The following is a 115,343-nucleotide window of genomic DNA, read 5'->3' as shown; positions in this document are numbered from 1 at the left end:
TCAAACTGTAAACCCCTATCTCTTGCCCAAGCTTCGAGCGATTCAAAAGCAGGTACAATCAAAGCCGTTACATAATTACGTTGGTCGGCAATCACTGCGATTTGTTCAATGAACGGACAACACCCAACTTTTCCTTCCACACGTTGAGGCGCAATGTATTTACCATTCGACGTTTTCATTAGCTCTTTAATACGATCGGTAATATATAAATTACCGTTAGCATCAAACTCACCGGCATCACCAGTTTTTAGCCAACCATCTTGAAACGCATTTTCTGTGTCTATTGGCCGGTTATAATAGCCTCGCATCACCGTATCGCCTCGTACTAATACTTCATTACCTTCTCCGATTTTAACGTCGGTTTCACTCAACATTTGACCATTTGACCCTGATACACGATTTACAATTGTATTGCATGTCACCGTAGCGGTTGTTTCCGTCATACCATAACCGCATAACACTGGTACGTTTATCGCATGAAAAAAGCTTGCAACTTCTTTATCTAATGCAGCTCCACCACAAGGCATAAACTTGAGACGACCACCAAGCACTTGCTGAAGCTTCGAAAAAACCAATTTAGTGGCGAGTGTTTGCTGAATACTTAACCACACATTCCCTTTTTCTCTATTCTGTAGAATTTCAAAATGCTTAGTACCAACCGATAACGCCCAAGCAAATATTTTTTGCTGCGTAGATGAGCCTTTAGACACTTTTGCCTGTACGGCGCTGTATACTTTTTCTAAAAATCGGGGCACCACACACATGGTATTTGGGCGAACTTGTGCAATCGCCTCTTTCACTTTATTCGTATCGGCGAGGTATACATTTTTACCTCCTCGGCATAACACATAGAAACTCCAAGCTCGCTCAAATACATGACTAAGCGGTAAAAATGCCAATGACACATCACCAGCAGAAAAGGCAAGTTTTTCATCATGCTGGCGCATCGTCGAAGCAATATTTTTATGATCGAGCATAACGCCTTTAGGATCGCCTGTGGTGCCAGAGGTATAAATCAAGGTTAATAAATCATCAAGGTGGGCATCGGCTAAACGTTGCTGCAATTGAGTTTCACATTCTTTCGTAACGAATGTTTCATCGCTAATTAAAGCATCAAAATGATGATGATATTCGGTATTCAGTAATGCTGCCTTTGGATCAAAAACCACAATATGAGAAATACTATTACTATGCACTTGTAGGTTACAGGCAACTTTATATTGCTCAGCAGTATCGACAAAAATAACCCCCACTTGGGCATCGTTAATAATATAACGAGCTTGTTCTGAAGTGCTGGTTGGATAGATAGGGACAACGACAGCACGCGCTTTCAAGCAAGCAATATCAGCACAAGTCCATTGAGGTTTGTTGTCCGATAAGATCGCACACTTATCTTGAATTCCCACCCCAAAATGAATTAAAACTTGCGCCATTTTAGTTGATATCGCATCGAATCGGCTCCACGAAACTTGATCCCAAGGCGCTGCTAATTCGAAGCCTTCAAGTGCAATTTTAGCTGGCTGCACTTGAACTTGTTTATAAAGCGAACGAACTGGGTGATATAGTTCTAATGACATGCTGTATTTACCTATTAACCAATCTTAATTGTGATGGTTTAGTTTATTTGAGCTTACAGGTGTTATTTTTTATTGGCATTTTACTCACCAACCTAACAAACGCTATAGATTTCTGCTTACACTTGTAAGTTTTTATGTCGCAACAACAAATACATTACCGATACCAATGAGTACACTGCTCTTCATCATGTTTTTAGTATTACTAATACCTCAATTTTTCATCGCTTTTACAGACAGTGTTAATTTGAAAATAGCCATTGGATCATCGCCATTTAGACTTGGGCAAAGTGCGGTTATCGTCACCACTTGATTTACTCTCAAGCCTGTATTCATCGTTTCAGCTAGCATTTGATCTATCAGTTTTCCGTCATTACATACAAACACGACATCCGCTTCAGGCCTTACTAAAAATTCCGCTTTCACGGCTTTAAACGCTAACGATATTTTTTGTCCCATCTGTTCTGATTTACTAATTGCTAAAAAACCACCCGCCGTATCTGCACCAACCGCTAATGCACCAAAATACATACTATTCAGGTGATTTTTAGTCGATTTCATTAATGGCATTTTAATCTCAACCGACTCTTGAGTGAGCTTAATGATCTCCGGTTTGCAGTACCCTATCATTGGAACCAATTGTTCACCGAAATACACCAAATGTTGATTTGCAGAAGTTAAAATATCCATGTTCATCCTCATATTACTAAACTGGTGGAATAATCATCACATCAGACCAGTTAACTTACTATTAACATTTAAGTCAATTAGCAATGTTCAAACTTGTTATAGAGATAAAAAAACCGACCATATAAATGGTCGGTTTGTGGTGAAAGGCAAATAAATTTAATATAAAAAAGCGGATTTAAATTAACCGCCAGCAAGTACCTGTAAACCGTCTTGATCGAGTAAAACCTCTTGAATTCTAGAATACTCTGCCAATTTTTGACAATACACTATACAGGGCTTATTCACTTGTTGAGCGGTTCTTACTGCTTGATTAATCAGTAAAACCACCGCTTCATTTTCAGGATTAAATAGCGAACCTAAGGTGGCATTATCTTGATCCGCACCGATAGTTAATTGAGTCAAGTTATTGGTATTCACCACCATGCCATCGAAATATTGCAGTAAACGATCCGCTAATAATACGGAAGCGGGCGCATCACAACAAAACCAGACTTTTAATCCATTCAAACCACGCGGCAGCCCCTGAACGGCAAGACGATCAATGATCGTAGCGGCATCACTTAATGCGCGAACAAATGGCACCACAATTTCAATATCTAACCCTTTCGCACGTAATTGTTTTACTACTTGGCATTCCAACTCAAACGAATGGGTATGCTCAAGAGAAGCAAAGCGAGCAACACCCCTAAGCCCAATCGCAGGGTTCACTTCTTGAGCCTCAATATGACCACCTAACAATGCAGCATATTGATGGCTATCCGCATCAGATAAACAAACTCTGATTTGTTGATGAGAAGGTTTTACCGCTGACTCAATCAAGCTCATTAAAGTTTGAATAAAATGCTCATCCACGTCGCTAGATGTCAGCTCTCGGCGATTTAATATTGATGACAATTCAATTTTTTCTTGTTCGGTTAACGCATCCAGATGCAAACCAATTTGAGGATGATAAGCAATATTTTCTAAAACCAAATCACTAAAAGAAACATATAAATGCTGCGCCTCTTCAATACAATGGCTTGATTTCGACGAAAGAACATCACCCAATAACAGGTGTTCTGGGATCTTTCCATGATTTGTGTGAGACATAACTACTCCGTTTAAATACATCTGATATACAAAGAAAATACTGACGAAACATCAACAAAACAAGCGAAAAAATCATTACACCCTGTTTAATCGAAAATATTTCAATAAATTCCGCCATTCTTATGGATAAAAATCAATCTGGCGTTTATTAGCTTGCCCATTTCCGTTATCTTTAGCGGGTGTACCTTTTAATCAATAAGACAGTCGAATGACACACGTAAAAACAGATGAATTAAGAACGCAAGCACTTGGCCCGATGCCTACTCCTCTAGAACTCACCCAAGCTCACCCACTTTCCGATAGCATTGCCGAACATATCGAATCTTCTCGCCGTCAAATTGAAGCGATTCTTTCGGGTAACGATCATCGTTTATTAGTAGTGGTTGGTCCATGTTCCGTCCATGATACCGATGCAGCATTAGATTACGCTCAACGTTTAAATGCTCTTCAAGAGCAATATAAAGATCAGCTTTTTATTGTAATGCGTACTTACTTTGAAAAACCTCGCACCATTATTGGCTGGAAAGGCTTAGTGTCAGATCCTAATCTTGATGGCAGCTATGCCTTAGAAGCGGGCTTACACAAAGCGCGCAAACTTCTGCTTGATATCAACACGCTTGGCCTGGCAACCGCCACTGAGTTTTTAGATATGATCACCGGTCAATATATTGCCGATTTAATTTCGTGGGGCGCTATTGGTGCTCGTACAACCGAATCTCAAATACACCGAGAAATGGCGTCTGCTCTTTCTTGCCCAGTTGGTTTCAAAAATGGCACCAATGGCAATGTTAAAATTGCTACTGACGCCATCCGCGCAGCGCAAGCCTCTCATTATTTTTGCTCTCCAGATAAAAATGGCCGCATGACGGTATACCGCACTGCCGGTAATCCATATGGACATACGATTTTACGTGGTGGCGATTCTGGTCCAAATTTTGATGTGGACTCTGTAACACAAGCTTGCCAACAATTAGCTGAGGTTGAATTAATACCTCGTCTTGTAGTAGATTTTAGTCATGCCAACTGCCAAAAAGAACACCGTAAACAACTCGATGTAGCAAAAAACATCTGCCAACAAATTGAAAGTGGCTCGACCTATATCGCTGGAATAATGGCGGAAAGCTTTATTGAAGAAGGCAATCAACCAATGAGCGATCTGGATAACTTGGTTTATGGTAAGTCTATTACTGACCCATGTTTAAGCTGGAACGATACGGTGACCATGCTAGATATGTTAGCGGCATCAATTCAGGCAGTAGCCACTAAAAATATAACCAATAAATAAAATAGAAAGGACTAACCTCATGCCTTCATTTGATATTATTTCTGAAGTAGACAGCGTTGAAGTACGTAATGCGGCTGAAAATGCTAACCGTGAACTTGATACTCGTTTTGACTTTCGTAATGTCGAAGCCAAATTCGAATTTAAAAACGACATAGTAAAACTTTCAGCTGAAAATGATTATCAACTCGGTCAAATGATGACCATGCTACGCGGCCAATTAGCCAAACGCGGTGTTGATGCTAACTCTGTTGATTTAAAGAAACCCGATCAAACAGGTAAAACATGGACACAAGAAGCGAGCTTTAAGCAAGGCATTGAGCAAGATATCGCGAAGAAAGTCGTTAAGTTAATTAAAGAAGCTAAATTAAAAGTTCAAGCCGCTATCCAAGGCGATAAAGTGCGAGTCACTGGCAAAAAACGTGATGATTTACAAGAAGCGATGGCTGCTATTCGTAATTCTGAGTTGGAACAACCTTTCCAGTTTAATAATTTTAAAGATTAACCGTCTTTAAGTGATAAACACAAAGCCAGCCTTAGTATTATTAAGGTTGGCTTTATTGTATTTAAATCATACCTTTATCATCAGGTGGCATATTTGCTACTCATACATTTATTCATTAAATTCTGAAAATCACAGTTGATTAATATTAACGACTTTTGTCCCTAAAACTTTACCACTGCTATCTCTCAAAATATCAATCTGTGTAGTACTTCCATTGGCTATTTGTAAACTGGAATGCCATTGCGGTTGTTTAAAATCGACACCAAGTATTCCTGCCAAAATCATCCGAATCACACCACCATGGCAAATTAGCAAACCATCGCCGCTTTGAGCATCAAGTAGCTGCTGCCAAGCTTGAGTTATGCGATCATAAAAAGCCGACAAAAGCTCACTATTCGGTAAAGGATACTCGGCTGGATCTGCCCAAAAACGCTCTAATTGTGTCCACTCTTGACTCAATTCATCAAAAAGGATCCCGTCAAAATCACCAAAATTCATCTCTTTAAATTGAGCATTAACTTGTATTGAAATTGGATAATGCCGAGCAATTTCGGTTGCCAAACTATGACAGCGATAAAGTGACGATGTCACAATGCAATCAGGCGTAAAATCTAACCCACTCAACCTTAATGCAATATTCTGATTATCTTCACCATTAACTTTAGCATCCGTATGACCATATAAAGCAGGATCGCCAATCACTTTTGCATGACGGATTAAATACAGTGTCTGGGTATGATATTTTTCTTCCACTACTTACCCTTTTAATTTTAACGGTAAACCCGCCGCCACGAACGTCACACTATCCACCGATTTCGCGATGGATTGATTCATCCACCCGGAATGATCGACAAATAAACGAGAGACTTCACCCAATGGCACAATGCCCATCCCTACTTCATTGGAAACCAAAATGATATGAGCTTGAGACTGCTCAATAGCTTTGACTAATTTATCAACGCATTGCGTGAGCGTTTTACCATTCGCATTCTCACCTAACTGAAAGATTTGGTTATTCAGCCACAAGGTTAAGCAGTCGATCAACACGACATCTGTTGGCGTAAATTGGGGTAGTTTTTCACAAAGTTGATAAGGTGATTCATGTAGAATCCATTCAGATCCTCGCCTTGCTTGATGGTGCTCAATCCGTTCCGTCATTTCATCATCCAACGATAAGGCGGTAGCAATATAATGCAAAGTGAAGCCGTTTTTTTGAACTAAAGATTGAGCTTGTTGTTCAGCAAAACTGGATTTACCTGAGCGCGCACCACCTAAAATCAACTGTTTCATATCATCCACCCTTTTAAGACATCAAGCAGTAAATAAAGAGTACGTTCTTGATGCTGAAAGACAGGACTCGCCCCAACAATAATGAGGTAAAAAATCAATTCCGATAACTGCTGTGCCGCACCGAGACAATCTCCAGTAAAACCATCCAAACGATCTAATAACCAATGCTTAAAACTAAAACGTAATAACATAAAGCTAATCAATAAAATCACGACCACACTTGGACTTAACCACAATAAAGGTAAGATTCCAGTGAGCAGAATAACACTAAGTTCAGCGGTGCTTTGTTGATTTGCTAATGGCTTACTTTTACTGCCATCACTTTGTGTCACATAAGGCATATCATAAATAAAACTGGCTGCCATACTGCGGCTGAAACCATAAGCAATAATCACGATCATGACTAATGAGTCGAGTTTTTCAACCTCGTTCAACAACACAAATTTTCCGAGTAACGCCATCATCAATGCTGATGCACCGTAAGTTCCGATTCGGCTATCTTTCATTATTGATAACCGGCGTTCAACGGTCATCCCTCCACCAATACCGTCAGCCATATCTGCCAAGCCATCCTCATGGAAAGCGCCAGTTAGCATTAAACTAAACACCATCATTAAAAATAAGCTCGTAGACACGGGCAGAACAAAATGAGCAAGGGTATAAACGAGTGCGCACATGCCTCCAAGTAATAAACCCACGAGTGGAAAATAACGTCCACTATGATTCATGCGAATATCACTATAAGGAGTGCTGACAGGAATAGGAAGGCGTGAGAAAAATCCAATTGCTAGCAACAATAATTGCCATTGATAGGTTAACCATTGAAACATCTAACACCCTTAATTAGCTGAGCCTGTGAAATGACACGAAACATTCACGTCGATTAAATAAGGCGCTAGTGTACCTAAATCTTGATTTAATGTTCATAAGAAAACCCTCCAATGAACAATCAAAGAAGGGTTAACAATGCCGTTAATAGACATCACTTAATCTGAAGGCTGAGTATAGAAAAATCAGTGCCCTACCCACATATCCATAAATTCATTCACAGGCATAGCTTCTAGCACTTGCTGATCTTTACATGCAGCTAAAATACGTTTCACTTGGTGTGGTACAAATCGAGTCTTGAGGTTACGTTCAAACTTAATTTCAAGAACTGGGATCCCTTCTTCGCGACGGCGGCGATGACCAATGGGATATTGCACTTCAATCTTATCAGTGGAACTTCCATCCTTAAAAAACACTTGTAGCGCATTAGCTATGGAGCGTTTTTCAGGATCAAGATAGTCCTTGGTGTATTGCGTATTCTCTTGAATCACCATTTTATTACGTAAAGCATCAATTCGAACATCGGCTTGATGAAAACTATCTTCATAATGTTCCGCGATTAAATCACCGTAAATCAATGGCACTGCGATCATATATTGTAGGCAATGATCTCGATCCGCTGGATTGGCTAAATCCCCTGTTTTGGAAATAATACGCACCGCTGACTCATGAGTCGTCACCTCAATTCGTTCAACTTCATCCAAGCGATTTTTTATTTTTTGATGTAAAGACACGGCGCACTCAACCGCAGTCTGAGCATGAAATTCTGCAGGAAAAGACAGCTTAAATAAAATGTTATCCATAACGTAGCTGTCAAAACCTTGGCTTATTTTAAAAGCTTCGCCTTTGAACAACACATCATTAAAACCCCATGTTGGCGCAGATAATACTGATGGTAATCCCATTTCGCCTTTCATGGTGATCATCGCTAAGCGCACTGCACGCGAAGTAGCATCTCCTGCAGCCCATGATTTACGAGAACCCGCATTTGGCGCGTGACGATAAGTACGCAACGCGCAGCCGTCCACCCAAGCTTGTGATACCGCATCCACAATTTGATCGCGATTGCCACCGAGCATTTTAGTTACCACCGCCGTTGAAGCAACACGCACTAATAACACATGATCAAGCCCCACTCGGTTATAACTATTTTCCAACGCCAATACACCTTGGATTTCATGGGCTTTAATCATCGCCACCAGCACATCTTTCATGCTTAATGCAGTTTTATCTTGAGAGATTGCCACTCGGCTTAAATAATCGGCGGTGGATAAAATGCCGCCTAAATTATCAGAAGGATGCCCCCATTCAGCCGCAAGCCAAGTATCATTAAAATCCAACCATCGGATCATACAGCCAATATTAAAAGCGCCCGCAACCGGATCAAGCTCATAAGCGGTACCAGGCACTTTTACGCCATGTCTCACTGTCGTACCTGGAACAATTGGCCCTAAATGTTTGGTGCATTCGGGAAACTTTAATGCCAATAAACCGCAACCTAAAGTATCCATCAAACAGTTACGGGCGGTATTTAAAGTTTCCTTTGAAATTTCCTTATTATCAGTCACGTAGTCAGCAATTTGGACGAGCAACGCATCCGGTTGTGGACGATGATTCGCTTCTGCTTGGTTAGTTTTTGTATGATTAATGATGCTTAACGACGACATGTAGGATTCCTTTCAACTTCGATGTGAATTAAAACTGAGAGTGTTGTAAATCGACTATTTTCTTTGCTCAATCGGCAGCCAATCTTGGCGCTCTGGGCCAACATAATCTGCACTTGGTCGAATAATGCGATTATTCGCACGTTGTTCAAATACATGCGCAGCCCAACCAGTCAAGCGACTCATCACAAAAATGGGCGTGAATAATTTGGTGGGAATATTCAAAAAGTGATAGGCCGATGCATGAAAGAAATCGGCATTACAAAACAGATTTTTCTCACGTTTCATCACCGCTTCTACTCGTTCCGAGATCGCATATAAATGCTTATCACCAACCGATTCAGATAGCACTTTAGACCAATGCTTGATTAGGGCATTACGCGGGTCGCAGTCACGATAAATCGCATGACCAAACCCCATGATCTTGTCTTTGTTTGCAAGCTTTACCATCAATTCGGTCTCGGCTTGTTGTGGCGATGTCCACGATCCAATCATATCCATTGCTGCTTCATTTGCCCCACCATGCAGCTTCCCTCGCAATGTACCAATGGCGCCGGTAATACAAGAATGGATATCTGACAGCGTTGAAGCACACACACGCGCGGTGAAGGTCGAGGCATTAAATTCATGCTCAGCATATAAAATTAAAGAGCAGTGCATAGCTTGACGCTGTAGATCTGTACTTGGTTTATCGGTAAGCATTTTTAAGAAATCACCACCAATACTGCCTTCAGTTTGATCAAAAGTGTCGATGCGAATTCCGTCATGGCTGAATCGATACCAGTAACAGATGATGGCTGGAAATAATGCCAACATACGCTCAGTCGATTTTAGCTGCTGCGAGAAATCATCTTCTGTTTCCAGATTACCTAATATTGAACAACCAGTACGCATCACATCCATTGGATGAGCATCCGCAGGAATTAACTCTAAAGCGGCGATTAACTCATCAGGCAACCCTCGTAATGCTTTCAGTTGTTGGGTATAACTTTCTAGTTCTAAAAGATTAGGAAGGTGACCTCGTAACAATAAATGTGCTACTTCTTCAAATTGAGCATGATGAGCCAGATCCGTAATATCATATCCGCGATAGGTTAAACCGGTGCCCGATTTGCCAACAGTGCATAACGCCGTTTGTCCCGCGCTTTGCCCACGCAATCCTGCGCCAGATAAGGTTTTATTTGAGGTAAATGTTGCACTTTTAATGGGATCAACAGCCGCAAAGGACTCATGTAGGTTTGCAGGTTTATTAATAGACATAACATTCCCTTTTACATTATTGATGTTGGATTAAATGCTGTAGCAGCAACATAACGAATGAGGATCAATGCCTTCTATTTGTTGTTATCTTGCTTGTCGTTATCTTCCTTGTCTTTATCTAGAGCCGGTTTATCTATGGCTTATCTTTATTTGTGGCCTGTGTGGATTGTTTGCTTCGCTTTATTTTTTGTTAATTAGTCATCACCTATTTTACTTAACTTCTTAGCATTAAGACTTAAATAGTTGATCAAGCTTATCTTCGTAATGGTGATAATTAAGATAATCATAAAGCTCATTACGCGTTTGCATCTGCTCAAGCACCGCTTTTTGATCGCCGTTTGCCAATATCGAAGCATATATACTTTCGGCGGCTTTATTCATGGCTCGAAAGGCACTGAGTGGATACAACACCATATTCACACCATGTTGATATAGCTCTTTTTGGTTAAACAAAGGGGTTTGCCCAAATTCCGTAATATTTGCCAAAATAGGTACTTTCACTGCGATTGAAAATTGTTGGTATTGTTCAAGTGTTAGTATCGCCTCTGGGAAAATCATGTCCGCGCCTGCTTCTACACATGCCACTGCACGTTCAATTGCAGCCTCCATACCTTCTACCGCGAGTGCATCGGTTCGTGCCATCACCACAAATTGAGGATCCACTCGCGCATCAACGGCTGATTTTATTCGATCCACCATCTCTTGTTGCGACACAATCGCTTTATTAGGACGGTGGCCACAACGCTTTTGCACGACTTGATCTTCAATATGTACGGCGGCGACTCCTGCTTTTTCCATCGATTTAATGGTTCTCGCAATGGAAAACGTTCCTCCAAACCCAGTATCGATATCCACTAACAAGGGTAAATCACAAGCATTGGTAATACGGTCAGCATCAATTAACACATCATTTAACGTCGTCACGCCTAAATCGGGTAAGCCATAAGAAGCATTGGCGACTCCCGCACCGGAAAGATAAAGGGCTTGGTGTCCTGCTTGTTCAGCCATCATCGCGCTATAAGCATTAATCGCCCCAACAATTGGCAATGGTTTAGCTTGTTGAACGGTAGCTCTAAATTTTGCTCCTTGGCTCATGACATATCCTTATCGTTCTATGACTACGTTTAGTCTTTCATAAATATCAGTTAATTGAGTTGAGATTCAATGATTTTACGGCTGGCGGCAATATGTCGGCGCATCAATATTTCGGCCAATTCTTCATCTTGATTTTTTAGTGCTTGTAGAATGAAATAGTGCTCATCTAATGCTCGTTTTGGGCGTGCATTGTAATTGGCCGATTGCAAACGATACATGCGAATCAGGTGGTACAATTCACCGCATAACATATGAATGAGTTGCTGATTTCCACTGGCAATAATGATTTGATAATGAAAGTCGAAGTCACCGTTTTGATGAAAATAGGTCGCGCCATCAACCTGTTCAATATGCTCGGCATGCGTGTCTAACACTTGTTTTAGCATTTGCCACTTTTCATCTGTCATATACCGAGCTGCCAAGCGAGCCGCCATGCCTTCTAATGCTTCACGAACTTCATATAATTCAATCAGTTTTTCTGGCGTGAGCTGCACTACCTTTGATCCAATATGAGCAATCCGTTCAATCAATCCCAATGCTTCAACTCGCATAATAGCTTCACGCAATGGCCCTCGACTCACTTGTAATCGACGTGCCAGTTCTGGTTCTGAAATTTTACTGCCTTGTGCCATTGTGCCATCGACAATATGTTCAATCAGGTATTCAGTTAAGCTGATAGATTTCGTGCCTTCTTTTTCAATCAACTCACTTTTAATTGGTAAGTTACTCACGACCACATTCATCAATTCTTCTCTGCTTAGATTTTTTAAACCGTTCGATTCCATTAGCTATCAAGAATTAACTGTCTACAATTTACTTGATACATACCTTTATAGGCGATAAAAACACCACCAACAAGTATGAATTGTCGACAGATAGAAGTTGATCACGAATTTTATGCATAAAAAAACACCAGTCAAAAGACTAGTGTTTTTTATGATGAAAAGGAATTATAGAAAGATAACTAAGATTTAGCGCTCTCTTTTGGATCTGGTTTAATGCCCAGCTTTTTAATTAACGCTTGTACTTCATTCAGCTCTTTCTGCTTGTTACTCAAACTATTATTAAGCTTTTTAGTTTGGTCTATTGCTAGCTTTTCATTATCACAAGAGTCCGATTTAGGATCCCAACTCGTCCCTTCTTTAAATAGTTTGCATTGCTCAGTAAAATTTTTAGTTTGGACAACCAATTTATCGCGAGTGGCCGACATTTTAGCTATATCTTTTTGTAAAGCTTCTTGCTTTGAAAACAATTCATGGGATTGCTGATATAAACCGGATTGTAATTCCGTCGTTTTAGCGAGTTCTTTATTTTCTGTTTTTAACGTTACTGACTTCTTCTTTTGCACGGCCAGTGTATTTTCGACACTTTTCTGAGTTTGCTTTAACTTTTCAATTTCAGCCGTTAGATCTTGTATTTTTTGCTTATCACTTTTACTCGCTAACTTAAAAGCTTCAAACGCTTGAATTTCTTTGGATAGCGATGTTTGTAATTCTTCTGTTTTATCTTGTTGTTGCGAATTTTTTTGTTGTAACTCTTCATGAGTTGGAGCGACGGTATTATAAGTCACACCGCCACCGACTACTGCTCCCAACAAAACAGCCAAACTGATATGTTTTATATTGATCATTGGCACTCTTTCGCATCCTATTTTATTTTGAATTTACCTAAATAGTTCACTGACCACCATAACCGAAATATACACACCAAAGCACGCTAACAGACTATAAATAATCCAGTGTTGAACTTTCGCGTTGGCTCGATAACGGATCAGTAAATACGCAAGAGCAGCAAAAACAGCGATAAAAATCAATCTAATCATGCTCTCTCCTCTTACTCAATTAATACCACGTACTTATATAACATCTTGAAAGTACAATTACTTTAGAACAACGCAAGTTTTACATACTCTTTTCAATTAATCGTTTTCAATTAAACTTCAAACGCTCATTAAAATGACATCATTCACAATCTTCAGCAAACGTTATTTAATCACTATCTAAAGCTAACTTTAGACCAAGAGACACTAAAACGACACCAGTGATACCTTCCATCCATTTCATAGCAGAGGAATTTTGCACCCAATTTTTAGCCGAATGCACCATGGTCGCCATGCCGCATTGCCATACCATTGCAATGACAAAATGTATCGAAGCCATTAATAAAGATTGTAGTAATGGAGAATACGCTGGGTTAATAAATTGCGGTAAGAATGCCAGATAGAAAACTGCCGTCTTAGGATTCAACACATTCGAAAGTAGTCCTTCACGAAACGAACGCTTGATACTCGCGGTCTGCTTAACCGATACATTGCCAATATCTAGGTGACCTTCACCTTTCCAGACAGCAATTAAACTGGTCACGCCTAAATAAACCAAGTACGCCGCGCCAATCCATTTCATCACATGAAACAGTTCCGCCGATTGTAGTAAAATAGCTGAAATACCAATTGCCGATAACGTTGCATGCACAAATAATCCGCAACAAATACCTAAACTAGTAATACACCCATGCATGCTGCCATTGCGCGTAGTATTACGAATTACTAAAGCAGTATCCAGTCCCGGAGTTAACGTTAATATGATAATAGCGACTAAAAAAGCACCGGCATTCAAGATGTATAAATCCATGTAATTTAAGCGTCCTATCGATTATCTAGTGGTGTTTAAAAAATACGTTTGATGAATTTATTTATATCAGTCGGCTCACTAGAATGAAATCTTTTTTAATCAATCTGCGATAACATTTTCATTTAACGGATTTTAACATTTTTATAAAAAAACTGACCCTTCTCACACCTCCATATTTCCTTACTTAAGATAACGCTATAAGATAAATGAATCAGTTTTACCCAACAGAAATAGGGATGTCATGAGCTATTATCAAAAACTAGTCAGCCACACACACAAGATTGCCAACTTTAATCACCTTGCTGCGATTTCTGGTTGGGATCAGGCGGCTGTTATGCCAAGTGGGGGTAATGAAGCCCGCTCCAATGCAATGGCAGAATTATCAGTCTTATTACACCAACTCAATACCGAACCTCAGCTTTCCGATTGGTTTAATAATGCTGAACAAGAAACATTAAACGCTACCGAACAAGCCAGTTTGCGAGAAATGAAGCAACGTTGGCAGCAAGCTAATGTCCTACCGCAAGATTTGGTTCAAGCAAAATCGCTTGCCGGATCTAAATGTGAACATGCATGGCGTACTCAGCGTAAAAATAATGATTGGCAAAGTTATGCCAAAAATTGGCAGGAAGTCGTTAATCTTTCTCAACAAGAAGCTCAGATCCGCGCAGAAGCCCTCAATATCGCAGGCACAAGTTGTACGCCTTACGATGCCATGCTTTCTTTATATGAACCCGGCACCACAACGCAATCATTAGATGTCGTGTTTAATAACGTAAAAACATGGCTACCTAATTTGATTGATACGGTTATCGATCAACAAAAACAACAAAGCTTTATTCAACCACAAGGTTCTTTTTCAACCGCGCAACAAAAAGAGCTCGGTTTGAAAACCATGCAGCTTTTACAATTCGATTTTAATCACGGCCGATTAGATGAAAGTGTGCATCCGTTTTGTGGTGGTGTGCCAACCGATGTTCGCATCACTACCCGATACGATGAAGCTGATCTGATGCAAGCATTAATGGGTGTTGTACATGAAACAGGTCATGCTCGTTATGAACAAGGTTTACCGAAGACACTTGCAGGGTTACCTGTTGGTGAAGCGAGATCAATGGGGATCCATGAATCTCAGTCATTGTTTTTTGAAATGCAATTAGGCCGTAGTCCTGAATTTATTCAGCATCTATCAACCATGGCTTCTCAAACCTTTAAAGCTCAAAATGATGCAGCATTTAGCCCTGCTAATTTCCAAAAACTTTATACGAGAGTAGAAAAAGGCTTCATTCGTGTCGATGCTGATGAGCTCACCTATCCTGCACATGTGATCTTACGTTATGAAATTGAAAGAGATTTAATCAACCGAAAAATTCAATATCAAGATATTCCTGAATTATGGGATCAAAAAATGCAGAACTATCTTGGTATCAGTACCAAAGATAATTATCAAAATGGATGTATGCAGGATATCCATTGGACAGATGGCGCATTTGGGTATTTCCCAAGTTACACACTGGGCGCAATGTACGCAGCGCAATTTATGGCAAGCATGAAGAAAACCGTTGATGTAAGTGGTGCAACCCAATCAAATAATCTAACACCGATTTTTAATTGGCTTGAAGCAAATATCTGGAGTAAAGGCAGCTTGTACGCTACCGATGATTTAGTCACTCAAGCGACTGGTGAAGTGCTCAATGCCGAGTATTTTAAACAACACTTAGAGAGCCGTTACTTACGTTAAGCCATTAATACCTATCTGAGCAGTTAGCAGTTAGCAGTTAGCAGTTAGCAGTTAAATAATATGCTGGTGATGCATATAAAGTGCATCACCAGAACATACTAATTGTTATGCAATCTTACCGAACTGCCTTTCCGCCGCGTATTCAAAGCAGGTTGATAGCAAAGCGTGGTCAGTGGTTGGGAACCGTTTTACGATCTCTTTCCCTAATACATCAACTGTCACTGTCAATGGGAATTTGTCTTCATAAGTCACATAAGGCTCGTAACGCTTTAAGACTTTACTCATACCCTTTTGGATAATATTAATAAAGTTATCTTGATGACGCGTTAATGCTAAAAGCTCTTGTTTTGAGTCTACAAAACCGACCCCACGAATCCCCAACATTTCTAATCCATGTTTCATTACATCCGAAACTAGAGGAGGTTCAGGATTAACCACATGAAAAGTTTTGCCAGAACAACCCGCATTCACAAGATCAATCAGTGTATCGACTAACCAGTCAGCAGGGACCAAGTTTAAGGTAGACGTAGATGAGCATATAAGATGCACAGGCAAATCAATTTGGTCTGCAACGTTGTATTTTTTACGGAATACGTTCGCGATTTCATGTAAACCAGAAAGGAAACCATAATAACCGTCAAAGCCATTAGTTATGCCTGACTTGGACTCACCAATCACAATACCAATGCGATAGATAGAATGCGGTAATCCAGATTCAATCACTAATTTTTCAGCTGCAAACTTAGACTCTTCATAAGGGTTACGATGATTTTGAGTCGCGTAAGCAGTCGATACATAATGAAATTCATCGGCTTCAATCTGTTTTCCCAAAGAAAGGATATGGTCAGTACCTTGGTAGTTGGCTTCCCAGATTCGTTGTTTTAGTTCATGGTCAAACTTAACCAAACCCGCGAGATGCAAAACTTTCGTGATATTAGCCGCTTTTAAATGAGTAATTTGTTCTGAAGTTAAACCACAATTTGGTAGCGTAATATCACCGTCGAATAGACATTCATTGGGAATATCAATATCCGTTCGTGTATGAGCATTACGCACAATACAGAATACTTTTTGGTGTGCTTTTACTAATGCTTGGTAAAGTGGATGTCCGACTGCTCCGGTAACACCCGTCAATAATATCGCCATTTTATTCTCTTTAATTTTATGTCTATTTACCAACAAGTCAGGCTCTAAATAATCTCGACGTTGTTATCGAAGTTTTATACTTATAGTGACACTTTATATTTACCGTGAAACGAGCCCACTCGGTATTCGCAAACAGTACACTCAAAAAACGTAGAATCTAAATTAAAAATGACTAATATTTTAAGCAAATGTTAATACTATTTTTAAACATACTGCACATCTCTATTTTTTAGCTGATGAACTAATCAGATAATTAATAGCATAATTAGTGACTAATCCATTAATTTTCGTTCATTTAGGCATTCATAAGAACCCATTTCAAACTCACGACAAATCCACGGTCTATTCTCATAAATCGTACACATGAAATTATCTCGGTCCATGGCTGAGCACCAACCATCTTCTAGGCGAAGCATAGTTTCACCGCCCCACTTATCAAACGCAATATGCTCTTCGGGAACACCCGTATCAGTAATGATCATAACTTCCAACCGACAGCAACAAGCTTGGCAATTCGAACAAGCGACTTCTTCAACTGGCACATTTTTAATTTCTATCGTCATTTATTACTTCAATTTAGAATGTGAATGGTTGCCATAGTACGCTAAAAAAACAGCCCGTATTCATTTTTAGAATACGGACTGCTAATGCTCATGAATCTATATATTAAAATATTAACTAAATGAACGCTTTAAGATTTAACCTTATTGACATTACTTTGCGCTGGAGGACTTTCAACTTCAGTTTCATCAATTTTTCCTTGCGCTTTCATTTCTTCATACCATAAATCATGGTGCTCTTTCGCCCACGTTTCATCAACTTCACCATGAACCATGCCTTCAAGTGCCCCTTCCATACCGAATAAACCGATATAAATGTGGAAAATAAAGCCACAGATCAAGATCAGAGCTGAAATCATATGCGCTAGGTTAGAGATATCCATATCACGACGACCTTGGCCGAAGATAGGAAAATCCAACACAAAGCCACTGATCGCCGCAATAAAGCCACAAAGAATCAGCATCCAGAAGATCATTTTTTCACCAGCATTTGAAAACTCAGCGGAAGGATGGCTGCCTTTATGCGGACCAACCATTCCACCTAATTTCAAACACCACTGAAGATCAACCTTCTTAAAGGTACTTTTCCGCCACCACTTAATCAGCACCGCAGCTAATAGAATGAAGAAAATAGGACCAATATAATTGTGGAACTGTTTGACCGCGTAAATAATCGCGCCCCAAGCATCGGTTGAAATAATTGGCTTAAGGAAATGTTTCCCCCAAACCAAGGTCATTCCGGTAAATGCAAGGCTTAAAAACGTTGTTGCCATTGACCAATGCAACGCGCGATCAAGTCGAGTCCAACGTTTTATCTTACGACCAGTTCGCGGTGCACTTAGATTTAAGGGACCAATAACAAAGTACGCAAGCGTTACCATTGCCAAGCTACCTAAAACCGCAATTGCCCCTAACGGTGACATCCATTTTTCTTTCAAAATATACCAAGTTTCACTCGGGTGACTTATTAAAACATCATGCTCCATCGACTGAGAGGTGGTGTATCCTTTTTGTCCATCTTGGACCTTTTTATAAAACTCATCCCCCGCTAAACGGGTCATTTCTTTTTCAGCTGTAGTTGAAGGCATAACGCCTGTTTGCTTATTGCTATCATCGTTTGCCATGCTCGAAAAGCTCAAGCAAAGCATCATTACTGTAAAAGTAGAGATAACCAGCGTTTTGAATGATTTCACTAACATTGTGCTTCTCCTTTTTTTTACAGATGAGATGATTGAGATTGCGTCGCATCATGGGCTAATGACGAATTGTACGTCACACCTGTCACATTGCTACGATCATCAACGTCACCACGATCATGAGCACGCTTCGCCATAATCTCAGCGATTTGTTCCGCAGGTCCGGCCATAAGTGCTTTGGTTGAACATAGTGAAGCACACATTGGTAGCTTGCCTTCAGCAATACGATTCGCACCATATTTTTTACGCTCTTCTTCAGAACCCGCTTCCGTTTCAGGCCCACCAGCACAGAAGGTGCATTTATCCATTTTCCCACGCTCAGCAAACGCGCTCTGTTGAATAAATTGTGGCGCGCCAAATGGGCAGGCAAACAAGCAATAACCGCAACCTATACATAAGTCTTTATTGTGCAATACAATATTGTCTTCTGTACGGTGGAAGCAATCTGCCGGACACACTGCCATACAAGGCGCATCGTCACAGTGCATACACGCAACAGAAATCGATGCCTCACCGACTTCCCCATCATTAATGGTGACCACACGACGGCGTTGAATACCCCATTCAAGGGCATCATCATTTTCATTTTTACACGCAGTGACACAACCGTTACATTCGATACAACGTTTGGAGTCACATAAAAATTTCATTTTCGATTTTTTATTTGTGCTAGACATAGTCACACTCCTCACGCTTTCGCTGTATTAGATGCTTTGCTGATCTTACACAGCGTTACTTTCGTTTCTTGCATTTGAGTCACAGGATCATAGCCATACGTGGTGGCCGTGTTCGCTGATTCTCCAAGTACAAATGGCGCGGCTCCTTCAGGGTATTTATCGTGTAGATCTTTACCTTCGAACTTGCCACCAAAGTGGAAAGGAATAAAGGCTAACCCTGGTTGAACACGGTTAGTGACCATCGCTTTTACAAGAATACGACCTTGTTCCGCACCTTCGACCCAAACATCATCTCCATCTTTGATGGCATTTTTATCGGCTTCTTGTGGGTTAATTTCAACAAACATTTCTTGTTGTAGCTCTGCCAGCCAAGGGTTAGAACGAGACTCTTCACCACCACCTTCATATTCCACCAATCGTCCAGAGGTTAAGATAATTGGGTACTCTTTCGAGAAGTCTTGATCTTGAATCGTTTTATACAAAGTTGGTAGACGATAAATCGCTTCGCTGTCATTCCAAGTAGGATAATCCGCAACTAAATCACGACGTGGCGTGTAAAGGGGTTCACGATGCAAAGGCACACGGTCGGGGAACTGCCATACAATCGCTCGCGCTTTCCCATTACCAAATGGAATACAACCGTGATTAATCGCAACCCGTTGAATGCCACCAGATAGGTCAGTTTTCCAATTTTTACCTTCTGCCAATTTTTTCTCATCCGCAGTCAGGTCATCCCACCAACCAAGTTGTTTTAGCAGCTTATCGCTAAACTCTGGGAAACCATCTTCAATCTCACAGTCTTTAGAATAACTGCCATCAGCAAGAAGACTTTCACCTTCAAACTCAACACCAAAACGAGTTCGGAAGTTTCCGCCACCTTGTGCAACAGGTTTCGAGGTATCGTATAAAATATGCGTCCCCGGGTGTTTCATTTCTGGGGTACCCCAACATGGCCAAGGCAGGCCATAGGTTTCCCCTTCAATACCACCAGATTCTGCTTCTAAGTTTTCATGGCTGAATAAATGCCAGTTTTGTTGGTGGAATTTCAGACGCTCAGGACTTTGACCTGTGTAGCCAATCGTCCACATACCTTTATTATATTCACGAGTAATGTCTTCAATCACGGGTTGGTTATTTTTAATTTCGACATTTTTAAATAACTCATCAGCAAAGCCTAATTTTTTTGAAAGCAAATACATGATTTCATGATCAGGTTTTGATTCAAACAAAGGTTCGATAACTTGCTCACGCCATTGAACGGAACGGTTTGAAGCCGTGACTGAACCATACGTTTCAAACTGTGTTGTTGCCGGCAACAAATACACGCCATCGGTACGGTCACTCATAACCGCCGCCACGGTTGGGTATGGATCGACAATAACCATCATGTCTAATTGCTGCATCGCTCGTGGCATTTCTTTCCCACGAGTTTGGGAGTTAACCGCATGCCCCCAATAAAACATGGCGCGAATATTATCGTTTTGCTCTATTTTGCTTTTATCTTCCAAAACACCATCAACCCAACGAGAAACAGGGATCCCCATGTTATTCATAGGCAGTTTTCCGTTGTATTTTGTTTGATCAAAGCGCCCTTTTAGCCACTCGTAATCAATGCCCCATACACGAGACCAATGTTGCCACGCACCTTCAGCAAGACCGTAATATCCTGGTAGATCATGAGATAACACGCCAAAGTCCGTCGCGCCTTGTACATTATCGTGTCCCCGGAAAATGTTTGCACCACCACCCGATTTACCCAAGTTGCCAAGCGCAAGTTCAAAGACACAATAAGCACGAGTATTATTATTGCCTGTCGTGTGTTGTGTTCCACCCATACACCAAACAACGCAACCCGGTTTATGCTGAGAGAGTGTATACGCAGCATCGTAAACATCTTTTTCAGGAATACCCGTTACGCGCTCAACTTCAACTGGGGTCCATTGGGCGACTTCTTCACGAATTTCATCCATGCCAAATACACGTTGATGAATAAATTCTTTGTCTTCCCAGCCATTATTAAACACATGCCACAATAACCCCCACATAAGAGCCACGTCGGTGCCTGGACGTAGTGGAAGATATTGCTCGGCTTTTGCAACAGTACGACTACGACGAGGATCCGCAACGATAATTTTACACCCTCGCTCTTTCGCAATCAGAATATGCTGCATAGCAACAGGATGCGCTTCTGCAGGGTTAGAACCAATGAACAAAATTGACTTACAATTATGCATGTCATTAAAGGAGTTTGTCATCGCACCGTAACCCCAAGTGTTCGCAACACCAGCTACGGTTGTGGAGTGGCAAATACGCGCCTGATGGTCAACGTTATTGGTTCCCCACATGGATGCCATTTTACGGAAAGTGTAGGCTTGTTCATTACTGTGTTTAGCCGAACCGAGGAAATAAACTGAGTCGGGGCCAGATTCTTTACGGATTTGCAGTGCTTTATCGCCAATCTCATTGATCGCTTGATCCCATGAGAGTCGCTTCCATTTACCGCCTTCCAACTTCATTGGGTATTTTAATCGGCGTTCACCATGGCCATGCTCACGCAGAGCTGCACCTTTGGCGCAATGTCCACCCGCATTAAATGGATGATCAAACGCAGGCTCTTGGCCTGTCCATACCCCGTTTTGCACTTCAGCATAAACGCCACAGCCAACCGAGCAGTGTGAGCAAATAGTACGTTTAATTTCCGTCGGAGCTGAACGATCAACGTCTTGTGCTTGCGCTTTTTTCATAATGCCAGGGGCAAACATTGAAGCCCCAACCGCGGCACCACCAGCAGCGATACTAGTATTTTTCATGAAGGCACGGCGGCTCAAACCAAGTTGATTTTCGCTTTTTAATACGCTATCGGAGCGCTTAGTTAGTTTCATAATCGCTACTCCTATAGAGAATCGAAATAATCACGAATATGTTGCGTTTCGTGATAGCCTTTTTTCAATTTTGGTTGCTCATTATTCTGTGGCTTAGGATCTTCGGCAGCCATTGTGCTAGAAATACCAGCCGCAACAACGCCTCCCACAACAACCGCGGTTGTCATGCCTTTAAGCAACCCACGTCGACTTTCGTTAACGCTCTCTTTCGTTATAGGTTGTGATTTTTTCATTTATTGCTCCTTCTCAGCCATATTAATTTGGCCTTTCGGGAAATCATCACCTTGGCGGCTAGATTTCTTATTGCTCTTTTTTCTTATTGATTTTTTTTGCTTTTTCTTTGTTGCTGCTTTCTCTTCACATCTATATTTCTGCTTCTTCTTCCAAAACAAAAACATCAATGCAAAGAAACTTAAATGAGTACTTTTTAATTCTTAGTAAGAATATTTAATCTATTTGAATCTTTGGTATAACGCGTTTGTTCAATCAAACAAAACTGGCGTAAAACACGCGAGACACAATGGTAATACTGAGCAGACTTGGCTTGTTCAATCGAATTACAAAATGAAATAAACCATGGTTTAATATGGGCATTAAAAAAGGATTGTTGGTGCTCAAATACTTCACTTTGTAACATGCACATCACTTCTAACAAGGCAGCAATATTATCTTCCGGCTCACGAATATCTTCTTGCCTCTCAAATCCTAAACGCTTCAAATCTTGCCTGATCCTAACCAGCGGTTTCTCCATTAATGTTCCGGCAATGTGCCATGAGCTAAATGGCACAACTTCTCCGCAACCAATCCCAATGAATAAATCTTGATATTCCTCTTCAACATCTTCGATTTTAGCAATTTGAGAGGCCTGCTTTAAACCAACCCAGGCGTTAGACATTGCATGAATGTCACTTTCTTCAACCTCGAGTTCACTCAGCCAATTTAAAATGTCTTGATTAGGTGAGTTGCGTAATAAACACGCGAGCAAACCGTATATTTCAGCGGTCGTATTATCCTCTTGCTCTAGCATTTCCAGTGAAGTCGAACCGGTTTCAACTTGTCCATCATCATTATTTGAGTGATTGAGATTCTCTGATTGCATCATTAGATATCCAGTTGTTTTTCAGGGTTAATCGACAAGTCGGTAAATATGTCACGTACTCGGCAATCCTCGCACATGGCAATACGGCGTAATTTGTCTTCCGTTGCGAACTGAGAGTGACCCCGTAACTTATCTTGCAACATTTTAATCATCGATTGTGGTGCAAATGGTTTATTACAACTTAAGCAATGCGCCGCAGGTTCGTGATGCAAGGTCACATCCGCTTTACGAACTTGAGCATCCCAATTAAAACGAGGCTCAAGAGTCAGCACTTTCTCTGGGCAAGCCGCTTCACACAAACCACATTGCACACAATCTTCTTCGGTAAAGAGTAGCGCTGGGCTATCTCCTTTGGCATGTAATGCGCGAGTTGGACAAACTGAAACGCAACTCATGCACAAAGTACAATCCTTGGTATCACAATTAACGATACCGAAAGGTGCGCCTGTCGGAATGCTGGAAAGGCCGTCATGAACAAGCTCATTATCAAACTCGTGATGCTGTACTAATACATCCAAGGCAGCAAATAATCGGTCGCGTTTTTTACCGGACTGATGCGTGGATACCTTGATATTCAAAGGCGTTGAAATAAGAGTGGGAAGTTGCTGGCGAAGATCTTCGATATACAACACATGGATGCGTTCTTGTTCTAAACCAAGCTGGGCTAACAAAGCTTGTGCGATACCAACTTCTTGGTTTAATACCCTAATAATGGTTTCAGGCATATGATTACTGGCAGCAAACATTACCTGACAAGCACCATGTGTTAATGCCGTAAACCAAGTATCAATCCCCACACTTGGCAGCTCATCAAGCGTAATAGGAATAATGTTATCGGGCAGCATACCCAACATCATTACCGTGTATTTTTCATGGCGAGAGCTGCAAAACAAGATGATTGGAGTTTCGCCACCTTGGGCAAAGTATTTAGCGAGTACGCGCTCAATAAAAGTCTGTGTTTCAACCGGGTTCGGCAAAGCATAGCTGATAGCTTCCGTTGGGCAGGATGTGGCACACGTTCCCACGCCTTGGCATAGATAAGGGTTAATCTCAATTTTATGACCCGTCTGCGGTGTCCCTTGGCTACTTAATGCCCCCGCAGGACAAGCATCTACACATAATTGGCATCCTTTTACACCGCGAGAACTGTGTGCACAAATATCGGTATCAAGCCTGAAAAATTTAGGTTTATCAAACGTACCGATTAAATCGGGTATTACGTCTAAGGATTCTTCTAACGTCGGATAACCTCTCCCCGCTGGATAGTATCCTGGAACTGGGAGCTGTTCCGCCATGTTGCCGGTTTCGGTTAAATCTAAAATGACATCAAAGGCTTTTTCACCGGTTGAAACACTGGCAAGATTGGTGCTCGTACCATGTTTAATCGCGACAACATTAAAATTACCAAGATAGCCATGGATCTCGACTTTCTCAGCAAAGTAGATATGTGATGACGGAATACTCATATCTTTCGGTTGATCCACCGACAACGACAATACAGTGACACTGTTCATTGCTGAAAAATTAGAAAAAACTGAATCCACAACCGAAAGATCACCAATGATGAGTAAATTGCCACGCGACTCATAGCTCACCGTAGGAGGAATAAGATTATTCAACTCAACTGTCGTGGAAATCGCAGCATAGCGTGCTTGACCATTGATACTGTCTACTGATTTTAAAAATGACGTTAACATTGCTTTCTTCTTATAAATAAACTGACATAAAACATGAGTTCAAAGCGACCTCTATTATGACCTTAATCTTCCCATGGATATTAATTTTTTTTCTATAAAAATATCAATACAGTGAGAATGAAAGTGCCATTTATATAGAGATGATTATTATTCTTATTTGCAACCCACATAAGGGTTCACGGGCTGCTGTTATTTTATGAGTTTAGTCGCTAATCGGTAATTTGGTGGGTTTATTGTTAGAGTTATCTATTACGCTCTCATCAGTAACGGTAACGTCATCGTGACTATTTTTTTCTTGCTCATATTTTTCATCAGTTAAAGACGGCACATTAGCTTGATCTTCCATTTTTCCTGCACTTTCCATCCACTTTTCGGCATCCTGTTCAACACATAGATCGCCCTTTGCTTCATCACTCTCTAATAATTCATTTGTTGCTTGATCATTCAAAGGTTCATTCGAAAAATCATCCATTTCCAAAACATCATCAATACGTTGATGCCAGCGCCTTAATGTCGATGCGACATCTTGAGACAACGATTTAACCGCGCTGTAGTCCATGTTGTAGCTGTCTAAGGGATCAATATCAGAGAAATCACCACCAAGGAATAAATCACGCAACTGCTTTTTTTTATCGCCTTTGGCAAAGCCTTTTTCAAAAACATGCGCTAGCGTAGCGATTGATGAATCTACATTAGATGATTGGACGAGTACTTCTTCATTCAATTCTTGGTCAACAGGGAGTGCTTCTGTGAAAATAGTTTCAATATCACCCGGCTCATTCGTATCATCGACACATTCTTCATCGATACTAGCTTCTGAATTAGCTTCTGTGATCAATGCTAATTCGAGTTCAGATTCTATAGTCTCTGCTTTGCCCTGGTGTTGCTGATTCTTTTTGGTGAGCCAACGCTGAAAACGGTTACTTTCCATTTGAACGACCTGCGCCATAACGCTTTTTCTTTTTAACTTCGATTAATTCACCATGGCGACCAATAAAGGCTTCCATCCAAGCTTGAATAGGCAAAGGCATATCAATAGAAAGCACCAAATAATCGGTATCCATATAACAAGCAATGGTGGCTTGAGATGCCGTAAGATGTGAGATTTTAGGCGCCGAGTTGGTATCTAAAAATTCTAACGCTAAGAAAAGCTTTGGATTTCTTGAGCTAAGGTTAAAACGATAATCGCTTCGTTCATCTTTATGCAATTCAAGTAACTGAAAATAAGATGAAGGTTCGGCCTGAATCGCTTCTGATATTAAAGCGGTTGGTGTTGAAATTTTTGATGCTAAAGCTTCTGGGGTCGACATCTTTGGTGTTAAAGGCTCTGGCGCCAAATTAACACCATTCCATTGCCACGATTCTGTCTCCCAGCGTCCTACTTGTTTGATCTGTTTCTCTAGCTCACACAATAAAGGCCAGCAGTCTGGTGACTTGTCCATCATAAACTCCATCCTATTGTTTTGATGCGGAAGTATTTCTATATAGCGATATTGTTCTACGCTTACTAAGGTTAAATTGATCTAAGTCAAAAAACTCACTTATAGTATGGAAATCTACTATTTAGTGTTAGTAATATGCTGAACTAACTAGCTTATTATTGATTGTAGGCTTAATTTTTATCTTACCCACTTTGTTTTTCCTTTTCTCTTAGGAGTTTATGTGCCCAACTTTCCAAGTATTATTAAAACTGGCATCGCCCCAGTCCAAACAGAAGAAGTGGAAGTCTTTGATGAGTATGGTGAAAAACTAATTAAGGAAGTTGCCTGTGAACGACCATTAACCGTGCTATTAAATTGGAAAGAAATTGTCACCTTAATGACACTCGGTTCTCGGCCTGAATCGCTGGTATTGGGCTACCTGAAAAACCAAGGTTTCTTACACGATCCTAAAGCGGTTGAATCTGTCATCATCGATTGGGAAACACAAAGCGCAGCAGTCGTCACCAGCGAAAACATCGATCATTTAGATAAAGCCCTATCCAAAAAAACCGTCACATCAGGTTGTGGGCAAGGCACGATGTACGGTAATGTCATGGCTGAACTTGAACATTATCAAGTCCCTCAAATTCAATTAAAACAATCCGATATTTACGCCACTCTAGAAGCATTAACTCACTTCAACGATACCTATAAAAAAGCAGGTGCTGTACATGGCTGCGCGATTTGCCGTGGAGATGAAATCTTATCCTTTGTCGAAGATGTTGGTCGCCATAATGCGGTTGATACATTGGCAGGTGAAATGTGGTTAAAGCAAGAATCAGGTGAAGACAAATTATTTTACACCACAGGCCGGTTAACTTCTGAAATGGTGATTAAAATTGCTCAAATGGGCATTCCGACTTTATTGTCTCGTTCTGGGGTCACACAAATGGGATTAGATCTTGCTAAACAATTTGGTATTACCACCATAGCCCGCGCAAAAGGTTTACGATTTCAAGTATTTTCGGGCGCAGAAAAGATGGACTTTGACGTAAAAGGTCAAAATAAGCCTGAGACAAAATAAAATTTGAATGGATGTTTATCGGCATCGATTCATTCATAACCGGCACATTTTATTGAGTCGGTATTATTGACACCACTAAGATGGAATTTTTATGAAAATGCGCTTTTGGGCCACGGCCTTACTTTGTCTTGCGGCTTTTACTTCGACAGCTCAAGCACAAGATGCAAAAACTATTCGTTTAGCGACCACAACCAGCACTGAAAACTCTGGCCTATTGAACTACTTATTACCCAAGTTTAAATCTGAAACTGATTATACTGTTGATGTTATTGCAGTGGGGACCGGCAAAGCATTAAAAATGGGTGAAAATGGTGATGTAGATTTAGTGATGACGCATGCACCTGGTGCAGAAGCAGAATTCCTTAATAAAGGATTTGGCATCGAACCACATCATTTAATGTATAACGACTTTGTGATTGTTGGCCCTAAATCCGACCCCGCCAAAATCAAAGGTAAAACATCAGCGCAAGATGCCTTAAAAACCATTGCGGCAAAAAATGCAAAATTCATTTCTCGTGGCGATGACTCTGGCACAGATAAAAAAGAAAAAGGGATTTGGAAACAGCTAAACATCGATCCAGCCTCTTTTTCTGAATTTAAATCTGTCGGTCAAGGTATGGGCCCAACGCTAAACATGGCTTCTGAATTGCAAGCTTACACCTTATCCGATCGTGGTACTTGGATTGCTTACCAAGCAAAACTTGACTTAGAAATTGTGGTTGAAGGTGACAAGGTATTATTCAATCCATATCAAGTAATTTTAATCAATCCAGATCGCTACAGTGACTTAAATACCAAAGGTGCTCGTGACTTTAGCCAATGGCTAATATCCAAACATGGTCAAGAGCTAATTAATAGTTACAAGCTTCAGGGTAAGCAATTATTTACCGCAAGTTACGACGGTAAATAAAGGGTCGAATTTGACCACTATTGATATACGTTATTGATTTAAATAATGAGATAAAATAATGCAAATCTGGCAAACCACGATAGATGCAGTTCACCTACTATTGAACTTCGATCCTAATTTATGGAAGATCGTAAGTGTCTCTTTTATGGTGTCTTTTTCTGCCATTTTCATGGTTATCATCCCAGCTTTAATGTGCGCCTTTGTTCTGGCTTACACTGAATTTTCTGGGCGCTGGATGTTGCTTTCTCTTATTCATACGCTTCAAGCCGTTCCCACCGTTGTCATTGGTTTACTGCTGTATATGATGCTGTCTCGTGCAGGACCTTTGGGGGATTGGCAAATGCTCTTTACCCAAAAAGCCATGATTTTAGGGCAAATGTTGATCTGCTTTCCTATCTTGGTTTCCATGATGTATGGCGCATTTCAAAATAGTGACCGCCGCTCAATTGAAACCTCTTATACACTTGGCGTGAACCGTTTTCGCATCTTGCTAACACTATTGTGGGAAACTCGTTTTCCACTTTTTGCCGCTGTTATTGCGGGCTTTTCTCGCATTGTTACCGAAGTGGGCTGTTCAATGATGGTAGGTGGTAATATTCTTAACTCAACCAGAAACATTCCTACTGCGATTGCACTTGAAAGCCAAAAAGGCGCGTTTGCTCAAGGTGTTGCATTAGGAATGGTTCTATTATTACTAGCCTTGATGTTAAATTTCTTTTTAACATCAGCAAAGGGTCAAGGTCATTTACGCACTTAAGTTAGCTTTAAATGAACTCAACTCCGAATACACTGAGATCCAAATAGATTTTTGATACCAATAGACGTTTTAAATACCAATACGTTGTTAGATACCAATAAGCTTTTAGATACTAATAGGCTTTTAGCTCCAAACAGACTTAGCTCAAGAACAGACATGATATTTTAAACAATATTCATTGATGGAAACGGTGATTATGCCCCCACTACAAGCTCATAATTTAACCATGAAGTTTAAGGATAAGATGCTTTTTCATATCCCTAAATTACAACTAATGCCAAACGAAGCCGTTTACTTACGTGGCGATAATGGTGTAGGGAAAACAACGTTATTAAAAATATTATCCGGCTTATTACAGCCAACATCAGGCCAATTGAATTGCCAACAATCACGTTTATCACGTTGGTTATCTCCAAATAAACATAGGATCGTCTATTTGCACCAATCTCCTTACCTATTCGATAATACCGTGTTCAACAATGTGTTATATGCCATTCGCTTCTCCTCTTATTCTCATAAAGAAAAACGAGCGCAAGTTATTTCTGCGCTACGTAAAGTTGGGCTAGAAACATTAGCCAAAGAACATGTTTCCGTATTATCTGGTGGTGAAAAACAACGTATTGCGATGGCGAGAGCTTGGGTGACGAAACCCAATATTTTGCTTATGGATGAACCGAGCTCTAGCCTAGATATAGAATCCATTTCGCGCTTACACATACTAGCGAAAGAATTGCTGGAAAATGGTGCAAGTGTCGTGATCACAAGCCATCAACAAAATGAGTTAACCCAATTGTGTACAAAACAATGGTGGATAAAAAATCATACTTTAGTAGAGTCTCCAGTATTACAGGTAATTCAAGCATCACAGCCACAACAACCCTTCATTCAAACCGAATTTGTATAGAGATGAATATGCTAACACCAGAGAAAATCGATTGGGTCATTTTAGCCGGGGGGCAAGGCTCTCGAATGGGCGGTGTTGATAAAGGCTTGGTCACCTTAAATGAAAAACCATTGGTTGAATACGTGATTGCAGCGCTTCAACCTCAAACCGACTCCATCACCATTAATGCTAACCGTAGCCATGAAAGCTACCAAGGTTACGCCCCTGTTATTGCAGATACTTTTGAGCAATATCCTGGCCCATTAGGTGGTATTCATGCTGGATTAATTCATTCAGGCAAACATGATTGGGTCGGCTTTGTACCCTGTGATAGCCCCAACATTCCACCGAATTTAGCCGCGATTTTTTGCCAAGCATGGCAACCGGATGCCGATATTTTAGTCGCGCATGATGGCGATTTTTATCAACCGGTATTTACTTTATTTCATCGCCGCGTAGCCGATAAGCTCCACGATTTTCTTGCTCGCGGTGATAGAAAGATAATCTTGTTCTACGGTGAGTGTAAAACTTACACGGTCGATTTTTCTCAGTTAAAAGAGACCTTTATCAATCTCAATACGCCCGAACAACTTGCTGATTTTTCAAAGCAGATTCTCTTCAAAAAGCATTCTGTTTAAAACGACAAAGGCCAAAGGTTAATTATGAACTCATTTCCTATCCCTATTCTTGGTTTCGCCGCCTACAGCGGAACAGGCAAAACGACACTCCTTGAAGCTTTGCTGCCAAAGCTCACGGAAAAAGGTTTGCGTATTGGCGTATTTAAGCACGCTCACCATGATTTTGATGTTGATAAACCAGGCAAAGATAGTCACCGTTTACGTAAAGCTGGTGCAGGCCAGATGCTAATTTCATCACGTAATCGCCATGTGTTAATGACGGAAACGCCAGAAAAAGAAGCACATTTTTTTGATTTACTATCACATTTTGATACCAGTAAACTCGATTTCATTTTAGTCGAAGGTTGTAAAAATTTATCTTTTCCAAAAATTGAATTACACCGTGAAGAAGTCGGAAAACCGTGGTTACACCCACATGATGACAATATCATCGCCATTGCTTCAGACAGCGAAAAACTCAACACTCAATTGCCACATGTCAATATTAATGATCTTGATGCCATTGGCTCAATGATCGTCAATTTCACTCAAGGCCTCCCGCTGATTTCGAGCCAAGCTATTCTTTCGAATCAAGCTATTGTTCCTGGTCAAGCGACAATTCCAGTTCAAGCTGGTACTTCTGACAATGCTGCTAGCAATATTGAAGCAGCAAGTTGTGATAAATTATCGCCTGCCTTTTTGTCGGTCGATCAAGGGTTAGAACAAATTCTAGATACCTTAAAAACACCCAAGACAATAGAGTCTGCATCACTATTAGATGCTCGCTTACGTATTTTAGGTGACGATATACATTCACCCATTAATGTTCCTGCTTATCAAAATTCTGCCATGGATGGTTACGCAGTTCGTAGCCAAGATATTATCGCTCCACAAAAAACCACAACGACAATTGACCGTTTTGACGTGGTGGCGAAAATCATGGCTGGGAGCAGTTTTGATGATGAGATCCAAGTTGGTCAAGTTACAAAAATAATGACCGGTGCACCAATGCCAAAAGGCGCAGATACGGTGATCATGCGAGAGCAAAGCCAAATGCATGATGACGATGGACGAGTCAGTTTTACGCTTTCACTGGATGACTTTAAAGCAGGTCAAAATGTCAGAAAAGCAGGTGAAGATCTAGCAAAAGACAGCATCGTGTTTAGTAAGGGTACACGAATCGAATCCCCTGAGCTTGGTATGCTAGCGTCATTAGGTTTGAGTCAGTATCCGCTTTTTTCTCAGTTGAGAGTCGCTGTATTCTCAACCGGCGATGAAGTTCAAGCACCCGGTAGTGAGCTCAAAAACAACTGTATTTACGATTCAAACCGCTACACGATCATGGCGCAATTACAACGTTTAGGCTGCCAAGTGATCGATCTTGGCATTATTGAAGATTGTGAAGCCGCTTTGGAATCCACTTTATTAGAAGCCAGCACCAAAGCCGATGCGATTATCTCATCTGGTGGTGTTTCGGTTGGAGATGCCGACTTTATCAAAACGGTATTAGATCGTATTGGAGAAATTAATTTTTGGCGAATCAATATGCGTCCAGGTCGCCCACTGGCATTTGGCCATATAAATGAAACACCTTTCTTTGGTTTACCGGGAAATCCTGTTGCGGTAATGATTTCATTTTTAATGTTTGTCGAACCAGCGCTTCGCTTTATGCAAGGTGAAAGCCATTGGCAGCAAACCAAGATCCCAGCAGAAGCAACTGAAGCCGTCCACTCTCGACTTGGGCGAACCGAATTTATTCGTGGTATCTACACATTAAATAAATTCGGTCAGTTACAAGTTCGCACAACAGGTAAGCAAGGCTCTGGTATTCTACGTTCGATGAGCGAAGCTAACTGTATTATTGAAGTTCCACCACATGTCGAAATGGTGAAAACAGGCGAGATGGTGAAGATTATCCCTCTTGAAGGTCGCCTATAACCTCAGAAATTCATCTATATACTGTGATAAAAAACAATAGCCTTATTGAGCTTTAGTTACCGTGACTTCAGCTCTCTTTTGTCTCTCACTTCTAATGAAAAGATGAAGCTCTGGAAAAGCTTTATCTTTCTAGCCCAAATAAACGCATTAAAGATAAATAAATGAATGAAAAATCATCAGTTAGATGATAAACGCGTCAAACTCTCTCATTCATGATAATTTCTGCTTGCATCGTTTATTTAGCATGGTTAATATCAGCTTCGTTCTGGAAAGGTCACTTTTAAGAACATGAAAATACTTTACAAAATGCCCGCTTAGCTCAGTTGGTTAGAGTACTTGCATGACATGCAAGGTGTCACTGGTTCGAGTCCAGTAGCGGGCACCATTTTGAAAGTATTTTTTCTTTATTGAAAATCAACAATAATACAATTTGCCCGCTTAGCTCAGTTGGTTAGAGTACTTGCATGACATGCAAGGTGTCACTGGTTCGAGTCCAGTAGCGGGCACCACTTTTCTTTTAATATTAACGTGTTAGTTAGTCTTAAAATGAAGCTTAAAACAAAAAATCCTGCTAGTTATTTAGCAGGATTTTTTTGTTTATACCTTTTCAGTTGTTTAAATTATTACGGCATACCTAAAGCATTCGGTAACCACAATGACACCGCTGGAATATAGGTAATTATCATTAAGAAACCTAACAACAGCATTAACCACGGTAGCGCTGCTCTAATCGTTTCACCTAACGACATTCCCGTCACCGCAGAAGTGACAAATAGATTTAATCCCACCGGTGGCGTTATCATCCCTATCTCCATATTTACCACCATGATGATGCCCAAATGAATTGGATCAATACCAAGCTCAACACCAATAGGAAAAAGAATCGGGGCTAAAATTAATATAATCGCTGACGGCTCCATAAAATTGCCTGCCAACAACAGTACTATATTCATAATCAGCAAGAAGACCCAAGGGGTTAACCCCAGCCCTATCATCCATGCCGCTATGGCTTGTGGTATTTGCTCTGTGGTTAAAACAAAGGCAAACAGCATCGCATTGGCAATAATAAACATCAGCATGATACTGAGCTTGCCCGCATCAAGCAGCACTTTGGGGCAATCCCGAACTCGTATGTCTTTATAAACAAACAGTGCCACAAACCCCGCATAAACTGCTGCCACCGCTGCAGCTTCAGTTGGGGTAAACATACCACTGTAAATTCCCCCCAAGATGATCACCATTAAAAGCAATCCCCAAATAGCTTTGCGCCCACTGGCACACCATTCTTTAAGGGTCGCTCTTGGCATCGCTGGCAAGTTTTTCTTACGCGCGATAATGTAAATGGCTACCATTAACGCCACCCCTAGCAATGCCCCAGGGATCACCCCAGCCATAAACAACTTACCAACCGAAGTTTCGGTGGCGGCTGCATACACGACCATCACAATAGAGGGAGGAATAAGAATACCTAATGTACCTGCATTACAAACAATCCCTGCACCGAATTCTTTGGGATAGCCCGAACGAACCATTCCGGCAATCGCAATTGAACCAACAGCGGCCACCGTTGCAGGCGATGATCCTGATAATGCTGCAAACAACATACACGCCATTACAGCGGCAATAGCAAGACCACCACGAATATGCCCAACGCTGGAGTTTGCAAAATCAATCAATCGTTTAGCAACACCACCACTGGTCATAAACGCACCAGAAAGTAAGAAGAATGGAATAGCGAGTAAAGTATAGTGCTCAGAAGTTTCAAACAGTTTAATGACTAAGGAGCGAATTGAGTCTTGGCTAAAGAATAAAATACTTAAAGCACCAGAAAGCCCTAATGAAATGGCGATCGGCACACCAATAAACATCAATAAAAACAGCATAAAGAAGAGAAATAAAATGGTCATTTTTGTTTCCCCTCAGATGATTTATGAACGTGCCCAAGGTTAGGGCTATCAGTCGTCGCCATCTCCCCTTGCAGCGCTTCTTGCATAGCATGCCTCATCGCATCTTTGGCTTCATCCGCATTACCAAGATCGGTTTGTAAGCCACGTAAAATCCGAACTAAGACTTCAAGGAACCGTAAACCGACTAAGGCAAAACCAAAAGGCATGATGATTCCGATATACCAGAGTTTAACGCCTAACTTCTCAAGATCTTCTGCATATAAATTGGCATTAAACATCGTTTCAACCCAATCATAGCTCGCATAGGTCATCATGCAGGCATATAGCAAGCAGGCAAAGCACGCAATAATAGCAATGAATTTCTGAATCGGTTTAGAGCACAATTTAACCACCATATCGACGCCAATATGACCTCCGACTCTGACACCGTAGGACATACCAATAAATAACAACCAAGCAAACAACGCTTTCGTTAATGCGGTACTCCATGTCATGTCTTGAGCAAGGCCAATAAAAAAATCACCGACATTAAGAAAGAAATCACTGGCAGCCAAATATTGTTGATCAGCAAACCAATCAGACAAATCATAGAAAGGTGTATAGAGGTTGTTTAGAACCACATAAACAAAAGTGACAAGGGTCATAGCGCCTAAGAGGAAGGCAACTAAGCCTTCCTCTAACTTTGACCATAAATGATATACAGCGCTCATTTAACGGGCCTTTTTAATATTGAAAATAGAAACTTATTTCGCATCATTAGCAGCAAGTGCCGCTTTAATAACATCAGATCCAATTTGATCTTCAAATTTAGACCAAACAGGTTTCATTGCTTTTACCCATTCCGCTCTCTCTTCTGGTTTAAGCTCAATAATTTCTGACGTGCCCGAATCAATAACCGATTGCTTAGCTTTTTGATTCAAATCACCGGCCTCTGTATTAACAGTATCCGTTACTTGCGCTAAAATATCCGTTAACTGAGATCGAACATCATCTGGTAAGCCATTCCAAAATTTAGTATTAGTGATCACCATGTAATCTAAGACGCCATGATTAGACTCTGTAATATACTTTTGTACTTCATTAAACTTTTGAGAATAAATGTTAGACCATGGGTTTTCCGCACCATTAACAACACCGGTTTGTAACCCTTGATACACTTCGGCAAAACTCATTTTACGTGGGTTAGCTCGTAGCGCTTTAAATTGCTCATCTAACACATCGGAAGATTGAACGCGGAATTTCAAACCACGAGCATCACGTGGTACATGTAAGGCTTTATTGGCAGAAAGTTGTTTCATACCGTTGTGCCAATAACCTAAACCTGTAATGTTATTGTTTTCCATGGATTTAAGTAGTTGCTTACCTGTGTCGCTATGCTGAAAGCGATCGACGGCATGAATATCATTGAATAAAAATGGTAGATCAAACACTTGTAGTTTTTTCGTATATTGACCAAATTTGGCTAATGATGGTGCAATCATTTGAACATCACCTAATAACAAGGCTTCCATCTCTTTTCCATCACCATAAAGTGATGAATTTGAATACACTTGAACTTCTACTTTCCCTTTTAGCTTTTCTTCCACCAGTTTTTTAAATAGTAACGCGCCTTGTCCTTTTGGCGTACTGTCGGCTACCACATGAGAAAACTTAATCACAATTGGATCAGCAGCATGAGCAATACTAGAAAATGCCATGACTGCGGCACATGCCAGCACGCTCATATTAAATTTTGTCTTTACTTTTAACTTTGTTTTATCCGTCATTTTAAACATGATTTAATCCTTTAATTATTCTCTCTGCAGTAAACGCATTCATGAATGCAACAAAAGAAGCTTAGCTCTAAATCAATTAAGCGATATTCGACTTTTGGATAAATGTGCTCTAGAGCAGTAAAAATTATGTTTATCATTAAGATCGCTATTCACTCCTTGCAACATTGGCTATGAAATAAGCAGTAATGCCAACATTATTAAATACTAGTTAGGTTTGAACCTGCAACAATAGCTACTGCATAATGGTTAATAACCAACATAAAATGACAGTTTTATAGTTTAACTATGATAATTGACTGCTAGCACAATTAATAAATAGTTACAAATCGCCCCATTAATGTGATGAAGATCACAATGAATACACTAATTTCCTGTCGAAAAAGCGTCTTTTTACATTGTTCTGATAATCTGCTCGCCACTTTGATAGTTGTACAAAGTAATTTAATGGAGATCAGTTCATGACGAACGACAACAAGAAAAATAAACGCTCACTCACGAGCCGTATTATTATTGGCATGGTTGCTGGTATTTTATGTGGTTTTTTAATCCAATCTTTTTTTAGTAATAATACTTTTATTAACGAATATTTAGTCGAAGGCTTATTTGATGTCGGTGGTAAAATATTTATCGCCAGCTTAAAAATGTTAGTTATCCCCCTTGTCTTTGTATCCCTTGTTTGCGGGACCAGTTCTTTAAAAGATTTATCTACTTTGGGGCGTTTAGGTGGTAAAACCTTAGCTTTCTATATTGGCACCACGGCATTAGCGATCACCTTGGCATTAGTCATGGGGATTTTCTTACACCCAGGTTCTGGTGCAGATTTAACGTCTGCTGCTTCATTTAGCTCTACTGAAGCACCTTCTTTAAGCCAAGTGATTGTGGGCATGTTCCCGAGCAACCCGATGGCAGCAATGTCTCAAGGCAATACCCTTCAAGTTATCGTTTTTGCGGTGTTATTTGGCGTAGCGATCAGCCTTGCAGGTAAGCCAGGTCAACGTGTTGCTGATTTCTTCGGCGACATTAACGAAGTCATCATGAAATTAGTGACGCTTTTAATGGAAGTCGCGCCTTATGGTATTTTCTTCCTAATGGCCAAACTATTTACTGGTCTTGGATTAGATGCGATCGCAAATTTAGCCGCGTACTTCTTAGTATTGGTTGCCGCGCTATTAATTCATGCTTTTATCACTTACAGCATATTGCTAAAAGTATTATCAGGCTTAAACCCAATCGTATTCTGGAAGAAAATGAAAGACGCTATTATGTTCGCGTTCTCTACCGCTTCTTCCAATGCAACCTTGCCTGTTACGATGGAAACCGCAACACATCGTTTAGGCGTGAGTAATAAAATCGCTTCGTTCACTATTCCTCTTGGCGCTACCATCAATATGGATGGTACGGCGATCATGCAAGGTGTGGCGACGGCGTTTATCGCACAAGCATTTAATGTTGATTTAAGTCTTGGTGATTACATGACCGTGATCCTAACCGCAACACTAGCTTCTGTCGGTACTGCTGGTGTTCCTGGTGTCGGTCTCATCATGCTAGCCATGGTATTAAACCAAGTCGGCCTACCACTCGAAGGTATTGCCCTTATTATGGGTGTCGACCGTTTACTGGATATGATCCGTACTGCGGTTAATATTACCGGTGACAGTGTGGTGACTTGTATTGTCGCGAAATCTGAAAATGAGCTCGATATTGATGCTTTCAACGATCCTAAAGCAGGTGACATTGAATTAGCATTGAAACGAAATGCTTAAATTCAGTTGAGTAAACAAAGGCCTGAGCATGTATTGCTAAGGCCTTTTTTTAGCTCAATGACAACAGTAAAATGAATGATAAAAACAAACTGAATGATAAAAACAAGTTAAGCAACTGACGTAAATCAAGTGGCTAGAGTCAATCAAGCTACTGAAATATATTTAGTGACATGATATTCTGCGAGCTACCTTGTCTTTTACAGTGATCACGATGAATCAGGAAACTAAAGCCACCATAATTCTGGTACTTACCACTGTATTTGCAGGACTCGGCTGGATATTCTCAAAACAAGCCATTGCAGGACTTCCCCCTTTTGCATTTATTAGCATTCGTTTTTTAGCCGCATCCATCTTCTTGCTGCCTTTTTGCTATAAACAATTATTCACACTCTCTCGCACTCAAATACGCAATGCCGCTTCTGTTGGCATCATCATGTCATGTGCGTTATTAACTTGGGTGAAAGCTATTTCGGTCACCGATACTCTAGCCGAAGGAGCCTTTATCTCGAGTTTAGCAATGTTGTTTGCACCATTAGTTGGTTGGGTACTGTTTAAACAGAAACCGATTCGCATGTTTTGGATCTCATTACCTTTTGCTGTGGCAGGTTTGGCTTTCTTATCTTTATCCAATGGTTATCATCATTCGCCTAGTCAAATTTGGTTTTTAATTTCAGCGATATTTTTAGCGTTTCATTTCAATTTCAATGCTAAATACGCGCAAAGTATCCCTAGCCTCACACTCGCTTGCATTCAGTTATCGGTTGTTGGTGTCGTTGCAGGCGTGACTTCTGTTTCTTTTGAGACATGGCCTGAACAAATAGGAAATATAACGTGGTTTTGGCTAGCGTGTAGCACCATTATTGCCACCAGCTTACGTTATGTAATGCAAACGATCGGCCAAAAACTGACCTCTTCTGGTAATGCTGCCATCATTATGATTTTAGAGCCAGTATGGGCAAGTGCGCTTAGCGTTTTGTTCTATGGTGATGATATGCCAGTAGGAAAAGTGATTGGTTGTGGATTGATATTATGGTCATTATTTGTGTATCGAGGCGGGGCAAAGCTGTTAGAACGCAAGCGGTTGAATCAATAAGCACCTTCAACTCAGTATCTTCAACATAGCATCTTCAATACAGCTACTTTCAATATAGCTACTTTCAATCGGAATATACCTAGTAAAAGGACGATGGCAAGTACGCATTCATGCTGCTATCTCCTTACTTACCATTCTGTGGGATCTGATTTTATCTATGCCACATGATTCTGTGTTTGATACTGCTTACATTGTAAATTATTGATGAGCGCTAATTCATCAAGTTGATGCAGCTTATCAAGTAAATGCATTTGTAAACTGCCCGGCCCTTGGCTTTGCTGCGCGGCAAGCTCTCCAGCCACACCTAATATTGCCGTTGAACATAACCCTGCACTATCAAAATCAATCGCAGCAAACGCGCCAGTCAATGCAGTATGAGTACATCCCATTCCGGTTACTAACGGCATTAATTCGTGCCCATTATCTAATTGATAAGTGTGTTGCGCATTCACCACATAATCAGTCTCACCTGAAATCACAACCTGTTTGACCCCGAATGTGTTGATAATATGATGCGCAGCAAGTAATGCGACCTCACTTGGATCGTGCGAATCAACGCCCTTTCCTAGGCTTTCCATACCAGCAAGCGCCATTACTTCAGAAGCATTAGCGCGCACAATTAACTTATCGGCCAATTGACAAAATTCACGCGCTGTCTTCGTTCTCAGTGTACTTGCCCCACATCCGACCGGATCAATCACCACAGGTTTTTGGTGATAATTCGCCTGTTCAATCGCATAACGCATTCGCTCAATCCACACAGAGTCTAACGTGCCAATATTAATCACTAAAGATCCTGTAAAGCTCATCAACTCTGCCATTTCATCGCGACTATGCGCCATGACCGGTGAAGCCCCAATCGCAAGCAATGCATTAGCCGTATTATTCATCACCACATAGTTAGTAATGCTTACCACCAGCGGCTTATTCTCACGCAACACCATTAATTGCGTAGAAATATATTCTTTAGGATTAAACGATTTCATATACCACTCTCAATATTTATAATGCCAATATCACTAATTAACTGGTCAGAAATTAATACGATTAATATAAGTAAGGTGTCGGATCAACGGCCGTTTTTATTATATTATTTTGGTACATAAAATCGGCAAAAGCTTTGTAGCCTTGTACATCACTTGCGGTTGGACGTAATGCAAAGCGGGTTAATGTATCGCTCCATGCACGTTGATTTAATTCAGTATCTAACGTTTTTGGGTTATACGATTTAAAACTATTCCAAGCTGATTCAGGGTGGTTAACAATAAATTGAGTGGCCAACGTTAAAGCATGATTAAACTTGGCAATAGCTGCACCTTTTTTGGTGTTTTGGTTAACCACAAAGATGAGCTCTTCATAACTCGGAACGCCATGTTCCTCTGGATAAAACGCTTTCACCTTCACGTTTTCCAATGCCAATTGATTTGGTTCAAAATTACGCAAGCCTCCCCACACGGCATCGACTTTCCCAGACGCTAGTGATGCGGACAAATTCCACCCCACGTTCACCATTTTAATGTCACTTAATTTCAGACCAGAATGGCGCAGCATAGTCCCAACCATCGCACCTTCAGTACCGGCAACGGCGATTCCAACGGTTTTGCCCTTTAAGTTTTTCACTGAATTAATCTTGCCATTATCAAGCGTTAAAATGGTATTCAACGGTGTCGCAATCAAAGTGGCTGAACGCTTTAGTGGTAAACCTTCGGCAAGATCCATAATGAAGTTAGGCTCATAAGTAACGGCCATATCCACTTTCCCTGCGGCCACCATTTTAGGAGGCAGCGTAGGATCGGCAGGCTCTTGAATAGTGACATCCAAACCTTCGTTCTTAAATAATCCTTGCTGCTGGGCCACAATGATTGGGCCATGATTCGGATTAACAAACCAATCGAGCATGACGGTTAATTTCTCAGAAGCAGACGCTTGAGAAGTCACCGTAAATAACAGGCCAAGTAAGCCAATTTTTTTAAGCCTTAAAAGTGTCGAGCAATGCATATAACAACTCCTTTTGTGTAAGTAATTAGCCCTGATTCGGCCAATGAATAAAATGATTAAGTAAACGGTCTGTAATAAAATACAAACCAATGGTCAGTAACGATAAAATAAATAATCCAGCAAACATCTCTGCAATTTGCATGCGTGCATTACTTTGCAGCATGTAATAACCGAGCCCCGCACTTGCTCCTACCCATTCTCCAATGACAGCTCCAATTGGCGCGATTACCACCGCGACTCGTAAGCCAGAAGCTAGAGCAGGTAATGCAGAGGGAAATTTGACCCGAATTAAGGTTTGCCATTTAGTCAGTTGGAAAGTATGAGCGAGTTCTAAGTAGCCTTTTGGAGTGTTTTTTAAACCGTCATAGCAGCAAGTCGTGATAGGAAAAAAGATAATCACGGCTGCCATTACCACTTTAGATGCCATTCCGTAGCCAAGCCATAGCATCAATATGGGGGCCAGCGCAAAAACAGGGATCGCTTGGCTCATAATCAAAATCGGTAACAACCAACGATTAACGGTGTTATTGAGTAATAAAATCAACGCAAAAATAATGCCGAACGATAATCCAAACGCCAGCCCCATAACGATCTCTTGCAATGTCACCCAAGTATTCATCGCGAGTACATCTGCATTATCAACCAAAGCATATCCAACCGATAATGGCGCGGGCACAATAAAATTTGGCAACGAAAACAGGGTAATAATGCCTTGCCACAAACACAGTAAAATGCCGATGGTGATCCCAGTTTGAATCAGCAGACTACATCGCCACACTTTGATCTGGCTAGATTCTACCTTTCGCTGCACCGATAAACTCTTCATTCAACAACCTCCAATCGAGTCTCGGTTAATTGCTGAATCAATTGTTGTTGTGCTCCGAGAAGATCGGCGTTCATATCTCTCGGAACGCCTTGATCGGACTCAAATTCAACCTCATACAATTTGGCGGGCAGCCCTTTCATAAGCACAATACGGTCAGCAATACGCAATGCTTCTTGGGGATCATGAGTAATAAATAGCACCGTTTTGTTCTTCAATAATCGGCATACTAGATTTTGTAATTCGTAACGTGTTACTGCGTCAAGCGCGGCAAAAGGTTCATCCATAAGCACAATCGGTTTGTCTTGCATCAAGGTTCTCGCAATGGCAACACGCTGCCTCATACCACCCGATAACTGATAAGGATATTTCTCAAGACAATTAGGCAAATCTAATTGATTTAATAATTGAGCCGCTTGTTTAGACTGAGACTCAGTAATACTTCCGTGACGTAAATAAGCTTCTAAACACACGTTATGCAATACGTCTAACCATGGAAACAACAAATCTTGTTGGCCCATATACGCAATAGGCAAGTGCTCTCTTGAATATTGAGTGTTATTCGGCCCTAAATAAATGTTGCCTGCTTGAATACCACCCATAGCATCAAAACCTGCAATACGTTTTAATAAGGTCGTTTTGCCACAGCCACTTTTCCCAAGCAAGCATGTCCAACTATTGCGTTCAAATTGGACGGTGAGCTTGTCAAAAATAGGAGGGCTCGTAAGTGAAAACTGGAAAGTGAATTGCTCAATACTAATCATCGCGCTTTCAGCCTTTCACGCTAATATCATCACAAGCAAAGCCATGTGAAGGAAGCTCATTAGGCGGTATTTCATCTGAAGCCATATCATCAAAAACAGGCGATGCATAAAAATGGTGAACGGGGCCAGAACCTCTCCCGACATTAAGCTTGTCAGCGGCCATAATGGCATGTGATATATAGACTTTCGCTTTCGATATTGCGGTTTCTAATTCAAAGCCTTGCCCTAAGTAAGACGCTAAAGCAGATGATAAAGTGCAACCGGTTCCGTGTGTATTTGAGGTCTTAATTCTAGGCAGTGAAAACACCGTTATTTGCTCACCATCAATCAACCAATCGCAGCTTTGCTCACCATCAAAGTGTCCACCTTTTAGTAAAATCTTCATTGATTTTAAGTTTGAATGAGCTTCCAATTGTTGAATGAAACTTTCAATTTCTGATTCATGGGTTGGCATCTGAGTACCAATAAGAAGTGCGGCTTCTGGAAGGTTTGGCGTTATGACTGTCACTAATGGAAATAACGTATTAACTAAAGTTTGAATGGCTGAGTTTTCAATAAGCGCATCACCACTGGTCGCCACCATTACTGGATCAAGCACCACGTATTTTGGTTGATATTGTTTTAATTTTTGAGCGATAACCCTAATAACACTGGCGTCATTTAGCATTCCAATCTTAACGGCTGCAATATCAATGTCTGAAAAAACCGCATCTAATTGCTGGCCAACAAACTCAGCGTCAATAGGTAAAATACCAGTGACGCCTTGCGTATTTTGCGCTGTTAATGCCGTAATAACCGAACAAGCAAAACTGCCCGTGGCTGAAATGGCTTTGATATCGGCTTGAATACCTGCGCCACCGCCAGAATCAGATCCGGCAATCGTGAGAATATTCGCAATACTGGATTGTGTTGAGGTTGAACCTTCGATTAAAGATGATGAAGACATATTACAAGCGTTAGGCATATCGAATACTTCCTACTTATGCGTAGGAGAACATTCGAATCTAACTGGTCAAAACCGTGTGACTAGCTTAAGCGGCAAGCTATGACAACGAAAAGCAGAAAGGTGGTTCGAAATTAGTTCCCTACGCCAATGTTAGTTGGATCAGGTTCAACGGGTCTCACTTTTGTGATCTCAGCCTTTCGGCTCCCCGACTAAATACGTTTGCTAATGTAGAGACTTACTTGGAAGATGTAAAGACATAGCTTTATGAACAGTGACTAGCGGCTGATTTTGTACAACAATGTCGGCTATCACTAAAGCGAACACTTTCCTCCTCTTTCGATGTATTCTCTATTATGTTGTTTTACACCAAACATAAGAATTAAAGTGGTTAAACAAGCTCACCACGATGGTTAAGCATAGCAAACTCACTATCAATCTGATTGATAAGTAACCTGAACTCTGGATAATTTAAGCTAAACAACTTGTTCTTTTAGCGCCTAACTTCGTTAAAATTAACGCAATAGACCAGCTATTGACTCATAATTTTGCCTAGTTATGCATCTAAAATCCCTGCGCTGTTCGGTAAATAATTAAAAAAGACTATAAATTAATAGGTTATAATCTTCCTTATCCAGAGTTCAGGTTAAGTAATAAACGGTTCTGTAATTGAAAGGTATATATGACTGAATTTATGTTAGCGAACCAAATGTTGATCAGGCCTTCTGTGTTTTTGGTTGTGATTCTTTTTATGGGAATTTGGGAAGTCCGTCATCCAAGAAAAATGCTAACTCAGCCCAAAGGGTTTCGTTGGATAAACAATCTTCTCTTTACCATCTTTAATGGTCTATTGATCCCCTTTACGCTACCAATTCTAGCCGTATCGAGTGCTTATTTCGCACAACAACATCAGTGGGGACTATTCAATCTCCTCAATATTCCAGAGCCTATTGAGTGGCTATTATCCATGCTATTACTGGATTGCCTCATTTACTGGCAGCACCGTATTTTTCATCTCGTCCCATGGCTGTGGCGTTTACACCGAGTACATCACGCCGATCAAGATATTGACATAACCACAGGTTCACGTTTTCACTTTATTGAAATATGGTTATCGATGTGGATTAAAATCGCCGCCATTATGATGATAGGTATTTCTCCCATTGCAGTTTTGTTGTTCGAAATCATATTAAACGCTAGCGCCATGTTTAATCACAGCAACGTCTATTTACACTTGAAAGTGGATGCCCTGTTACGTAAATGGATTGTGACGCCAGACATGCATCGTGTTCATCATTCCGTCTATCCGCAAGAAACCAACAGCAATTATGGCTTTTGTTTATCAATTTGGGATCGCTGGTTTAATAGTTACAAGGAACAACCTAAGGATGGTCATCACGATATGCAGATAGGGTTATCTCTGTTTCGACAATCTAAAGAGCAAAGTATATGGAAAATGTTGACTCAACCCTTTCGTGAAAAGTGATTAAAAAAAATAGGCAGGAATAATTGATTTTTATCGTAATTGATCTTTATAACTATTAGTATTTATAGCTATTAATCTTTTAGAAAATTGCTCGCTATAACAATTCGTCTTTATAACAAAAAAAACAACGGACCTTTATAATAATCGAGTTTTATAAAGATCCGTTTACCTGTTTATTTTATGTAGATAGGAATCTATTGATGACCCTCATAAAACTTATCTAATGCCACCGATAAACCACTTTCAGTGACAATGCGCACATGCTTATGCGTTAACCCACGCACGTTTGATACACCACATGAATGCGCCAACATGCCTAAACCATAATTAATGTACTTATTATAGCTGGCAACACGCTCGGTTTTATTTGTGACATCCAAACCTTCTTGTCGTTTTATATCTTGGGTCGCAATACCCGTTGGACAAGTGTCTTTATTGCATTTAAGTGATTGAATACAGCCTAACGCAAACATATAACCTCGAGCAGACGTCACGAAATCTGCACCAAGTGCCACCGCCCAAGCGACTTTTGATGGTGTGATTAGCTTTCCAGAGGCGACCACTTTAATACGCTCACGTAAGCCATGTCGCTCAAGTGCTCCAATCACTAAAGGCAAACTCTCTTTAAGTGTCATGCCAACATAATCCATCAGCGGTTGAGGCGCAGCACCCGTGCCACCATCAGCGCTGTCTATGGTAATAAAATCAGGTGCGCTCGATTCACCCCGACACAATATTTCTTCTAACAATTCATCGATCCATGTATAAGACCCAATCACCGCTTTAAAGCCAACGGGTTTACCGGTCGTTTCTCGTACAAACTCAATCATATCAATCAATTCAGACACATTTTTGATATCAACATGACCATTAGGGCTAATGGAATCTTGCCCTTCCGGAATCCCGCGAATGGCGGCAATTTCCGCTGTCACTTTTCGCCCAGGCAACATGCCGCCTTTTCCTGGTTTAGCGCCTTGGCTCATTTTGATTTCAAACATTTTGACTTGTTCGTGCGCTGCCGCTTGCTGTAATTTCTCAGTACTTAAATGACCTTTCTCATCTCGAACGCCATATTTAGCAGTCCCAATTTGAACCACAATATCGGCGCCGCTTTCTAAGTGATATTGTGTTAACCCGCCCTCTCCTGTATTCATCCAACAACCGGCTTTTTTAGCACCTTGTGAAAGTGCGCGGACGGCAGGCTTTGAAATCGCGCCAAAACTCATGCCTGATATATTAAAAATGGATGCCGTTATGTAAGGATGTTTTGCGAAAGGCCCAATGGTGACTTCTTTTGGCTGTGTCGCATCTTCATCCAATGTGGGAAATGCACAGTTCATGAATAAAATAGTGCCGGTAGGATCGAGGTTACGCGTTGAACCAAAGGCAACCGTATGATCGCCATTTCTTGCCGCACGCTCAACCCAATTACGCTCCGAACGATTAAACGGCATTTCTTCTCTATCCATAGCAAAGAAATACTGACGAAAAAACTCGCCTTGCTTCTCAAAGAAAGTCCGCAAACGACCGACGACTGGGTAATTATGGCGAATCGCATTTTTATGTTGTCGTTTATCTACGACATACAAACAGGCGACAACTAAAGCAAAAACCGCTAATAAGATAAGAATTAAGCTGGCTAGCAACTCAATCGATGAATATAAAATCCCGTTCATATAGACATACTCCTTTATTATTTATGATCCTTTCTACCTTGCTAACCCTCAGACTGCAAAGAAAAAACACATAACCGATTAAAAATGTGCTTCAAGGCGTAGTGCAATTATTTGAGTTTGTAAGATAACTCTTTTTTAACCCCATTTTTACTATAATTCATGAACGTAATAAGCAAACCGGCTGACATAATAAATACACTGCCAATTAAGCTATAACGCGTTGGAATTTCATCAAATAACCAATAACCAATCATGCATGCAAAAAGGATTTGAAAATAGAAAAATGGCGCAACGTGAGAGGCATCTGCCACTTTCATTGCTTTAATCAAGCACAGTTGCGATACGATTGTCACAATCGGAATAATCATGAAATATGGAATTGATTCCACACTTGGTGTTCTCCACATTTGTGGCTCAATCACTAAACATATCGTTGCGGCTATCCCTAGAATAAAGAAGGTATTAATAAAAATAGATATAAATGACACACTCGCATCAATAGTTTTAGTCAGTAAATTATAAGCGGTATTGGCAAGTACAATGATCAAGGGCAATAAATAAATAACATGTAAGCCTTCTTCACCCGTTGGATTCATCACCACGATCACACCAATAAAACCAATAATAGTCGCCACAATTTTGGTCGGGGTTAATCGTTCATTGAAAAATAAAGCGCCCCCTAGCATGAAGGCGATGCTCCCCATCTGAGTAATAATAATATAAACATTAAGCGGAATATATTTTAATGCAATAACCGACGTAATAGCGCATACCAAAAACAAAGTCGAACGTAATACCAGTTTGTTATTCGTAGCTAAAATAGCGATTTTTGTTTGTTTTGGCATAAAAATCAGCATACATAAAAAAGGAATAGTAAACCGGAAAAACACCATTTCGACAGGATGATAGCCATGTAAAATAAGATATTTATCTGCACTATCTTTTAATGTTAACGCTAAAATCGCGATTAAAATAAGCACCGCGCCTAACATGTTGTTATTTTGAGCTTTCATGAGAATGACAATCTGAAGAGAATGAGACAACTTAACCTAACAATCATAAAAAACAAGCCTATCACTGACTTGTTTTTGCATTATAAGATTACGCTACATGCTGCCTTTAATAACCACTATTTTTATAGACAATATAAGAAAAACTCAGAAAAATTTCAGCCACTTGAGCAAGCAAAGTTCAATCACTAACGTGATCACTAAACCAATACAAAAGAGACCGAATGCGGTTGGGCTATCCACTCCGGGCATGCCTCCAATGTTAATTCCAAGTAGCCCAGTTAAAAAACCCAATGGTAAAAATATTGCAGCCACAATCGTAAATAAGTAAGTATTACGATTCATTTTTTCGGCTTGCTCTTGCTCAAGTTCCGATTTCATCACTTGAATTTGTTCTAAGTAAAAATCCATTGATTCCGTTACCCGAGTACTGGTATCAAGTACGTTCCAGCTATGGCTTTCTACTGAGCTAATCTCTGGTATATCAGCTTCAACTAAATCGTTTATCGCATATTGCTGAGGTTTCAAAAAACGTTTCAACTTCAAAATTCGTTTATGGATAACTTGTAATTCACTACCATCATAATCAGTGTCATCTAACTCAAATAACTGAGCTTCCATTTGATTTAAAAACTTCTCAATATTGAGATTTAACCCTGCAATAATCCCCATGAGCAGATCAGGTAATTGCTTCGGCCCTTCTTTTTTTAGTAACGCGCTACGAATACTGTTAATGGTTCGTGACGACATTTTATTGGTACTAATAAGAGCGTTACCCTTCCAAAACATGCGAATACTAAGCATGTCGTCTGGTTTGGCTCCTTCATTTAGGTTTACTCCGCGTAAAATCAGCAAAAAAGAGCCATCGTCATAACGTTCAAATCGAGGGCGTGTATCGTCCCTTAATAAACTATGGATAATACTCGGTTCAATTTGGTTAAATTGCAGCCATTTTCGTAAAGACGCAGCCTCTCGATGACAATGATACCAATTGCCCGACTGAATTTTCAATTCATGCATATTCTCGGGCTTAATTTGTTGCGATTCACCATCGTCAAAATACCATTGATCAATCAGAAAATTGTCTGCCATTTTTATTTCCATATTAAATATATTTTCTCTATTAATGCAGAGCTTTTGTCTACACGCAAGGTTTTGTTAGTAGATAACCGTTTAGTATCACTCAGTATAATTACTTGTATGCCCAACTAAAACGTTTAGAGTATCGGCATTATTAAGGAGTCGTTTCTCGCTATGAAAAAATTTATCGTTCGAAAGGTAAAAATTGGTATGTTATTCATCATCCCCCTGGTTATTGCCAGCTGGGTTGTGAATGCTGTTGTGCAATTTATGGATGGCACCGTTGGTTATCTTCTACCTGATGAATATCGTAATCAATTCACGACCGTTTGGGGTTTTGGCTTTATTGCTGCGCTCATTTTAATGCTCATTATTGGTATTATCTTTGACGGTAAACTTCAACGGAGTTTCTATGAATGGTTATCTGATAAAACCATCAACCGTATTCCGGGGTTTGGCATCATTCATAATTCCACCAAACAAATTATGGAAGCACTGACCTCCGATGAATCGCCTTTTAAAAAACCTGCATTTTGCCGATCTTGGTCAGGAGAGAACTCACGAGAAATAGTATTTGATTTAGGCCCAACCTGGATCATACCGAATAAAAACGGCGAGATGTTCTTAGCCGATGATGGAAAATGCTACCCATTACCAGAAGAAGGCTACCATGTGGTTTTTGTGCCTCAAGCCATCAACCTGTCAAATGGTTATGTACGCTTTGAAAAGGTGGAAGATTTACAACATATCGAACACCTTGCGGTAGAACAACTGACTGCAACACTCATTTCTTGCGGCCTCACTCTGCCGAAAAAGCCAAACGACGCTTTAGGCCAAGTGTTAAAGAGTGAACGTGAAATGCAAGACGCCATTCACAAATGGAAAACCAATCAAGAAGCCACATTAAAAAAAAGTAATCGATAATAATCCCTAACTTATTGAAGATATAGCTTAATTGGATACATAGCTTATTAAGTCTTCAGGTTCGATATATTGATATTGAAAAAAAACCACCGTCACTTCAAAATGACGGTGGTTTTTGTTTATCTATTATTGCCGAAAGATGCTGAATATCAACGTGCTCTTTCTATTTTAAAGCAGGTTCTATTGCAAAGCTGATTCTATTGAAAAGCCGGACGTTGTGATACTTGTTCAAACCAACGTGTGATATTCGGGTAATCGCTTAAAGCATCAATTTCTAAAGCTTTCAAACATACAATCCCAACGAATAAGAACCCCGTAATATCTGCAACACTTAACTTATCGCCAGCAATAAATTGGTGTGAAGATAGCTGCTTATCCAGTTTTGGCAAAAACTCCTGTACACGCAGTTTTGATTCAACACCCCATGCTTTCACACAACGCTCACGGTCACTATAAACACCCGATAAGTTTCTGAAAGCTTGGAAGCCAGCATATAATCCATCCAACTCCACGATGCGTTGCCACATTTCCACTAAACCGGCTTCAACAGGTGTTTTGCCAAAAAGCGTTAAATCACCTTTTTTCTCAGCAATATAACGACAGATCGCGATCGTTTCACTGATACAAGTACCATCATCCAATTCCAGCATAGGCACTTTACCAGTAATACTTTTGGCTAAATATTCTTCATTAAGGTTTTCGCCCGCTCTAACATCAAGCTGAACGGTTGCCAGTTCAACACCCAATTCTTTTAAAAAGATTCCAACACGACGAGAACTTGGGTTTGCTGCAAACTCATATAATTTCATTCTTATAGCATCCTTTTCTTGAATGGAAATGTTTCACAACCAAGCATAACAGAATTAAAAATCAGCCGCGTAAAATCCCTTCAATTTGAGAAAGTTCTTGCACGCTAAACTCTTGATTAGCAAGCATCTGAACCGCATCGGTAATTTGCTGCTTCTTACTTGCGCCAATTAAAACTGAAGTGACACTTTTATGATGTAGCACCCAAGCTAATGCCATTTGTGCCATCGTTTGACCACGTTGCTGGGCGATAGCATTTAACTGAAGAACTTTATCTCGCTCGGCTTCAACGGTTTCAACATTCAAATGAATACTGCTACTTGCTGCGCGTGAATCGCTCGGAATACCTTGTAAATAACGGTCGGTTAATCGTCCACCCGCCAACGGAGAAAATGGAATACAACCGACTCCATTAGCGCCTAGAACATCCAATAAGCCATTTTCTGGAGTACGTTCAAACATCGAAAACTTAGGTTGATGAATCAAACACGGTGTTCCCATTTCTTTTAGCATTTCAATCGCTTGTTGCGCCAGTTCCGCAGGGTAATTTGAAATACCAACATATAAGGCTTTGCCCTGGCGCACGATTAAATCCAATGCACTCATGGTTTCTTCTAATGGCGTATCAAGATCTGGGCGGTGATGATAGAAAATATCAACATAATCGAGATTCATACGTTTCAGACTCTGATTTAAGCTCGACACTAAATATTTTTTTGAACCAAAATCCCCATAAGGCCCATCCCACATGGTGTAGCCCGCTTTGCTAGAAATAATCAATTCATCACGGTAAGGACGTAAACCTTTTTTCAAAATACGTCCAAAATTCTCTTCCGCGCTGCCCGGTGGTGGCCCGTAGTTATTGGCTAAATCAAAGTGAGTAATACCTAGATCAAAGGCATGTAAAATAAGATCTCGGCTGTTTGAAAACTGATTAATATCACCAAAATTATGCCAAAGACCTAGCGATACCGCCGGAAGTTTTAAACCACTTTTCCCACAACGATTGTATTGCATTGAAGTATAGCGTTCAGGGTTTGCAATATAAGACATGATTGCTCCAGTTATTGTTGAGATCCCATTACCTTAATCTTATCTTACGTTTTTTTCTTGGCGGTTCATCACAAACAACCATCTAAATGTTAACGTTTACATTCTAATGTTGCCTAATAAAAAGACACAAAAAAGCCTCAGATAACTGAGACTCATTTATACCCAAAGTAATTGAAGTTGCAGTGAGGCGGCAAGCAAGTGAAGCCCCGTGAGCTTAGTTCACTAAGTGAGTGGGGTGAACGAGCGTAGCCAACAAAGCTGCAGCGTCAAGTAAGACGGGTATATATCTGTTTAAGGAGTTACCACATCAAATCATCTGGTACGACGAAATCTGCGTATGGGTCGTCTTCATCTTGTTCTTCTTTGCTTAATACATTGTTCAGCACAATCGTATTTTCATCGCGTAGGGCAATTTTATCCGCCACGCTTGCTGGAATAATCGCGTACTCTTCTTCTTCGCCACTTTTTGCCACATAACGTGCAATCGCCAATCGGCCTTTCGTGAGTTCTGCTTGCGTTTCTTTATCAACGTACAGTTTTTTAACTGTCGTACCATCGGTAAAGTTATAGCCAATCTCACCATCACGAATCGTAATTCGGTTCATATCAATAAGCTGCTTCACTTGCGCTTTCATTTCTTTCGACAGTGTGGCTTCTTTTTGCTGCGCACTTAATGCTTTATCACGCTCAATTTGCGCTTGTTTGTTCACTTCAACCGCTTCGCGCGCTTCACGTGCTTGGACGCGTGATTTTTTAGACGTTTTTTTTGCTTTTGCCAATTTTTTGCTGTTCACCAAACCAGCTTTCAGCATTTGTTCTTGAAGAGTTAATTTAGCCATAATGAGTTCAGGTGCTCTCTAAGTCTTAATTGAAAATATTCTGTCGGTAATTATACCTGTAATTTTTAGCAAGGTGCAGATTATTAAGATCAATAGATGAGGTTAACTATGCTAGAATGCGGCGCGATTAATTATTTGAGGTTCACATGTCTATTCCTACTTTTGCAGAGATTGAATCTCAAGTAGAACAATGGCTGATCGATGTCGTAATTGGATTAAATTTATGTCCTTTTGCCGCCAAGCCGCAACGAAATGAACAAATTCGTATCTTTGTATCCGACGCTCAAGTAGAAGAAGCCTTGCTGGAAGATGTGTTTCAAGAGTTCACTCGTTTAGCGCAAACCGATGTGAAAGAATTAGAAACCACCTTAGTTGTGATCCCGAAAATGCTCAGTGATTTCGATAATTACAACTTCTTTTTAGATTGGATAGATGCCCTGCTCAAACAAGAACAATGGGAAGGCATTTTCCAAGTGGCAACTTTTCATCCCGATTATTGTTTTGCAGGCGCAAGCCCAGATGATGCGGAAAATTTAACTAATCGCGCGCCCTATCCTGTTCTACACTTAATTCGTGAAGACAGCATGGCAAAAGCCGTTAAGCATTACCCTAATCCGGAAGCAATACCCGATACTAATATTGCTCGTGTCGAAGCGTTAAGCGTTCAAGAAAAGCAACAATTGTTTCCTTACCTATTTAGCAATAAAGATTAAAAGATCATATGACGATGAAGAGAGTTGTCTTATACGTGGGTGCCAAATGCCCACACTGCAAAGCCGCAAAAATGTATTTAGATTCAAAGGGCATTAAGTACCGCTTGTGTGATGCTCAACTGCAACGCGGCCGTAAAGAATTAGAAGCTATGGGCGCACGTGGTGTTCCCGTGCTCAAAATTGGCGATCGCATGATGGCGGGATGGAACGCCGCCAACTTTGATAAAATTTATAACAGTTAACATGACGTGATTATAAGCAAACAAAAATCACAACCAATTTGATAACTCGTTAAGCGTAATACTTCGGTTAACGAGCGCATTTATTATTAGGAATAACAAACTTTGACTTCAACGACCTCTAACACAGCATTTAATAGCCTGAACCTTGATAGCGCATTAATCGAGAATTTAGACAGTTTAGGCTATCAATCGATGACACCAATCCAAGCCGACAGCCTGCCTTTAATGCTGGCTGGCAAAGATGTGATTGGACAAGGTAAAACTGGCTCAGGTAAAACAGCCGCATTTGGTTTAGGCTTATTAGCTAACTTAGATGTGAAGCGTTTCCGTGTGCAAACTTTAGTATTATGCCCAACCCGTGAACTCGCCGACCAAGTCGCGACTGAAATCCGTAAATTGGCTCGTGGTATTCATAACATCAAAGTGTTGACCTTATGTGGCGGCATGCCATTTGGCCCACAAATTGGTTCGCTTGAACATGGCGCGCATATTCTTGTTGGCACACCGGGCCGTATTTTGGATCACCTTGATAAAGGTCGTATCGATTTATCTGAGCTAAATACGCTAGTACTCGATGAAGCAGATCGCATGTTGGATATGGGTTTCCAAGATTCATTAGATGCAATTATTGCGGAAGCACCAAAAGAGCGTCAGACCTTACTCTTTAGTGCCACTTTCCCACCTGAAATTAAGAAAATTGCCGATCGTATCATGCGCAATCCAGAGCTAGTGAAAGTAGAAAGTCAGCATGCTAACACCAGCATCAGCCAGTTTTTCTATGAAGCAGGAAGCTTTGAAGAACGTTTACGCGCCACTCAAATTTTACTGTTAACTCATAAACCTGAGTCATCTGTGATCTTCTGTAACACCAAACGTGAGACACAACAATTAGCCGATGAATTAGAATACAAAGGCTTTGATGTCATCGCTCTACACGGTGATTTAGAGCAGCGCGATCGTGACCAAGCGCTAGTCCGTTTTGCTAACAAAAGCTCATCAATTTTAGTGGCAACCGACGTTGCAGCTCGTGGCTTGGATGTTGAAAATTTAGATGCTGTAATTAACTTCGAACTCGCTCGTGATGCAGAAATTCATGTTCACCGCATTGGTCGTACAGGCCGCGCAGGCAGCAAAGGCATGGCATTTAGCCTATTCTCTGCTAAAGAAATGTTTAAAGTGGCACAAATTGATGAATACATGGACATTGCGATTTCACCATCGACGCTTCCATCTGCTGATGTGTTATCTGATGCGCCTTTCGTGGCTAAAATGGCGACCATTCAAATTGATGGCGGTAAGAAACAAAAAGTTCGTGCAGGTGATATTTTAGGTGCACTAACCGGTGGCGAGCAAAGCATTCAAGGCAGCCAAGTCGGTAAGATTAATTTATCTGACATTCGCGCCTATGTAGCAGTACAAAAAGATGTCGCCAAGAAAGCCCTTAAGATCATTTCAAATGGCAAAATGAAAGGTAAAACCTTCCGAGCTCGTATTATTTAATTAATATCTAGCTTTATTAAAATAGCCCTGTGAGTTCTGCTCACAGGGCTTTTTCGTGTAATAAAGGTTTAGTATTTTTAAACGTGCTTTGGACAGAATTTTGTTAACCCTTTAACTCTAAATACGTAAATTTTAGATTAATATTTCTATGGGTTAATGCTTCAATTTGCTGACGATTTAGTGGGTGACTTCATTTACTTATTATCAATTTTTTCACCAGATACTAATATTTTGTTCTTTAAGTCCGCTGCTGCTCGTTTTTTAGACACATCTTCAATATTAGTTTTAGTTGATGCTGAAGTTTCACTGGGATTTCCCAGCATAAATACAGCTAAGCTCAAAGCAAGGAATAGCATAAGGAACCCATTACGAAGACATTGATACGCCGCTTCATTTCTTAACTGACGAATAATATTCATTAGTTCTTGTGCATATAGAGCTTCAACTAAATACGAGTCACCAATTTTCATTTTATTTAATAAATGATCTGTGCCGTATCCATATGTCGCCAATGTTTTAATTGCCCCTAATGCAGTGATCCCTGCCGCAAGCATATAAATCGATGCGACCCCACAAATTATTGATATATACATTGAAAATGGGCTATTTGGTGAAAACTTGACAAATGATCCACTAGCAGCAGCTAACACGGTTAAACTAATACTTAAACCGAGTGTAAATTTAAATGTCTTCTCATCTATTTTTATTGCACGTTCATGTTCTTCCTTAATGCGAATATTTAAGCTATCAGAACCTAGCTCTTTATATCTTTGAGACTTACTAGTTATCTCATTTTCATTACTAATTTTATTTAAAATATTGTTTTTGCTTTTCAAGAAAGGAAATATTGGAAAAAGTTCTTCAAAAATACGATAAATAAAGTTCATTATTTTCCCTCTGTCAGCCAAGTGGCAATATCTATATCAAATCTCCTATCTGAATTCACAAGCCAGCCCCACTCTCCAGTTGGATTAATTTCAACAAAAGTAAATTCACCATTACTTAAGAGAAGATCAATTGCCCCAAAGTTAAGTTTCAGTTTACTCAAGAGCTCAAAGCAGTGGTTTTCAATATCCTTTGGAAGCTTTATTTCTGTATATTCAACCAAATCACGATTAATTGTACGCCAATCCTCTTCTATCCCATGACCTTCGGAAGTTATTATTACCGCCACTAATTTATTTCCAATAACAGTTACTCTAATATCAATTTTTTGTGTTACATACTCTTGAACTGTAAGTGGAGCTGAGGACACATTTTGATCATTTAATTCAGAGGGGTCTTTTATAGTTGAATATGTAAACAGGCAATCATTGGACTCTCGAAGCAATATAGTATCCAGAGATTTTATTATTATTTTCTGCTTAAACCTTTGGAACTTATCAGCATCATTACCAATTAATGTTGTAGGTATTTTAAAACCAATATCTTGGGCTAAGATTAGTTGGTAAGCTTTTGTTTCAGCGAGATATGTAGCTTCTGGTCGATTCAACCAAGCAGCATTTTCAAAAATAACCAAACTCCTTAAAAAACCCATCCATTGACTTCGAGATAACTGCTCATCTATTGTTAAAGAGTTACTTGGTGTATTTCTTAAAAAAACAGGCTGTCTGTAATAAATAGATTTAGTTGCTGAAGTGACTTGGTAGATTTCCCCATCAACTCTAACTTCTAACAATTTATTTTCTATATCTATAGTTGAACGGTAGGTAGTAAAGTTTTCCTTGTTAAGCCGAAAATAGTTAACCCCTCGATTCTCCAACTCTTGTACAACAAGGTCAGTTGAAAAGTCATAAATGCTTGAGACTATAAGGACATCGACTATCATTCTCCTTTTTGATCCTCACCTGTTTCTTGATCACACTTTTTTGAAACTAATGCACCATATTTTGATCCTGGTGATACAAGGGGTTCACTTCCGGATAACCAATAACCTTTAGCACTATCAAAAATAGCATTTTCGGGCATCTCAGGTGATATTGAATAGGGTTTTCTTTTAGCTAACTCAATTAATATGTGTTGAGACATAAAACTTAACTCCATGTTGTAATTTATGGCGAATTATTACCCAGACACCTTGAATCATACTGATGCAAGGTGTGAAACAGATAAATACCATATATCAGTAAAATTAGCACCATACATGCTCAATATTCAACCAAGATGAATAGTATGTAAATTAGTAAGGATCGGGTAATGCAAACACAAAATGGATATAAAATAGTTAGTAATACGCTTTAACAGATTCTGAACTACGCTCCTTCGTCGCTATCCAGAATGACAACTTCTGACTAGCCTCGAGGTATAAATAAGTATTAAGTCTCCACAACGTCATCCCGTACATGAGCCTAGGCGAAGAAGATACGGGATCTCCTACCGCGAATTGAGGCTCAACAGTTGTTGGAGATCCTGAACATCGTTCGTTCCTCACTTTTTGAGATGACTATATTTTTAGGCATAAAACAGTTAACAACATCCTTTAGCAGATTCTGAACTGCGCTCCTTTGTCGCTATCCAGAATGACAATGTCTAACTAGTTTTGAGCATAAAGAATACAATTACTGATTCAACCCAAGCTCTTTTTGCAATCGCTTGGTTAATCCTAATGACACTATTCGATACGACTCTTTTAAGTAATAACGCAGTTCTTCATCGGTTTTTGCTTGAGTGTCGAAATGTTGTATCCATTTCATTCCGCGTGAGGCGAAATAAGGCGCGGGTTTATAGCCTTCTTGCTCCTTTAAAAAATCGAAATTTAATTCAGAGGCTTTAAATACATACGCAGGTTTATCTTTCTCGCCCCAACCACCAATCGCGAAAACTTTGCCACCCACCTTCCAAACATGTGCATTATTCCACTGCACCACATAGGTAGTGGATGGAATAGAACGGCATAATTGATTGAATTCATCATATGTCATAGTTTTTCCTATCTCGAATTCACCTATCAAATCATTGCATTACTTTATGCTTTTGATGCAGAAAGGATAAGCATCATTGGTCTTCTTAGTTCATCTTGCATTCCATCAATCGTATCAAGCATTTGTTGCGAAGGTGTTGGTTCTACTAATGCCTTTAATTGAAAACCAGCATTTAATAGTGATGAAATATAATTGGTATAAGTTCGATGGTATTTTTTAACCATACAGCCTAAAAACTCAGTATTGATTAAGCCTTCATGGAAATAGTTATCTAATGGCCAATGTGCTATTTCACCTTGCTCATTTAGTTGCCAATATTGTTTTTCATTCGCGGTAAAAATGGGGTTTTCAACCGAGAATAAAAACACGCCATTAGGTTTAAGTAATCCAAATACCTTGTGGCATAACGCAGCAAAATCTTGCACATAGTGGAATGCCAATGAGCTAATGATCACATCAAAGCTCTTCTCTGGAAAATCAATATCTTCTATCGCTGATTGAATATAACTAATTTTATCACTGGTATTAAACTTAGCTGCTTCGGTAAGCATTTTTTGAGAGATATCGACACCCACAACTTGTGTAGCACCTTGTTCTTGTGCATAGCGGCAATGCCAGCCAAAGCCACACCCCAGATCAAGAACGGCTTTCCCCCTTACATCAGGAAACAAAGCTTTTAGTTGATGCCATTCACCTGCCGCTTCTAAACCTTGTTGAGAACGAGGCATACTTTTGTATTGTTGAAAAAATTCATTATCGTCGTATTTATTTTCTTTCATCTTTATTAATGTCCACCAGTATTAGAAAAAACATTGATCACCATGACGCCTAAAATTATCAAAGCCATGCCTAAAATCGCAGGAAAATCGAGTTTCTGCCCATATAAGAACCACGAAACAATCGCTACTAAGACAATGCCTAACCCTGCCCAGATCGCATAAGCAATACCAACAGGTAAGACTTTCAGCGTCATTGATAAACAGTAGAAGGCAATCAGATAACCCACAACGACAATTAAGGATGGCACTAGCTTAGTAAAACCTTCAGCCGATTTCATTGCAGAGGTTGCTACCACCTCAGAAATAATCGCAATTCCTAAAAACAACCAATGTTTCATATCTTTCCTACACTTAACGTTAGACAACTTACGGTCATATTACGGTAAAGCCCAAACACCATAAATAAAAACATGACGGTGATCTCACTTTAATTTTCACTGATATTTAATAATTTTTATTCTGCATTTTACTATAAATTACAGTGTTTAATACCAATAAAATACAAAATACAAAGCACCATTCTCTTAATTTTGGAATATGATTAGCACTATCGAATGTTTCATTATTGTTAATAAGGTGAAGTATGCATGTAATCGTTTTAGGTGGTGGTGTGCTCGGTGTGGCAAGTGCTTGGTATCTTGCGAAGTCCGGCCATCAAGTTACCGTTATTGATCGCCAAAGTACTGTTGCTCAGGAAACTAGCCACGGTAATGCTGGAATGATTTCTCCCGGTTATAGCTCTCCTTGGGCCGCGCCCGGTGTACCGTTTAAAGCAGTCGGTTGGATGCTACAAGACTTATCACCTTTTATGATTAACATGAAAGAACTCGATGGTTATACCCTGTCGTGGATGACCAAAATGTTAGCCAACTGCAATACCCACAGTTATCAAGTTAACAAAGCACGCATGTTGCGAATTGCGGAATACAGCCGTGATTGCTTTGTCGATTTACGTCGTGAGCTCAACATTGATTATGACGCTCGCCAACTGGGTACTTTACAGTTATTTAGAAAACAAAAACAAATTGACGCGCTACAAAAAGATATTGAAGTATTGAAACAATTGGGCATTGAGCATCAAGCATTAGATATGGCTGGTTGCGTTAAACATGAACCCGCCCTGCAATATGTAAAAGATAAATTTGTGGGTGGTTTGCATCTGCCAGGTGATGAAACGGGAGATTGCTTCAAGTTCACCACTGAACTGGCTAAACAATGTGAACAAATGGGTGTCATCTTTATGATGGATACCCAGATTAACAAACTCAATCAATCGAATGGAAAAATCACCAGTGTCACAACCGATAAAGGTGAGATCCTTGGTGATACTTATTTGTGTGCATTAGGGAGTTATTCTCCTCAAATCCTGAACACCGTTGGTATTAAAGTGCCGATCTATCCGATCAAGGGTTACTCTCTCACACTTCCGATTGAAGATGAGTCGCGCGCTCCTCAGTCCACCATTATGGATGAAACGTATAAAATCGCGGTCACCCGCTTTGACGATCGTATTCGCGTTGGTGGTACAGCAGAAATTGCCTCTTATAATCTTGAGTTACCTGAAAAACGTCGCGCCAGCATTGATTTTGTGGTGCAAGATATGTTCCCCGGTGCTGCTGATGTAGCGAAAGCCGAGTTTTGGACAGGCTTACGCCCAATGACGCCAGATAGCACGCCAATTTTAGGTGGAACTCAGTATTCCAATTTATTTTTAAATACCGGCCATGGCACGTTAGGTTGGACGATGTCGTTAGGCTCTGCCAAGTTTGTGAGTGATATTATTAATCAAAAACAACCCGACATCGATCCTGAAGGTTTGTCTATCGAGCGTTATTATGGCTAGACCAACCACTGCAACCATTGATTTGACTGCATTTCGTCATAATTACCAATTGGCAAAAACACTGGCTAATGGACAACATGCGGTCGCTATTATCAAAGCGGATGCTTATGGGCATGGCGCGGTAAAAATGGCGCATGCGCTAAAAGAGGAAGCAGATGCTTTTGGTGTCGCGTGTATTGAGGAAGCACTAGAACTGCGCCAATCCGGCATTACTCAGCCAATTTTATTACTCGAAGGTTTTTTTAGTCCCGACGAACTGCCGCTAATTGCCGCCAATAACTTCTGGTGCGCAGTACACAGCGTCGAACAAATTGAATATATTGCTCACGCGGATTTAGAGTCTCCTATCACCATTTGGTTAAAAATGGATTGTGGAATGCATCGACTTGGTATTCCTCCCAAGCAATATCAGCTGGCTTATCAAAAATTGAAAGCGCTTTCACAGGTTGAAAAAATCGTCTGCATGAGTCACTTTTCCAGTGCAGATACCGCTTTTGCACCTGATAATATTACCCACCAGCAAATACAACGTTGCCAATCAATATTTGATCAACTCGATGCCGACATTAGCCTTGCCAATAGCGCTGCAACATTAGGATATCCCGAAGCAAGGCAACAATATTTAAGGCCTGGAATTATGCTCTATGGCGCGTCGCCTTATAGTGAACCTCATCCTTTGGCTGATCAGCTACAGCCAGTGATGACATTACATTCTGAAATTATTGCGATACGTGATGTACCGATCAATGAAGCCATTGGTTATGGTCAACGTTTTGTATGCTCAGCCCCAACCAAAGTGGGTACGGTCGCGATTGGCTATGCCGATGGTTATCCGCGTCATGCAAAAGATGGCACTCCGATAATAGTGAATGGACAGCGCACTCGAATTATTGGTCGGGTATCGATGGATATGCTCACCGTCGATTTAACTCATGTTACCGATGTTAAAATAGGTTCAACGGTGGAATTGTGGGGGAAACATCTTCTCGCGACTGAGGTTGCCGAACATTGTGATACGATCGCGTATACCTTGTTTACCGGGATCACTCGCCGTGTTCATAAACGCTACATCACATAAATATCATGTGAGATAACAACAAAAACGATTAGGGCTGGGTGGATATCTATTGGTGTATCAAGTCAACAGTTGTTACTCTATTTCTCAATATGTACTGGACTAAGCAACTGATATGACGACAAATGATAACCATCCATTTCGAAAAGCAACCTTTGGGCTCTTTATTGGCTCTTTCATCTCTTTTTGTAACTTGTATTTATTCCAACCACTCCTGCCTTTAATTGCTGATCATTACTCGGTGTCTGCCACTCAGGTAAACTGGGTGTTAGCCGCGGCTACTTTCACCCTGGCATTATCATTAGTGCCTTGGGCTATCTACTCTGAAAAAATTGGACGTCGTAAAGTTCTATTCATCAGCTTATATGCCTCTCCTGCTGTCGGCTTGCTATTACTTCTTTCAGATCAACTCATGGTACTGATCGCTGTCCGAGCCGTAATGGGTATCGCATTAGCTGGATTTATTGCCGTGGCGGTAGCCTATATGGCAGAAGAGTTTCCACCGAAAGTTTTCATGCTTGCGGTTGGATCTTACATCAGTGCCAATTCGCTAGGCGGGATCACGGGTAGAATTTTCGGCGGTATGGTCGGTGAATACTGGGGCTGGAAAGCAGCCGTAATTGGCATGGTGATACTCAGCCTGATTATTGCCATTATTGTGACATTACTGGTACCGGCACAACGAAATTTCACGATAAAAAATACCAATTTAGCCACACACACTAAAGATGCCTTTCGTCATTTTAAAACACCTTTGCTTTGGTTTGCGATGTTATTGGGCGGGCTTAACTTTGCCTTATTCGTTAACCTATATACAGTAATGGGCTTTCGCTTAGTTGCTGAACCCTTTTCTTTACCGGTAAGTTTAGTCTCCTTAATTTTCTTGTATTACTTAACCGGAACGATCACCTCACGATTAAGTGGCGTCTGGGTGCAATACTTCTCTTCGATTAAAGGAATGGTGTTAGGTACCGTGATCAGTTTGACTGGCATGTTCATCGCTCTTATTCCAACATTACCCGCTATGCTGATCGCCCTATTATTCATCAGCTCTGGTGCGTTTTTTACTCATTCTTTAGCTTATGCTTGGGTTAGCTCAAAGGCAAAAATTGCCAAAGCCAGCGCGACGGCTTTATATCTTGTCCATTATTATGTGGGTGGGAGTTTAGGTGGTTTTTATCTTATTTATTGCTGGCAACACGGTGGATGGCAAAGTGTTGTTTGGGGCGGCAGTGTTATCTATTTAGTCATGCTGTTAATTTGTTTAAAGCTAAAGCACTTAAATCAACAATCTATATAAGCCACCATAACTCAATTGAATTAACGGCAAATCTCCATCCTCTGAATAAAATTTGTTATCATCTGACAAATTTTATTCTCTAGGATCAAAAACCATGCAATTCACACTACTTACTTCTGAATTATTTACCCATTTATACCAAGATATTTCGGAGTTTCGTTTTACTTTTGATCTTCCTATTGCTGATTTAGACAGTCTTGATGATAAAGCCGATACTCTGCATACCTCTTTAGCCATTGAAGAACTTACCGAGCTTGCAGAAGCCGATTGTAAAACAGAGCAAGCCGATGCCATCGTCGATACTGTTTACGTCTTAATGGGTCGTCTTGTTCATCGTGGTGATAGCACCCTTGAAGCGAATATCGGGATCAGTTACATCATTGAATTGTTATTGCATGTGGCTAAAAACCGCGGGATTAATTTTTTACCATGTTGGGATGAAGTCCATTCAAGCAATATGAGTAAAGTGTGCCGTAATGAACAAGAATTTACTGAAACTCAAGCTTTTTATGCTAAGCAAAATGTTGAGTTAGATGGTATTGAAAAAGGCGAATACATCATTGCTAAATGTGCCAAAGATGTCGACATGCAAGGTAAAATTGTCCGTAAAGGAAAAGTACTAAAATCGGTTTATTATCGCCCTGCTGATCTTGCGTCATTGACTCAATAAGCTCTTATTTTTAACGCTTGTTCGATGAATCTCAATCTGACACTTCCATTCAAACGGCAGATTCAACCACGAATTGAAGATTGATAAAACGATAGATAAAAAAAAAGCCTGTCTAAAACTAGGCAGGCATAGATGTTGTGATTGTAATAACAACAAATAGGACGAGAATGTATCTCTATAGATAATGCGATTTCTGTGCCAACTTTTAAATCACCGACAAAAAACCCATAACCAATTGAAAATTAATGATAATAAAATAACTCATATTCATTTATTCATTAAATCCACTCTACCAACGTTTCTCTTGCCTACTCGTTGCACCACTTTTTATTTTACTTGCCTCTAAATTGATCATCGAATTAATCAATTAATAGATAAGCACTCTGCTCAATCTCCACCTTTCTAATTCGAGTCTCAAAGACTTGAGAAAGTAGCTCTGCGTTCATTATGATTGTTGTCTTGCCTTGTGCTTTCAGAATGCCTTGCTTGAGCACCACAACAGTATCGGAATGATGTAATGTTCGATTAAGATCATGATTTGCCATTAATACCGCCAGCCCTTTACTTGCCATTAAATCAATCAACTTATAAAGCAATCCTTGTTGACCTACATCTAATGGTGCGGCAGGTTCATCTAAAATTAATAATTTCGCTTGTGGGTTTAGCTCTGGCCAGACTTGCAAACACATACCGGCCAAACGCACTCGTTGCCACTCACCACCGGAAAGCTGACGAGTCTGCCTCTCTAATTTATTGGCGATACCTAATAATTGAGTAATCTCTCCCATTGCCTTTGCAACATCGGAAGCCTGTGCAGAAAGAGGGATCGATAAGGAAAGATAATGAGCAACCGACAAACTAAACGCCGATTGAAACTGTTGAGGTAAATATGCTCTCTGGTTAGCGAGCGATGCTAACGTTTGTGAGCGGATATCTTTGCCATCAATACGGATAGAACCTTCGCAAGCTAATAGACCAGAAACGGCTTCAAGAAGTGTGCTTTTCCCACTACCGTTTGGGCCTATCACATGCACTATCTCTCCAGCTTGAATGCTCAAAGACATTGGCATTAACCTTGGTGATAATGAAATAGAATCAATATCAATCATCTAATGTATGGTATCCATCTTTGTATTTATGAGTTATATACCCTAAGTAATTAGCGTTGTAGTAAGCCGGGTATATTAATGCTGATCATAGTTGCGTAATAGCATCCATATGAAAATTGGAGCGCCAATACTGGTCGTTACTACACCTAAAGGTAATTCCGCAGAGTGTAGCGATATCCGCGCAAGTAAATCAGCAAGAACCAGTAATGTCGCTCCAGAGAGTGCGGCCATTGGTAATAAATAACGGTTTTCACTGCCCAAAGTTAATCGAATCAAATGTGGGATGACTAAGCCGATAAAACTAATAACACCCCCAATCGCCACCGAGCATCCAACTAAAATGGCGATAACAACAATTAACTTCCAACGTAAATGAATAACGTTTAAACCTAATTGCTGGGCATGCTTCTCACCAAGCATCAATAAATCTAAATCCCGACCTCGGCTGCATAGCCATACAATGCAAGGCAGCATTAAAACAACCACACTAAGCTGTTGCCATGTTACACCACCGACACTGCCCATTAACCAGTACATTAAAATACGTAGATTAAAATTGTCGCTGAAATAAAATGCCCACGTTACCGCAGAGCTCGATAATATGCCTAAAGCAACACCAACTAGCAGTAATCTTGCGGTAGTAAGCTTCATCGCTTTAGCCAAACCTACGATGATAAAGGTAAAAACGAGCGCGCCTGCTATTGCCGCCAACATAGTGCCAAACACACCGGCCAACATAGGAAAGCAAAATAATAAGATCACCATGGCTAAGCTCGAACCACCAGATATTCCGATGATCCCCGGTTCTGCTAATGGATTACCTAATAGAACTTGCAATGTTGCGCCCGATACCGCCAATGCAGCACCGATAACCATAACGGCAATTAAGCGTGGTAAACGTAAATTAGCAAAGATTTGTTGTTGGAATTCAGACCATGGGAAAGTCCAAGGCAATGTCACCTCTCCAATCTTGAGGTAAGTTACGCTGAGAATGCACATTAACATCGCCATAATAAAAAAAGGTTTTTGCCAACGTGCTTGTTTAAAATCCATTAATTGATGGTATTGCATTTTTACCTTCGCAACCTATCGCTACATCTTGATCGAATTAACCGCAGCATTTTATTTCGCGGCGATTTTGAGTAAGTCATCCGAGCCTCTCATCAACTTTAATTGATTATCATGGCTGCCTTTCGGGATAAAGACAGACACTCTACGCCGATCCGTTTTTGCATGCTCTAAAAGTGCTGCCAATTGTGAGTAGTCATTGTACTGCTCACGGTCGGCATCCCTTCGACATAAATCAATAAACTCAAATGGGCAGTCACGCGGGTAAAGCACTAATTCTGATTGTTGCATTAAGCGTAATGACTTAATCGACAATAGCTCTACATCATCAGCATACTCAATCCACACTTGCGATCCTGTTACGCATGACTTTTGATCAAGAATTTGATTATAAAGAACCTCAAGATCTTTTCGGTCTGTCGCTTTATCTATTATTGGCGAGGTAAAAAACTGTTCCCAAAACTTACGTCGTTCATCAACCGATCCTAATTCGTCTTTTATGCTGTTTCGTTTTGAGGCGCCAAAATCAGCTAGCAGGGAAAGGTTTTGGGGCAAAATAGATTCTAATTTTTCGCGTAAATAACGGATTAATACCGGTGATGCGCCACCACTTGAAATGGCAATTTGTATTCGACCTCGGTTAATCATCGAAGGCGTAATGAAATCGCAATAAGGTGTGTCATCGACAACGTTGACCAGAATATTCTGGGCTTTTGCGTCCAAATGAACTTTATGATTCAGTTCCGGATTATCCGTTGTTGCCCACACCTGAACATAATCAACCAACATATCCGTTTGATAAAAAGACTGTACCCATAATAGCAATTCTTGTTCGGCGAGTTGATATAAATGTTTATGCACTTGGGGTGAAATAACAGTTACCTTAGCGCCAGCACGAAGTAGCATGTCAACTTTACGACAAGCAACGTCTCCACCACCAACAACCAGTACTGGTTTATTGTTGAGATCGATAAAAATTGGAAAATAACGCATCAGGATCCTTATATTGGGATAAACAGCACATTTAGATATTACCAAAATTGTGCAAATTAGTAACACACGATCGATATCACAAACAATTTTGCTTCGAAATTTTCTGAAAAAAACAGAAAAAACGCTAAAACACCCTATCCCAACAATTAATAATTTTATTAATACTCAACTTTCCAGAATTAATACAACAATGTTCACTAATGTCGCAATATTGCACTATTTACATCGAATTTACATTTGTCCATTCTAATCTTATTGAAGGATTTGTGATTTCACTCAAACACATATTGCTATATTCCGTTTGTGAAATCCCCATTCTTTCCTACGCTTAAGTAGTTAGGAATGTGTTTGGTTATAAGAATTTTAAACTGAACACATCGACCATTAAGATAAGTGTTCTAACAAAGCATTTTACTTGAGTAATTATTCACAGAGACCCCTCAACCAGTGGAAACTGGTTATTATGGACGTATACAGGAAGAATACATATGGCGAATAAAATCAAACTATTAACATCTGCTATAGCCGTTTCTGCTGCAATGATGGCAAGCTCATCTTTTGCAGGAACATTGCAAGATGTACAAAAAGCGGATGAATTAAAATGTGGAGTAAGTACTGGTTTAGCAGGCTTCTCTAACCCGGATGAAAAAGGCCAATGGAAAGGGATCGATGTTGAATATTGCCAAGCCATGGCAGCCGCGGTACTTGGTGACAAAACAAAGATTAAATACGTTCCTCTCAATGCAAAAGAACGTTTTACTGCTATTCAATCAGGCGAAGTTGACGTGCTTTCTCGTAACACTACATGGACACTACAACGTGATGCTTCACTTGGCTTAAACTTCGCAGGTGTGACTTACTACGATGGCCAAGGTTTTATGGTCAAAAAAGGCCTTGGTGTAAAAAGTGCAAAAGAACTTGATGGCGCTTCAGTCTGTGTTCAAGCCGGTACAACTACTGAACTAAACCTTGCCGATTACTTCCGTGTTCAAGGTATGTCTTTCAAGCCTGTCGTTTTCGATAATATGGATCAAACGTCAAAAGGTTTCGATTCCGGTCGTTGTGATGTATTAACCTCGGATCAATCTCAACTTTATGGGCTACGTTTAAACCTTAAAGATCCAAGCTCAGCCATCGTACTACCTGAAATTATCTCGAAAGAACCTTTAGGCCCAGTAGTTCGTCAAGGCGATGACCAGTGGTTTAATATCGCTAAATGGACGCTATTCGCTATGCTCAATGCTGAAGAATATGGCATTACTCAGAAAAATGTTGATGAGATGAAAAAGTCGGACAATCCAAATGTTAGACGTATTTTAGGTCTCGATGGTCCTAAAGGTGAGGGCTTAGGTCTAAAAGATGATTGGGCTTATCAAATCGTAAAACAAGTCGGTAACTACGGTGAGATGTTTGAACGTACAGTTGGCCAAGGTTCACCTTTGAAAGTTGACCGTGGCGTGAATAAATTATGGAACGAGGGTGGCTTTCAATACGCTCCACCGATTCGATAGTTTTCATTAGTTCTCGAAAAGATGAAGCTTCGTGCTATATAAAATCAAATATAGTGTAAGAAGTTAAAGGGCGGTTTCGACCGCCCTATTTATAATCAGGTTTTGAGGTTACTGCTGTATGAAACCCATTAAATCAAATGAAGCAGTCAATTCGTCAACTACGAGTAACTCGCTTTCAAGCTTAATTTATAATCCCAGATTTAGATCTATTGTTTTCCAGTTAATTACTGTTGCTGTTGTCGGTTACTTTCTTTATATCATCATCAATAATACGGTGACTAACCTGAACGATCGTGGCATAGCAACTGGCTTCGGATTTCTCAATCGTGAAGCAGGATTTAGCATTGGCTTAACTCTAATTGACTACAACGCAACTGATACTTTTGGACGAACCTTCTTTGTTGGTCTACTCAATACCGCACTTGTCTCTGTTCTGGGGATCATTCTCGCCACTATTATCGGATTTATCGTTGGTATTGCTCGATTATCTTCTAATTGGATTGTCAACCGCCTTGCTACTGTATTTATAGAAATAGTCCGAAATGTCCCTCCACTGCTACAAATTCTATTTTGGTACTTTGCCGTTTTACAAGCCCTACCTTCTGCTCGGCAAAGCTTAAGCTTTAGTGAAGCCGTTTTTTTAAACATTCGTGGTTTATACCTTCCCAAGCCTGTATTTGAAAGCGGAAGCATGCTCATTGGCATTGCTACAATTATAGCCGTAGCACTCAGTATCGGTCTATATTTTTGGTCAAAAAACAAACAGAAACTAACAGGTAAACAAACGCCTGTCGGTCGAATTACTCTAGGCTTATGCATTGGTCTGCCTTTGATTGCCTATTTCCTAGCGGGAATGCCAATTTCAGCTGAATATCCGGAATTAAAAGGGTTTAACTTTAAAGGCGGCATCACAATTCTACCGGAGTTGTTTGCCTTATTGATCGCTCTTGGTATTTTTACCGCTGCATTTATTGCTGAAATTGTCCGCTCGGGTATTGAAGCCGTTGACCATGGTCAAACAGAAGCGGCAATGGCTCTTGGTATTTCTCATACTAAAACATTAAAACTTGTTGTTATTCCACAAGCAATGCGAATCATTATCCCACCACTAACCAGTGAATATCTTAACTTAACCAAAAACTCATCATTAGCGATGGCAATTGGTTACCCTGATTTAGTATCCGTGTTTGCTGGCACAACGTTAAACCAAACCGGACAAGCGATTGAGATTATATTTATGACCATGGGCGTGTACTTAGCGTTAAGTCTACTCACCTCTTGGCTCATGAATATCTATAATAATAAAGTCGCATTAGTCGAACGATAAGGTGGAGAGAATAATGAAAACACATCAATTTCAACCTAGTCTTCCACCACCACAAAATACTGTGGGCGTTGTTGGCTGGATGCGTAAAAATCTATTTAGCAGTCCTACCAATACCATTACGACCGTTATTTTGGCTTACTTTGCTTTCCGTATCATTTGGCAGGTCTTAGAGTGGGGAGTGTTTAATGCCGATTGGTTTGGTACGACTCGAGATGACTGTACTAGCACAGGTGCCTGTTGGGTGTTTATCAGCGTTCGTTGGCAGCAGTATATGTATGGCTTCTACCCGACGGCTGAGTTATGGAGACCTCGTGTATTCTATGCCACTTTAGCCATACTAGTTGCGCTGATGGCGTATGAAAAAACACCTAAACGTACATGGATCTTTATTTTCTTTGGCAGCGCTTATCCCATATTAATGGCTGGCTTGCTTGAAGGCTCAATGTTTGGTCTGCCTGAAGTGTCAACCCATCAATGGGGTGGATTACTAGTGACCTTAATTCTAGCTATCATTGGTATTGTATTGTCATTACCCATTGGCGTGGTACTGGCATTAGGACGGCGTTCTACAATGCCAATCATCAATAAACTCAGCATAATTTATATTGAGATCTGGCGTGGCGTTCCGCTAATTACCGTCTTATTTATGGCATCGGTCATGTTACCCCTATTTTTCTCAAGTGGTATTCAAACCGATAAACTGATTCGAGCTTTAATCGGTGTCACTATGTTCTATTCCGCTTATATGGCCGAAGTGGTTCGTGGTGGTTTACAAGCGATACCAAAAGGCCAATATGAAGCAGCAGATTCTTTAGGATTAGGTTATTGGCAGAAGATGCGTTTGATCGTTTTGCCACAAGCTTTAAAAATTACTATTCCATCAATTGTGAACAACTTTTTGTCTCTCTTTAAAGATACAAGCTTAGTGCTCATCATTGGTATGTATGACGTGTTAGGAATAGGACAATCAGCCAATACTGACCCGAATTGGTTAGGGTATTCAACCGAAAGCTATGTATTTGTTGCACTCGTATTTTGGGTTTTCTGTTTTGGTATATCACGTTACTCAATGTATATCGAAAACAAACTCAACACTGGCCATAAACGTTAAGTGTAATTCAAGGAAGTATTATGACTGAACAACAAGATTACATGATCCAAATAAAGGACATGAATAAATGGTACGGTGAGTTTCACGTGCTAAAAAACATTAACCTTAACGTTAAAAAAGGTGAGAAAATTGTAATTTGTGGCCCCTCAGGATCAGGTAAATCAACCATGATCCGTTGTATTAACCATTTGGAAGAGCATCAAAAAGGCAGCATCCGGGTTTCAGGTACCGAATTAACAGAAGATTTAAAAACCATCGAAATCGTACGCAAAGAAGTGGGAATGTGTTTCCAACACTTTAATTTATTCCCCCACTTAACCGTATTAGAAAATTGCACTTTGGCGCCGATTTGGGTGAAGAAAATGCCGCAACATGAGGCCGTGAAGATCGCAATGAAATTCTTAGAGCGCGTTAAGATCCCAGATCAAGCCGATAAATACCCTGGTCAACTATCTGGTGGTCAACAACAACGTGTGGCCATTGCTCGTTCTTTATGTATGAATCCACAAGTCATGCTATTTGATGAGCCAACTTCAGCGCTTGATCCGGAAATGGTTCGCGAAGTTCTTGATGTAATGGTTGAGCTTGCCGGTGAGGGTATGACAATGCTTTGTGTCACTCACGAAATGGGGTTCGCTAAAGAAGTTGCTGATCGCGTTATTTTCATGGATGCAGGGGAAATTATTGAAGAGAATAATCCGAAAGAATTCTTTGAAAACCCACAATCCGATCGAACGATTAATTTCTTAAGTCAGATTTTGCATCACTAATAATTAGAATTTAAACACAGATAATATGAACTAGCCTTGCCTTTACCTTTGGTAATCGCGAGGTTTTTTTTATTAATTGAGTAAATATAATCACTATGACAATATATTCTCTCAATAATAATTTCACCTCCAAATACACAACATCAGCTGTTACAACTTAGTATCGAATCTGTCGTTATAATTTAACTACATTCGTTTATAATAATTCTATTCGTGGTTAACACTTGAAAAAGTGAACTTATAGCCGCATTTAAGGACTAACAAAAGTATAAGCTGATCTCGTTTTATGGCAGACTTAGCTTAACGAAAGCGTTACTAATGAGGAAATTTATGAACAGTCCACTAACATCACGCTCAGCAAGAAGCGCAGGCGTTGTACAAACGAACAAAGTATTACGCAATACTTACTTCCTATTATCAATGACATTACTTTGGTCTGCGGTTGTGGCTGGCGTATCAATGGCGCTAAATTTACCTCACCCTGGCATCATTATCATGTTGGTTGGTTTCTACGGTTTACTTTTCTTAACCGAGAAAAACCGTAATTCTAGTTTAGGATTAGTATTTACATTCTTATTTACGGGTTTCTTGGGATACACCTTAGGTCCGATTCTAAATATGTATGTTGCCAACGGTATGGGTGACATCATCATTACATCACTTGGCGGTACCGCATTAGCGTTTATGGCAGCTTCAGCTTACGCCCTTACGACTAAACGTGATCTTTCCGTACTGAACGGTGTCATGATGGCTGGTTTCATTGTGATCGTGGTTGGTATGGTTGCAAGCTTCTTCATCCATATTCCAATGTTCCATCTTGCACTAAGCGGTATGTTTGTCTTGTTTTCAACAGGTGCTATCTTGTTGACTACTCAAAACATTATTCGTGGTGGTGAATCTAACTACATTTCAGCTACGATTACGCTGTATGTATCGATTTACAATATTTTCATTAGTTTATTAAGCATTCTAGGCATCACAAGCCGAGATTAATCTACAATTAAATAGACTACTTAAATACCTAAGTAAAACGGTATATGTAACTAGCCCGAAAGTGCTCTCTAGCAATAGATTCACTTTCGGGCTTTTTTATGTCGTTAATCTGTTGGCTCCCGTGAAAGATTCCGCTACCCTTATCACATTATTATCCTTTAAAAGCCATTAGGTAAGCCATGTATCACTTTAATCAACAAATCATTGAAACCGATACTGAAGGATATTTACTCGATCAGACCCAATGGTGCAAAGAGCTTGTTCCTCTTTTGGCTGAGTCTGAAAATATAGAATTAACCGACGCTCACTGGGAAGTCATTTTATTTGTCCGTAATTTTTACCTAGAATTCAAAACATCACCTGCTGTTCGAATGCTGGTTAAAGCAATGGAAAAAGCGCATGGCCCAGAAAAAGGCAGCAGTAAATACCTATTTAAACTATTTAAAAAAGGCCCGGCAAAACAAGCAACTAAACTTGCAGGGTTACCCAAACCAGCGAAATGTTTATGACGCTAGATACCAATCAGATCACAAAATAACAAAGTCTCGCGTGACTTTCTTCTCTGTCGGCACTTCTTGCAGCCGTTCAACAAACGCCGTTCGTGGCCCTTTTTTAAGCCAAGCCTCGAACTCTGCAACTTGGCTTTCATCACCACAAGCTAGGACTTCAACATCCCCATTGTTTAGATTTTTCGCATAGCCTGTTAATCCCATAACCAAACCTTGGTGTGCAGTTTGATAACGAAAACCAACGCCTTGAACTAAACCTGAAACGATAAATAAGCGATTACAAAATGCCATATACCCTCCATTTACTGCATTTATTTCCTTAACCATTAAAATTCTAGCAATTATCACGGTTAAATTTGCTTTCCTTTTCACATTAACTGAAAATACGGTTTTCCTTTCTATTCTAGGCAACTCAATCTTATGACTCCTGCTATTTACCTTGTTAAAGGCCGTGAAAAGTCCCTTATTCGTCGTCACCCTTGGGTATTTTCTCGTGGCATTCAAAAAGTAGAAGGTAATCCAGAACTTGGCGATACCGTGGATGTATTTTCAAACAGTGGTCAATGGTTGGCAAAAGCCGCCTACTCGCCTCAATCTCAAATTCGAGCTCGTGTATGGTCATTTGAAAAAGAAAATATCGATACCGCATTCTTTGTTAAGCGTTTACAAGATGCACAAGCGATGCGAGAAGCGATTATTAAGCGTGGTGGCTTGACGGGTTATCGCTTAATTGCCGGTGAATCAGATTGTTTACCAGGTATCACTATTGATCGCTACCAAGACTTCTTAGTATGCCAGTTATTAAGTGCAGGCGCTGAAGCGAAGCGTGAAGAATTGATTGATGCATTGAAGCAAGTATTTCCAACTTGTAGTATCTATGAACGCTCAGATGTTTCAGTGCGCAAAAAAGAAGGCTTAAAAGAACGACAAGGCCTTATTCATGGCGATATGCCTCCAAGCTCTATCGTCATTGAAGAAAATGGCATCAAAATTCAAGTGGATATTCAGAAAGGCCACAAAACAGGATTTTATCTTGATCAACGTGATAGCCGCCAACAAGCGATGAAATACGTTGCAGGAAAGTCTGTATTAAACTGCTTCTCATATACTGGTGGATTTGGTTTATATGCGCTGAAAGGTAATGCGACTAACGTTATCAATGCGGATGTATCTCAACCTGCGCTTGATAATGCAAAAGCCAATGCAGAGTTAAATGGATTCGATTTATCGAAAGCTGAATTTTTAAATGCCGACGTGTTTAAGCTATTACGAGAGTATCGTGAAAATGGCACTAAATTTGATGTTGTGATCATGGACCCGCCTAAGTTTGCAGAATCCAAAGCCCAATTAAATGGTGCTTGTCGTGGATATAAAGACATCAACATGTTGGCAATGCAAATCCTAAACCCTGGCGGTATATTACTCACTTATTCTTGCTCTGGTTTAATGGAATCTAATTTATTTCAAAAAATCATTGCCGATGCAGCATTAGACGCGGGTCGTCGAGTACAATTTATTGAACGCTTTGCCCAAGCAGCCGATCACCCCGTTGATAGCGCATATCCAGAAGGATTTTACTTGAAAGGCTTTGCTTGCCAGGTTAACTAACACTCTTGTGGTGCTAATGATGCACCCAATTACTTTATAGAGAATACAGCATGTCAAAATTAACGAATGATATTGAAGCAAACCTAGCTTTGTTTGTAAAAGAGACTCAAGAAACCAAATTGGTTTGGGGTTTAAAAAATGATGAAGGTTGGCTATCTTGTGACTCTTCTGAATTTGAAGAAAGTGAAGTCATGCCATTCTGGTCAGCAAAAGAAGACGCTCAAACGCACAATGTTGAAGAATGGTCTGATTTTGAAGTACTAGAAATCCCACTCGATATTTTTGTTGAAGATTGGTTAATTACTCTTGCAGAAGATGGGGTATTAATTGGCACAAACTGGAATGATCAACTTGAAGGTCAGGAACTTGAGCCTTCAGAACTGGCTAAACAATACATCTAAATATTAAAGACATTTAGAATCACAACGAAGAAGAGTTTTTACTTTAAATTTCACATTTAAGAGTATCAACCGGAAGCCCCACAAAAATATTGTCATCTTTGTGGGGCTATTTTTTGGAGTCGAATTAAGGTTCTGTTACGGCTTGCATTGCCAACAATTCAGCCATGATTGTATTTTTATTCGCTAAATAGTCATCCAGCCCTGCTTTGCGTAAATCACATGCAGGACAATCACCGCATCCATTACCAATTATTCCATTATAACAAGTAAGTGTTTGAGTTCGAACTAGATCTAAAGCTTGATATTGATCAGCTAATGCCCACGTTTGTGCTTTATTTAGCCACATTAATGGTGTTTTTATTTCAAATAATCTATCCATTCCGAGTACTAAAGATTGATTGATCGACTTTACAAACTCATCACGGCAATCCGGATAACCTGAAAAATCGGTTTCACAAACGCCAGTAATAACCGCATCGGCTCCAATTTGGTACGCGTAAATGCCTGCAAGAGTTAGAAATAAGATATTACGACCAGGAACAAAAGAGTTTGGTAAGCCATTTTCTTGTAATTCATGTGAGACCGGAATGTCATCGCGCGTTAGAGAGCTAATCGCAAGTTCATTAAGCAAGCCAACATCCATTATCTTATGCGCAGTAATACCTAACTGTTGAGCAACTTTTTGAGCAACTTGAATTTCTTGCTTATGACGCTGACCATAATCAAAGGTAATCGCGTGAACCTCATCATAGTCTTGTATTGCTTGAACAAGACATGTAGTTGAATCTTGTCCCCCACTAAAAACGACAACTGCTTTACTCATAAATATATTCCTAAATTAATATTAGACGCATTGGCATGTGGTTTAATTCGCCCTAATAACATTGCATTTAACGTCAGGAAAAACACCACGGCACATTTGGTTAAATAAGTCATCATACTGCTATTAGATACTGAATCAATAATCTGTGGCGCAAAAATAATCCCTCCGACAGCTACGATGGATACCAACGTTATTTGAACTTTTGGTGAGAAAAAACCATCAAATATTGACTGCTTGAAACTCACGCTAAGCAGTAAAGAGATTGCCAAGGCCATTGCAGCCAACTGGCCAATAATCAAAGCATGACTAAACCAAACCAGACCATGCAAACACAGCGTTAATAACCACCAGAAGATGGGGTTAACCATCACATTTAATACATGGATATTTTTATTATTTTCAATACGAATATAGTGCCAAGCAATCAATATTCCTAACGCGTAACCACACAGAATATCCGAGAAAAAATGCCCTCCAAGCCAAACCGTTGCCAAGTCTTTACATACAATAAAAAGCACCAATAATAGCAAAACTTTATAAGGAGAGAATTCTTTATATCTTCTCACCAATGCATTAAAAACATAACATAACCAAACCATGCTTAACGTTGCGCTTAAACTTGGCATTCCAAAGCCCGTTTTATTAGACATATGTATATCAGGAAAATAGGCTTCCGGTCTTGGAAGCTGCAACCTTAGCTGAATAAAGTAGACGATTACCGCCGTCACGATAATAATAAGGCATAGACGAATACTAAATTTTGCACCAAATAAATAGTTGATGAGTGGTAATACAAGTAGAACCATAAAAATACTAGAAAAACTATCTAGCAACAACATAACCCAAACAAACCCGCGGCTAAAAGCGTTATCCAAGTTTAAAATGCTATTTTGTATCGTCTCAATAAAAGAGATCTCAATGCTCTGAACATAAGGCGCTGAGCTGACCGTATTATAAATATATTGAACATCCTGATTATGGACCTTATGCCCAAAAACTTGTTGTTTCCACTGTTCAGGGAAGCGATATTCTTGGGCCGATATATTCTCAGGTAATGACAAAAAAACGCTCTGTGTTTCTAGCCCGTAACTAGGCGCAAACCACGCAGGTACAAAGTGAAATCCGCGTTTATTTTGATGGTGATAGACAAAAATCGGAGACTCCACCTCACAATCGTAAATATAAGCAGTTTTTGTTTTCGTCAATAACGCTTTTGCATTCACAACAAGGCCGCTTTCTTCCCATGTTTCTCGCTCTGCGGCCACTTTAGGGCTTTCTCCAGCCTCAATAGTTCCACCCGGTAGAGAATACAACCCAGTGATGACCTCTTGAATAAAGACAACTTGATTATCTGCTTGGATATAACACAATGCGCCTTTTAACTTAGCATCACTAGCATGCGCTATAGAGGAAGCTAACAGCATATACAAAACAAAAAATAGCATAGCGGTTTGTTTCAAATGTGTGATTCCATATAACGAATGATGCATGGATGAGACAACTCATATATACCTTGAATAATTTGGAATATAGAGAGACCGTAATTAACCGATTAAAGATTTACGTAAACAATGTATATGTGGTTGAAAGCCCATTTTCTTATAAAAGCCTTGCCCTACTTGGTTAAAATCCCACACTTCAACAAATAATTGAGCAACACCATAATCAAATAATGTTTTCTCTATACGATGAAACAAAGCGATTGAGACTTCTCCATTTCTATATTTAGGATGAACATAAAATTCATCGATGCTTCCCATTGGAATGGGTTTACTTACCGAAGATACCAACTCACAAAAGTGGGCAGTGATAAAGCCAATAATTTCTGCATCTTTTTCTGCAACAAAAACCAAGCATTCTGGGTGCTCTAAATAACGATCTATACTTTTTTCTTGTTCAATTTCTTGCGCCGTTTTAAACAGTTCAGGCTGTGTTTGGTGGTGATGATCATGAAGTTGAAACATTAATTCATTCAAGCTTTCGAGATCGTTTTCTCTCGCGGCTCTTATTTGTAACTTCATGACTTTAGTCACCTATATTATCGTGGTTCAAATTGAGATGAATATTTCGCTCGCATGAGTCTATTCATATTGGCACTATATTTTACTGTAAAGCTTAAGGTTTGTATTTAATAATCCTTTCACATCTTAATCTTAGTTCCATTTAATTCTACAAAACAGATGCTAATCAAACGTTCATTTTAAACTTCTCCTCTTAACTTTTATTTATTACACTGTTGTGACACCCACTCACGAGGCACAACGTCCATGCTAGATTACGCCCTGCTCACCGCTTTTATTCCTACTTTCTTTTTTGTCTCGATTACTCCTGGTATGTGTATGACCCTCGCCCTCACTCTTGGTATGAGTATTGGTGTCAAACGAACATTATGGATGATGGCTGGTGAACTCGTTGGCGTCGCTGTCGTTGCCACCGCGGCAGTTATTGGTGTTGCAGCAATTATGCTTAATTATCCAAGCTTATTTACGATTTTAAAATGGATAGGCGGCGCTTATCTAATTTGGATTGGCATTAACATGTGGCGCAACAAAGGTAAAATGTCCCTCAACTTAGATAATCAACAACAGCCAACTCAACGTTTACAGCTGATGAGTCAAGGCTTCATTACTGCAATTGCAAATCCGAAAGGCTGGGCATTTATGATCTCCTTATTACCACCCTTTATTAATATCGATAAATCAGTCTCCCATCAAATGATTGTCTTAATTGGAATTATTTTATGCACAGAGTTTATTTCTATGCTGGCTTATGCAACAGGTGGAAAAAGCCTACGATTGTTCTTAAGTAAAGGAAATAATGTGCGCTTTCTCAACCGCATCGCAGGAACACTTATGATTGCTGTCGGTATTTGGTTAGCCATGATTGATTAGCTCTATATAAAGGGCAATAAACGAGCGATTAATGCTTCATTTTTACTCAAATTAAGAGCTTATAACTAAACGTCATAATTAATGCCTTATGTCACTTTGTACCCGCAAGATTAAAGCGGTAAATTTGCGAGCAATAAATTCAGTAATAAATTTTGTCCATTTTATACAAATTAAGGATTAATATATGTCTATTGCCGTTATCGCTAATCTTGCGATTTTTGTGGGCATCCTTCTCTTTTTGTTTTTACAACAAAGAAAAGCCAATAACAGTTTATCTCGTCAAGTTTTACTCGGGTTAATATTCGGTAGTGTATTTGGTCTGCTTGTTCATGTTTTTTATGGTGAAGGTAATCCAATCATCAAACAAACTCTTGAATGGGTAAATGTGGTTGGCAGCGGATATGTTGGCTTGCTAAAAATGGTCATTATGCCACTAGTGTTAGTTTCTATGATTGCCGCTGTAGTTAAATTAGAAAACTCAGGCTCTCTTGGCAAAATTAGTGGTTTAACTATTGGCGTACTCCTTTTCACCACTATGATTGCCGCTCTAGTTGGTATTATCGTCACACATTTATTTGGCTTATCGGCTGCAGGACTAACGGAAGGTGTTCGAGAGTCCGCCACGATTTCTGTTTTAGAAACTAAAATGGGTAGCGTTGCCGATCTAACCATTCCACAAATGTTAGTGAGCTTTATTCCAACCAATCCGTTTGCTGATTTAACAGGTTCTCGTTCAACATCTATTATTGCGGTTGTTATCTTCGGTATTTTAACCGGCATTGCGGCCCGCCGCGTGATGATTGAAAAGAAAGAATTAGAAGCCCCTATTCGTACTTTTGTTGACGCTATTCAGTCGATTGTAATGCGTTTGGTTCGTATGATTATTTCATTAACGCCATACGGTATTGCAGCATTAATGGCTAAAGTAGTGGCGACATCAAGTGTCGGAGATATTTTAAACCTTATCGGCTTCATTGTTGCTTCTTATATTGCTATTTTCTTGATGTTTATTGTGCATGGAATATTAGTTTCTTTCGTAGGTGTGAGTCCAAAAGAATACTTTAAGCGCATCTGGCCAGTATTAACATTCGCATTCACCTCACGTAGCTCAGCTGCAACCATTCCATTAAATGTTGAAGCTCAAATTACTAAATTGAATGTTCCACCAGCTATCGCTAATTTAGCAGCAACGTTTGGTGCGACAATTGGACAAAATGGTTGCGCGGGTATTTATCCTGCCATGCTAGCCGTAATGGTTGCTCCAACGGTGGGCATTAATCCAATGGATTTTAACTTTATTATTTCTTTAGTTGCGATGATTACTATTAGTTCATTCGGTATTGCGGGTGTCGGCGGCGGTGCAACTTTTGCAGCCCTTATCGTATTACCGTCAATGGGGTTACCAGTCACCATTGTTGCCTTATTAATTTCGATTGAACCATTAATTGATATGGCTCGTACCGCACTGAATGTAAGTGGCGCAATGACAGCGGGCACAATTACCTCTCGTTTGTTAGGCAACAAAAAAGAAATCAATCAAGAATTTAAAACAATTCAAGTGCAAACTGCCGATTAAGGCTTTACCTAGGCAGAGACTTTATGCAGGCTGAAGCTTTAGTCCAGAGTTAATTAAAGCTCTATATAGCCTGAAACTAATTCGGTATAGATGACTTAGCTAAAATAGAAAACCCACAATATGTTCGACACATACTGTGGGTTTCTTGTATTGATAAGATCAAAAAATAAAACTATAAAATAGCCAATGCAACTTTGGCTAAATTGAATGCATCAACATAGCCAGAATGTTGTCGCCCTTCCCACTCAATATTCAAGTTTTCTTGTGCTTCTTTATGACCAATGCGCTTATCTTTTAAGCGAGATTGAATTCGATACAAGGTGGCAAGATTCAAAAATTCTTTAAACGGAAAAACGAGCCCTTTTTGTTCGCATTCTAATCGCAAGATCTCATCATCTCGCCCCCAAGCTGCATAAATTTTATTCGAACCACCAAAATTTTTGACCATGGACTTTAAAACGGATTCTAGTGGCCTTCCTTGTTTTTGCACTATACGAGGTGTTATTCCCGTTAATTCATAACAAAAACCAGAAATTTCATCCTCTTCTGGTTTTACATAAAACTGTGCGCGCTTCACAATCGTCCCCAGAACAAGATCGACCTCTGCTAAGCCAATTTCTATAATTTCACCCGTGACCTTGTCACTGCGATTGTTCTTTATATCATCTTGACTCCAACAGCACATTTCTAAATCGAAGCATACCACTCTGTTATAATTCATGGTTTTTCCTATTATGATTCATAATATTCCGCCTCAATATTAAAAAAAGAATTCTAACAAAATTAACCATGCCAATGCTAAGAAAATACCAATCACCACTATGCTTTGCTTATAATTCAATCAGTAATTTAACTCATAAAGATTTACGTGAGTAAAAGTACATTCTTTTAGATGATTATATTCGTAATGTGACCGCGATTTTTAACGGTTTGAAGCATCATTATGATAAAATAATTCCAATTTTATGACTTGCTCTTGTCTTTTTGTTGACCTTGTTTTTTCAAGATCCGCCCAAAGATAAGTCACTGAGTATTTTCTAACAGAGACATCACCATGACTTTTGATTTATCAGCAATGCCAACTACTTTTGATCTTCTGCATATCATCTTAGCCGCAACCACGGTTTTATTTTTATTACTATCAATGCGCCGTAAAACGGTTGAGAAAATCATTGAAAAGCCAGTCGAAAAGATCGTTGAAATAGAAAAGCCGGTAGAAAAAATTGTTGAAGTCGAGAAAGTAATCGAAGTTGAAAAAATCGTAGAAAAAATTATTGAAGTAGAATCTAAGCTTAAAAGTTCGCCAACGGAGTCTGCATTACAATTAATGTCTATCTTTCAACAAGAAGCTCGTTTAATTGATTTCTTATCAGAAGATCTTACTGGTTTTAGCGATGAAGAAGTCGGGGCAGCGGCACGTGTGATTCATATTGGTGGACAAAAAGTATTGGCCGATCACTTCACTCTTTCTCACATTCGCAGTGAAGATGAAGAAACACGCATTACGATCGAACAAGGCTTTAACGCCCAAGCAATTCGCTTAACCGGCCATGTTTCAGGCCTAGCGCCATTTACTGGTACGTTAATTCATCGCGGTTGGAAAGCAGATAATATTACTCTACCTAAATTATCAGAAAACTATGACTCTTCAGTATTAGCACCGGCTGAGGTTGAACTGTAATGGATATGAATAATTCGTCTCAAGACGCTCAAGCCCAATTTTTTGTTGGTATCGATTTAGGCACCACCAACTGCGTATTATCTTACCGCTCAATAAGTGAAGAAAACGCACCTGTGCAAGTCTTTCCTATTGCGCAACTGATCGCATCAGGACAGGTACAGGAATTAAATCAACTGCCTTCATTTTTGTATCAAGCACATGAAACAGAATTAGCACCCGGAACAACCGTCCTGCCTTGGACACAGCAACCCAATGCATTGGTTGGAACCATTGCTCGTCAAATGGGTAACAAAACCCCAATGCGTTTAGTCGCCAGTGCAAAAAGTTGGTTGTGCCACGGCGGTGTTGATCGTCGTGAAGCCTTTTTGCCACAATCAGGTCAAACTGATACAGATGACATCGATAAAGTGTCACCATTAAAAGCGACTGAATTATACTTAGCGCATTTAATCTCAGCTTGGGATCACCAACATGCTTCGGCTCCATTAGCTCAGCAACAAGTGACTATCACGATCCCTGCTTCCTTTGATCCTGCGGCAAAAGAATTAACGGCCGAAGCGGCGCGTAACGCGGGCTTAAAACAAGTTACACTGTTAGAAGAGCCGCAAGCGGCTTTATATAGTTGGATTGATAGCAATAATGACAAATGGCGTGAACAAGTTGAGCTGGGTGATCTGGTACTTGTCGTTGATGTCGGTGGCGGTACGACTGATCTGTCACTAGTTTCGGTAACTGAGCACAATGGCAACTTAGACTTAGAGCGTATTGCGGTTGGTGAGCATATTTTGCTTGGCGGCGACAACATGGATCTTGCGCTCGCTTATCGCCTAAAAATGAATTTAGCGCAACAAGGTAAGCAACTTCAACCTTGGCAAGTTCAAGCTTTGGCACATTTATGTCGTGATGCTAAAGAAGCGCTCCTTTCTGATAGCAACTTAACATCAGTACCAATTGTAGTGCCAAGTCGGGGTTCAAAGCTGCTTGGCAGCACATTGAAAACAGAATTAACGCAACAAGATGTGCAACAAACTCTGGTTGATGGTTTCTTCCCACAAGTTGCCGTTACCGAACATCCAGTGCAATCGACTCGAGCAGCATTAACGCAATTAGGTTTACCTTATGCTCAAGATGCTGCAATCACGCGTCATATTGCCGCATTCTTAACTCGTCAGAACCAAGCTCAAAACAATCACGATGATAGTTCAAGCTTTATCAAGCCAACTAAAGTGCTGTTTAACGGTGGCGTATTAAAATCAGAATTACTGTCAAAGCGCCTTTTAAGCACCATTAATAGTTGGTTAACCACCGATGATAGCAAAGGAATTTCTGCATTAACTGGTGTCGACCTTGATTTAGCCGTTTCTCGTGGCGCGGCTTATTATGGTTTCATCCGTCACAATATAACCAATAATAATGCTGGGGTTCGGATCCGTGGCGGCATTGCTAATAGTTATTATGTGGGAATTGAAAGCGCAATGCCGGCAATTCCAGGAATGGCGCCACCGATGGAAGCCATTTGCGTCGCACCTTTTGGTTTAGAAGAAGGCAGCCATGTACAAGTTGAAAATCAAGAATTTGGATTAGTCATTGGTCAACCTGTTCAATTTCAATTTTACGGTTCAAATACCCGTCGTGAAGACAGTGTTGGTACCCACTTAGATTTCTGGATGCCAGAAGAACTTGAAGAGTTGCCTGAAATACAGATGACATTGGATGCACAGCAAGGTCGCAATATTGGTGATGTCGTCGTGGTTAACTTAGCTGCCACTGTCACCGAAATTGGCACTCTTGAGCTTGAGGCCATCGCCAAAGATAACGGTCAGAAATGGCATGTCGAATTTAGTGTTCGCCACTAATGCATACGCTATGATGAAGTAACAGCACGGCATATCACTCGACTCTTAGAATGATATGCCGTTTTTGTTTTATTCCCTTTTTTCTCAATAGGAATCACTATGCCATCAACACTTTCTCGCTCAACTAAAGCGCAATACTTAATCGGTATCGATTTAGGAACCACAAACAGTGTGTTGGCTTATTGCGAGATTCAAGATGACCTTACCCACAGCCCAGTGGCTATCTTCGATATTGATCAGCTTGTCGGCGCAGGTGAAGTAGCACGCAAGCCTCTATTGCCATCTTTTCGTTTTCATCCGGCTAACAACCAATTTCAAGAGCATGATTTAACGCTTCCTTGGGATAACCAAACGATTGTTGATGATTTACCCAACGCAATTATTGGGGAATGGGCGCGTGAATTAGGCGCGAAAGTCGAAGGTCGTCAAGTGTCGAGTGCGAAGAGTTGGCTTTCACATGATGCGGTTGACCGAGAGTCTGATATTTTGCCTTGGTCATCGAATGATGATGTAGAGAAAATCTCACCATTAATCGCCAGCGCCAGCTATTTAAATCATATGCGTCAAAGCTGGAATCACCATCACCCGATCCATAAGCTCGAACAGCAAGAAGTGATCGTGACGATCCCGGCATCATTTGATGAAACTGCGCGTAACTTAACGCTACAAGCGGCAAAACTAGCAGGGTTGCCGAACATCCATTTATTGGAAGAACCTCAAGCGGTATGTTATGACTGGTATAGTCGTCATTTAGATTCAGCATCTGAACAGCTAGAAAATATCCCCTCAATTTTAGTTTGCGATGTTGGCGGTGGTACGACCGATCTTAGCTTAATCTCTGCGACTCATACCGATGGTAATTTGAGCCTTAATCGAATAGGGGTTGGCGATCACTTAATGCTCGGCGGTGACAATATTGATCTCGCTCTCGCCCACCTTGCCGAGCAACGTTTAAGTGATAACAGCACCAGTAAAAAACTCAACGCCGCCTCACTGATGAAGCTGATCCAACAAACTCGTAAAGTAAAAGAAGATCTACTGCGACCCGATGCCCCCGAGCAAGCTAAAATATCCGTATTAGGCTCGGGTTCTCGATTAATTGGTGGCACGAAAAGCGCACCGATTACTAAGCAAGAGATCCATCAAATTGTACTGGATGGCTTTTTCCCTCTCACAGACAAAAATGAAATGCCCCTAAAACGCCGTACTGCCGTCGTTGAATTTGGTCTGCCTTATGCTGCCGATGCCGCGATCAGTCGTCATATTGCTGAATTCATTCAAAATCACGCCCCTGAACAACGTATTCCCGCGGGCTTATTATTAAACGGTGGTGTGTTTAATAGCGAGTTAGTTGAAAACCGTATGGTGGATTTATTCAATAAATGGAACGATTCCCCTATTACATTATTGGATAATCCAAACCCAGATTTATCGGTGGCATTCGGCGCTGTCGCGTATACAAAAGCACGTCGCGGCGCACAACTTAAAATTGGAGGTGGCTCCGCCCGATCTTACTTCTTACATCTCAAGCAAAAAAAGAAAGCTTCACAGGCATTATGTTTACTCGCAAAAGGCAGTGAAGCTGGCCATGAAATTCGCTTAACGGGGCGTAAGTTTTTACTCACACTAGGAGAGCCAATTCAAATCGATCTGCTGACGTCTACTCAAGAGCAATTTATTGATAGCACCAATTTATTAACTCCACCACAAAACAGCTTGTTACTTGATGTTGATAAAAATCGATCTCAAGTCGCTTTTAGACCATTGCCACCTTATATTGCCACTCTCGATAGCAATACGTCGCGCGATGCTCTGCAAGCTAATCAAAAAGATCGAGTCGAGGTCATGCTTGCTTGCCAACTGACCGAGGTGGGCACATTAAAATTAGAATGTGTCAGCTTGGAAGATAACAAGCAAAGATGGTTATTAGAATTTGAAACTCGAAAACATGAAGAGTTCGAGCAAGCACAAGCACACCCGAGGCTGGCTCAAGCGCAAGATTTGATTGCAACCGCATATTCAGGCAATAGAAAAATAGATAATCCAAAACTGATTAAAACACTGAATAAAGACTTAGAAAAACAATTAGGCAAACGTGAGCTGTGGGATTTTTCGACTTTACGCCAATTATTTGATGCATTTTCACTGGGTAATAAGCGCCGCCGCCGCTCTGCCGATCATGAAAAACAATGGTTACGCTTAGCTGGATTTTGTTTACGCCCAGGATTTGGTGATCCAACCGATAGTTGGCGCTGTGAACAAACGTGGTCTTTATACCAACAAGGCATCCAATTCCCTTCCAGTCAAACTTGGTCTGACTGGTGGATCTTCTGGCGCCGAATTGCGGGTGGACTTAATCAAGAACAACAAGAAACAATTTTGGCCGATATTGCTAAATATTTACATCCTGGAGCCCATAGTGCCAAAGGTGCCAGTAAAGAAGTCAGCGAGCAAGGCTATGAGGCAATGGTTCGTTTATCTGCATCATTAGAGCACTTAGACAGTGAAGATAAAGTGTTACTCGCCACTTGGTTTTTCAACCGAGCGCAAAAAAGTAACGACTATGTTCAAGCGCATTGGTGGGCATTGGCGCGCTTAGCCTCTCGCACTCAATTATATGGCAGCCAACATAATATTATTCCTGTAGCCCAAGTCTCTCAATGGCTGGTAAAAATGCTCGATTTGGATTGGAAGCAAGAACCCACTATCCCCTTTGCCGCCGTTATGATGGCTCGCAAAACGGGTGATCGCAGTCGTGATATTGCCGACGATATTCGTGCTCAAATCATAGACAAACTACAACTCAACCGAGCCAGTCAAACTTGGATTGATTTAGTCAGCGAAGTAAAAGAGTTAACCGAAGATGAATCGAAAAAAGTGTTCGGCGATTCTATTCCCGCCGGATTACATATGATGAATTGATGAACTTGACGGTTGGATAAAGTAAAAAATAAAGCTGCAAACTTTTCAGTCTGCAGCTTTTTTGTCATTAACCATCACTCATAAATACAGAGCAAAAAGTAAAAATCGAACTTATATAATGGATAGAAGTGCCTGTACTGGGTGCTGAAGTTTTTCTCCTTCAAAGCGTTTCACTTGGCTACGACAAGAATAACCAGTCGATAAGCAGCGCTCTTTTGGCAAACGATTTAAATTTGGCTGCCAGCTAAGTTGATAGATCCCTTGAGACATTTCAAGCTTATCGGCCTCATGACCAAAGGTTCCAGCCATGCCACAGCATCCAACCGCAATACTTTGCAATCTCGCACCAAAATGTTGAAAGATTTGTCCCCATTCTTTTTCCGCATTAGGTAACTTGGTTTTTTCAGTGCAGTGCGCAAATAAATACCAATCAGCCAGTTCCTCTGTTGAGGTGTTGGTGCCTGAACTTAAATTAGGCAGTAACCATTCATGTGCCATAAGAACGTTAAACTGACATGCATCTTTACCTAGCACATCTTGATATTCATCGCGATAGCACAGAACCATTGCAGGCTCTACGCCCACTAATGGAATATCTAACTTAGCAATGTCATTTAAAAACGCAGACGTTGTCGTCGCAGATTGAGTAAATTGCTTCAAAAACCCTTTGATATGTTGCGCTTTACCATTGGGTTTAAACGGTAAAACAATTGGCTTTTTGCCCAACTTAATCGCTAATGCAACAAAATCGGTAACCACTTGCGCGTCATAATAACTGGTGAAAGGATCTTGAACCACCAATACATAATCTTGCTTTTCACTATCCGATAAAGATTGTAAATGCGACAAACTAAAGCGAGTGTCCCATTCATTTTGCGCTAATTGTTGCTTCAATGTGGGTGTCGATAATAACGGGGTATCTACATATCCAATACTGGCTTTGGTTAAATCCTGAACCCATTTTATCCCTAACATACTGTTAACGACTTTCGGCGCAACTGCCATTAATGGTAATAAGGTTTCAATGTTAGCCACGAGATAATCTTTTGCCGGGCGTTGATAGCGCGAATAATAAATATTAAGAAAACGTGAACGAAATGAAGGAACATCAACATTAATAGGACATTGGCTGGCGCAAGCTTTACACGCTAAACAGCCATTTAGGGCGTCGTAAACTTCATGAGAAAAGTCATATTGTTTCTTCTTATTCACACTATGTCGTATACGATCTATCATGGTTTTAATCGACGTAGACTGAGTTAACGTTTGCTGCTCTAAATCTAAAACATCAATTCCTTGCTCAGTTAATTGGCGTAACCATTCTCGCACTAAACCGGCGCGTCCTTTTGGAGAGTGACGACGATCAGCGGTGATTTTCATCGATGGACACATCGGTGAATTCACATCGTAGTTAAAGCATAAGCCGTTACCATTACAATCCATCGCCTGATTAAAACTATCACGAACATTAACTGGAATTTGTCTGTCATAAAATGCGCGTTTTGTTCCGGAGACTTTAACCAACTCATCAAGGCTGTCTACTGGCGTACAGATCTTACCTGGGTTCATTTTATTGAGAGGATCAAAGGCGGCTTTAACCCGGCGAAGCTGCATAAATAATTCTTCACCAAAAAACTCTGGGCCATATTCAGAACGGTAACCTTTACCATGCTCACCCCACATCAAACCACCATATTTTGCGACGAGCTTGACTACATCATCGGAAACTTGATGCATTAGTTTTTCTTGCTCAGGATCGCATAGATCCAGTGCTGGACGAACATGCAACACACCAGCATCAACGTGACCAAACATGCCATAATTTAACGACTGGCCATCTAACAAGGTTCTAAATTCAGCAATATAATCGGCAAGATTTTCAGGTGGTACACAGGTATCTTCAGCAAAGGCAATCGGTTTAGCTCGCCCTTTCGCGCCGCCTAATAAACCCACCGCTTTTTTACGCATATTGTAGATTTTATTAATGCCTACTAAATCATTACACACTTGGAAACCAATGATCCCGCCTTCTTCTGTTTCCAATTTGACGTTTAAAGTCGCCACCAAATCATCCACTAAAGCCTTAACTTTTGCTTCATTTTCATCGGCAAATTCTATGATGTTGATGCCTTGCATGTCTTTGCCTTCAACATCAGTCAACAAATCACTTACGGTATGCCAAACAATATCTTGCTTAGCTAAGTTCAACACTTTTGAATCAACGGTTTCAACGGATAAAGCTTGTGCTTCTACCATAAATGGCGCACTGCGTAAGGCGGCATCGAACGAATTATATTTAACGTTGACTAAAGTCCGTGCTTTTGGAATTCGAGTTAGGTTTAATTTTGCTTCGGTAATAAATGCCAGTGAACCTTCAGCGCCACACAATACTCGTGCTAAATCAAACTCACCTGATTCATTGTTATCAAAACTTAACGCATTTTTTAAATCATAGCCGGTTAAAAAACGATTTAATGGTGGGAATTTAGCGTCAACCGCGGCACGATTTTCACGACAAATTTGTTCGGTTTCAATTAAGGCGCGACTAGCAAAGGTGCCAACTTCAGGTTTATTGTCCCCTTGCGTGTCATAAAATGAACCATCCGCAAATACGGCATGCAACGACAAAACGTGGTCGGAAGTTTTACCATACTTCAAAGAGCCTTGACCGGAAGCATCCGTATTAACCATGCCGCCAATCGTGGCGCGGTTGCTGGTCGAAAGATCTGGTGAGAAAAAATACCCATACTGACGCACAGTATCGTTTAGTTGATCTTTAATAACACCAGATTGAACCCTTACCCAACCTTCCGTTTCATTCACTTCTAGGACTTTATTCATATAACGAGACATATCAACCACAATGCCTTTAGTTAATGATTGTCCATTAGTGCCAGTACCACCGCCACGGGCTGAAAAAGTGACCGTATTATACTTATCTTGAGCACCGACTTTACCAATAAGTTGTACATCTTGAGTATGCTTAGGGAGGACGACGGCTTGGGGTAATTGTTGATATACACTGTTATCTGTCGCCACGGCTAGGCGACTTGCATAAGATTGTTCAATTTTCCCTTCAAATCCTGATCGCTTCAATTCTTCAAGATAGGTAGCAACGATTGGGTCAACAGAATAACCATGAGTAAGAAGTGGTAAAGATATGTTGTTACGGTAAGATTTTTGATTCTTTTTATCGGTAGAATTATCGCGTTTAACGACCATTATATTTCTGCTCCCTGTCCTAACATCATCGCTACATTAGTTTTTATAAAACAGCGTCGCCCATTCCATTTGGGGTCTGTTGTTATTTATTTGAATCTTATCACTTTACAACATTTGACTTACTGTTAGGAGTAAAAATTACAAATATTAAAGACAATATTCCACAAGCAAAATCAGCTTACATCTTTATAAAAGAGATGAAAAACGGTAGAATGCTTGGCTCATTTTCTTAACTCGATAAATAGCCTGAATTGAATGTCTAAACAAAAAGCGCTTAAAAAAATTGCTAAATGTCTTGAGCTAGGTAACTCAGCCAATGTCAACGAAGCAGCCCAAGCAATAAAGATGGCTCATCGACTCATGTTGAAATATGGGTTAGATAAAGATGATATCGACTTTATTAAACTTGGTAAGACCCAATCTAGTCATCTTCTTCCTGCTAGTATTAGCTCAAATTTATTACGTATCATTCGTGGTATTAATACTCGATTTGGTGTTGAAGCAGTTTTACTCAATCATAAAGGACTAAAGCGTGTTGAGTTTATTGGCGAAGCAGACCGGGCTATTTTTGCCGCTTTCGCTTTTGATATTGTTTACCGTGAAATGAATGAACATACAGGACAGTTCCGTAATAGCTTTTCAGGTTCAGGAACAGGTAGTCTCGAAGTCACAAGACGCGTCAATTCGTTTGTTTCTGGCTGGATTGAAGGCGCTTTAGAAAAACTGCCTTTAATTGCACCTGATGATGATTCTGCCAATAAAATTAATAATTATATTGATAAAGAATTTGCTAACATTGATCGTGAAACATTCAAACAACAATTAAGAGAAGCGATGAAAAATCTCACCGCTGATTACGAAGTAGGATTAAAAAAAGGGCGCAAAATATCAGTCAATCGCCCTATTGATGGCGCCGCTGAAAAGAAAAAGTTAACCCAGTAATCTCCATCAATTAATTTTGGGATCTAGCGCACTAAATACATGAACAATGGATTCCCCTTACAACATAAGCTTCACGACACTCTTGTGGATTATAGCTAGCAGTAAATAGGACAAAAATGGAAAAGACATACGGGACATGCGATTGGTGTAAACAATTTACCGCTAATTTACTACGTTTAGATTATATTGATGGGATCAGTAATCACACTTGCTCAGAATGTCATGATCTCGCCAGAATTGATGTACGTCAGTTCAACTTAGCAGAAGTCGCATTACGAGTGAAACAAGGCAGACTTAACTAATCTTATAATGCCAGCTTTAGAACAACTGACATGCATAAAAAAGGCGCTTGGTTTTATAACCAATAAGCGCCTTTTTAACGTCCTGAATTCGAATAATAAATTCAATTTGTATGGATAAAGTAAGATATACCCTTCACTCAATACAAATTATTTATGCTTATGTTTATACGTTTTCAGTTTTTTCGTAATTTTTCTCATAACGTAGAAGACGATAAATCAAGGCTCCTAAAATTGCACCAATGATTGGAACAACCCAGAATAGCCATAATTGCGATGTCGTCCAATCACCTACAAAGACAGCTACAGCAGTATTACGAGCAGAGTTAACTGAAGTATTTGTACTGGAATAGTGATTAAGTGGATCAGAGCTAGACATAAACCAATGGCGATAATCACACTAATTCATAAATCGCTCAATAATTGACTTGATAACAACTTCAAACACGGGTACTGTTCATGCATACAGTATGGATATATGGACAGCACTATGTTAATTCATTCTTTTTCAAATGAAACAAAAGCATCGATGTTATTAGCGGCAAATCAAGAATTGTATTCAGTTAACAGCCCCTTATTTGCTCGGTTGTCTCTTTTAGCCAAACAGCCTAAATGGATAATATTCACCGACCAAGCAACACTACCAACAGTAAGTGAATTACGCTGTTTTAATATCGAAGCTAAAAAAGTGATCAAAATGAAATCATCTCAAACAATGAGTGAAACCGATGTCATTATGAAAGTTTTAACCGTCAATACAGCAAGTGCCATTGTTACAGGCGATTCATTCAGTAAAGAAGAGCGCATCGCAATCGAATTAAAAGCAAAAGAAACAGCATGTGAAGTTTTTTTTATGACACAAGCTATGCAAAACACCTTAATGCGTAATATCCACTAATGAATGTTAATCCTTAAAATTGATCTTATAGAACATACTATTTGATCCTTTATTTTAAATTAGAAACCAAAGCAAACGTTTGCTTTTTCTCTGGATGAGTCCACCTTAATTCTGTTACTATTTGGCTTTCCGGTATGACTACTTCATGCCAGTAATTATTAGCCTAGTTTTAAATAGGAATGTGGAAATGAGCCCTGCTAATCAAGTTCTTGCCGTGAATGATGATCTCCCTATCCGTACAGATAAGCCTGTTCACAGTGGCAAAGTCCGTTCTGTTTATTGGTTAACTGAAAAAGATAGCCGCCGATTAATTCAAGAAAAAGGATACAACGTAGCCGCCGATGCTCCGTTAGCGATCATGGTAATCAGTGACCGTATATCTGCCTTTGATTGTATTTGGCGCGGTGACGGTGGCTTGAATGGGGTCCCAGGAAAAGGTGCGGCACTCAATGCGATTTCAAATCACTGGTTCCAACTGTTTAAAGATAATGGCCTTGCTGATAGCCATATTCTAGATATTCCCCATCCCTTTGTATGGATTGTCCAAAAAGCGAAACCTGTGATGATTGAAGCAATTTGCCGTCAATATATTACAGGCTCAATGTGGCGAGCGTATGACCAAGGCGAACGTGAATTTTGCGGTATTAACCTACCAGAAGATTTAGAAAAAGATAAAATTTTACCTGAATTATTAATGACGCCATCAACCAAAGGTATTTTAAAGGGAATCCCAAATGTTCCTGAAGCCGATGACGTGAATGTTACTCGAGATGATATTAAGCGTAATTACTCAGCATTCAATTTTTCCAAGCCTGAAGATATTGATTTATATGAGCGATTATTAAAAGAAGGCTTTAAGGTCATCAGCCAAGCGCTGAGCGAGGTTGATCAAATTTTTGTCGACACTAAATTTGAGTTTGGCTACGTCAATGATACAGAAGGTAAAGAAAAACTGATCTATATGGACGAAGTTGGCACGCCTGACTCTTCTCGTATTTGGGATAAACACGCTTATCAAGATGGCAAAATCGTCGAAAATTCAAAGGAAGGTTTCCGCCAGTTTCTGCTACAGTACTTCCCTGATCCAGATATTTTATTAAATAAAAACCGTATGCCTGAACGCTTTGCTCTCGCTCAAGATAATGTATTACCCGCTGAAGAAATCATGAAAATATCTCATACATACTTAGCGATTGCAGGGAAAATTATCGGCAAACCAATTATGCTAAGTGAAAATCCAAAACAAGAAATCATTGATGTATTACAAAAAGAATATGATTTAATCGTTTAAGGATACAAACTGCTGATTTATAGATAAAAATAAGCCTGACTTTCCTCTGGCTTATTTTTTTGTCAAAAATCCAGAGATTGTATACAATACTTTAAACATTATTTAGTGGAATTGTGCCACACCGCACATAACAATATAATCGTTCATTGTAATATTTTATCTTATCGTCACCATTGTATAACTGAAAACTCGCTAATATTTTGAATTCACATTATTTGTGCGCGAGAGCTAAACATAATGCTAAAATTGTTTACAATCTTATCATCCCTTTTATCATAAGGGCCTAAACATGAGATCGTAAAATAACGATAGCCCATAAAGTAGTGCAATCCGACCACTAAATATCCATTGCTCGTGAAAAACAAAAGAGTCCCACATGAATAATGATAAACGCCCTTTATATATTACTTACGCCGGCCCAGTTTTGATGGCAACTCCACTGCTAAATAAAGGTAGTGGTTTTACAACTGAAGAGAGAAAAGCATTTAACCTAGAAGGTCTGCTGCCTGAAGCTACAGAAACGATTCAAGAACAAGTTGAACGTGCCTATCGACAATATACGGCTTTTGAAAGCGATATGGATAAGCACATTTACTTAAGGAACATTCAAGATACGAATGAAACCCTGTTTTATCGATTGGTTCAAAATCATATTACAGAAATGATGCCGATTATCTACACACCAACAGTTGGCGCGGCGTGCGAAAATTTCTCTAATATTTATCGCCGTGGACGTGGGCTTTTTATTTCATATCCAAACCGTGATCGTATCGATGATCTTATTAACAATGCCACTAGCCAGAATGTAAAAGTCATAGTAGTAACCGATGGTGAACGTATTTTAGGCTTAGGTGACCAAGGTATTGGCGGTATGGGCATTCCAATTGGAAAGCTCTCTTTATATACCGCTTGTGGTGGAATAAGCCCAGCTTACACTCTTCCAATTGTGCTTGATGTGGGTACAAATAACCCGCAACGATTAGCCGATCCTATGTATATGGGCTGGCGTCATGCACGTATTACTGGTGATGAATACAATAAATTCGTAGATGACTTTATCCAAGCCATCAAACACCGCTGGCCTGATGCATTAATTCAATTTGAAGATTTCGCGCAAAAAAATGCAATGCCACTGCTGGAACGCTACAAAGATAAAATTTGTTGCTTCAACGATGATATTCAAGGCACTGCTGCTGTTACTGTAGGCTCTTTGATTGCGGCCTGTCATGCAGCCGGTAGCCAATTGTCAGATCAGCGTATTACCTTTGTCGGTGCTGGTTCCGCAGGTTGTGGGATTGCTGAAGCTATCATTGCTCAAATGGTTGCAGAAGGATTGACTGATGAACAAGCGCGCTCACGAGTATACATGGTTGACCGTTGGGGCTTGTTACAAGAAGGAATGAAAAATCTGCTTGATTTTCAACAAAAACTTATCCAGAAAAAGAAACATATTGCAAAATGGAAAAGTGAAGAGCCAGGTTTTGCATTAATTGATGTGATTAAAAATGCCAAACCAACAGTAATGATTGGTGTTTCAGGTGTTCCTGGTTTGTTTAGTCAAGAAGTTATCGAGGCAATGCACAGCAACTGCGAACGCCCAATAATTTTCCCACTATCTAATCCGACTAGCCGTGTTGAAGGGACACCACATGATATCTTCCATTGGACTAAAGGTCAGGCACTTGTCGCAACAGGTAGCCCTTTTGAACCAGTAAGGTATGAAGGCAAGGATTACCCTATTGCACAATGTAATAATAGTTATATTTTCCCAGGCATTGGGCTCGGTGTACTCGCTGTATCAGCTTCTCGCGTAACCGATGAAATGCTGATGGAATCGAGCAGATCTCTAGCAGAGTGTTCACCATTAGCGATAAAAGGTAAAGGGGCGTTACTACCACCACTAGAAGAAATCCATGCGGTTTCGAAAAAAATCGCTTTTGCCGTCGCTAAAAAAGCCATCGAACAAGGTGTTGCTCTTGAAATCACTGATGAAGCAATTGAATCAGCCATTAACAATGGATTCTGGCAACCGGAGTATCGTCAATACAAACGTACTGCGTTCTAATATTTGATGACAGTAATACATTGTAATAAGAAGCACTTGGTAATACGAAGCGCTTTGCAATAAAAATACTTGCCCACTATTCTATTTTTAGTGGGCATTTTTGTTTTTCACGATTGCGTTGGACTGGTATCATCGGAAACTGAGATTAGCTTTCGACAATAATTTAATGTTGATAGGATATTTATTGATACTTGGTTGCCATACTTAATGAATGTCATCAAGAAAAGGCAAGCTATGGATACCGCATCAATGCAACATAAACGAACTTTCTTTTTTAGCCGTTCTTTTTTTCTGATTCTAGCTTATGTTTTTATATCAGCTATTTTATCTGTGTGTCTGTTCGCTTTTGCAATCGACCGTATCATCAGTTGGAAAACTCAAGACTCCATTTATCATAATATTAATGAGGTTCCTCCTCATGATATTGGATTGGTATTAGGCACCAGCAAATACATCGGGAGAACCTTAAATACCTACTATTCACATCGTATTGAAGCAGCCATTAACTTGTACCGACAAAAAAAAGTTCAAACCTTTTTATTAAGCGGGGATAATGCTCACCGTTCATATAATGAACCATGGACTATGAAACGAGATTTATTAAAAGCAGGGATAGAGGACAAACGAATCTATTTGGACTACGCCGGTTTTAGAACTTTGGATTCCATCATCCGAGCGAGAGACATTTTTCAAGCTGATCATTTTTTGATCATCACGCAAGATTTCCACTGTGAACGTGCACTGTATATTGCACAATATCATCATATAGATGCCAGCTGTTTAGCTGTGCCTGGACCACTTGAATCATCAGGGTTTCATGTCAGGCTAAGAGAAGTCTTTGCGCGAACCAAGGCCTTTCTTGATCTTTATATTTTAAACGCAAAACCAAAATTTCTAGGGCCAATTAAGCCAATCCTTAGTCCTCAAGAGAACAACCCCCACTATCAAAATACAAAAAAAGATGAAAACATCCATCACTAATTCATTCTGAATCAATATCATATACGACCAACATCAAAAATATCTCAACGAGGCGAAGTGATTAATTTCGCTAACGTTTCCACTCTGTTTCGACCATTATTTTTTGCTTGATATAATGCTTCATCAGCCCGAGCAATCATTTCTGTTACACGTTCACCAGCCACTAATTCCGTGACGCCAAAACTGCAGGTAAGCTTGCCAATCATTTCCCATTGATGATTTTCAATGGTCGTACGAATTCGCTCTGCAATTCTTGTAGCAACATGGATATTTGAACCAGAACAAAAAATGATAAACTCTTCTCCACCCCATCTGACCAAATTATCGCTGTCACGCAACTCTGAGCGTGTTAAATCCACAAATTGCCGCAATATTTCATCACCAACTTGATGACCAAATTGATCGTTGATGACTTTAAAGTTATCTAGGTCGGCATAGATAATTGAAACCGAATCCAGTCCCCAACGAACTCGCCTAGCAATATTATCCAACCAATCTTTAATACCATGTCGATTCACAGCACCAGTTAACTCATCTTTAATCGCCATTTCTTCAATTTCATTACAACGAAGACTTAATTTCTGGTTCATCGCCGCTAAAGATTTAGTTCGTTCTTCCATTTGCTCAATTTCGACTCGGGCCGAAGTTCGTTGATAAATAAATAGAGCTATTGCGCCAATAACCCAAGTAAAAAGCAATATGAACGCGAAGGTTGAACGGCGAATGTAATGACCTATAAACATTATTTTATGAATGGTTACTTTATAACGTCCAGGCTCTGATCCTGAGTCTGTTGCTATTTGAATAAAAGGAACGTTATTTAATTTAACCCCTGAATGTTCAAGGTCAATATTGTAATCAAATAGCCACCACGTTAATACTTGAAACTTATCAAAACCAACTATTCTTGGACCTTGATGTTGGCCTGGCGCATACTCAATACCATTATATTTAATCGTATTATCATCATCTGGATTAAATATATCCTCTTCAAAGTTACGTAAATTAATTCTAACTTTCTGATTACCGCTTTCAGGACCATTGTAATCTACATCAAGAATGACTGAGTTATATTGAGATAAATCCAATCCATTTTTTATGTCATCAGAAAGGCGAATCGTCAACTCACAGTAAGGCCAGCGATAATTCTCACTACTGTTAAGCTCACAGGACATAGTCGTCGAATTATTTTCGGAATGAACAGATGCTAGGCTTCTCCCGCCTAGAGCTTGATCTGTCGCTACCGAATAAACATATTTCTCTGGTGTAATTAAGAGGCTTTTGTGATCATTAAATAATAAATAGATCGCAGTAATAAATATATTGAGGATAACAACTAATAATATTGATTTATTGACTATATTTTTTGAACTCATCTCAACACCTTAAATATACCGAGATAAATAATACGTTCAGGAACATAACTCCCCTAAAGTAAGCACTTTCTTAAACTTTATAAAATAAACCAGTCATAATAAAGCTTATCCTTATTTAAAGGCATTAAAATTAGATGCAAATCAATATTAGGTGAATAAACCTACGTTACAAACCAATGCACTATGTCACTTTTTTACTGTAAACTATCAAAATTATTCGAACTTGTTTTTTACGAGTACATTTTTTAAACCTCACTGGATTCAACTATGTCTTTTACCATTACGGGTACACTATCAAAACTACGTTCATCTCTAGATGCACAGCAAAACAACCAAGTTCAATATGGCCTTCCTGTGGGTGATGAAGTCATTGATCTTATGCCTTATATTGGTAAAGAAATCACACTCACTCACAGCGGTAATATTTTTTGTTCAGCATGTGGTAAGAAAACCAAGAAAAGTTACTCCCAAGGTCATTGCTATGTCTGTATGAAAAAACTGGCTAGCTGTGATATGTGCATCATGAAGCCAGAAACCTGCCACTATGATGCTGGTACTTGTCGTGAACCAGAATGGGGTGAAGCGAATTGTATGGTGGATCACTATGTTTATTTATCTAATACTTCAAGTATCAAGGTAGGTATTACGCGTCATACCCAAATCCCAACTCGCTGGATCGATCAAGGTGCCACTCAAGGCTTGCCTATTTTTAAAGTAAAAACACGTTATATTTCTGGGTTAATAGAAGTTGAACTCGCTAAGCATATTGCCGACAAAACCAACTGGCGAACTTTGTTAAAAGAAGATGGTCAACCTATTGCATTGGAAGATAAGTTTGCAGAATTGTTACCACATGTTCTTACCGTCATTGAATCAATTAAACAAGAGTATGGCGATGATGCAATACAGATATTATCAGGTGAAATCACGTCAATTGAATACCCTGTAGAGCAACACCCTATTAAAATAATCTCGCATAATTTTGATAAAAACCCTGTCGTGTCAGGCGTTTTACAAGGCATTAAAGGACAATATCTAATTCTAGACACTGGGGTGATCAATATTCGTAAATTTGGTTCTTATGAAGTAACGTTTAACGACTAAATGTATTAATTGTAAACCCGCAGCAAATAGAGCTTTGCTGCGGTGCTAAGAATTCGTATCTAACGCTTTCTTTACTCCTGTATTTTCCCTACAATCGCTCATACGCATTCCTCTCCCTCTCATTTAATTTTGGAGTTTTCATGAGCAACATTAAGCATTGTAATTTACTCATTCTCGGTTCTGGACCTGCTGGCTACACTGCCGCCGTTTATGCTGCTCGCGCCAACCTCAACCCTGTCTTAGTCACAGGCATGCAACAAGGTGGTCAGTTAACCACAACAACAGAAGTAGAAAACTGGCCTGGTGACGCGGAAGGTTTAACCGGCCCCGCTCTGATGGAAAGAATGAAAGAACACGCTGAACGTTTTGAAACTGAAATGCTATTTGATCATATTAATGAAGTTGATTTTAGCCAACGTCCATTTCGCTTAAAAGGCGACTCCATGGAATATACCTGCAATGCATTAATTATTTCAACTGGTGCTTCCGCTAAATATTTAGGTTTAGAGTCAGAAGAAGCCTTTAAAGGCCGTGGCGTATCAGCATGTGCAACTTGCGATGGTTTCTTTTATCGTAATCAAAAAGTTGCCGTGGTTGGCGGTGGTAATACCGCGGTAGAAGAAGCACTCTATCTGTCTAATATCGCTTCTGAAGTACACCTGATACATCGTCGCGATAATTTCCGCGCTGAAAAAATTCTAATTAAACGCCTAATGGATAAAGTCGCTAACGGAAATATTATTCTGCATACCGATCGCACATTAGAAGAGGTCGTTGGTGATGAAATGGGCGTCACTGGTGTTCTAATTAAAGACACTCAATCTGATAACGTAGAAAAAATCGATGTTATGGGTACTTTTATTGCGATTGGACACCAACCTAATACCGATATTTTCCAAAACCAGCTTGAAATGAAAGATGGCTATATTGTGGTTAAATCTGGTTTAAACGGTAACGCCACTCAAACCAGTATTGAGGGAATTTTTGCTGCTGGTGATGTAATGGACCATACCTATCGACAAGCAATTACTTCCGCTGGAACAGGTTGCATGGCGGCACTAGATGCTGAACGCTATCTTGATGAGCTGAACGTACTGTAAATGATACACATCAACGACATAATGATTTTGTAACATCAATTATGTTGTTTTATTAAGCACCCGCTTCGTCGTTCACATTTAATACCATTCGATTAATAGATCCGGTGCAACAGTTCCGGACCTATTTTATTCACGAGTTTTTAATTATGCTCACCTAGATGGAAATCAGTCTTACATGGATAAACAACAAAGACGCCATTTGAACAAGTGGCTCAAGCAGCAAGGAAAGCTTGCCAAAATTTGGTTAAGTGCAACAATCGCTCTTGGAATCATCTCTACTTTATTTTTAATTGGACAAGCAGGTCTTCTCGCCTCAATCCTCCATCAAATCATTATAGAACATGTTGATAAACACCAATTAATCCCTTCATTTATTGGCTTAGCGGCAATGATTGTTGGTCGAGCTGTGTGTACTTGGGGCAAAGAAATAACCGGCTATCGCTGTGGTGAATATGTTCGAGTCTATATTCGTCAGCAGATTCTAGACAAGCTGCGAGATTTAGGTCCCGCTTATATTAAGGGTAAACCTGCTGGTACATGGGCAACCTTATTGCTTGAACAAGTCGAGGAAATGCAAGATTTCTTCTCTCGTTATTTGCCGCAAATGTCTTTAGCTGTCTTTATTCCATTCATCATTCTGGTTGTCGTATTCCCATCTAACTGGGCAGCAGGCCTTATATTCTTAATTACTGCCCCACTGGTTCCACTCTTCATGGCATTAGCCGGAATGAAAGCAGCAGATGCGAATAAGAAAAACTTCAAAGCTCTCCAACGCCTATCGGGTCATTTTTATGATCGCTTACAATCAATGACGACCATTCGCCTGTTCCATCGCGCTCAAGCCGAAACTGAATTACTCCGTAGCGCTTCGGATGTATTGCGTAAAAGCACGATGGATGTATTACGCATCGCCTTCCTATCCTCCGCCGTGCTAGAGTTTTTCACTTCTATTTCCATTGCGATTACCGCTGTTTATTTTGGTTTTAGCTATATAGGTGAGCTTAACTTTGGTTATTATGGTGCCAGTATTACCTTATTTACCGGTTTGTTTGTTTTGGTTCTCGCTCCTGAATTTTATCAACCACTACGAGACCTAGGCACTTACTACCATGCCAAAGCTCAAGCATTAGGGGCAGCAGAAAGCTTAGTTGAATTCCTAGAAGCAGACGTTGAAGCGGCCCAATCAGGCTCAACAATCCTCCCATCACCAGAAAGCATTATAATTTCAGCTACGAACCTTGAGGTTTTTAGTTCAGAGAAAACTCAATTATTAGGGCCCGTTTCTTTCATAATAGATGCCAATCAAACCACGGCGCTTGTTGGCCCAAGTGGTGCGGGAAAAACCAGCTTAATCAACGCTATTTTGGGGTTTCTTCCTTACACTGGTTCATTAACCATCAATGGCATAGAAGTAAAAGAACTTAACCTTAAAGATTGGCGAAAAAATATCAGCTGGGTTGGACAAAACCCTTTATTAATTAATGGCACTATTTACGAAAACATTACACTCGGTCAGCAAGACATCAGTGAAGAGCAACTTTCTAAAGTATTAAAGGACGCCTTTGCTGACGAGTTTGTTTACAAGCATGGTCTGGATTATCACATCAGTGATCGCTCCGGTGGTTTATCTGTTGGTCAAGCACAACGATTAGCCTTGGCTCGTGCCATGCTACAACAAGGCAGTTTTTGGCTCCTTGATGAGCCAACAGCCAGTCTAGATGCTTACAGTGAAAACCTTGTAATGAGAGCGCTGGACAACAACACGAAAAATACGACAACCTTGATGGTGACTCATCAGCTTGAACATCTGAAACAGGTGGCCAATATTCTGGTGATGAAATCAGGAAAAATTGTTCAAAGTGGCCATTATGATGAGATCAAACATGCTGGATTATTTGCACAGATGCTGTCTTCAAAACAACAAGTAGACAGTGAGAGTAAGGGGAATTTAGATGCGTGAGTTAGCACCTTATCTCAAGCTTTATAAGAAACATTGGTTTAGTCTATCGCTTGGAATGCTATTAGCTTTGGCAACCTTAGTTGCCTCTATTGGCTTATTAACTTTATCTGGTTGGTTTATTGCGGCCGCTTCTGTTGCTGGTTTGACCATTGCAAGAGAAACATTTAACTACATGTTACCCGGTGGTGGCGTTCGTGGTTTCGCAATGGGTAGAACGGCTGGTCGTTGGGGCGAACGCGTGGTTAGTCACGATGCCACCTTTAAGCTATTAGCCGATTTGCGAATTTTCTTTTTCAAAAAGTTAACTCCTCTCATTCCTGGTCGTTTTTCAAAACTACGTGATGCGGATTTATTAAATCGATTGGTTGCCGATGTTGATGCAATGGATCATGTCTACCTTCGATTAATCAGCCCAATCATTGTCGGAACCCTCGGAATTATCGCGCTGACGGTCTTCTTATGTTGGTTTGATATGACGATCGGATTAACCTTAGGGGGAATACTACTCTCTCTACTTTTAGTTTGGCCAGTGTTGTTCTACAAACTGGGTAAACACAACGGGACTCATTTAACCCAAAACAAAGCCAAACTGCGTATTGCCACATTAGATTGGGTTCAAGGACACAGCGAGCTGGTATTATTTGGAGCAGAGCCTCGATACCGCCAAGCAATCACAGATCATCAAGATAAATTGCTCAAAAACCAATTTAAGAATGCTAATTTAACGGGTCTTGCAAGTGCCCTGCTTTTACTGGCGAATGGCTGGACAATGGTATTAATTATTTGGATGGCAGCGGATGGTATGAACGGTCAACCTCCAGGCCCAATGGTTGCAATGTTAGCTTTTGCCACTATGGCATGCTTTGAATTATTAATGCCCATTGCTGGCGCGTTCCAATACCTCGGTCAAACGGTAGAATCCGCTCGCCGATTGAATGAAGTTCTCACGGCAACACCTGATATTATTTATCCGGAATCAGGAACTGAAAGCTGCCAACAAGCTAGCATTCAGCTCAATAATGTGAGCTTTAAATATCAAGACAGTAAAGACTACGCTTTAAATAATGTCAGCATTCAACTTCAAGCTGGGAAAAAAATGGCGATTGTCGGTCAAACCGGTTCTGGAAAATCGACTTTATTACAATTATTAACCAGACAAATTGACGTAGCAGCTGGTGAGTTATCGATTGGTGAGCACCCGATTCAACAGTGGACAGAAAAAGGGTTACGCCAAAATATTTCGGTCGTAAGTCAACGTGTTGATATTCTCAATGGCACATTAAAAGATAACTTACATTTAGCGAAACCTGATGCTAGTGATCGAGAACTGGCTACTATTTTACATGAAGTCGGACTCGGTCATTTAAGTGATGGTAATGGCCTCGATGCTTGGTTAGGTGACGGTGGTCGTCAGCTATCTGGTGGCGAAAAACGAAGAATTGGCATTGCACGCGCGATTTTACATAATTCACCGATATTACTTTTAGATGAGCCAACCGAAGGTTTAGATAAACAAACTGAACAACAAATTATGCAGTTGCTCGAAAAACATTCGGTGGATAAAACCGTTATATTCGTAACCCATCGATTGATTGGCTTGGAATCCATGGACTCGATTGGATTAATGGAACAGGGTGAAATTGTCGAGCTAGGAACGCATAAAGCACTGATTGCTCAAGAAGGTCTATATCATCGATTGCACCAACGATTATAATCTTTTCGTTACTCATTAAAGATGAAAACCGCCAATTTGGCGGTTTTTTATTAAATGTTAGTTATAAACTCAATCTTCATGAGTAGCATTATCTATGCATTGGTTTGTTCAAACTCTTTCATAAAGTCTACTAATGCTTGAACGCCCTCTAATGGCATCGCATTGTAAATAGAAGCTCTCATCCCACCCACAGCACGATGACCTTTTAATGCTTGCAAACCACGCTGTTCGGCTTGCTCTAAGAATAATCCATCGAGTTCTGGCTTAGCCAATTGGAATGGGATATTCATTAAAGAACGGTTGTTGGGGTGGATCATATTTCGATAAAAAACTGACTGATCAATATAACCATAAAGAACTTCTGCTTTTGCTCGATTCACCTTCTCAATCGCCTCTACGCCGCCTTGGGCTTTAAGCCATTTAAAAACCAAACCGGATAAATACCACGCATAAGTTGGCGGTGTATTGAACATGGATTCTTTCTCTGCCAGTACTTTATAATTTAAAATACTTGGTAGTGTTTCCATGGCAAGATCCAATAAATCATCACGTACGATCACAATACAAATACCGGCAGGGCCAATATTTTTCTGAGCGCCCGCGTAAATCACACCATATTGAGAAACATCAATTTTTCGCGACAAAATAGTCGAAGATAGATCCGCCACAATCGGTTTATCGGTTACTGGGAGATCATTAATTTCGATACCATCAATCGTTTCATTGGGACAAAAATGGACATAAGCAGCATCATCAGATAACGGCCATTGCGCCGCTGGAACAATGGCTTTTCTGCCATCAATTTCAATAGTGGCATCAATCACATTGGGTTGGCAATATTTACTGGCTTCTTCAATGGCACTCTCTGCCCAATATCCACCATCAATATAATCTGCAGATTTATGGCTTCCTAACAAGTTCATTGGAACGGCTGCAAACTGAGCTCTTGCGCCACCTTGGCAAAAAAGAACTTTATAGTTAGAAGGGATAGACAATAAGTCACGTAGGTCTTGTTCTGCTTCAGCCGCAACCTTCAAAAAAGGCTTACTGCGATGACTAATTTCCATAACGGATGTGCCTAGGCCATTCCAATTCACAAATTCACTTTGAGCTTGTTGCATAACTGGCTTTGGAAGGGCTGCGGGGCCTGCACTAAAGTTATAGATTGGTTCCATGATTAAATTTGCTCCTGCTGCGATAGTTTATTGAAAGATAACCCTAAGTAATGCCTTCTGGTTCATAATGACAACCGTTTATCTATCACTTAGATACACAGTAATACCACTTTTTACAATGAGTACAAAATACCTTTTTCATCTGCCATAAAAAAAGAGGTCATAACGACCTCTTACTTATCTCTGGCACGTAATATTTTCGAGGGTAATAGACCCTCTATAACAGTAGAAAGACCTATTTTTGTCTACATTATCGCATTAAGAATGGAGCAAATAACATAAACATCGGTACTTTATGTCCACCGGTAAATTCAATGTTTCCGTTTGCAACTTTACCATCAATATAATAACCATCATCTTTCTTAGTCATCATACCTTCTTGGATAAAGTTATCTAAACCCGCCTCAATAAACGGAAATTGATCAACCATTTCATTAGAAACATAGAAATGAGTATCCCCTGTTACACTATTAAATACTGCAGTTGGATTTTTAGACACTTGTTCCGTACTGGCGGGCAAGTTCAACGCCCAATTACCATTGAATTTACCTTTACGGATAGTAACTTTAATTTTATTCAAAGCAATAGAAAAACCTTTCTGGAATAACGTATCAACATGCTGCATCGCCATTTCCATATCTTGACTAGAAAGTGTTTGTCCGTGATGTTGATACACAGATAAAAGCTCAGTGAAGGAAGATTTATCGATATCATTAAACGAAAATTCCATTCCCAGATCGGTTAACTTGTCTGACTCAAAATCTAAGCTGTCAGCGCTCACCTTATGCTGACTATTAAAAGTTGCTTTCTTACTGTTTTCATCAGTATCAAAAACATAATTAAATTTATGCAGATTGAACAACTCATTACCAGTCGAATCTAATGCTTTAACATTTTCAACACCCGCTTCTTGGTGTCCAAACCAAAAACCTTGCTCTTTATAACCCTCACCAGCACCAACAATATTATCAATTTTAAGTGAATCTCCATTAGCAAAGCTACCAATAAACGAACTGACGTTATAATCAAATTTAACATGTCCATCAGAGTCTAAATCTGCATTCAATGCCATTGGTGCAATCGTTAATGTCGATTGATCATCATGCGAGAAGTTAACCACAAATGATTCAGATTGCAGATTAATTGAGGTTGAACCATTAAATTGCGTCACAGAATGAGCTTTAAGTGGTAATTGAGAAAAATTTTCAGCTTGGCTATTTGTTTCAATAGAGACCAAACCATGTTTAATTTGATTATCAAACACAATACTGGTTGGAAAGCCATTTAGCTCTAACTGCTGTTTCATAACAGGGTCAATAACCGTGACTTTAGTTTTTGCTATTGAGTTTAAATAACCTCGTTCATAAGAAACTAACTCCACTTTCACTTCTTTCTGATCTAATTTCTTTATACCATCTGAAATGACGGTTTGTGCGATTTGTCCAACGGCCAACGGCCAACATGCCGCAATTGCGATCACGCCACCAATGGCGGCAAATTTTTTCAAACTGTTCATTGTAATCCTTGTTGAGTGGTCAATATGAATAAACCTATATTACATCAATTGTATTTGCCATCATGAATCAAATAAAAGCTAAAGTTGATCATGTTTGATTAGAAGATACCCGTTATCTTCAGATTATGGTGAGTTAAATGTAAATATTTATCTAAATCATTTAATAACCGGATGAATTTTGGTAATTTAGCCACACACGATGAATAGTTTGATGGCATCAGATTAATGATAAAATCATTTAATGATAATTCGAATCCTCTCATTTTCGCCACACTTTAGACCGTATTCAGAAAGGACTTTCTTGAACATGCGTAACTCATTGATTTTAACTGGCCTAGTATTGGCTTCTACTCCAGCTCTCGCTGATGGTAATTCGGCAGCTAATATGAGCAACTTTAACTACGATTATGTCGATGCTCGTATCGGACTTAGCCCAATGACCTTTGGTGCTAGCCTTAGTAAATCCATTCACCCTAATGCTCATGCAATTATCTCTGTTGATTCGGAGTTTGATAATGATTACGACCTATCTGCAGGTCTAGGTTTTCACGCACCCGTAACGAACTGGACTGATATCAATGGTGAGATGCTTTTAAAAGTCGTCGATGACCGTAAAAAATTCGATCATGATACTGGTATGGAAGTTAACTTAGGTATCAGACAATGGATGGGGCCACAATTTGAGCTTGGCGGTAAACTAGGCTATTACAAAATTAACAATGACAGCGATACCGATGATGTATATGGCACAATCTTTGGCCGCTTCCATGCTACTGAGTTATTTTCAATCGGCTTAGAAGGCAAATTAAACTATATTTATGGCGATCAATTAATGGTGACGACTCGTTTTAAGTTTTAATCACAACAACCATTAGCGTTAAATATTTTCAATATAAAAATGCCTCGACTTCAAAAGTACGAGGCATTTTTGTACATGACCGAATGTAGTCTCAAACTAATCGTTAATGATGAACATTGGATAAAAGTTGTTGCTTTCTAGGCTCTTGAATAAGTTTCCAATGACATCCATCTACCGCACCTGCAAATTTCCATAATAAGCGAATATCTACATCCCCACCGTAAGTTTCTTTGACACGCTGAAATACATCTTCTGGGCCTAAGTTTAAAAATGTACTCACATCAGGTATTCCTGCTTTCTTCACCATACGTTCGAGTGTTAATTGCATATTTGGCAAATCACGAAGTCGCTTACTTTCCTCTGATTTTTGAAACGCTCTCTCTTGTTTAGAGTACTCGATAGATGAACAAATTAAATAATCTAAAGAATCATCTCGCTCAGTAAATAATTCGGTTACATCAAAATAATTAACCGTTGCGACGGTCTGTTTTTTCACATGTTTATAGCGTTTACATCCTTTATTTTTCAGAAAAGCATCTAAATCACCGCCGCCACGGATGAAGATAACGTTACCTGAAATTAATGCATACATCGCATCATCGCTGAATAAACCTATACCCCCAAACATTGATCGCTTTTGAAACATACCAAACTTAGTTACGTATTCAAAAAATGTCTGCTCCATGCTAGTGCCCATTGTAAAACCTCCATACTTATGACTAACCCCCCGATCAATACACAAGTGCCATATAATGGCTTTCGAGCAAAATATCCTTATATACAACTACTACCAGTATAAAAATTACATCTTATTTATTAGTATTTTCATCCGTTACTTCAAATTCAAATGATACTTTATGAGGAAAATTAAGTAAGTGCGCAGCTCACATCGAAAGGATTTAAAACCACTATAAATGATACATCACTCGCAAAAGTAACCTACCAACAACAAATGATTGATAATAAAACAACCAAATTGAACAAATAACAATCGTCGAGAAAAAAGTTTATTCTCTATAAAATTAGAATGTCTATTAAGTGAATTCACCTTTATGCTGCACTAGCATTAAGCTATGATGTCACGCATAAAATCTACGTTATTGATAATAAAAACTGGTTAATTATTTAATTTCCATTACCCTGAGGCCTTTATGTATTCTGGTGTTTTCCTAATATTCTTACCACTGATTATCGGTTACTTTATCGTTTTAAAAAATGAGCATTGGCTAAATCGTATTAACCAAGCCGTGTCTCAGCTTATTTATGTCATTTTATTTTTGATGGGCCTAAGTCTTTCTGCTCTGGATAATCTCAGTACTAATTTACAAACTATCGCCCTATATACGGCAACATTCTTTTTTTCAATTAGCTTATGTAACTTAGCCAGCTTACCTTTAATCGATAAGCTCATGCCAGTTGAAGCTTGCAGCAAAACGAAAGCACTACCAACGTATTTAATGGCATTAGAGTCAGCAAAACTAATCTTAGTGGTCAGTGCAGGTTTATTCGTTGGTTTATCGCTACCATTTAAATTACCTTATGTGGACGGTGCTAGTGGAAGCATTTTACTTTTATTATTATTTTTAATTGGTATTCAACTTCGTAATAGCGGCTTAACTCTTAAGCAAATTTTATTAAATAAACACGGAATGATCATTGCTCTCGTGGTCGTATTAACGTCATGGTGTGGTGGGTTAATTGCTGCATATATACTGAATATCCCCTTTACTAATGCTCTGGCTATGGCGTCTGGTTTTGGTTGGTATTCATTATCCGGAATACTTATGGGAGACGCTTACGGCCCTATATATGGAGGCGCCTCTTTCTTCTTAGAATTACTCAGAGAGCTAGTGGCATTAATTGCCATCCCACTGTTTATTCGACGCTATCCATGTAGTTCTATTGGTTATGCGGGGGCAACTTCATTAGATTTTACATTACCTATAATACAAAGTACTGGCGGTGTAAAATGTGTTCCAATTGCGATTGTTAGTGGCTTTATTCTTAGTTTATTGGTGCCTATTTTTATCTTATTTTTTGTATCGCTAGGATGAAGTCATTGTGATTTTGGATTAAAACATAGTGATCTCGGACTAAAAAATTGTTAAATAATCGTGAGATCACAAAGCGAGCGCACCAAAACGCGAATATCTGGCTTATCACCTTCTTATCTTTACAATAATGCGACAATAATTAGTAGGTGGCTGTTTTGTAGCCATAATTAAAGGATAGAACATGAAGAAATCAGTTATTACGCTTATTCTTACCCTCTCAGGTTTCTCAAATGTTGCGACAGCCAGTACTGCGCCTATTTCCCAGTGCCTAAATGATAAATATGATGATTATATATCAGCCTCTTTAGAGTGGTATCAAGACCTTGTTTCTATTACGACTCAACAAAACCCTCAATTAAAAGACGTTGGGGAATGGTTTTTAGAAGGACGGACTCATCACTTTGAGTTAAATCGTGCGGCGGTTCATTATTATTTAACAAATGATCCTACCAAGGTTGCAATTAAAGAACCCGTAGAGTCTTGGCTAAAATTACCTCAACCAGAGATTAAACAGCTGGCCCAACGTAATGATGAACTTGGAAAAATAGCGAAAGCAACCTTTGATGACCGCCAAGCTCCGCCCAATAAAATGAACTATGAATTACGATCGGCTTTTGCTGAATTGTTAAGCCATCCAAGTAATATCAATCCTGCTTTAGATAAATATAATCAAGCGATGGCAAAAACGAGTGATATTATTTGCCAATAACCATTGTTCGGCAGCACATATCCTCAAAGTTAATCCGTTAATATCTGGCGAGACTTTTCAGCATTTTTCAGCTAAATTGTTTCGCTCAATTTAATTATTTTTAAAGAAAGCCGTGTATGGGATCCGAAGACAAAATCGTAGATGTTAACTTTGAAAGCTTATTACGGATTTTTACCGTCCCAGAAGCGCCCGACTCGACTTTAGGGAATATAGAACAAAAACTTTCACAAAATTTAAATGCATTTTTGCGTGAGCATATTGTTGCGGAAGAAAAGCCACTTTCAGAGATCGAAAAAGACTTTTCAAATGCTGCGATTCCTGAACAACCAACGTTTGTATCTGAACATACACAACATCTATTAGATACTGTCGTTTCTCATTCCGTCCATACGTCTGCACCAAGCTTTATTGGCCATATGACCTCCGCTTTACCTTATTTCTTAATGCCGCTATCAAAAATCATGATTGCGCTTAACCAAAATTTAGTAAAAATTGAAACCTCAAAAGCATTCACGCCGTTAGAGCGCCAAGTATTAGGAATGCTACATCGCTTAATCTATTCACAAAATACACATTTCTATCAACAGTGGATGCACAGTGCACAACATTCATTAGGTGCCTTTTGTTCTGGCGGTACAATTGCCAACATTACCGCCCTTTGGGTGGCACGTAATAATGCATTAAAAGCAGATGGCAATTTTCAAGGTGTCGAAAAGGAAGGGTTGTTTAATGCCATGATGCACTATGGCTATAAAGGAATGGCAATTCTTGTTTCCGAGCGTGGGCATTATTCATTAAAAAAAGCCGCTGATGTATTAGGCATTGGTCAGAAAAATCTCATCGCAATAAAAACAGATCAACATAATCGAATTTGTCCGCTAGCTTTGGATGCAAAAATTCAACAACTCAAAACTCAAAACATTAAGCCTTTTGCCATTATTGGTGTTGCAGGCACAACAGAAACTGGCAATATTGATCCCTTAGATAAAATTGCTGAAATAGCAAAACGTGAGCAATGCCATTTTCATGTTGATGCGGCTTGGGGTGGCGCAACCTTAATGTCAAATCAGCATCGCCATTTGCTAAAAGGAATAGAGCTTGCAGATTCTGTCACGATTGATGCCCACAAACAGCTTTATATACCAATGGGGGCAGGAATGGTTCTGTTTAAAGATCCTACCGCCATGCATTCCATTGAACACCATGCTGAATATATTCTACGTAAAGGATCAAAAGATTTAGGTTCTCATACCTTGGAAGGATCTCGCTCTGGTATGGCAATGTTAGTTTATTCAAGTTTGCATATTATTAGTCGACCAGGTTATGAGCTATTGATTAATGAAAGTATTAGAAAAGCCCATTATTTTGCTGAACTTATTCATAGCCAGGACGATTTTGAGTTAATTTCCGAACCTGAGCTATGCTTACTGACTTATCGTTATATACCTAAAGACACTCAACAAGCATTACGTCTTGCGAGTCCAGATGAGTTAAAAATACTCCATCAATATTTAAATGAGCTCACTCAATTCATTCAAAAAAGTCAGAGAGAGAATGGCCGTTCTTTTGTTTCTCGTACTCGCTTAACGCCAGAACAATGGCAGCGAATGGAAACCATTGTATTAAGAGTTGTGTTAGCAAATCCGTTAACCACAGTAGACATATTACACTCTATTATTGAAGAACAACGACGCATTGCGCAAACCAGTCCATTTGTCTTACCCAAAATTCATCAACTCACTCAGATAATTTTGCAAAAGAACGAAGGTAAATAAACTCATCGTAAAGTCCGTAATTCAAAGACAAGCTTAATTACATTCTAAAATGAAACTTTCTTTCTAAAAAACATAGAAAGTTTCATTTTTACTTTTTATTAGCTCTGAAAATTCTAAAAAACTTCCAAAACTGTAATTAAATTTGAGCTTTGTCATATTCTGATAATAAAACATAGGGAAATCGGCCTGTTTTATAATCACAATCGGTATACTTGCTGTTATAAAGCGTATCTAGTCGGTTTCGAGAATTAACTCGACCCTAATTAACCAGTATTTCACATAATGTATGAGTTAATGCTGGTAAACCTTTTCTGAGAAGCAGTATGAATACATTAGAAAAAATTCAAAAAAACCTCGATATCTTTAGTAAATCAGAACGTAAAGTAGCAGAAGTTATTATTGAAGCACCACAAACGGCTATCCATTCTAGCATCGCCACACTAGCCAAGATTGCTGATGTGAGTGAACCAACAGTTAACCGTTTTTGTCGCAGATTAGATACGAAAGGTTTTCCTGATTTTAAGCTGCATCTTGCGCAAAGCCTAGCTAATGGTACGCCTTATGTTAATCGTAATGTCGAAGAATCTGATGGACCTGAGGCTTATACCCATAAAATCTTCGAATCGACCATGGCATGTCTTGATGTAGCAAAAAATACTATCGATCCTTTTCAAATAAATCGTGCGGTTGATCTATTAACTCAGGCAAAACGAATTTCCTTTTTCGGGCTTGGCGCTTCATCATCTGTCGCGAAAGATGCCCAAAATAAATTCATCCGCTTCAACATCCCTATTTCATGCTTTGATGATCCACTTATGCAGCGTATGAGTTGTATTAATTGCTCTGAAAATGACGTAGTGGTGTTAATTTCTCATACTGGGCGAACTAAAAGCCAAGTTGAAATTGCACTTTTAGCCAAAGAAAACGGTGCGACTGTTATTGCCATCACTGCGAAGGATTCACCATTAGAGCAAGTCAGTTCACTTTCCATTTCTTTAGATGTCCCTGAAGACACTGATGTCTACATGCCAATGGCAAGTCGAATTGTTCAAATGACTGTTATTGATGTTCTGGCGACTGGCTTTACTCTACGTCGTGGTTCAGGATTTAGGGAAAATTTAAAACGTGTAAAGGATGCATTAAAAACATCACGCTACGAAAAAGCACCTATGTTCCCAGAGTAACGAATAGTCTAAAAATCATTCATCGATTTTACCTATTAAAATAAAAGCTAAAACAATCTTTAAAACCACTTTATCTTAAGGCATAGTAAACGCATTCAAGTTAGAGGAGAGAAATATGTTTGTCGTTATTTTTGGTCGTCCTGGTTGCCCATTTTGTGTTCGTGCAAAAGATCTTGCTGATAAGTTAAAAGAAGAACGTGATGATTTTAACTATCGTTATGTTGATATTCACGCTGAAGGTATTTCAAAAGCTGATCTTGAAAAAACAGTAGGTAAACCAGTAGAAACCGTGCCACAAATTTTTGTCGATCAAGACCACGTTGGTGGATTTACTGAATTTGAAGCCTACGCGAAAGCGAACCTTGGCTTATTTAGCTAATCAACAACGCTGTATTATATACTGCAACACACAAAACCCACTACGGTGGGTTTTGTGTGCAGATTAATAAATGTTTATAATATAAATTTGATAAATAAAATTAAATTCTAAAAACCATCTTTTCCTCTTATTTAATCCGCCTTTATCCTATACACTTCCAACGTTGCCCTTAAGTATTTTCGTGATTGTATACTAGTACTGTTTATTCAAGCTTAGTTTTCATCACCAATACACTTTCAACGATTGCAACTAGCCTTTGATGGCAAATTAATTTTTTGTTTTATATAAATTTTCTTGAGATAACTTGTGAACATAGACGTCGCATCGCTACTAGACCAAAACTCAATTCTTCTTCTATTCGTTGTGCTCGCTATTGGGTTATCCATTGGCAAAATTCGTATTGCTCGATTCCAACTTGGTAACTCAATTGGCGTATTGCTCACCGCGTTGATCATGGGGCATCTAGGCTTTCACTTTAATGCTGAAGCTTTAACCATTGGCTTCATGTTCTTTATCTACTGTGTCGGTATCGAAGCCGGCCCCAATTTTTTTGGTATCTTCCTGCGAGATGGTAAGCATTACTTTTTCTTAAGTTTAGTCGTGTTAGTTACTGCCCTATTATTAACCTACGGACTTGGTCGTCTTCTCGGTTTGGATTTTGGTCTTGCTGCAGGTATTATGGCAGGCTCAATGACCGCAACGCCTATTTTAGTCGGTGCACAAGATGCTTTGAACTCAGGCCTTGGAACTATTCCAGAAGGTTCTGATCTATCAACACTCCTCGCAAATCTTTCCGTTGGTTATGCTTTATCTTATCTTATCGGCTTAATAAGCATGATCTTGTTTGCCAAATTACTGCCTAAATTACAAAAAGAAAATTTAAGTGACTCTGCTCAACGTATTGCTCAAGAACGAGGTTTAGGTGGTGCAAGACAACGTAAAGTTTATCTACCAATTATACGAGCTTATCGTGTTGGGCAAGAGCTGATCGATTGGACTGATGGTAAAAACCTACGTGAACTCGGTATCTACCGTCAGACCGGATGCTATATCGAACGTATTCGTCGTAACGGTATTCTCGCCCATCCGGATGGCGATGCTATTTTACAACCTGGCGACGAAATTGCTTTAGTAGGCTACCCAGACAGCCATGCTAGATTAGACTCTAGTTTTCGTAATGGTAAAGAGGTTTTTGATCGTAACTTACTCGATTTACGTATCGCAGAAGAAGAAATCGTGGTTAAAAGTGACAGTATCGCAGGCAAAAAGCTCTCTGATTTAAACATTGCAGAATATGGCTGTTTTTTAAGCCGGGTTGTTCGAGCCCAAATTGAAATGCCGATGGATTTAAATATCGTACTGGCTAAAGGCGATATTTTACAAGTCAGTGGTGAAAAAAGCCGTGTATTAGGTCTTGCCGAACGAATTGGTTTCATCTCTGTTCATAGCCAAATTGCTGATTTACTTGCCTTCTGTTGCTTCTTTATTCTTGGCTTATTATTTGGCTTAATTACCATGACATTTGGCCAAGTAACGTTTGGCCTTGGTAATGCCGTTGGTCTATTAATTGCGGGGATCATGCTAGGATTTTTAAGAGCCAATCACCCTACTTTCGGCTATGTTCCACAAGGTGCATTAAATATGGTGAAAGATCTTGGGCTCATGGTATTTATGGTCGGCATTGGTTTAAATGCGGGCAGTAATATGTTTGAGTACCTGGATAGCGTTGGTCTTAAACTGATAGGCTTTGGTTTCATTGTTAGCGTTGTTCCTGTTATTTGTGCGTATTTCTTTGGCGCTTACGTATTAAAAATGAATCGCGCTTTATTATTTGGTGCTATTATTGGCGCAAGAACGTGCGCCCCCGCAATGGATGTCGTCAATGACTATGCTAAATCGACCATTCCAGCGCTTGGCTACGCTGGTACTTACGCCATTGCCAATATATTAATGACGCTGGCAGGGACTCTATTAATTATATTAAGTTAATAGTCATTTGGGAGGGGTGGCTCTATCGCTGCCTTTTATCTCAATACTGACCATAATTTAGATATCAAATAATAAAACTTAAAAACAATAAAGGCGCTCCCAA

106 protein-coding genes, 2 tRNA genes, 2 pseudogenes and 1 riboswitch (1 of these 111 running past the window's edge) are annotated in these 115,343 nt (G+C 39.8%); of the genes and pseudogenes, 52 read left to right on the top strand and 58 right to left on the bottom strand.

What is annotated here, in order from left to right:
• The 3 genes from FH976_RS02680 to FH976_RS02670 form a co-directional block, all read right to left on the bottom strand.
• Positions 1–1,577 carry the 5' portion of an AMP-dependent synthetase/ligase gene (locus tag FH976_RS02680; RefSeq protein ID WP_194089371.1) on the bottom strand. It extends 223 nt beyond the left edge of the window, so 1,577 of the gene's 1,800 nt are visible here — the first part of the coding sequence; the start codon lies at positions 1,575–1,577; its stop codon lies beyond the left edge, outside the window.
• 210 nt (positions 1,578–1,787) lie between these two features.
• Positions 1,788–2,264 (bottom strand): DUF4442 domain-containing protein, encoded by a 477-nt coding sequence (locus tag FH976_RS02675; protein WP_194089370.1) that lies wholly within the window; start codon positions 2,262–2,264, stop codon positions 1,788–1,790.
• A 180-nt stretch (positions 2,265–2,444) separates the two neighbouring features.
• Positions 2,445–3,353: a putative PEP-binding protein gene (locus FH976_RS02670; protein ID WP_194089369.1), complete on the bottom strand. Its 909-nt coding sequence runs from the start codon at positions 3,351–3,353 to the stop codon at positions 2,445–2,447.
• Positions 3,354–3,561: 208 nt separating this feature from the next.
• Here FH976_RS02670 and FH976_RS02665 point away from each other — a divergent pair, with 208 nt between their 5' ends.
• Both FH976_RS02665 and FH976_RS02660 read left to right on the top strand, forming a co-directional pair.
• The gene (locus FH976_RS02665; RefSeq protein WP_194089368.1) at positions 3,562–4,638 is read left to right on the top strand and encodes a 3-deoxy-7-phosphoheptulonate synthase; all 1,077 of its coding nucleotides are present in this window, start codon (positions 3,562–3,564) and stop codon (positions 4,636–4,638) included.
• Between the two features lie 19 nt (positions 4,639–4,657).
• The gene (locus FH976_RS02660; RefSeq protein WP_194089367.1) at positions 4,658–5,140 is read left to right on the top strand and encodes a YajQ family cyclic di-GMP-binding protein; all 483 of its coding nucleotides are present in this window, start codon (positions 4,658–4,660) and stop codon (positions 5,138–5,140) included.
• Between the two features lie 129 nt (positions 5,141–5,269).
• On the opposite strand, the gene FH976_RS02655 is transcribed toward FH976_RS02660, so the two are convergent.
• The 10 genes from FH976_RS02655 to FH976_RS02610 form a co-directional block, all read right to left on the bottom strand.
• Complete coding sequence (locus tag FH976_RS02655; protein ID WP_194089366.1) at positions 5,270–5,893, bottom strand: histidine phosphatase family protein; 624 nt, start codon at positions 5,891–5,893, stop codon at positions 5,270–5,272.
• A 3-nt stretch (positions 5,894–5,896) separates the two neighbouring features.
• Positions 5,897–6,430, bottom strand: a complete 534-nt coding sequence (gene cobU / locus FH976_RS02650) for a bifunctional adenosylcobinamide kinase/adenosylcobinamide-phosphate guanylyltransferase (protein WP_194089365.1) — start codon at positions 6,428–6,430, stop codon at positions 5,897–5,899.
• Positions 6,427–7,260: an adenosylcobinamide-GDP ribazoletransferase gene (locus tag FH976_RS02645; protein ID WP_194089364.1), complete on the bottom strand. Its 834-nt coding sequence runs from the start codon at positions 7,258–7,260 to the stop codon at positions 6,427–6,429. The genes cobU and FH976_RS02645 overlap by 4 nt, the downstream gene beginning before the upstream one ends.
• A 183-nt stretch (positions 7,261–7,443) precedes the next feature.
• Entirely contained in the window at positions 7,444–8,925 is a 1,482-nt protein-coding gene (locus FH976_RS02640; RefSeq protein WP_194089363.1) for a bifunctional 2-methylcitrate dehydratase/aconitate hydratase, read from the bottom strand.
• Between the two features lie 54 nt (positions 8,926–8,979).
• Positions 8,980–10,182 (bottom strand): bifunctional 2-methylcitrate synthase/citrate synthase, encoded by a 1,203-nt coding sequence (prpC, locus tag FH976_RS02635; protein WP_194089362.1) that lies wholly within the window; start codon positions 10,180–10,182, stop codon positions 8,980–8,982.
• A gap of 228 nt (positions 10,183–10,410) precedes the next feature.
• Positions 10,411–11,277, bottom strand: a complete 867-nt coding sequence (gene prpB / locus FH976_RS02630; RefSeq protein ID WP_194089361.1) for a methylisocitrate lyase — start codon at positions 11,275–11,277, stop codon at positions 10,411–10,413.
• 50 nt (positions 11,278–11,327) lie between these two features.
• A complete protein-coding gene (locus FH976_RS02625; RefSeq protein ID WP_194089360.1) occupies positions 11,328–12,020 on the bottom strand; it encodes a GntR family transcriptional regulator in 693 nt (230 codons plus the stop codon).
• A gap of 221 nt (positions 12,021–12,241) precedes the next feature.
• Positions 12,242–12,907 (bottom strand): hypothetical protein, encoded by a 666-nt coding sequence (locus FH976_RS02620; RefSeq protein WP_194089359.1) that lies wholly within the window; start codon positions 12,905–12,907, stop codon positions 12,242–12,244.
• Positions 12,908–12,940: 33 nt separating this feature from the next.
• Complete coding sequence (locus tag FH976_RS02615) at positions 12,941–13,099, bottom strand: hypothetical protein (protein ID WP_194089358.1); 159 nt, start codon at positions 13,097–13,099, stop codon at positions 12,941–12,943.
• Between the two features lie 166 nt (positions 13,100–13,265).
• Positions 13,266–13,907 carry a LysE family translocator gene (locus FH976_RS02610; protein WP_194089357.1) on the bottom strand — a complete coding sequence of 214 codons (642 nt, stop codon included), beginning with the start codon at positions 13,905–13,907 and terminating at the stop codon, positions 13,266–13,268.
• 241 nt (positions 13,908–14,148) lie between these two features.
• Here FH976_RS02610 and FH976_RS02605 point away from each other — a divergent pair, with 241 nt between their 5' ends.
• Positions 14,149–15,648: a carboxypeptidase M32 gene (locus FH976_RS02605; protein ID WP_194089356.1), complete on the top strand. Its 1,500-nt coding sequence runs from the start codon at positions 14,149–14,151 to the stop codon at positions 15,646–15,648.
• Between the two features lie 105 nt (positions 15,649–15,753).
• On the opposite strand, the gene FH976_RS02600 is transcribed toward FH976_RS02605, so the two are convergent.
• The 11 genes and pseudogenes from FH976_RS02600 to FH976_RS02555 form a co-directional block, all read right to left on the bottom strand.
• Positions 15,754–16,794 (bottom strand): SDR family oxidoreductase, encoded by a 1,041-nt coding sequence (locus FH976_RS02600; protein ID WP_194089355.1) that lies wholly within the window; start codon positions 16,792–16,794, stop codon positions 15,754–15,756.
• Positions 16,795–17,066: 272 nt separating this feature from the next.
• Positions 17,067–17,357, bottom strand: a complete 291-nt coding sequence (locus tag FH976_RS02595) for a YkgJ family cysteine cluster protein (RefSeq protein ID WP_194089354.1) — start codon at positions 17,355–17,357, stop codon at positions 17,067–17,069.
• A 128-nt stretch (positions 17,358–17,485) separates the two neighbouring features.
• Positions 17,486–18,424 (bottom strand): annotated as a pseudogene (locus tag FH976_RS02590) (formate dehydrogenase subunit gamma); the annotation flags it as partial.
• Positions 18,425–18,570: 146 nt separating this feature from the next.
• Positions 18,571–19,227 carry a formate dehydrogenase FDH3 subunit beta gene (gene fdh3B / locus FH976_RS02585; protein WP_228767319.1) on the bottom strand — a complete coding sequence of 219 codons (657 nt, stop codon included), beginning with the start codon at positions 19,225–19,227 and terminating at the stop codon, positions 18,571–18,573.
• A gap of 11 nt (positions 19,228–19,238) precedes the next feature.
• Positions 19,239–22,109 carry a formate dehydrogenase subunit alpha gene (locus FH976_RS02580; protein WP_194089352.1) on the bottom strand — a complete coding sequence of 957 codons (2,871 nt, stop codon included), beginning with the start codon at positions 22,107–22,109 and terminating at the stop codon, positions 19,239–19,241.
• An 11-nt stretch (positions 22,110–22,120) separates the two neighbouring features.
• Positions 22,121–22,324, bottom strand: coding sequence for a transcriptional initiation protein Tat (locus tag FH976_RS02575; protein WP_407701624.1), 204 nt, complete (start codon positions 22,322–22,324; stop codon positions 22,121–22,123).
• 18 nt (positions 22,325–22,342) lie between these two features.
• A complete protein-coding gene (locus FH976_RS15840) occupies positions 22,343–22,501 on the bottom strand; it encodes a hypothetical protein (protein ID WP_228767318.1) in 159 nt (52 codons plus the stop codon).
• Positions 22,502–22,536: 35 nt separating this feature from the next.
• A complete protein-coding gene (locus FH976_RS02570; RefSeq protein WP_407701623.1) occupies positions 22,537–23,211 on the bottom strand; it encodes a TorD/DmsD family molecular chaperone in 675 nt (224 codons plus the stop codon).
• On the bottom strand, positions 23,211–24,905 hold the full coding sequence (locus FH976_RS02565) for a 4Fe-4S dicluster domain-containing protein (protein ID WP_194089350.1): 1,695 nt from the start codon (positions 24,903–24,905) through the stop codon (positions 23,211–23,213). The genes FH976_RS02570 and FH976_RS02565 overlap by 1 nt, the downstream gene beginning before the upstream one ends.
• Positions 24,906–25,107: 202 nt before the next feature.
• Positions 25,108–25,854 carry a DUF3306 domain-containing protein gene (locus FH976_RS02560; protein WP_194089349.1) on the bottom strand — a complete coding sequence of 249 codons (747 nt, stop codon included), beginning with the start codon at positions 25,852–25,854 and terminating at the stop codon, positions 25,108–25,110.
• A complete protein-coding gene (locus tag FH976_RS02555; RefSeq protein WP_407701622.1) occupies positions 25,826–26,359 on the bottom strand; it encodes a DUF3305 domain-containing protein in 534 nt (177 codons plus the stop codon). The genes FH976_RS02560 and FH976_RS02555 overlap by 29 nt, the downstream gene beginning before the upstream one ends.
• A gap of 208 nt (positions 26,360–26,567) precedes the next feature.
• Between FH976_RS02555 and FH976_RS02550 the strand changes: the two genes are divergently transcribed.
• The 8 genes from FH976_RS02550 (at position 26,568) to FH976_RS02515 (ending at position 33,024) form a co-directional block, all read left to right on the top strand.
• Positions 26,568–27,410, top strand: coding sequence for a formate dehydrogenase accessory sulfurtransferase FdhD (locus tag FH976_RS02550; protein WP_194089348.1), 843 nt, complete (start codon positions 26,568–26,570; stop codon positions 27,408–27,410).
• 91 nt (positions 27,411–27,501) lie between these two features.
• Positions 27,502–28,320 carry a substrate-binding domain-containing protein gene (locus FH976_RS02545; RefSeq protein ID WP_194089347.1) on the top strand — a complete coding sequence of 273 codons (819 nt, stop codon included), beginning with the start codon at positions 27,502–27,504 and terminating at the stop codon, positions 28,318–28,320.
• A gap of 58 nt (positions 28,321–28,378) precedes the next feature.
• Positions 28,379–29,077, top strand: a complete 699-nt coding sequence (locus FH976_RS02540) for an ABC transporter permease (RefSeq protein WP_194089346.1) — start codon at positions 28,379–28,381, stop codon at positions 29,075–29,077.
• Between the two features lie 196 nt (positions 29,078–29,273).
• On the top strand, positions 29,274–29,981 hold the full coding sequence (locus FH976_RS02535; RefSeq protein ID WP_194089345.1) for an ABC transporter ATP-binding protein: 708 nt from the start codon (positions 29,274–29,276) through the stop codon (positions 29,979–29,981).
• An 8-nt stretch (positions 29,982–29,989) separates the two neighbouring features.
• On the top strand, positions 29,990–30,598 hold the full coding sequence (mobA, locus tag FH976_RS02530) for a molybdenum cofactor guanylyltransferase MobA (protein WP_194089344.1): 609 nt from the start codon (positions 29,990–29,992) through the stop codon (positions 30,596–30,598).
• Positions 30,599–30,619: 21 nt separating this feature from the next.
• Complete coding sequence (locus tag FH976_RS02525; protein WP_194089406.1) at positions 30,620–32,515, top strand: bifunctional molybdopterin-guanine dinucleotide biosynthesis adaptor protein MobB/molybdopterin molybdotransferase MoeA; 1,896 nt, start codon at positions 30,620–30,622, stop codon at positions 32,513–32,515.
• 308 nt (positions 32,516–32,823) lie between these two features.
• Positions 32,824–32,900: transfer RNA gene (locus tag FH976_RS02520), tRNA-Val, on the top strand.
• 47 nt (positions 32,901–32,947) lie between these two features.
• Positions 32,948–33,024 (top strand) — tRNA-Val (locus FH976_RS02515).
• Between the two features lie 114 nt (positions 33,025–33,138).
• Here the strand turns inward: FH976_RS02515 and dctM are convergent.
• From dctM to FH976_RS02500, 3 genes are read right to left on the bottom strand one after another with little or no spacing between them, the layout of a single operon-like run.
• Positions 33,139–34,422 (bottom strand): C4-dicarboxylate TRAP transporter large permease protein DctM, encoded by a 1,284-nt coding sequence (dctM, locus tag FH976_RS02510; protein ID WP_194089343.1) that lies wholly within the window; start codon positions 34,420–34,422, stop codon positions 33,139–33,141.
• Positions 34,419–35,132, bottom strand: a complete 714-nt coding sequence (locus FH976_RS02505; protein ID WP_194089342.1) for a TRAP transporter small permease — start codon at positions 35,130–35,132, stop codon at positions 34,419–34,421. The genes dctM and FH976_RS02505 overlap by 4 nt, the downstream gene beginning before the upstream one ends.
• A 33-nt stretch (positions 35,133–35,165) precedes the next feature.
• Positions 35,166–36,146 (bottom strand): TRAP transporter substrate-binding protein, encoded by a 981-nt coding sequence (locus tag FH976_RS02500; RefSeq protein ID WP_194089405.1) that lies wholly within the window; start codon positions 36,144–36,146, stop codon positions 35,166–35,168.
• Positions 36,147–36,655: 509 nt separating this feature from the next.
• On the opposite strand from FH976_RS02500, the gene FH976_RS02495 reads away from it, so the two are divergent.
• Together FH976_RS02495 and FH976_RS02490 are read left to right on the top strand one after the other, a co-directional pair.
• Positions 36,656–37,960 (top strand): dicarboxylate/amino acid:cation symporter, encoded by a 1,305-nt coding sequence (locus tag FH976_RS02495; protein ID WP_194089341.1) that lies wholly within the window; start codon positions 36,656–36,658, stop codon positions 37,958–37,960.
• Positions 37,961–38,171: 211 nt separating this feature from the next.
• Entirely contained in the window at positions 38,172–39,053 is an 882-nt protein-coding gene (locus tag FH976_RS02490) for a DMT family transporter (RefSeq protein ID WP_194089340.1), read from the top strand.
• Between the two features lie 155 nt (positions 39,054–39,208).
• Here FH976_RS02490 and thiM read toward each other — a convergent pair whose 3' ends face one another.
• The 5 genes from thiM to thiD form a co-directional block, all read right to left on the bottom strand.
• Entirely contained in the window at positions 39,209–40,039 is an 831-nt protein-coding gene (gene thiM / locus FH976_RS02485; protein WP_194089339.1) for a hydroxyethylthiazole kinase, read from the bottom strand.
• A gap of 61 nt (positions 40,040–40,100) precedes the next feature.
• Complete coding sequence (locus FH976_RS02480) at positions 40,101–41,051, bottom strand: ABC transporter substrate-binding protein (protein ID WP_194089338.1); 951 nt, start codon at positions 41,049–41,051, stop codon at positions 40,101–40,103.
• A 25-nt stretch (positions 41,052–41,076) separates the two neighbouring features.
• On the bottom strand, positions 41,077–41,877 hold the full coding sequence (locus FH976_RS02475; protein ID WP_194089337.1) for an ABC transporter permease: 801 nt from the start codon (positions 41,875–41,877) through the stop codon (positions 41,077–41,079).
• Positions 41,874–42,638, bottom strand: a complete 765-nt coding sequence (locus FH976_RS02470; protein WP_194089336.1) for an ABC transporter ATP-binding protein — start codon at positions 42,636–42,638, stop codon at positions 41,874–41,876. Before FH976_RS02470 ends, FH976_RS02475 begins: the two co-directional genes overlap by 4 nt.
• Before the next feature lie 7 nt (positions 42,639–42,645).
• Positions 42,646–43,602, bottom strand: coding sequence for a bifunctional hydroxymethylpyrimidine kinase/phosphomethylpyrimidine kinase (thiD, locus tag FH976_RS02465; protein WP_407701621.1), 957 nt, complete (start codon positions 43,600–43,602; stop codon positions 42,646–42,648).
• A gap of 101 nt (positions 43,603–43,703) precedes the next feature.
• A riboswitch (TPP riboswitch) is annotated at positions 43,704–43,802 on the bottom strand.
• 461 nt (positions 43,803–44,263) lie between these two features.
• On the opposite strand from thiD, the gene FH976_RS02460 reads away from it, so the two are divergent.
• The gene (locus FH976_RS02460; protein ID WP_194089335.1) at positions 44,264–45,067 is read left to right on the top strand and encodes a sterol desaturase family protein; all 804 of its coding nucleotides are present in this window, start codon (positions 44,264–44,266) and stop codon (positions 45,065–45,067) included.
• Between the two features lie 194 nt (positions 45,068–45,261).
• Here FH976_RS02460 and FH976_RS02455 read toward each other — a convergent pair whose 3' ends face one another.
• The 3 genes from FH976_RS02455 to FH976_RS02445 all read right to left on the bottom strand — a co-directional run bounded on the left by FH976_RS02455 (position 45,262) and on the right by FH976_RS02445 (position 48,845).
• The gene (locus tag FH976_RS02455; protein ID WP_194089334.1) at positions 45,262–46,743 is read right to left on the bottom strand and encodes an FMN-binding glutamate synthase family protein; all 1,482 of its coding nucleotides are present in this window, start codon (positions 46,741–46,743) and stop codon (positions 45,262–45,264) included.
• A gap of 107 nt (positions 46,744–46,850) precedes the next feature.
• Positions 46,851–47,756, bottom strand: a complete 906-nt coding sequence (locus tag FH976_RS02450; protein WP_194089333.1) for a DMT family transporter — start codon at positions 47,754–47,756, stop codon at positions 46,851–46,853.
• 144 nt (positions 47,757–47,900) lie between these two features.
• Positions 47,901–48,845: a CorA family divalent cation transporter gene (locus tag FH976_RS02445; protein ID WP_194089332.1), complete on the bottom strand. Its 945-nt coding sequence runs from the start codon at positions 48,843–48,845 to the stop codon at positions 47,901–47,903.
• 162 nt (positions 48,846–49,007) lie between these two features.
• Between FH976_RS02445 and FH976_RS02440 the strand changes: the two genes are divergently transcribed.
• Positions 49,008–49,757 (top strand): DUF502 domain-containing protein, encoded by a 750-nt coding sequence (locus FH976_RS02440; RefSeq protein WP_194089331.1) that lies wholly within the window; start codon positions 49,008–49,010, stop codon positions 49,755–49,757.
• Positions 49,758–49,954: 197 nt separating this feature from the next.
• On the opposite strand, the gene FH976_RS02435 is transcribed toward FH976_RS02440, so the two are convergent.
• The 3 genes from FH976_RS02435 to FH976_RS02425 form a co-directional block, all read right to left on the bottom strand.
• Positions 49,955–50,566: a glutathione S-transferase family protein gene (locus FH976_RS02435; protein WP_194089330.1), complete on the bottom strand. Its 612-nt coding sequence runs from the start codon at positions 50,564–50,566 to the stop codon at positions 49,955–49,957.
• Positions 50,567–50,627: 61 nt separating this feature from the next.
• Positions 50,628–51,617 carry an aldo/keto reductase gene (locus FH976_RS02430; RefSeq protein ID WP_194089329.1) on the bottom strand — a complete coding sequence of 330 codons (990 nt, stop codon included), beginning with the start codon at positions 51,615–51,617 and terminating at the stop codon, positions 50,628–50,630.
• A 299-nt stretch (positions 51,618–51,916) separates the two neighbouring features.
• A complete protein-coding gene (locus FH976_RS02425) occupies positions 51,917–52,456 on the bottom strand; it encodes a DUF2058 domain-containing protein (RefSeq protein WP_194089328.1) in 540 nt (179 codons plus the stop codon).
• 146 nt (positions 52,457–52,602) lie between these two features.
• Here FH976_RS02425 and FH976_RS02420 point away from each other — a divergent pair, with 146 nt between their 5' ends.
• The 3 genes from FH976_RS02420 (at position 52,603) to dbpA (ending at position 54,911) form a co-directional block, all read left to right on the top strand.
• A complete protein-coding gene (locus tag FH976_RS02420; RefSeq protein ID WP_194089327.1) occupies positions 52,603–53,169 on the top strand; it encodes a DUF1415 domain-containing protein in 567 nt (188 codons plus the stop codon).
• 14 nt (positions 53,170–53,183) lie between these two features.
• Positions 53,184–53,411 carry a glutaredoxin family protein gene (locus tag FH976_RS02415; protein WP_153447081.1) on the top strand — a complete coding sequence of 76 codons (228 nt, stop codon included), beginning with the start codon at positions 53,184–53,186 and terminating at the stop codon, positions 53,409–53,411.
• A gap of 102 nt (positions 53,412–53,513) precedes the next feature.
• Positions 53,514–54,911, top strand: a complete 1,398-nt coding sequence (dbpA, locus tag FH976_RS02410; RefSeq protein ID WP_194089326.1) for an ATP-dependent RNA helicase DbpA — start codon at positions 53,514–53,516, stop codon at positions 54,909–54,911.
• 194 nt (positions 54,912–55,105) lie between these two features.
• Here dbpA and FH976_RS02405 read toward each other — a convergent pair whose 3' ends face one another.
• From FH976_RS02405 to FH976_RS02380, 6 genes are all read right to left on the bottom strand, one after another.
• Complete coding sequence (locus tag FH976_RS02405; RefSeq protein WP_194089325.1) at positions 55,106–55,798, bottom strand: hypothetical protein; 693 nt, start codon at positions 55,796–55,798, stop codon at positions 55,106–55,108.
• Positions 55,798–56,739, bottom strand: a complete 942-nt coding sequence (locus tag FH976_RS02400; protein WP_194089324.1) for a RimK-like protein — start codon at positions 56,737–56,739, stop codon at positions 55,798–55,800. The genes FH976_RS02405 and FH976_RS02400 overlap by 1 nt, the downstream gene beginning before the upstream one ends.
• Positions 56,736–56,939 carry a hypothetical protein gene (locus tag FH976_RS02395; protein ID WP_194089323.1) on the bottom strand — a complete coding sequence of 68 codons (204 nt, stop codon included), beginning with the start codon at positions 56,937–56,939 and terminating at the stop codon, positions 56,736–56,738. Before FH976_RS02395 ends, FH976_RS02400 begins: the two co-directional genes overlap by 4 nt.
• A 530-nt stretch (positions 56,940–57,469) precedes the next feature.
• Positions 57,470–57,832, bottom strand: coding sequence for an MmcQ/YjbR family DNA-binding protein (locus FH976_RS02390; RefSeq protein WP_194089322.1), 363 nt, complete (start codon positions 57,830–57,832; stop codon positions 57,470–57,472).
• Positions 57,833–57,876: 44 nt separating this feature from the next.
• The gene (locus tag FH976_RS02385; protein WP_194089321.1) at positions 57,877–58,611 is read right to left on the bottom strand and encodes a class I SAM-dependent methyltransferase; all 735 of its coding nucleotides are present in this window, start codon (positions 58,609–58,611) and stop codon (positions 57,877–57,879) included.
• A gap of 5 nt (positions 58,612–58,616) precedes the next feature.
• Complete coding sequence (locus tag FH976_RS02380) at positions 58,617–58,949, bottom strand: DMT family transporter (RefSeq protein ID WP_194089320.1); 333 nt, start codon at positions 58,947–58,949, stop codon at positions 58,617–58,619.
• A 245-nt stretch (positions 58,950–59,194) separates the two neighbouring features.
• Here FH976_RS02380 and FH976_RS02375 point away from each other — a divergent pair, with 245 nt between their 5' ends.
• From FH976_RS02375 to FH976_RS02360, 4 genes are all read left to right on the top strand, one after another.
• Positions 59,195–60,454, top strand: a complete 1,260-nt coding sequence (locus FH976_RS02375) for a D-amino acid dehydrogenase (RefSeq protein WP_194089319.1) — start codon at positions 59,195–59,197, stop codon at positions 60,452–60,454.
• The gene (gene alr / locus FH976_RS02370) at positions 60,447–61,532 is read left to right on the top strand and encodes an alanine racemase (protein ID WP_194089318.1); all 1,086 of its coding nucleotides are present in this window, start codon (positions 60,447–60,449) and stop codon (positions 61,530–61,532) included. The genes FH976_RS02375 and alr overlap by 8 nt, the downstream gene beginning before the upstream one ends.
• A gap of 112 nt (positions 61,533–61,644) precedes the next feature.
• Positions 61,645–62,829 carry an MFS transporter gene (locus FH976_RS02365; protein ID WP_194089317.1) on the top strand — a complete coding sequence of 395 codons (1,185 nt, stop codon included), beginning with the start codon at positions 61,645–61,647 and terminating at the stop codon, positions 62,827–62,829.
• Between the two features lie 94 nt (positions 62,830–62,923).
• Positions 62,924–63,499: a nucleoside triphosphate pyrophosphohydrolase family protein gene (locus FH976_RS02360; protein WP_194089316.1), complete on the top strand. Its 576-nt coding sequence runs from the start codon at positions 62,924–62,926 to the stop codon at positions 63,497–63,499.
• 359 nt (positions 63,500–63,858) lie between these two features.
• Here the strand turns inward: FH976_RS02360 and btuD are convergent, their stop codons facing one another.
• The 3 genes from btuD to FH976_RS02345 all read right to left on the bottom strand — a co-directional run bounded on the left by btuD (position 63,859) and on the right by FH976_RS02345 (position 66,669).
• A complete protein-coding gene (btuD, locus tag FH976_RS02355) occupies positions 63,859–64,608 on the bottom strand; it encodes a vitamin B12 ABC transporter ATP-binding protein BtuD (RefSeq protein WP_194089315.1) in 750 nt (249 codons plus the stop codon).
• Between the two features lie 75 nt (positions 64,609–64,683).
• Positions 64,684–65,679 carry a vitamin B12 ABC transporter permease BtuC gene (gene btuC / locus FH976_RS02350; RefSeq protein WP_194089314.1) on the bottom strand — a complete coding sequence of 332 codons (996 nt, stop codon included), beginning with the start codon at positions 65,677–65,679 and terminating at the stop codon, positions 64,684–64,686.
• 51 nt (positions 65,680–65,730) lie between these two features.
• Positions 65,731–66,669, bottom strand: a complete 939-nt coding sequence (locus tag FH976_RS02345) for a precorrin-2 dehydrogenase/sirohydrochlorin ferrochelatase family protein (protein WP_194089313.1) — start codon at positions 66,667–66,669, stop codon at positions 65,731–65,733.
• A 488-nt stretch (positions 66,670–67,157) separates the two neighbouring features.
• Here FH976_RS02345 and FH976_RS02340 point away from each other — a divergent pair, with 488 nt between their 5' ends.
• The 6 genes from FH976_RS02340 (at position 67,158) to FH976_RS02315 (ending at position 72,890) form a co-directional block, all read left to right on the top strand.
• Positions 67,158–68,180: an amino acid ABC transporter substrate-binding protein gene (locus FH976_RS02340; RefSeq protein ID WP_194089312.1), complete on the top strand. Its 1,023-nt coding sequence runs from the start codon at positions 67,158–67,160 to the stop codon at positions 68,178–68,180.
• Between the two features lie 118 nt (positions 68,181–68,298).
• On the top strand, positions 68,299–69,507 hold the full coding sequence (locus tag FH976_RS02335) for an amino acid ABC transporter permease (RefSeq protein WP_194089311.1): 1,209 nt from the start codon (positions 68,299–68,301) through the stop codon (positions 69,505–69,507).
• Between the two features lie 13 nt (positions 69,508–69,520).
• Positions 69,521–70,618 (top strand): amino acid ABC transporter permease, encoded by a 1,098-nt coding sequence (locus FH976_RS02330; RefSeq protein WP_194089310.1) that lies wholly within the window; start codon positions 69,521–69,523, stop codon positions 70,616–70,618.
• 20 nt (positions 70,619–70,638) lie between these two features.
• A complete protein-coding gene (locus FH976_RS02325; protein WP_194089309.1) occupies positions 70,639–71,388 on the top strand; it encodes an amino acid ABC transporter ATP-binding protein in 750 nt (249 codons plus the stop codon).
• Between the two features lie 330 nt (positions 71,389–71,718).
• Positions 71,719–72,381, top strand: coding sequence for a Bax inhibitor-1/YccA family protein (locus FH976_RS02320; protein ID WP_194089308.1), 663 nt, complete (start codon positions 71,719–71,721; stop codon positions 72,379–72,381).
• Between the two features lie 179 nt (positions 72,382–72,560).
• The gene (locus FH976_RS02315) at positions 72,561–72,890 is read left to right on the top strand and encodes a TusE/DsrC/DsvC family sulfur relay protein (RefSeq protein WP_194089307.1); all 330 of its coding nucleotides are present in this window, start codon (positions 72,561–72,563) and stop codon (positions 72,888–72,890) included.
• Positions 72,891–72,908: 18 nt separating this feature from the next.
• Here FH976_RS02315 and yccX read toward each other — a convergent pair whose 3' ends face one another.
• Complete coding sequence (gene yccX / locus FH976_RS02310; protein ID WP_194089306.1) at positions 72,909–73,181, bottom strand: acylphosphatase; 273 nt, start codon at positions 73,179–73,181, stop codon at positions 72,909–72,911.
• A gap of 129 nt (positions 73,182–73,310) precedes the next feature.
• Between yccX and FH976_RS02305 the strand changes: the two genes are divergently transcribed.
• Both FH976_RS02305 and FH976_RS02300 read left to right on the top strand, forming a co-directional pair.
• Complete coding sequence (locus FH976_RS02305) at positions 73,311–74,498, top strand: class I SAM-dependent methyltransferase (protein WP_194089305.1); 1,188 nt, start codon at positions 73,311–73,313, stop codon at positions 74,496–74,498.
• 50 nt (positions 74,499–74,548) lie between these two features.
• On the top strand, positions 74,549–74,899 hold the full coding sequence (locus tag FH976_RS02300) for a DUF2750 domain-containing protein (protein WP_194089304.1): 351 nt from the start codon (positions 74,549–74,551) through the stop codon (positions 74,897–74,899).
• Between the two features lie 124 nt (positions 74,900–75,023).
• On the opposite strand, the gene queC is transcribed toward FH976_RS02300, so the two are convergent.
• The 3 genes from queC to FH976_RS02285 all read right to left on the bottom strand — a co-directional run bounded on the left by queC (position 75,024) and on the right by FH976_RS02285 (position 77,743).
• Positions 75,024–75,722 carry a 7-cyano-7-deazaguanine synthase QueC gene (gene queC, locus FH976_RS02295; RefSeq protein ID WP_194089303.1) on the bottom strand — a complete coding sequence of 233 codons (699 nt, stop codon included), beginning with the start codon at positions 75,720–75,722 and terminating at the stop codon, positions 75,024–75,026.
• Positions 75,719–77,182, bottom strand: a complete 1,464-nt coding sequence (locus tag FH976_RS02290) for a bifunctional NUDIX hydrolase/phosphatase PAP2 family protein (RefSeq protein WP_194089302.1) — start codon at positions 77,180–77,182, stop codon at positions 75,719–75,721. Before FH976_RS02290 ends, queC begins: the two co-directional genes overlap by 4 nt.
• A gap of 84 nt (positions 77,183–77,266) precedes the next feature.
• Positions 77,267–77,743 carry a GNAT family N-acetyltransferase gene (locus FH976_RS02285; protein WP_194089301.1) on the bottom strand — a complete coding sequence of 159 codons (477 nt, stop codon included), beginning with the start codon at positions 77,741–77,743 and terminating at the stop codon, positions 77,267–77,269.
• Between the two features lie 246 nt (positions 77,744–77,989).
• Here FH976_RS02285 and FH976_RS02280 point away from each other — a divergent pair, with 246 nt between their 5' ends.
• Complete coding sequence (locus FH976_RS02280; RefSeq protein ID WP_194089300.1) at positions 77,990–78,613, top strand: LysE family translocator; 624 nt, start codon at positions 77,990–77,992, stop codon at positions 78,611–78,613.
• A gap of 184 nt (positions 78,614–78,797) precedes the next feature.
• Entirely contained in the window at positions 78,798–80,189 is a 1,392-nt protein-coding gene (locus FH976_RS02275) for an L-cystine transporter (RefSeq protein ID WP_194089299.1), read from the top strand.
• A 172-nt stretch (positions 80,190–80,361) separates the two neighbouring features.
• On the opposite strand, the gene FH976_RS02270 is transcribed toward FH976_RS02275, so the two are convergent.
• Positions 80,362–80,910 carry a 3'-5' exonuclease gene (locus FH976_RS02270; protein ID WP_194089298.1) on the bottom strand — a complete coding sequence of 183 codons (549 nt, stop codon included), beginning with the start codon at positions 80,908–80,910 and terminating at the stop codon, positions 80,362–80,364.
• A gap of 333 nt (positions 80,911–81,243) precedes the next feature.
• Between FH976_RS02270 and FH976_RS02265 the strand changes: the two genes are divergently transcribed.
• The 3 genes from FH976_RS02265 (at position 81,244) to FH976_RS02255 (ending at position 86,648) form a co-directional block, all read left to right on the top strand.
• The gene (locus FH976_RS02265; protein WP_194089297.1) at positions 81,244–81,870 is read left to right on the top strand and encodes a DUF2760 domain-containing protein; all 627 of its coding nucleotides are present in this window, start codon (positions 81,244–81,246) and stop codon (positions 81,868–81,870) included.
• The gene (locus tag FH976_RS02260) at positions 81,870–83,726 is read left to right on the top strand and encodes an Hsp70 family protein (RefSeq protein ID WP_194089296.1); all 1,857 of its coding nucleotides are present in this window, start codon (positions 81,870–81,872) and stop codon (positions 83,724–83,726) included. The genes FH976_RS02265 and FH976_RS02260 overlap by 1 nt, the downstream gene beginning before the upstream one ends.
• Positions 83,727–83,825: 99 nt before the next feature.
• A complete protein-coding gene (locus FH976_RS02255; protein ID WP_194089295.1) occupies positions 83,826–86,648 on the top strand; it encodes an Hsp70 family protein in 2,823 nt (940 codons plus the stop codon).
• A 111-nt stretch (positions 86,649–86,759) separates the two neighbouring features.
• On the opposite strand, the gene ydiJ is transcribed toward FH976_RS02255, so the two are convergent.
• On the bottom strand, positions 86,760–89,870 hold the full coding sequence (gene ydiJ, locus FH976_RS02250) for a D-2-hydroxyglutarate dehydrogenase YdiJ (protein ID WP_194089294.1): 3,111 nt from the start codon (positions 89,868–89,870) through the stop codon (positions 86,760–86,762).
• 255 nt (positions 89,871–90,125) lie between these two features.
• Between ydiJ and FH976_RS02245 the strand changes: the two genes are divergently transcribed.
• Positions 90,126–90,812 carry a DUF2786 domain-containing protein gene (locus tag FH976_RS02245; protein ID WP_194089293.1) on the top strand — a complete coding sequence of 229 codons (687 nt, stop codon included), beginning with the start codon at positions 90,126–90,128 and terminating at the stop codon, positions 90,810–90,812.
• A 116-nt stretch (positions 90,813–90,928) separates the two neighbouring features.
• A complete protein-coding gene (locus FH976_RS02240) occupies positions 90,929–91,114 on the top strand; it encodes a hypothetical protein (protein ID WP_194089292.1) in 186 nt (61 codons plus the stop codon).
• Between the two features lie 163 nt (positions 91,115–91,277).
• On the opposite strand, the pseudogene FH976_RS02235 reads toward FH976_RS02240, so the two are convergent.
• Positions 91,278–91,504, bottom strand: a pseudogene (locus tag FH976_RS02235) (aquaporin); the annotation flags it as partial.
• A 97-nt stretch (positions 91,505–91,601) separates the two neighbouring features.
• Here FH976_RS02235 and FH976_RS02230 point away from each other — a divergent pair.
• From FH976_RS02230 to FH976_RS02215, 4 genes are all read left to right on the top strand, one after another.
• On the top strand, positions 91,602–92,009 hold the full coding sequence (locus FH976_RS02230; RefSeq protein ID WP_194089291.1) for a hypothetical protein: 408 nt from the start codon (positions 91,602–91,604) through the stop codon (positions 92,007–92,009).
• A gap of 187 nt (positions 92,010–92,196) precedes the next feature.
• Complete coding sequence (locus tag FH976_RS02225; RefSeq protein WP_194089290.1) at positions 92,197–93,300, top strand: phosphoribosylaminoimidazolesuccinocarboxamide synthase; 1,104 nt, start codon at positions 92,197–92,199, stop codon at positions 93,298–93,300.
• A 376-nt stretch (positions 93,301–93,676) separates the two neighbouring features.
• Entirely contained in the window at positions 93,677–95,365 is a 1,689-nt protein-coding gene (locus FH976_RS02220) for an NAD-dependent malic enzyme (protein ID WP_194089289.1), read from the top strand.
• Between the two features lie 234 nt (positions 95,366–95,599).
• Complete coding sequence (locus FH976_RS02215) at positions 95,600–96,346, top strand: SanA/YdcF family protein (RefSeq protein ID WP_228767316.1); 747 nt, start codon at positions 95,600–95,602, stop codon at positions 96,344–96,346.
• Between the two features lie 44 nt (positions 96,347–96,390).
• On the opposite strand, the gene FH976_RS02210 is transcribed toward FH976_RS02215, so the two are convergent.
• A complete protein-coding gene (locus tag FH976_RS02210; protein WP_194089288.1) occupies positions 96,391–97,722 on the bottom strand; it encodes a GGDEF domain-containing protein in 1,332 nt (443 codons plus the stop codon).
• A gap of 267 nt (positions 97,723–97,989) precedes the next feature.
• Here FH976_RS02210 and FH976_RS02205 point away from each other — a divergent pair, with 267 nt between their 5' ends.
• From FH976_RS02205 to cydC, 4 genes are all read left to right on the top strand, one after another.
• Entirely contained in the window at positions 97,990–98,826 is an 837-nt protein-coding gene (locus FH976_RS02205; protein ID WP_194089287.1) for a DUF2797 domain-containing protein, read from the top strand.
• Positions 98,827–98,966: 140 nt separating this feature from the next.
• Entirely contained in the window at positions 98,967–99,926 is a 960-nt protein-coding gene (gene trxB, locus FH976_RS02200) for a thioredoxin-disulfide reductase (protein ID WP_194089286.1), read from the top strand.
• Positions 99,927–100,101: 175 nt separating this feature from the next.
• The gene (gene cydD, locus FH976_RS02195; RefSeq protein ID WP_194089285.1) at positions 100,102–101,886 is read left to right on the top strand and encodes a heme ABC transporter permease/ATP-binding protein CydD; all 1,785 of its coding nucleotides are present in this window, start codon (positions 100,102–100,104) and stop codon (positions 101,884–101,886) included.
• Entirely contained in the window at positions 101,879–103,600 is a 1,722-nt protein-coding gene (gene cydC / locus FH976_RS02190; RefSeq protein ID WP_194089284.1) for a heme ABC transporter ATP-binding protein/permease CydC, read from the top strand. Before cydD ends, cydC begins: the two co-directional genes overlap by 8 nt.
• Positions 103,601–103,692: 92 nt before the next feature.
• Here the strand turns inward: cydC and serC are convergent, their stop codons facing one another.
• Positions 103,693–104,775 carry a 3-phosphoserine/phosphohydroxythreonine transaminase gene (serC, locus tag FH976_RS02185; protein WP_194089283.1) on the bottom strand — a complete coding sequence of 361 codons (1,083 nt, stop codon included), beginning with the start codon at positions 104,773–104,775 and terminating at the stop codon, positions 103,693–103,695.
• Between the two features lie 250 nt (positions 104,776–105,025).
• Entirely contained in the window at positions 105,026–106,291 is a 1,266-nt protein-coding gene (locus FH976_RS02180) for a DUF945 family protein (RefSeq protein WP_194089282.1), read from the bottom strand.
• Between the two features lie 307 nt (positions 106,292–106,598).
• Here FH976_RS02180 and FH976_RS02175 point away from each other — a divergent pair, with 307 nt between their 5' ends.
• Complete coding sequence (locus FH976_RS02175; RefSeq protein WP_194089281.1) at positions 106,599–107,150, top strand: hypothetical protein; 552 nt, start codon at positions 106,599–106,601, stop codon at positions 107,148–107,150.
• A gap of 103 nt (positions 107,151–107,253) precedes the next feature.
• Here the strand turns inward: FH976_RS02175 and FH976_RS02170 are convergent, their stop codons facing one another.
• Positions 107,254–107,847: a TfoX/Sxy family DNA transformation protein gene (locus FH976_RS02170; RefSeq protein ID WP_194089280.1), complete on the bottom strand. Its 594-nt coding sequence runs from the start codon at positions 107,845–107,847 to the stop codon at positions 107,254–107,256.
• A 454-nt stretch (positions 107,848–108,301) separates the two neighbouring features.
• Between FH976_RS02170 and FH976_RS02165 the strand changes: the two genes are divergently transcribed.
• The 6 genes from FH976_RS02165 (at position 108,302) to FH976_RS02140 (ending at position 115,240) form a co-directional block, all read left to right on the top strand.
• A complete protein-coding gene (locus FH976_RS02165; RefSeq protein ID WP_194089279.1) occupies positions 108,302–109,204 on the top strand; it encodes a lysine exporter LysO family protein in 903 nt (300 codons plus the stop codon).
• A gap of 181 nt (positions 109,205–109,385) precedes the next feature.
• Entirely contained in the window at positions 109,386–109,913 is a 528-nt protein-coding gene (locus tag FH976_RS02160) for a hypothetical protein (protein WP_194089278.1), read from the top strand.
• A gap of 116 nt (positions 109,914–110,029) precedes the next feature.
• Positions 110,030–111,688: a pyridoxal-dependent aspartate 1-decarboxylase PanP gene (gene panP, locus FH976_RS02155; RefSeq protein ID WP_194089277.1), complete on the top strand. Its 1,659-nt coding sequence runs from the start codon at positions 110,030–110,032 to the stop codon at positions 111,686–111,688.
• A gap of 323 nt (positions 111,689–112,011) precedes the next feature.
• Positions 112,012–112,872, top strand: coding sequence for a MurR/RpiR family transcriptional regulator (locus FH976_RS02150; RefSeq protein WP_194089276.1), 861 nt, complete (start codon positions 112,012–112,014; stop codon positions 112,870–112,872).
• Positions 112,873–112,987: 115 nt separating this feature from the next.
• Positions 112,988–113,251, top strand: a complete 264-nt coding sequence (locus FH976_RS02145) for a GrxA family glutaredoxin (RefSeq protein ID WP_194089275.1) — start codon at positions 112,988–112,990, stop codon at positions 113,249–113,251.
• A 306-nt stretch (positions 113,252–113,557) separates the two neighbouring features.
• Positions 113,558–115,240, top strand: a complete 1,683-nt coding sequence (locus FH976_RS02140) for an aspartate:alanine antiporter (RefSeq protein ID WP_194089274.1) — start codon at positions 113,558–113,560, stop codon at positions 115,238–115,240.
• The last annotated feature ends 103 nt before the right edge of the window (positions 115,241–115,343 follow it).

Origin of the sequence: Vibrio hibernica, from assembly GCF_015223435.1 — a bacterium.
Classification (GTDB): domain Bacteria; phylum Pseudomonadota; class Gammaproteobacteria; order Enterobacterales; family Vibrionaceae; genus Vibrio; species Vibrio hibernica.
This window is presented reverse-complemented; position numbering and strand designations above follow the sequence as displayed.

Coding starts and splice junctions, on each gene's coding strand:
- FH976_RS02475 (WP_194089337.1), bottom strand. CDS start 41,877: ATGAAGAGTTTATCGGTGCAGCGAAAGGTAGAATCTAGCCAGATCAAA.
- FH976_RS02390 (WP_194089322.1), bottom strand. CDS start 57,832: ATGACATATGATGAATTCAATCAATTATGCCGTTCTATTCCATCCACT.
- FH976_RS02455 (WP_194089334.1), bottom strand. CDS start 46,743: ATGAACGGGATTTTATATTCATCGATTGAGTTGCTAGCCAGCTTAATT.
- FH976_RS02210 (WP_194089288.1), bottom strand. CDS start 97,722: ATGAGTTCAAAAAATATAGTCAATAAATCAATATTATTAGTTGTTATC.
- FH976_RS02325 (WP_194089309.1), top strand. CDS start 70,639: ATGACTGAACAACAAGATTACATGATCCAAATAAAGGACATGAATAAA.
- FH976_RS02645 (WP_194089364.1), bottom strand. CDS start 7,260: ATGTTTCAATGGTTAACCTATCAATGGCAATTATTGTTGCTAGCAATT.
- FH976_RS02440 (WP_194089331.1), top strand. CDS start 49,008: ATGAAAAAATTTATCGTTCGAAAGGTAAAAATTGGTATGTTATTCATC.
- FH976_RS02675 (WP_194089370.1), bottom strand. CDS start 2,264: ATGGATATTTTAACTTCTGCAAATCAACATTTGGTGTATTTCGGTGAA.
- FH976_RS02380 (WP_194089320.1), bottom strand. CDS start 58,949: ATGAAACATTGGTTGTTTTTAGGAATTGCGATTATTTCTGAGGTGGTA.
- thiD (WP_407701621.1), bottom strand. CDS start 43,602: ATGCCTAACGCTTGTAATATGTCTTCATCATCTTTAATCGAAGGTTCA.
- FH976_RS02445 (WP_194089332.1), bottom strand. CDS start 48,845: ATGGCAGACAATTTTCTGATTGATCAATGGTATTTTGACGATGGTGAA.
- FH976_RS02670 (WP_194089369.1), bottom strand. CDS start 3,353: ATGTCTCACACAAATCATGGAAAGATCCCAGAACACCTGTTATTGGGT.
- FH976_RS02430 (WP_194089329.1), bottom strand. CDS start 51,617: ATGTCTTATATTGCAAACCCTGAACGCTATACTTCAATGCAATACAAT.
- cydD (WP_194089285.1), top strand. CDS start 100,102: ATGGATAAACAACAAAGACGCCATTTGAACAAGTGGCTCAAGCAGCAA.
- FH976_RS02270 (WP_194089298.1), bottom strand. CDS start 80,910: ATGAATTATAACAGAGTGGTATGCTTCGATTTAGAAATGTGCTGTTGG.
- btuD (WP_194089315.1), bottom strand. CDS start 64,608: ATGATTGATATTGATTCTATTTCATTATCACCAAGGTTAATGCCAATG.
- FH976_RS02605 (WP_194089356.1), top strand. CDS start 14,149: ATGAGCTATTATCAAAAACTAGTCAGCCACACACACAAGATTGCCAAC.
- FH976_RS02230 (WP_194089291.1), top strand. CDS start 91,602: ATGTTAATTCATTCTTTTTCAAATGAAACAAAAGCATCGATGTTATTA.
- FH976_RS02265 (WP_194089297.1), top strand. CDS start 81,244: ATGACTTTTGATTTATCAGCAATGCCAACTACTTTTGATCTTCTGCAT.
- FH976_RS02555 (WP_407701622.1), bottom strand. CDS start 26,359: ATGGAGTTTATGATGGACAAGTCACCAGACTGCTGGCCTTTATTGTGT.
- FH976_RS02170 (WP_194089280.1), bottom strand. CDS start 107,847: ATGGGCACTAGCATGGAGCAGACATTTTTTGAATACGTAACTAAGTTT.
- FH976_RS02375 (WP_194089319.1), top strand. CDS start 59,195: ATGCATGTAATCGTTTTAGGTGGTGGTGTGCTCGGTGTGGCAAGTGCT.
- FH976_RS02610 (WP_194089357.1), bottom strand. CDS start 13,907: ATGGATTTATACATCTTGAATGCCGGTGCTTTTTTAGTCGCTATTATC.
- FH976_RS02545 (WP_194089347.1), top strand. CDS start 27,502: ATGAAAATGCGCTTTTGGGCCACGGCCTTACTTTGTCTTGCGGCTTTT.
- FH976_RS02595 (WP_194089354.1), bottom strand. CDS start 17,357: ATGACGATAGAAATTAAAAATGTGCCAGTTGAAGAAGTCGCTTGTTCG.
- FH976_RS02405 (WP_194089325.1), bottom strand. CDS start 55,798: ATGAACTTTATTTATCGTATTTTTGAAGAACTTTTTCCAATATTTCCT.
- FH976_RS02240 (WP_194089292.1), top strand. CDS start 90,929: ATGGAAAAGACATACGGGACATGCGATTGGTGTAAACAATTTACCGCT.
- FH976_RS02660 (WP_194089367.1), top strand. CDS start 4,658: ATGCCTTCATTTGATATTATTTCTGAAGTAGACAGCGTTGAAGTACGT.
- cydC (WP_194089284.1), top strand. CDS start 101,879: ATGCGTGAGTTAGCACCTTATCTCAAGCTTTATAAGAAACATTGGTTT.
- FH976_RS02640 (WP_194089363.1), bottom strand. CDS start 8,925: ATGTCGTCGTTAAGCATCATTAATCATACAAAAACTAACCAAGCAGAA.
- ydiJ (WP_194089294.1), bottom strand. CDS start 89,870: ATGGTCGTTAAACGCGATAATTCTACCGATAAAAAGAATCAAAAATCT.
- FH976_RS02535 (WP_194089345.1), top strand. CDS start 29,274: ATGCCCCCACTACAAGCTCATAATTTAACCATGAAGTTTAAGGATAAG.
- cobU (WP_194089365.1), bottom strand. CDS start 6,430: ATGAAACAGTTGATTTTAGGTGGTGCGCGCTCAGGTAAATCCAGTTTT.
- FH976_RS02620 (WP_194089359.1), bottom strand. CDS start 12,907: ATGATCAATATAAAACATATCAGTTTGGCTGTTTTGTTGGGAGCAGTA.
- FH976_RS02285 (WP_194089301.1), bottom strand. CDS start 77,743: ATGAAGTTACAAATAAGAGCCGCGAGAGAAAACGATCTCGAAAGCTTG.
- FH976_RS02570 (WP_407701623.1), bottom strand. CDS start 23,211: ATGATGCAATCAGAGAATCTCAATCACTCAAATAATGATGATGGACAA.
- trxB (WP_194089286.1), top strand. CDS start 98,967: ATGAGCAACATTAAGCATTGTAATTTACTCATTCTCGGTTCTGGACCT.
- FH976_RS02145 (WP_194089275.1), top strand. CDS start 112,988: ATGTTTGTCGTTATTTTTGGTCGTCCTGGTTGCCCATTTTGTGTTCGT.
- FH976_RS02320 (WP_194089308.1), top strand. CDS start 71,719: ATGAACAGTCCACTAACATCACGCTCAGCAAGAAGCGCAGGCGTTGTA.
- FH976_RS02600 (WP_194089355.1), bottom strand. CDS start 16,794: ATGGCGATATTATTGACGGGTGTTACCGGAGCAGTCGGACATCCACTT.
- FH976_RS02175 (WP_194089281.1), top strand. CDS start 106,599: ATGCGTAACTCATTGATTTTAACTGGCCTAGTATTGGCTTCTACTCCA.
- fdh3B (WP_228767319.1), bottom strand. CDS start 19,227: ATGTCTAGCACAAATAAAAAATCGAAAATGAAATTTTTATGTGACTCC.
- FH976_RS02280 (WP_194089300.1), top strand. CDS start 77,990: ATGCTAGATTACGCCCTGCTCACCGCTTTTATTCCTACTTTCTTTTTT.
- FH976_RS02505 (WP_194089342.1), bottom strand. CDS start 35,132: ATGAGCGCTGTATATCATTTATGGTCAAAGTTAGAGGAAGGCTTAGTT.
- FH976_RS02400 (WP_194089324.1), bottom strand. CDS start 56,739: ATGATAGTCGATGTCCTTATAGTCTCAAGCATTTATGACTTTTCAACT.
- FH976_RS02305 (WP_194089305.1), top strand. CDS start 73,311: ATGACTCCTGCTATTTACCTTGTTAAAGGCCGTGAAAAGTCCCTTATT.
- FH976_RS02260 (WP_194089296.1), top strand. CDS start 81,870: ATGGATATGAATAATTCGTCTCAAGACGCTCAAGCCCAATTTTTTGTT.
- FH976_RS02500 (WP_194089405.1), bottom strand. CDS start 36,146: ATGAGCGTGCTGGCATGTGCCGCAGTCATGGCATTTTCTAGTATTGCT.
- FH976_RS02245 (WP_194089293.1), top strand. CDS start 90,126: ATGTCTAAACAAAAAGCGCTTAAAAAAATTGCTAAATGTCTTGAGCTA.
- FH976_RS02340 (WP_194089312.1), top strand. CDS start 67,158: ATGGCGAATAAAATCAAACTATTAACATCTGCTATAGCCGTTTCTGCT.
- FH976_RS02425 (WP_194089328.1), bottom strand. CDS start 52,456: ATGGCTAAATTAACTCTTCAAGAACAAATGCTGAAAGCTGGTTTGGTG.
- FH976_RS02395 (WP_194089323.1), bottom strand. CDS start 56,939: ATGTCTCAACACATATTAATTGAGTTAGCTAAAAGAAAACCCTATTCA.
- thiM (WP_194089339.1), bottom strand. CDS start 40,039: ATGAAATCGTTTAATCCTAAAGAATATATTTCTACGCAATTAATGGTG.
- FH976_RS02335 (WP_194089311.1), top strand. CDS start 68,299: ATGAAACCCATTAAATCAAATGAAGCAGTCAATTCGTCAACTACGAGT.
- FH976_RS02470 (WP_194089336.1), bottom strand. CDS start 42,638: ATGATTAGTATTGAGCAATTCACTTTCCAGTTTTCACTTACGAGCCCT.
- FH976_RS02345 (WP_194089313.1), bottom strand. CDS start 66,669: ATGCGTTATTTTCCAATTTTTATCGATCTCAACAATAAACCAGTACTG.
- FH976_RS02215 (WP_228767316.1), top strand. CDS start 95,600: ATGGATACCGCATCAATGCAACATAAACGAACTTTCTTTTTTAGCCGT.
- FH976_RS02255 (WP_194089295.1), top strand. CDS start 83,826: ATGCCATCAACACTTTCTCGCTCAACTAAAGCGCAATACTTAATCGGT.
- FH976_RS02160 (WP_194089278.1), top strand. CDS start 109,386: ATGAAGAAATCAGTTATTACGCTTATTCTTACCCTCTCAGGTTTCTCA.
- FH976_RS02560 (WP_194089349.1), bottom strand. CDS start 25,854: ATGGCGCAGGTCGTTCAAATGGAAAGTAACCGTTTTCAGCGTTGGCTC.
- FH976_RS02275 (WP_194089299.1), top strand. CDS start 78,798: ATGTCTATTGCCGTTATCGCTAATCTTGCGATTTTTGTGGGCATCCTT.
- FH976_RS02460 (WP_194089335.1), top strand. CDS start 44,264: ATGACTGAATTTATGTTAGCGAACCAAATGTTGATCAGGCCTTCTGTG.
- FH976_RS02300 (WP_194089304.1), top strand. CDS start 74,549: ATGTCAAAATTAACGAATGATATTGAAGCAAACCTAGCTTTGTTTGTA.
- FH976_RS02665 (WP_194089368.1), top strand. CDS start 3,562: ATGACACACGTAAAAACAGATGAATTAAGAACGCAAGCACTTGGCCCG.
- FH976_RS02580 (WP_194089352.1), bottom strand. CDS start 22,109: ATGAAACTAACTAAGCGCTCCGATAGCGTATTAAAAAGCGAAAATCAA.
- FH976_RS02220 (WP_194089289.1), top strand. CDS start 93,677: ATGAATAATGATAAACGCCCTTTATATATTACTTACGCCGGCCCAGTT.
- FH976_RS02415 (WP_153447081.1), top strand. CDS start 53,184: ATGAAGAGAGTTGTCTTATACGTGGGTGCCAAATGCCCACACTGCAAA.
- FH976_RS02365 (WP_194089317.1), top strand. CDS start 61,645: ATGACGACAAATGATAACCATCCATTTCGAAAAGCAACCTTTGGGCTC.
- FH976_RS02495 (WP_194089341.1), top strand. CDS start 36,656: ATGACGAACGACAACAAGAAAAATAAACGCTCACTCACGAGCCGTATT.
- yccX (WP_194089306.1), bottom strand. CDS start 73,181: ATGGCATTTTGTAATCGCTTATTTATCGTTTCAGGTTTAGTTCAAGGC.
- FH976_RS02205 (WP_194089287.1), top strand. CDS start 97,990: ATGTCTTTTACCATTACGGGTACACTATCAAAACTACGTTCATCTCTA.
- btuC (WP_194089314.1), bottom strand. CDS start 65,679: ATGCAATACCATCAATTAATGGATTTTAAACAAGCACGTTGGCAAAAA.
- FH976_RS02615 (WP_194089358.1), bottom strand. CDS start 13,099: ATGATTAGATTGATTTTTATCGCTGTTTTTGCTGCTCTTGCGTATTTA.
- alr (WP_194089318.1), top strand. CDS start 60,447: ATGGCTAGACCAACCACTGCAACCATTGATTTGACTGCATTTCGTCAT.
- FH976_RS02165 (WP_194089279.1), top strand. CDS start 108,302: ATGTATTCTGGTGTTTTCCTAATATTCTTACCACTGATTATCGGTTAC.
- prpB (WP_194089361.1), bottom strand. CDS start 11,277: ATGAGCCAAGGAGCAAAATTTAGAGCTACCGTTCAACAAGCTAAACCA.
- dctM (WP_194089343.1), bottom strand. CDS start 34,422: ATGACCATTTTATTTCTCTTCTTTATGCTGTTTTTATTGATGTTTATT.
- prpC (WP_194089362.1), bottom strand. CDS start 10,182: ATGTCTATTAATAAACCTGCAAACCTACATGAGTCCTTTGCGGCTGTT.
- FH976_RS02625 (WP_194089360.1), bottom strand. CDS start 12,020: ATGAATGTGGTCGTGAGTAACTTACCAATTAAAAGTGAGTTGATTGAA.
- FH976_RS02385 (WP_194089321.1), bottom strand. CDS start 58,611: ATGAAAGAAAATAAATACGACGATAATGAATTTTTTCAACAATACAAA.
- FH976_RS02480 (WP_194089338.1), bottom strand. CDS start 41,051: ATGCATTGCTCGACACTTTTAAGGCTTAAAAAAATTGGCTTACTTGGC.
- FH976_RS02490 (WP_194089340.1), top strand. CDS start 38,172: ATGAATCAGGAAACTAAAGCCACCATAATTCTGGTACTTACCACTGTA.
- FH976_RS02150 (WP_194089276.1), top strand. CDS start 112,012: ATGAATACATTAGAAAAAATTCAAAAAAACCTCGATATCTTTAGTAAA.
- FH976_RS02435 (WP_194089330.1), bottom strand. CDS start 50,566: ATGAAATTATATGAGTTTGCAGCAAACCCAAGTTCTCGTCGTGTTGGA.
- FH976_RS02450 (WP_194089333.1), bottom strand. CDS start 47,756: ATGAAAGCTCAAAATAACAACATGTTAGGCGCGGTGCTTATTTTAATC.
- FH976_RS02540 (WP_194089346.1), top strand. CDS start 28,379: ATGCAAATCTGGCAAACCACGATAGATGCAGTTCACCTACTATTGAAC.
- panP (WP_194089277.1), top strand. CDS start 110,030: ATGGGATCCGAAGACAAAATCGTAGATGTTAACTTTGAAAGCTTATTA.
- FH976_RS02360 (WP_194089316.1), top strand. CDS start 62,924: ATGCAATTCACACTACTTACTTCTGAATTATTTACCCATTTATACCAA.
- serC (WP_194089283.1), bottom strand. CDS start 104,775: ATGGAACCAATCTATAACTTTAGTGCAGGCCCCGCAGCCCTTCCAAAG.
- FH976_RS02330 (WP_194089310.1), top strand. CDS start 69,521: ATGAAAACACATCAATTTCAACCTAGTCTTCCACCACCACAAAATACT.
- FH976_RS02180 (WP_194089282.1), bottom strand. CDS start 106,291: ATGAACAGTTTGAAAAAATTTGCCGCCATTGGTGGCGTGATCGCAATT.
- mobA (WP_194089344.1), top strand. CDS start 29,990: ATGCTAACACCAGAGAAAATCGATTGGGTCATTTTAGCCGGGGGGCAA.
- FH976_RS02420 (WP_194089327.1), top strand. CDS start 52,603: ATGTCTATTCCTACTTTTGCAGAGATTGAATCTCAAGTAGAACAATGG.
- FH976_RS02565 (WP_194089350.1), bottom strand. CDS start 24,905: ATGTTAACGTCATTTTTAAAATCAGTAGACAGTATCAATGGTCAAGCA.
- FH976_RS02225 (WP_194089290.1), top strand. CDS start 92,197: ATGAGCCCTGCTAATCAAGTTCTTGCCGTGAATGATGATCTCCCTATC.
- queC (WP_194089303.1), bottom strand. CDS start 75,722: ATGAGTAAAGCAGTTGTCGTTTTTAGTGGGGGACAAGATTCAACTACA.
- FH976_RS02315 (WP_194089307.1), top strand. CDS start 72,561: ATGTATCACTTTAATCAACAAATCATTGAAACCGATACTGAAGGATAT.